Origin of the sequence: Bradyrhizobium sp. Bra78, from assembly GCF_024519855.1 — a bacterium.
GTDB classification, from domain to species: Bacteria; Pseudomonadota; Alphaproteobacteria; order Rhizobiales; family Xanthobacteraceae; genus Bradyrhizobium; species Bradyrhizobium japonicum_G.
Genome location: NZ_JALJRE010000003.1, coordinates 228,741 through 344,083, shown reverse-complemented (window position 1 = coordinate 344,083; position 115,343 = coordinate 228,741). Strand labels below are relative to the sequence as shown.

Genomic DNA, 115,343 nt, shown 5'->3' with positions numbered 1-115,343 from the left:
GCGCCGACGTCTTGATGCAGCTTCTGGTCTGCTACGCCTTCGTGCTCATCTTCGACGATGTGGTGCGGCTGATCTGGGGACCGGAATTCAAGTCGATGGGCATGCCGGCGGCGTTCCAGGTGATGCCGCTGTTCATCGCCGGCGGGGTGGTGCCGCCTTATTACCTGTTGCTGATCGGCGTCGCGCTCGTCGCGGCCATCGTACTCGGCATCGGATTGTCGCGCAGTCGCATCGGCAAGGTGATACGCGCCGCCGCGCACAATCCCGGCATGGTTTCCGCGCTCGGCATCAACACCGGCCTGATCTATGGCGGCGTGTTCGCGCTCGGCGGGATGCTGGCGGGGCTGGCGGGGGCGCTCGCCGCGCCGGTGCGGTCGCTGACCCCTGGCATGGGATTTTCGGTGCTGATCGAATCCTTCATCGTCACCGTGATCGGCGGCATGGGCTCGATCGTGGGCGCGCTGGTCGGCGCGCTGCTGCTCGGCCTGATCCGTTCGTTCGGCTCGCTCGGCTTTCCCCTGTTCACGGAAGGCCTGATGTATCTCTTCATGGTGATCGTGCTGGTCTCCAAGCCCACCGGCCTGTTCGGCAAGGAGGCGGCATGACCGAGCTGGAGGCCGGACGCACGCGGACGCTGGTGCCGGTGCGCGGCGACGCCGGACTTCAGCGGTACCGCGACGTGCTGATCGCGCTGGTCGCCTTCGCCGTGCTGGCGAGCCTGCCACTGTTCACGGGCAGCAAGGCGCTGCTCGATTTAGTCATCCGCTGCTCCGCCTACGGCCTGTTCGCGACCTCGCTCAATCTGCTGGTCGGCTACACCGGCCTGACCTCGTTCGGGCACGGCATGTTCTTCGGGCTCGGCGCCTATAGTTTCGGCCTGATCATGCAGAAGCTCGGCGTGCCTATTCCGGTCGCCTTCGTCGCGACGCTTGCAATCACCGCAGTGGTTGCGGCGATCATCGGTGCGATCTGCGTGCGGCTGAAGGAGATCTATTTCGCCTTCGTCACGCTCGCCTTCCAGATGCTGATCCACTCGACGATCCTGTCGTGGGCCTCCTTTACCGGCGGCGACCAGGGCCTGCGCGGTGGCATCGCGCGGCCGCGGTTCCTCGGCATCGATCTGTCCAACCACGTCCATCTCTACATCGCGAGCTGTGCGCTGCTGATCCTCGGCCTGCTCGCGATGCGCCAGATCGCGCAATCGCCGTTCGGCTACACCTTGCGCATGATCCGCGACAACGCCGCGCGCGCGAGCTTTCTCGGCATCGACGTTTGGCGCGCCAAGCTCACCGTGTTCGTGCTGGCGGCGCTGTTCGCGTCGATGGGTGGCATGGTGATGGCGCTGTTCGTCTCCGGCGCCTATCCGGAGTTCGCCTATTGGACCATCTCGGGCGAGGGCATCTTCATCAACATGCTCGGGGGCGTCTCGACCTTCCTCGGACCGATGGTCGGCACGGTATTGCTGCTGCTGCTCAACGACACAGTCACGCGCTTCACGGAATACCACGGCATCGTGCTCGGCGTGGTCATCCTGTTCTTTGCGCTCGGCTTGCGGAAGGGTCTGCTGGATTTCGTCGCCGAATGGTTTGCGCACCGGCGCGATGCGGGCGAAGGGCGCTAGCCATGCTCGAAATCCGCAACCTCGCAAAATCCTTTGGTGGCGTGAAGGCGACCAACGACGTCACGCTGGACTTCCCCGACGGCTCGCTGACGGCCGTGATCGGCCCGAACGGTGCGGGCAAGAGCACCTTCTTCAACCTGATCACCGGCGCGCTGAAGCCGGATTCCGGCCAGGTGCTGCTCGACGGCGTCGATCTGGCCGGCCGTTCGCCGCCTGAGATCGTGCGCCATGGCATCGGCCGCGCCTTCCAGGTCGCCAGCATCTTCAAATCGCTGACGGTGCAGGAGACCATGCTCGCCGCCGTCAGCGCCGACCAGCGCTCCTCCGCGGTGCTGCACAGGCGCTTTCCGTTGCCCGAGACGCGCGACCGCGCCGAGCACGTGATGGAGCTGCTTGGGCTCGCGGGAAAACGCAATCGCACCGCCGCGACGCTCTCGCATGGCGATCAAAAGCTCCTCGATATCGCGCTGGCACTGGTGCTCGAACCGAAAGTGCTGCTGCTGGACGAGCCGACCGCGGGCATGGGTCCGGAAGAACGCTGGCGCATGATCGACAAGGTGCGCGAGCTCTGGGAGACGCAAAAGATCACCGTCGTCTTCATCGAGCACGACATGGACATCGTGTTCAAGATCGCGCCGAAGATCGTCGTGCTCTGCTACGGCCGCATCCTCGCGATCGGCACGCCCGACGAGATCCGCAACAACAGCGCGGTGATCGAGGCCTATCTCGGCACCGAACATGCGGGAGCTGCCGCATGAGTGCCGTTGTCATCGAAGTCGCCGATCTCGACGTCTATTATGGCACCAGTCAGATCCTGTTCGGCGTCGCTCTCTCCGTGCGGAAGGGCGAAACCATGGCGCTGCTCGGGCGCAACGGCGCCGGCAAATCGACGACGATGAAAGCGATCATGGGCCTGGCGCCGCCGCGGCGGGGCAGGGTCAGCCTGCGCGGTGCGGTGATCTCCGGCCAGAAGCCGCACCACATCGCGCGCGCCGGTCTCGGCTTCGTCCCGGAGGACCGCCAGATCTTCCCGGAGCACACCGTCGAGGACAACCTCGTCATCGGTCGTAAAAAGGGCCCGGAAGGCCAGGACGAATGGCCGATCAAGCGCATCTATGAAGTCTTCCCGCTGCTGGAGCCGCTGCGCCAACGCATCGCCGGACGCCTGTCGGGCGGCGAGCAGCAGATGCTCGCGATCGCGCGCACGCTGATGGGCAATCCGGCGCTGCTGCTGCTCGACGAGCCGAGCGAGGGCCTCGCGCCCATCATCGTGCAGCGGATCGGCGAGCTGCTGCGGCAGCTTCGCCAGCTCGGTTCGACCGTGCTGATCGCCGAGCAGAACATGCATTTCTGCCTGGGGCTTGCGAGCCATGCCACGGTCATCGACAAGGGCCAGATCGTCTATGCCGCCGGTATCGACGAGCTGAAGGCCAATGACGCCATCCGCCGCCGCTACCTGGCACTTTAGCCGGGGGGCTCCCGGTGCCCAAATAGGGTTGAAGAAGAAAACTATTGCCGCAGGACCTTCCTGCGGAAGGAGTTTCCCTTCCCCGGGGTAAAAACGCCAATCGCTTCCATTGCTGTTTTGGGCCGAAACAACGACATTCCTGTCAGAAATTGATGGATCGACTGCCATGGAACGCACTGGATTTGAGCCCTTCGGCGAGCAGCTGGTGTCCGCAACGGACACCCAGCCGCGGTCGCGCGCGTCGAAGCTCCTGCTGCGCGCCGGCACGGGCCTGTTCTGGTCGCTGGTGGCGGGCATCGTGCTCGCGCGTGCAGCCTTCTTCGAGCCCGGTGTCTATGACGGCTTCAGCCGCGTCGCTTCGCTCGCCAAGAGCTTGATCTTCTGATCCCGTTTATTCCGGGCTGGGGACAGAACTTCCCTCGACCCTGATATGTCGAAAACTTATTTCCCAATCGAGCGTCGCTGCGTATAAATCTTTCTCTTCTGGGAGAGATTTGTGTCGCAGAATCAAGCATCCAGCCCGGCCGACGCCAAGCCGGCCACTGCCGTAAGCCGCATTGTCGCGCTGATTCCCGGCATCCTTCTCTGCATTGCCGTAGCCGGCATCTCGGCTCTGCTCGAGCGGGCCGAACTGGGCGTGTTCGAGCATCCCTATGTCGAGGCGCTGGTGATGGCGATTCTGCTCGGCATGGCGCTGCGCAGCTTCTGGAAGCCCGCGCCGCGCTGGCAGGCGGGCATCGCCTTCAGTGCCAAGCAGCTGCTCGAAGTCGCGGTCATGCTGCTCGGGGCCTCCATCAGCTTTGCCGCCATCGCGGCCTCCGGCGTCGCGCTCCTCCTGTCGATCGCGGCCGTCGTGGTGATCGCGCTCTCCCTCTCCTTCGGCATCGGCCGCGTACTCGGCCTGTCGACGCGGCTGTCGATCCTGATCGCCTGCGGCAATTCGATCTGCGGCAATTCCGCGATCGCGGCTGTGGCGCCGATCATCGGCGCCAACAACGACGAGATCGCATCGTCGATCTCCTTCACCGCCATTCTCGGCGTGATGATGGTGCTGGGCCTGCCGCTGCTGATTCCGCTGCTGCATCTCACGGCCACGCAATACGGCATCCTCGCGGGCCTCACCGTCTACGCCGTGCCGCAGGTGCTGGCGGCGACGGTGCCGGCGGGGCTGGTCTCGACGCAGATCGGTACGCTCGTGAAACTGATGCGGGTGCTGATGCTGGGGCCGGTCGTCGTCGGCCTGTCGCTCGCCGCCTCGCGCTGGCAGAGCGGCGCCAAGAAGACCAATGTCGGCTTCTTCCGCCTCGTCCCCTGGTTCATCCTCGGCTTCCTCGCGCTCGCGACGTTGCGCTCGCTGGAGATCGTGCCGGGCACCGTGGTCGGGCCGGTGACGAAGATCACGAGCTTCCTCACGGTGGTGTCGATGGCGGCGCTGGGCTTGGGTGTCGACGTCCGCGTGCTGGCCAATGTCGGGGGCAGGGTGACGGCCGCCGTGACGCTGTCGCTGATGCTGCTGCTCGGCATCAGCATCGCGCTGGTGCATTGGTTCAAGTGAGAATAATCGCGCGGCGATGGCAGTGCACCCGCTCCCCTTGTGGGAGAGAGTGGCTCGCCGCGTAGCGGCGAGACGGGAAGGCAGCGTGCAAGCGTCGAGATGAATCAGATCACATCCGCGAGCGAATGCCCGTGCAGCTCGATGTTGAGCCCCTGCAGGCCCATGTCGCTGATCTCACCGCCCATCGCCTTCAGGCTTTCCTCGCGGATCAGCGACATCAGCCCGCGGCGGAGCGCCAGGAATTCCGAGGACATCATCATCGATTGCTGCCGCGGCCGCTCCAGCGGGATCGGGATTTCCGCCTTGATCGAGCCCGGACGCGCGGTCATGCAGTAGACGCGGTCGGACAGGAAGATCGCCTCGTCGATGTCGTGGGTGACGAACAGCACCGAGATCTTCAGCCGCTGCCACATGTTGGTGAGGATCTGCTGCATGATGACGCGGGTCTGCGCGTCGAGCGCGCCGAAGGGCTCGTCCAGCAGCAGCACTTTCGGCCCCGTCGCGAGCGCGCGGACGATGCCGACGCGCTGCTTCATGCCGCCGGAGAGCTTTTCCGGATAATGCTTCTCGAAGGCCTCGAGACCCGCGAGCCCGAGCAGCGTGCGGGCAGCGCGCTCGCGCTGCGAGCGCGCCATGCCGCGCATCTTCAGGCCGAACTCGACGTTCTCCCGCACGGTCTTCCAGGGAAACAGCGAATATTGCTGGAACACCATGCCGCGCTCGGCGCTGGGGCCGTTCACGCGCTCCCCGTCGACGGTGACCACGCCGGTGGTCGGCTTGAGGAAGCCGGCGACCGCATTGAGCAGCGTCGACTTTCCGCAGCCGGACGGGCCGACGATCGAGACGAACTCGCCGGGCTTCACGTGAATCTGCGTATCGGTGACGGCCTCGACCGGTCCCTCGATGCTCTCGTAGCTGAGCGAGAAGTTTCTGACCTCGATATGACCCTGCGGTGCTTTGGTCGGGATTTCGTTCATTTCAGCCTCCACGGCATCACCAATCGTCCGGCGCCCCGGATCAACATGCTCGATCCGAGGCCGAGCACGCCGATCGCGATCATGCCGAGCGCGATGTCGGCGTACTGGACCAGCGAATAAGCCTCCCACGTGAAATAGCCGATGCCGTACTGCCCCGAGATCATCTCGGCGGCGATCAGCGACACCCAGGCCACGCCCATGCCGACGGTCAGGCCGGTGAAGATGTGCGGGAGCGACGCCGGAAAATACACCTCGCGGAAGATCGAGCGTTCGCGTGCGCCGAGACATTGCGCCGCGCGCACCAGCACCGGGTCGACGAGCGACATGCCGTGCAGCGTGTTGACCAGGATCGGGAAGAACGAGCCGAGGAACGTGATGTAGACGATGCTCTGCTCGTTGGTCGGCCACAGCATGATCGCCATCGGCACCCAGGCGATCGCAGGGATCGGCCGCAGCACCTCCGCGACGGGGAAGATGATCTCATGCGCCAGCTTGAAGCGTCCCATGATCAGGCCGAGCGGCACGCCGACGATCGCCGCGAGGGAGAAGCCGATGAAGATGCGCCGGCAGCTCAGCACGATGTGCATCAGGAATTTGGGATCGTGGATCGCCTTGGTGAAGCTCGCATAGACCGCGAGCGGCGAGGGCACGTTGGTGAAGCGCACGAAGAACACGACGCGGTAGGTCGTGAGCAGGTGCCAGACCAGCAGGAAGGCGGCGAGCGAGACGATGCCGATCGCGATCGCGCGCAGCCCGTCCCGGTTGAGCCGGTACCAGCGCAGCGCGAGCGTGCTGAAGGAGGGCGGTGCCGCGGGTGGAGTGGTGGCGGGCACGGAGGTCGTTTCCGCGATTGCACTTGCCGACATGCTGTCCTCGGTTTGTCTGAGGAGGGCGGGACTGCTCACGTCTTGCCTCCGCCGACCGCCGCCTTCACCGCGTCGTCGAAGCCCAGCACCTTGCCGCTGATCTTGGCGGCGTAGGCTTCGGCGTCCTTCTTGAGCAGGAACGGGGCGACCTCGCCATTTCCGACCGCAAAGAACGCCTGGTTGGCGAACAGCTTGATGCCGCGTGTGCCGTCGAAGACGTAGGCGACATTGATCTTCTTGCCCTTGGCCTTGAAGTCGGCATAGGCGCCGAGCGTGCAGGCGGCCGACGAGAACGGCAGGATTCCGGCGTCGTCGACCCAGACCTCGCCGGCCTTGCGCGGATCGGTGATCGGCTTCTTGCAGAAGGAATCCTCGCCGGAAATCTCATAGTTCTTCGTGCTCGCAAGCTGCGCGTCATAGTCGAGCTTCATCTCGGCAAAGGCCTTGCGGATGTAGCTGTCGTCGACCCATTTTTTCGGATCGAACTCCTTCATGCGGCCGAGGTTTTGCAGCACCTTGACGTCGGCCGTGGCGGCGTCGATCAGCGCCGGCTTGATCGTGGGATCCGTGGTCATGTTGCCGCCGGGACCTAAGAAGATGTAGACGACTTCCTTGTTGATGCCGGTCCATTCCTGGATTTTCTCGGCGGCGAGCTTGGGATCGTCGCGCAGCCACTGATTGGCGGCGATCAGAGCCTTGAAGTAGGCGACGACGACTTCAGGATATTTCTCGGCGAAGTCCGTACGGGCCACGATGCCGTGGAAGGTCGGCAAATTGGTCTCGACACCGTCGAAGATCTTTCGCGCAAAGCCCCGGAACGGCAGCAGCTCGGCGAAGGGGACGAAGTCGGCATGCGCGTCGATCTTCTTCTCCTGGAGGTTGGTCGAGCCGACCTCCGGGCTCTGGCTGACGAGCTGGAAGAAATCCGACCCGTAGCCGCGGTCCTGCATCGCTTTGAGCACCATGCCGTGCGCGGCGGAGCCGAATGGTACGCTGACGAGCTTGCCCTTGAGGTCGGCGAGATCGTAGTAGGGCGAATCCTTGTGAACGACGATGCCGTTGCCGGAGCCGGACAGGCTATAGGCGGCGATGCCGATCAGGCGGCTCTTGCTCTCGGGATTGCTGTCGAAGGTGAAGCCGTTCACGATCAGCGGGTAGTCGCCCATCATGCCGATCTGCAGCTTGTTCGCCATCATCGCGTTGGTGACGGGCGGGCCGGAGGTGAAATTCTGCCATTCGATCTCGAATTTGATGTTGGCGTATTTGCCGTCTTTCGGCAGGTATTTTTCGAGGAGATGCAATTGGCGGATGACGGCGCCGGCCGTGACCGTGTTCGTCGTCGTGTCCTGTATTCCGATGCCGAGCGTGACGGTTTCCGCCGAGGCCGGCGGCGCGAGAAGAAGCGCCAGCGACGTCACCGACATCGCGATCGAGAGCGTGGGAAGATGGCGGACCATTCTCATCCTCATTCGGTTGGATGTGCTGTGGTTGCCATGATTGGGTGAGGGCGAGAGCAGGGCAAATCCGGAATGTCCGCCGCAGTCGATTAGTTGCCGGGAAAAGCTGATTGCATACTCCTTGGGCAGTCCTGCACTATAAAGCCGCTTGCCTGTGCATCGACCCTGATCGCGGCCGCTTTAATCGGCCGCCTGGCCGCGCATCTCCTCGAGCACGTCGGTCCGGCAGACCACGATCTGCGACCGCTTGGTCACGACGATTCCCTTTTCCTGCATGCGCTTCAGGCTGATCGTGACCCATTGCCGGGTCGCGCCGACCATGTGAGCGATGTCGGCATGGGTGAAGGCCGCCGCGATCACCCGGCCGTCGGCGTCCTCGACGCCGTAGAGGTCGACCAGATGCAGCAGCAGATGTGCGAGGCGCTGCGTGATCGAGCGTGTTCCCAGCATCTGGGCCAGCGCCGAATAGCACTTGCCCTTGAAAGTAAGCCCTTCGATCAGGCCGATGGCCAGATTCGGGATATCCACGGCAAGCGCTCGCAGCTCTTTTCCGGGCAGGTGCACGACGCTGCAATTGCTGGATGCAACACCGGACCATTGGTGCACGGTGCCTTCGAATACCTCGGGCCCACCGACGAAATTGCCGACATGCCAGTAGGCCAGCGTGATCTCGCGGCCGAGCGGGGAGGTGTAGAACACCCGGATACGGCCGCTCTCGATCAGCCAGATACCGTCATGCCTGCCGCCTTGGCTGAACAGCGTCTGGCCGCGGTTGAGCACCTTGCGGCGGCCCTGCTTCAGCACCAGCTCCCGCTCGCGCTGAGTGAGCTTGTCCATCAGCGCCGGCGGTCCACCGATCCATTGCTGGTTTTCGGTGAGCAACAGCGAGGAGCTGCCGGCAGGCCGGACCGTTGCGGGAACCGTCCCGCGAACCACATTGGCCGCCTGCAACATCATCTGCCTCCGGAACGTTCAAATCGTTCTAAAGACGAGCAATGTCCGTGCCAATCACTCCACTGTCATCGCCCGCGAAGGCGGACGATCCAGTATTCCAGGGATTGCAATGGGATACGGAGAAGCTGCGGCGTACCGGATTCCCCGCTTGCAGACTATGCTGGAGCTTCGGCGCCCCTGGACTTCAGCCCCGGCGAAGCCTTGGCGTAGCCGGGTCGCAGGGAATGCCTGCGGAGTTGGTGACGTGGTTTGGACCTACCGCCCCGCCAGGCTCAGCAGATATGGCTTGGGATAGATCCCCCGGTCGTGCCCATCCGAAAACGAGATGTTCAGACCGTAACCGAGATCGCCGATCTCGGTGATCGCGATGCCGGGAAACCGATCGGGGAAGCGGCCGTCGAAGCGGGCGCGGGTGCAGTGGGCGCATTTGCAGGAGAGGCGGAGCTGCTCGGCGGGCAGGCTGAGTGCATCGCCCTCGGTTGTGCGGACGAGGAGCGTCGCGAGATCAGCGCTTGCTTCATAGTCGGCCACGGTCGGTGCCACCAAGGTCATGGTCATGACGTATCTCCGACCTCTCTTCTACGTTGTCGCTGGCCGGCGCGAATAGCAACTAATTGCCGGCGCGGAGGCGCGGCGAGGCAGGTCGCCCGACCTTTACTGCTTCCTCTTCGGTCATCGCCCGCGAAATGTGAAACTAATCGACCGGAAATTTCAGTTCCGCATTGCCGGAGTCCCGTCTCTCCGAAACCTTGTGCGCCATCGCGACAAGGAGAGACGACGGATGAGCGCATTTCAGAAGGAAACGGTTTTGTCGGTCAGACATTGGACCGACTCGCTGTTCAGCTTCACCGCGACGCGCGATCCCGGCTTCCGCTTCCAGAACGGGCAGTTCGCCATGATCGGGCTGGAGGTCGAGGGCAAGCCCTTGATGCGGGCCTACAGCATGGCGAGCGCCAATCACGAGGATGCGCTCGAGTTCTTCTCGATCAAGGTCCAGGACGGGCCGCTGACCTCGCGCCTTCAGAAGATCAGGGAAGGCGATATCATCCTGGTCGGCCGCAAGGCCACGGGCACGCTGATCACCGGCAATCTCATTCCCGGCAAGCGTCTCTTGCTGCTCTCGACCGGCACCGGCCTTGCGCCCTTCGCCAGCCTGATCAAGGACCCCGACGTCTACGAGAATTACGAGACCATCGTGCTTGCCCATGGCTGTCGCCAGGTCTCCGAGCTTGCCTATGGCGAGCACCTGGTGGATGGCTTGCGCAATCACGAATTCTTCGGGCCGCTGATCCGTGACAAGCTCGTCTACTATCCCACGGTCACCCGCGAGCCGTTCAGGAACCGCGGCCGCATCACCGACCTGATCGCTTCGAACCAGATGTTCGACGACATCGGGCAATCCGGCCTCGATATCGAGACCGACCGCATCATGCTGTGCGGTAGCCCGGCGATGCTCGAGGAACTCCCCGCGATGTTTTCCGCGCGCGGCTTTGTCGAGGGCAATCACAGCCGGCCCGGCCACTTCGTGATCGAGAAGGCTTTCGTCGAGCGCTGAGGACAAATCGGCCTCCGGCGACAACTAATTGCTATCGCCGGAAAGCCCCCTGAACAAATCTGATGCAAAGGCGCCGGACCTGCCGGCGAACCAGGAGCAAGCGATGGCACTAGATCAGATCGTCGACGGACTTTCGGAGGTTTCCTGCGACGTGCTCGTCATCGGCGGCGGCACGGCCGGCCCGATGGCGGCGCTGAAGGCGAAGCTGAAGAATCCGAAGGCCAACGTCGTCCTGCTCGAAAAGGCCAACGTCAAGCGCTCCGGCGCGATCTCGATGGGCATGGACGGGCTCAACAATGCCGTCATCCCCGGTTACGCGACGCCTGAGCAGTACACCAAGGAAATCACCATCGCCAATGACGGCATCGTCGACCAGAAGGCGGTCTATAAATACGCGCAAAACTGCTACAGCATCATCGAGGAGCTCGACAGTTTCGGCATCCGCTTCCTGAAGAACGAGAACGGCGACTACGCAGTCAAGAAGGTGCACCATATCGGCACCTATGTCTTGCCGATGCCGAACGGCGAGACCGTGAAGAAGGCGCTGTACCGCCAGCTCCGCCGCGCCCGCATCCTGATCTCGAACCGTTACATGGCGACGCGACTTCTGAAATCCGCCGACGGCCGCATTGCCGGCGCGATCAGCGTCAACACCCGCACCGCCGAGATTCTGGTGATCAAGGCCAAGGCCGTGATCCTCTGCATGGGCGCCGCCGGCCGGCTCGGTCTGCCGACCTCGGGCTACATGTTCGGCACCTACGAGAACGCCGCCAATTCCGGCGACGGCTATGCCATGGCCTATCACGCCGGCGCCGCGCTCGCGAACCTCGAATGCTACCAGATCAACCCTCTGATCAAGGATTACAACGGCCCGGCCTGCGCCTATGTCGCCGGCCCGTTCGGTGCCTTCACCGCCAACAACGAGGGATCGCGCTTCATCGAATGCGACTACTGGTCCGGCCAGATGATGCTCGAGTTCTATAACGAGCTCTTGTCCGGCAAGGGTCCGGTGTTCCTCCAGCTCAAGCATCTGCATCCCGACACCATCTCCGAGATTGAATCGACGCTGCACAAGGTGGAGCGGCCGACGCGCGGCCTGTTCCAGCAGGGGCGCGGCGTCGACTACCGCAACGAGTCGATCGAGATGCACATTTCCGAGATCGGCTTCTGCTCCGGCCACAGCGCCTCGGGTGTGTTCGTCGACGACAATGCCCGCACTACCGTGCCGGGCCTCTACGCCGCCGGCGACATGGCGAGCGTGCCGCACAACTACATGCTCGGCGCCTTCACCAACGGCTCGGTCGCGGGCATCGATGCGATGGAGTTTGCCGACAATCACGATTTTGCGGAGTTCGATGCGCAGGATGTGGCGAAGGAACGCGACCGCGTGCTGGCACCGACCAGGCGCGAGGACGGCATTCCGCCGAACCAGGTCGAGTACAAGACAAGGCGCTTGGTCAACGACTATCTCCAACCGCCGAAGGTCACCCGCAAATACGAGCTCGGGATGCGCCGTCTCGCAGAGACGCGCGAGGACATGCAGGAGCACATGATCGCGCGCAACGCACACGAATTGCTCCGCGCGCTCGAAGTGCAGTCGATCATGGACTGCGCCGACATGGCGGTGCATGCCTCGCTGTACCGCGAGGAAAGCCGCTGGGGCCTCTATCACTGGCGCACGGATTTTCCCGAGAAGGACAACGAAAACTGGTTCTGCCACACCCTGCTGAGCAAGCAGAACGGCAAGATGACCAGCGAGAAGCGTGCCGTGGAGCCCTATGTCGTGCCGATCGCCGACGACGAGAAGGACCTCTACGACAAGCAGCGCATCCGCGCCTCGGCCTGACCCACCAGAACATAGCAACAGGAGACATCCAATGCCTCTCGCTTCCTATCAGACATCGGTTCCGGTGGTCGTCGACGACGCCAAATGCATCGCCGACAAGGGCTGCACCGTGTGCGTCGACGTCTGCCCGCTCGACGTCCTCCGTATCAGCGACATGACCGGCAAGGCCTACATGGCCTATGACGAGTGCTGGTACTGCATGCCCTGCGAGGCCGATTGTCCGACTGGCGCCGTCACCGTCAACATTCCCTATCTGTTGAGGTGATCATGTCGAGCCCGTTCGAATCCTACGACGACCTCGAAGACGCCGACGAGCGGCTTCAGGCCGCCGATCCCGCCGAGCGCCGCGTCGCCATCATCGCGCTCGGCCATTCCGGCGATCCGGCTGCGGTCGTCCATCTCGCCAACATGGTCGCCGATCCCGACGCCGGCGTGCGCCAGCAGGTCGCGATGGCGCTCGGCGAGTTCGACGGGCCGGAAGCGGCGAGTGCGCTGGTGAAGCTGCTGGTCGATCCCGAAAGGATCGTGGCATCGGCCGCGGCGGACAGCATGGCCGAGTTCAAGGATCCCGCCTGCGCCGAAGTCATCCTGCCGCTGGTGAAGCACGCCCACGCCTTCGTTCGCATGGGCGCGTTGCGCGCGCTGAAGGAGCTGCGCTGCAAGGACACGCTCAAGCCGGCGCTGGAAGCGCTCCAGGATACGGATGCCGCCGTCCGCGTCCAGGCGATCGGTGTGATCGGCTTCCTCAAGCTGGAAGAATCGATCCCCGCGCTGACCGCGCTGATCAACGATCCCGACGCCCATGTGCGCCGCGCTGCGGTGAGTGCGCTGGCGTTTTCCCAACTGAAGCCGGCGGCGGAGACGATTACCCGCGCGCTGAAGGACACCGACTGGATGGTTCGCGAGATGGCGGCGGAGACGCTCGGTCTCAACGTCAACGGCGCAATTGCCGCCGATCAATTGGTTGCATGCCTTGCCGACGAGTTCTGGCAGGTGCGGCTGAAGGCGATCCGCAGCCTCGGCAGGATGAAGATCGAGCGCGCGGTGCGCTCGATCGGCAATTGCGTCAATCACGACCAGGCCAATTTACGCAAGGAGGCGGCTGCCGCGCTCGGCGAGATCGCCCATCCCGACGGCGAGGCGTTCCTGGCCGTCATCGCCGACGATTCCGATCCCGATGTCCGGAAGAACGCGCGCTGGGCGCTGCAGCAGATCGCGGCCCGAAAGGCGCGGGCAGGGGCATAGAAGCGCGGCGCGCTGGCGCTCTGGACTTCCGGAGCCAGACGTTTATTGGTCTTCGCCAATGGGATCGGCTGCCGTGAACGCGGCCGGTCCGAAAAACAGCGAGGACGCCGGCCATGACGACATTGACGGTTAAAGACCTTCTCCCCGAGGATGGAACGAAGGGGACGCTGGTCGGCCGCGTCTGGCTGCCGCAGGCGAATGGCCCGGCCGTGGTCGCCGTGCGCGGCGATGGCGTGTTCGACGTCACCGCGAAATTCCCCACCGTCAGCGCGCTCTGCGAGGAGGACAATCCGGCCAAGGCGCTTGCTGCGACCAAGGGCGAGCGCATCGGCGAGCTCGACGCCATCGTGGCCAATACGGCACCCGATAGGCGCGACCCGAAAAAGCCGTGGCTGCTTGCGCCCGTCGATCTCCAGACATTGAAGGCGGCCGGCGTCACCTTCGCCATCTCGATGTTGGAGCGCGTGATCGAGGAGCGGGCGAAAGGCAATCCGGCCTCGGCCGAGGCGATCCGGAAAGAAGTGACGCGGCTGATCGGTGACGATCTGTCGAAGCTCAAGCCTGGCTCGGACCAGGCCATGCATCTGAAGCAGGTGCTGATCGATCAGAATGCCTGGAGCCAGTATCTCGAGGTCGGCATCGGTCCGGACGCCGAGGTCTTCACCAAGGCCCCGACACTGTCCTCGGTCGGCACCGGCATGGATGCCGGGCTGCATCCGAAGTCGACCTGGAACAACCCCGAGCCGGAATTGGTCCTGTTCGTGTCGAGCCGCGGCAAGATCGTCGGCGGCGCGCTCGGCAACGACGTGAACCTGCGCGACTTCGAGGGACGCTCTGCGCTCTTGCTGTCGAAGGCCAAGGACAACAACGCCTCGTGCGCGATCGGCCCGTTGCTGCGCCTGTTCGACGACAGCTTTACCCTCGACGACGCGCGCAAGCTCGACATCAGCCTGAACGTGAAGGGCGCGGACGGCTTCGTTCTCGACGGCCATTCCTCGATCAGCATGATCAGCCGCGATCCCACGGACCTCGTCGAGCAGACGATCGGCAAGGTCCATCAATATCCAGATGGTTTCGTGTTGTTCCTCGGTACCATGTTCGCGCCGGTCAAGGATCGCGACGCGCCGGGGCAGGGGTTCACCCACAAGCGCGACGACATCGTCACGATCTCAGCGCCGCAGCTCGGCAAGCTCGTCAACCGCATGCGGACCAGCGACGAGTGCGAGCCCTGGACCTTCGGCATCGGTGCGCTGATGAAGAATTTGGCGCAGCGGAAGCTGATCTAGCTTTTCACCTCTCCCCGCGCTTGTCCGCCGAAGCTTCAGCGAAGGCGGATGCGGGGTGAGGGGGCTTCTTCGCGAGTCGATTTGGTCGACATCCGCAGAGCTCTACGTCCTCATTGCGAGCGCAGCGAGGCAATCCAGGATCGCTCCGCGAAGAGGCTTTGGTTTGCTTCGCTGCGCTCGCGATGATGGGGAAGAGAGGTTGCGGGTCCGTCTTTGACCGTCCTCGCAGAGAGTGCCCTCATCCCAACTACCGCATCATTTTCTTCATCTTTTCGTTGCATTTCTGGAACTAAAACGCTTTGGGTGTGTCGTAGATAGCGCCCATCCGCCCGCCCTGCATTTCCGTTCAATAGTCAGATAATATGACTAGTCGGAACCGATGTTCCGTGAAATAGTGCCTTCACCGTCCGGAAAGGGCGGTCGTCGGGTGTCATGCTACCAATGGGGCGCCCGGGATAACATTTGGGAGACACGCCTGATGATCCTCAAAGCCCTCTTCGCGGCCAGCGCCACGGCCGCCTTGCTCCTCGCGCTGCCGGCCAGCGCCGCCGAACTCACCATCGGCTTTTCGCAGATCGGATCGGAATCCGGCTGGCGCGCAGCCGAGACGTCGGTCTCCAAGCAGGAGGCCGCCAAGCGCAAGGTCAATCTCAAGATCGCCGACGCGCAGCAGAAGCAGGAGAACCAGATCAAGGCGATCCGCTCCTTCATCGCGCAGAACGTCGATGCGATCTTTCTCGCGCCGGTCGTCTCGACCGGCTGGGACTCGGTGCTGAAGGAAGCCAAGGAGGCCAAGATTCCGGTCGTGCTGCTCGACCGCGACATCGATCCCTCCGGCAAGGATCTTTATCTCACCGCCGTGACCTCCGACAGCGTGCACGAAGGCGAGGTCGCCGGGGACTGGCTGGCCAAGACCGTCGGGGCTAAAGCCTGCAACATCGTCGAATTGCAGGGCACGGTCGGCGCCAGCGTCGCCGCAAACCGCAAGAAGGGTTTTGACACCGCCATCGCCAAGCATGCGAACCTGAAAGTGGTGCGCAGCCAGACCGGCGACTTCACCCGCGCCAAGGGCAAGGAAGTGATGGAGAGCTTCATCAAGGCCGAAGGCGGCGGCAAGTCGATCTGCGCGGTCTACGCGCATAACGACGACATGATGGTCGGCGCCATCCAGGCGATGAAGGAAGCCGGCCTCAAGCCCGGCAAGGAAATCCTCACCGTCTCCATCGACGCGGTCCCGGATATCTTCAAGGCGATGGCCGCCGGCGAAGCCAATGCCACGGTCGAGCTGACGCCGAACATGGCGGGTCCGGCACTCGATGCCATCGCGGCCTTCAAGGGCAAGGGCACGGTTCCGCCGAAGTGGATCCAGACCGACTCCAAGCTCTATACTGCCGCCGACGATCCGCAGAAGATCTACGACAGCAAGAAGGGCCTCGGTTACTGAGGCGGGCGCCGCGCCGGACCGTTCCCTGCGGTCCGGCAGCCCCTTCGAAACCGCTGCGCGTACGACTAGGCTGGGTGTTCGCGTCATCCGCGGGCACCGGTGGGAGTGAATTTGCCATGGAGAACAGCCCGGATCCTGCTCCGTCCCTGCTGGAGGTGCGCGGGCTCAGCAAGAGTTTCGGGGCGGTGCGCGCGTTGCAGGAGGTCGACTTCACGCTTCGCGCAGGTCAGATCCATGCGCTGCTCGGCGAGAACGGCGCCGGCAAGTCCACGCTGATCAAGGTCGTCACCGGCGTGTTCCCGCGCGATGCCGGCATCGTCAGGCTCGGTGGCGAAGAGGTCGCGCCGCGTTCGGCCAAGGCTGCGCTTCAGGCGGGCATCGCCACCGTCTACCAGGAGGTCAACCTGCTGCCGAACCTTTCGGTGGCGCAGAACCTGTTCCTCGACCGCCAGCCGATGCGTTTCGGCATCGTGCGTGAAGGCGAGATGCGACGTCGCGCCAAGGCGTTGCTTGCGGATTTCGGTCTCGACATCGACGTATCAGCACCGCTCGGCAGCTATTCCGTCGCCGTACAGCACGTCACCGCGATTGCGCGCGCCGTCGATCTCTCCGCGCGCGTGCTGATCCTGGACGAGCCGACCGCCAGCCTCGACCGTCACGAAGTCGAAATCCTGTTCGGCATCATGCGCCAGCTCGCAAAGCGCGGCATCGGCATCGTCTTCGTCAGCCATTTCCTCGACCAGGTCTACGAGATCTCCGATCGCATCACCGTGTTGCGCAACGGCCGCCTGGTCGGTGAGCGCGAGGCCGCCTCGTTGCCGCGGATCGAGCTGATCCGGATGATGCTCGGCCGCGAGCTTGCCGAAACCACCAGCGCGCGAGCCGCGGCAGGCGAGCAGATGCCGCGCGAAATCTGCGCCAGTTTCGAGAACTACGGCAAGGCCGGTTATATCGCGCCGTTCAATCTCGAGCTGCGCCATGGCGAGGTCGTCGGCCTTGCCGGCCTGCTGGGCTCGGGCCGCACCGAAACCGCACGGCTGGTGTTCGGCGCCGAGCGCGCCGACCGCGGGCAGGCGAGGGTGGAAGGCGCGCCTGTCCGGCTGCAGTCGCCGCGCGACGGCGTGCGCCACGGTTTTGGTTACTGCCCGGAGGAGCGCAAGACCGACGGCATCGTCGCCGAGCTCACCGTGCGCGAGAACATCGTGCTGGCGCTTCAGGCCAAGCGCGGCCTGCATCGGCCGCTGTCGCGCCGCGAGCAGGATGAGATTGCGCGCCGCTACGTCAAAATGCTCGACATCCGCCCCTCGGATCCGGAACGTCCGGTGGGCCTGTTGTCCGGCGGCAATCAGCAAAAGGTGCTGCTGGCGCGTTGGCTCGCGACCTCGCCGCGGCTCCTCGTGCTGGATGAACCCACGCGCGGCATCGACGTCGGCGCGCATGCCGAGATCATCCGCCTGATCCGCGGGCTCTGTGACGACGGTCTGGCGCTGCTCGTGATTTCGTCCGAGCTCGACGAGATCGTGACCTATTCGGACCGCGTCGTGGTGCTGCGCGATCGCGCCCATGTCGAGGAGCTCGCGGGCGAGGCGATCGACGTCGGCAGCATTCTCACAGCCATTGCCGCCGATGGCGCCAGCATCTCGCATGAGAGCCGGGCATGACCGCGCTGTTGCCGCGCCGCGGCCTTGCCCAGATCCTGGCGCTGATCGTCATTCTGGCGGTCGATCGCGTTGTCTCGCCGCAATTCTTCGACCTGCGCCTCCAGGACGGCCGCCTGTTCGGCAGCCTCATCGACGTGCTCAACCGCGGCACGCCGGTGGCGCTGCTCTCGCTCGGCATGGTGCTGGTGATTGCGACGCGCGGCATCGATCTGTCGGTCGGCGCAGTGATGGCGATCTCCGGCGCGATTGCGGCGAGTCTCGCCGACACTCACGGCCTGCCCGTGGTGCTGGCGGCGGCGCTCGGCGCGGGCCTGATCTGCGGATTGTGGAACGGATTTCTCGTCGCGGTGCTCGGCATGCAGCCGATCGTGGCGACGCTGATCCTGATGGTGGCGGGCCGCGGCATCGCCCAGCTCATCACCGAAGGCCGCATCGTGACCTTCTCCTCACCGGATCTGGTCTGGCTCGGCAATGGTGCCGTGCTCGGCCTGCCGGTGCCGATTGCGATTGCCATCGGCATGCTGATCCTCACCGCCGCGGTGGTGCGCGGCTCGGCGCTGGGGCTGCTGATCGAGGCGACCGGCGGCAATGCGCGGGCGAGCGAGCTTGCCGGCGTCGGCACCCGCGCGATGATCTTGGCGGTCTATGTCTGGTGCGGCGTCTGCGCCGCTCTTGCCGGCGTCATCGCGGCCGCCGACATCATGGGTGCGGATGCCAACAATGCCGGCCTCTGGCTCGAGCTCGATGCGATCCTGGCCGTGGTGATCGGCGGCACTTCGCTGTTCGGCGGCCGCTTCAGCCTCATTCTGGCCGTGCTGGGCGCGCTGATCATCCAGACCATGAACACCGGCATTCTGCTGTCAGGCTATCCGCCGGAGTTCAATTTGCTGGTCAAGGCGGTGGTGGTGCTCGCGGTGCTGCTGCTGCAATCGCCGAAATTCTCGGGGATCGCAGCAATGATCGCGCGGCTGCGGGGGACGAAAGCATGAAAGGCCTGCCGCCCGTCCTCATCACGGCCATCGTGCTCGTCGCGGGATTCGCGCTCTGCGCGGTGCAATTCCCCAACATCGCCTCGACGCGCGTGGTCGGCAATCTCCTCACCGACAACGCCTTCCTCGGCATCGTCGCCACCGGCATGACCTTCGTCATCATCTCCGGCGGCATCGATCTGTCGGTCGGCTCGGTGATCGGCTTCACCACGGTATTCGTGGCGCTGGCGATCGAGCGCTGGGGCGTGCCGCCGCTGCTCGCCTTCGTCGCCATTCTCGCGATCTCGGCGGCCTTTGGCGCGGCGATGGGCGCGATCATCCATGTCTTCGATCTGCCGCCTTTCATCGTGACGCTCGCCGGCATGTTCCTGGCCCGTGGTGCAAGCTTCCTGCTCTCGACCGAATCGGTGCCGATCACCGCGCCGGTCTATTCCACCGTGTCGGACTTCGCTTTGCGGATGCCCGGTGGCGGGCGATTGACGGCGATCGCGATCATCATGCTCGTGATCGTCATCGGCGGAGCATTGCTGCTGCAGCTCACCCGGTTCGGCGCCAACGTCTACGCGCTCGGCGGCAACCGGGCCGCGGCGAGCCTGATGGGCGTGGCCGTCGGCAGGATGACGGTGAGGATCTACATGCTGTCGAGCGTGCTCGCGGGCATTGCCGGCATCGTGTTCTCGTTTTACACCAGCGCCGGCTATTCGCTCTCCGCCGTCGGCGTCGAGCTCGACACCATCGCGGCCGTCGTGATCGGCGGCACGCTGCTGACGGGCGGGCAGGGCTCGGTGATCGGCACATTCCTTGGCGTGCTGATCCAGGGGTTGATCCAGACCTACATCAATTTCGACGGCACGCTGTCGAGCTGGTGGACCAAGATCGCGACCGGCGTATTGTTGTTCGCCTTCATCGCCTTGCAACAGGGGCTGGTCGCGCTGGCGCGCCGGCCGGCGGCGAAGAGCGTGGGAGCTGCCTCATGACCTCGCGCATCGTCGTGATCCCGACGCGGCGGGCCCATTCCAACCACGCGGAGGTGGCGCAGTCGATCGGCATCGACATCATCGCCGGCCGCTACGGGGAGGGGACGCGCCTGCCCGGTGACGCCGAGATGATTGCGATGTTCGGCGTCTCGCGGCCGGTGCTGCGGGAGAGCGTGAAGACCCTGGTCGCCAAGGGCCTGCTCACCACCAAGGCGCGGGTCGGCACCGTGGTGCGCGAGCGCACCGCCTGGAACATGTTCGACGCCGACGTGCTGGCCTGGCACCTGGACGCCGGCATCGACAAGCGCTTCCTCAACGACCTCGCCGAGATCCGCCTCGCGGTCGAGCCGCGCGCGGCCGGGCTGGCGGCGGGGCAGCGGTCGGAGGCGGATCTCGCCGAGCTCCGTCGCAGCATGGAACGGATGCGGCTCGAAGCCTCCGACTCCGTCGGCTTCGCCGATGCCGACCTCGCGCTCCACGTCGCCGTGGCGCGCGCGTCCGGAAATCTTTTCATGCGCTCGATCGGGCATGTCATCGAGGCTGCGTTGCGCGCCTCGTTCCTGCTCAGTGCGCCGGTCGAACCCGAGGACCGCGACACCGTGCTGCTCTGGCACCAGAAGATCGTCGATGCCATCGCGGCCGGTGACGCCGCGACTGCATCGGAGGCGATGATCTACGTCATTCACAACGGCATGCGCCGCCATGAGGGTGCGGTGACCGTAGCCGCGCCGGGCGAGTTGCCATCCGCGGAAGCTGGAGAAAAATCGTGACTGAACTTCGCATCGCCATCGTCGGATTCGGCAAGATCGCGCGCGACCAGCATGTCGGCGCGATCGCAGCGGTGCCTGGCGCGACGCTCGCGGCGGTCGCCAGCCGCAACGCATCGCTGCCGGGGCTGCCGCATTTCGCCACCATCGAGGAATTGCTGGAGCAGGGCCCGCCGATCGACGCCGTGTCGCTCTGCACGCCGCCTCAAGTGCGCCGCGCCCAGGCCGCTGCAGCGCTCAAAGCCGGCAAGCACGTCATGCTGGAGAAGCCGCCGGGCATCGGCGTTGCCGAGCTCGATCCGCTGATCGCGATGGCGGGGGAGGCAAAGCGAACGCTGTTTGCGACCTGGCATTCGCGTCATGCGCCGGCAGTCGAGCCGGCGCGCGAGTGGCTCGCGACGCGGCGGATCGCCTCCGTGCATATCAATTGGAAGGAGGACGTCCGCGTCTGGCATCCCGGGCAGGCCTGGATCTGGGAGCCGGGCGGGCTCGGCGTGTTCGATCCCGGCATCAATGCGCTGTCGATCCTGACCAGGATACTGCCGAAGCCGGTGTTCGTCACCGCGGCCGATCTTTCATTCCCCGCCAATTGCCAGGCGCCGATCGCCGCGAGCCTGACGCTGACCGACCTTGGCGGCCTGCCTGTGACCGCCGAGTTCGACTTCCGGCAGACCGGGCCGCAGAGCTGGGATATCCTCGTCGAAACCGACCAGGGCCGGTTGACGCTGTCCGGCGGCGGCCGGCGCATGGCGATTGACGGCAAAACCGTTGCCGAGGCGCCGGATGAGGAATATCGGGAGCTTTACCGGCGCTTCGTCACGCTTGCCGAAACCGGCGCGAGCGACGTCGATCTCGCGCCGCTTCGTCTGGTCGCCGACGCCTTCCTGCTCGGCAGGCGCACTGTCGTCGAACCGTTTGTGGATTGATCATGGCTGGCTCGAAAATAGCAAAAGACGTCTTCGGAACGCTGCCGGACGGCCGCAGCGTGGAGCGCATCGTGCTGCGCGGCGAGGGCGGATTCGAAGCGCGCATCATCACCCACGGCGCGGTGATCCAGGCACTGATCGCGCCGGATGCCAGGGGCGGCCATGACGACGTCGTGCTCGGCCATGACACGTTCGCAGGTTATCTTGCCGAACGGAAGTTCTTCGGTGCCACCGTCGGCCGCTACGCCAACCGCATCGCCAACGGGCAGTTCTCGCTCGACGGCGAAACGGTGCAGCTTCCCGTCAACAACGGTCCGAATGCGCTGCACGGCGGCCTCGACGGCTTCGACCGCAAGCTCTGGGATATTGCGGAGATCGACGACGGCGCCAGGCCTGCAGTCACGCTGACTTACACGAGCCCGCATGCCGAGGAGAACTATCCCGGTCGGCTCGATGTGCGCCTGACCTATCGCGTCACCGGCCCGGCCGAGATATCGCTGACCATGGAGGCGCGGACCGATCGGCCGACCATCGTCAACCTGACCAATCACAGTTTCTTCAATCTGGAAGGCGCAAATTCGGGGACGCCAACTCTCGATCACAAGCTGATGGTCGCTGCCGAGCATTTCCTCGCGATCGATCCCACCGCCATTCCGTTGCCGGAGCCGCCGCGCAGCGTTGCCGGCACGCCGTTCGACTTCCGCGAGCCGCGGCCCGTCGGCCAACGCATCCGCGAGAACGACCAGCAATTGCGCAACGGCAGGGGTTATGACCACACCTACTGCCTCGCAAGCGACGGCAAGCTTGCTCTGGCGGCGCGGCTGGAGGCGCCGCGCTCGGGGCGCGTCATGGAACTGTTCACCGATCAGCCCGGCCTCCAGGTCTATTCCGGCAACTATCTCGACGGCACGATTTCGGGCAAGGGCGGCAAGCTCTATCGCCAGTCGGACGCCATCTGCCTTGAGCCGCATATGTGGCCCAATTCGCCGAACCGGCCGGATTTTCCGAGCCCGCGCCTCGATCCCGGCCAGGTCTACCGCCATCACACGGTCTATCGCTTCGCAGTGAGGTCGCCATGATGGAAGAGGTGCCGACGTCCGTTCTGTCGGACGATCCCTGCCATCTCGGCGAAGGGCCGACCTATGACGTGACCACCGATACGGCCTGGTGGTTCGACATCCGCGAGGGGCGGCTGTTCGAGGCACAACTCGGCCGTGGCGGCATTCGCGTCCACGTGCTCGGCCGGATGGCGAGCGCGCTCGGGCGCATCGACGCCGGCCGCCAGTTGATCGTCGCGGAGGACGGCCTCTATATCCGCACGCTCGCCGACGGCGCGATGACGCTGCTCTGTCCGCTCGAAGCCGACAATCCCGCGACGCGCTCCAACGATGCCCGCGTGCATCAGTCCGGCACGTTCTGGATCGGCACCATGGGCCGCAAGGCGGAAGCAGGGGCAGGCGCGATCTACGCGTTCCACCGCGGCAAGATCTCGCTGCTGTTCCCGCGTATCAGCATTCCCAACTCGATCTGCTTCTCTCCGGACGGCGGCATTGGCTACTTCGCCGACACCGCGCGCGCGGTGCTCTACGCGGTGCCGCTCAATCCCGCGACCGGTCTGCCGCGCGGCGAGCCCGAGGTGTTGCTGCGCCACACCGGCATCGGCGGTCTCGACGGCTCGGTGTGCGACGCCGACGGGCGGATCTGGAATGCGTGCTGGGGCGCTAGCCGGGTCGACGTCTATAGCCCGCAGGGCGAGCGCCTGCGCTCATTGAGCGTGCCGGCAAAGCAGGCGAGCTGCCCGGCCTTCGTCGGCCCCGATCTGTCGCGCCTCCTCGTCACCTCGGCCTGGCAGGACATGGACGCGGCGGCGCGCGCCGCCGATCCGCAGGCCGGCCGCACCTTTCTGCTCGAGGCATCCGCGCGAGGGCGCGCGGAGCCCGACGTCAAGCTTGCATAGGAGGACCGAAGCCGCATACGACCAACGTTCTCGACGAAACGAAGAAACAGTTTGACACCCAAGGGAGTGAAATATGCTGAAACTGAAGACGACATTCCTCGCGCTGGCGCTGGCCGGCGCTGCGACGATGGCCACGGGCGTCGCCGCTTCCGCGCAGGACAAGGCGACGGTCGGCATCGCGATGCCGACCAAATCCTCCGCGCGCTGGATCGACGATGGCAACAACATGGTCAAGGTGCTGAAGGAGCGTGGCTACAACACCGACCTGCAATATGCCGAGGACGACATCCCGAACCAGCTCTCGCAGGTCGAGAACATGGTGACCAAGGGTGCCAAGGCGCTGGTGATCGCCGCGATCGACGGCACCACGCTGTCCGACGTGCTCAAGCAGGCCAAGGCGAAGGGCATCACCGTGATCGCCTATGACCGCTTGATCCGCGGCACGCCGAACGTCGACTATTACGCGACCTTCGACAATTTCCAGGTCGGTGTGCTCCAGGCGCAATCGATCGAGAAGGGGCTCGGCCTCAAGGAAGGCAAGGGCCCGTTCAACATCGAGCTGTTCGGCGGCTCGCCCGACGACAACAACGCGTACTTCTTCTACAACGGCGCGATGAGCGTGCTGAAGCCCTATATCGACAGCGGCAAGCTCGTGGTCGCCTCCGGTCAGATGGGCATGGACAAGGTCGCGACCTTGCGCTGGGACGGCGCCACCGCCCAGGCCCGCATGGACAATCTGCTCAGCGCCTACTACGGCAACAAGAAGGTCAACGCGGTGCTGTCGCCCTATGACGGCCTCTCGATCGGCATCATCTCCTCGCTGAAGGGCGTGGGCTACGGCAGCGCCGACCAGCCGATGCCGATTATCTCGGGCCAGGACGCCGAGGTGCCCTCGATCAAGGCGATGCTGCGCGGCGACCAGTACTCGACCATCTTCAAGGACACCCGCGATCTCGCCAAGGTGACCGCCGACATGGTCGACGCCGCGCTCGCCGGCAAGCAGGTCACGGTCAACGACACCAAGACCTACGAGAACGGCGCCAAGACCGTGCCGTCCTATCTCCTGAAGCCGGTCGTGGTCTACAAGGACAATTGGGAGAAGACTCTGGTCGATAGCGGCTACTACAAGAAGGCGCAGTTCCAGTAAGGGGCCTATTCCCTCTCCCTGCTTGCGGGGAGAGGGTGCGGGTGAGGGCGAACTCTTCGCGGAGACTCTCCCTCACCCGATCGCTTCGCGCATAGCCGAAGCTCTGGCTCGGCGTTTCCAGGAACGGCCGCACAAAGCGGCCTATGCTCTCCCCGCCAGCGGGGCGGGCTGAAGTAACGGATGGGACATGAAACGATGACCGCAATGCTGGAGATGCGCAACGTCAGCAAGAGCTTTGCCGGCGTCCAGGCGCTGCGCGACGTCAATTTCTCGGTCGACGCCGGGCAGATCCATGCCCTCGTCGGCGAGAACGGCGCCGGCAAGTCGACGCTGATGAAGGTGCTCAGCGGCGTCTATCCGCACGGCAGCTACGAGGGCACCATCATCTTCGAGGGTGAGGAGCGGCGTTTTCGTGACATCAACGATTCCGAGGCGCTTGGCATCATCATCATCCATCAGGAGCTGGCGCTGATCCCGCTGATGTCGATCGCGGAAAACATCTTCCTGTCGCATCCGCCGTCAAAGTTAGGCGTGATCGACCGCGACGAGGTGTACCGGCGGACACGGGACCTGCTCGCGCAGGTCGGCCTGAAGGAATCCCCGGATACGCTGATCACCGACCTCGGCGTCGGCAAGCAGCAGCTGGTCGAGATCGCGAAGGCCTTGTCCAAGCGGGTGCGGATGCTGATCCTGGACGAGCCGACCGCCAGCCTCAACGAGGCCGACAGCGCCGCGCTGCTCGAACGCCTCATGGCCTTCCGCGACCAGGGCATCGGCTCAATCCTGATTTCGCACAAGCTCAACGAGGTCGCCAAGGTCGCCGACCACATCACCGTGCTGCGCGACGGCCGCACCGTCGATAGCATCGATTGCCGTGCCGAGCCGATCCAGGAAGACCGCATCATCCGCAGCATGGTCAACCGCGATCTCGCCCATCGCTTCCCCGAGCGCAGCGTGAAGATCGGCGAGCCTGTCCTCACCGTCGAGAACTGGTCGGTCTATCACCCCATTCATCCCGAGCGGCAGGTCATCAAGAACGTCAACTTCGGCGTCAAGCGCGGCGAAGTCGTCGGCATCGCCGGGCTGATGGGCGCCGGCCGCACCGAGTTTGCGATGAGCCTGTTCGGCCGGTCCTGGGGCACCAATATCAGCGGCAGCATCCGGCTCGAAGGCGGTGAGATCGCGCTGCCGAGCGTCGCGGCGGCGATCGACGCCGGCCTTGCCTATGTCACCGAGGACCGCAAGCAGCTCGGCCTGATCCTCGCCGACGACGTCCGCAAGAACATCACGCTCGCAAGCCTCCACCAGGTCGCGCCTAACCGCGTGATCGATGACATCGCCGAGCTGAAGGTCGCCAGCGATTACAAGAGCCGCATGCGCATCCGCTGCTCCGACGTCTACCAGGAGACCGGCCAGCTCTCCGGCGGCAACCAGCAGAAGGTGGTGCTGTCGAAATGGCTGATGACCGATCCCAAGGTCTTGATCCTGGACGAGCCGACCCGGGGCATCGACGTCGGTGCCAAATACGAAATTTACTGTATCATCAACGAGCTCGCGGAGGCCGGCCGCGGCGTCGTGGTGATCTCCTCGGAGATGCCCGAGCTGCTCGGCATCTGCGACCGCATCTGTGTCATGAACGACGGCGCCTTCGTCGGGGAATTCAAGGGCGTAGAGGCGACGCAGGAAAAGATCATGCGTGCCATCATGCGCAACGACAGAAATTATGGGAGCAGCGCCCTGGCGGGCGCCGAGATGGGAGGATCGCAGCCATGACCGACAAGACGGTTTCGCTGCCCGAGGAGCGCCGGCACGGCAGCTTCATCAAGAACAATTTGCGCAATTACGGCATGCTGCTGTCGCTGATCGCGATCATGCTGTTCTTCCAGGTCATGACCGGCGGCACGCTGCTGCAGCCGCTCAACCTGACCAATCTGGTGCTCCAGAACAGCTACATCGTCATCATGGCGCTGGGTATGCTGCTCGTGATCGTCACCGGCCATATCGATCTCTCGGTCGGCTCGGTCGCGGGCTTCGTCGGCGCGGTGGCCGCCGTGCTGATGGTGACATACAAGGTCGACTACACGCTGGCCTTCATCGCCTGCCTGCTGCTGGGGGCGGCGATCGGCGCGGCGCAAGGCTATTGGGTCGCCTATTTCAAGATCCCGTCCTTCATCGTGACGCTGGCCGGCATGCTGGTGTTCAAGGGCCTCGCGCTCGCGGTGTTGCAGGGCCAGTCGCTCGGGCCGTTTCCGGCGACCTTCCAGAAACTGTCCTCCGGCTTCATTCCGGAAGTGCTGCCCGAGGCCGGCACGCTGCATCCGACCTCCATGCTGATCGGTGCCGTGCTCGCGCTCGGCCTCGTCTATGCCAGCGCCAAGGGCCGCTCGCGCGAGCAGTTGCACGGCATCGAGGTCGAGCCTTACGCGTTCTTCCTCGGCAAGAGCATTCTTTTGGCCTGCGCCGTGCTCTATTTCACCTATCTGATCGCCTCGCATCGGGGCCTGCCGAACGTGCTGGTCATCATGACCGCGCTGATCGCACTCTACGGCTTCGTCACCCGCCGCACCGTGATTGGCCGGCAGGTCTACGCGGTTGGCGGCAATGCGAAAGCGGCAAGCCTGTCGGGCATCAAGACCGAGCGGCTGACCTTCCTGACCTTCGTCAACATGGGCGTGCTGGCCGCGCTCGCCGGCCTCGTCTTCGCCGCGCGCCTCAACACCGCGACCCCGAAGGCCGGACTCGGCTTCGAGCTCGACGTCATCGCCGCCTGCTTCATCGGCGGCGCCTCGGCCTATGGCGGAGTGGGGCGTGTCGGCGGCGCCGTGGTCGGTGCCATGATCATGGGCGTGATGAACAACGGCATGTCCATCCTCGGCATCGGCATCGACTATCAGCAGGTCATCAAGGGCCTGGTGCTGCTCGGGGCGGTGTGCATCGACGTGTATAACCAGCGAAGGTGAGGGGACGATAGTGCCTGCGGCGCTGCCGGCGATCTGCCGGCAGGTTGCTCATTGAACCGAAGGTAAAATCGCCGCGCTCGGTTCCAGCCGAACTATTGCTCAGAGATTGGGTATATGATCGAATGGCGGGATGGACCAAATCCGGCCAGAGCCCGACCTCGTCGTCTTCGATTGCGACGGCGTGCTCGTCGACAGCGAGCTGTTGAGCTGCCAGTGCCTGTCCGACGAGCTGTCCGCATTCGGGATATCGCTGACGCTTGCGCAGGCGCTCGAGCTGTTTCTCGGGCGGAGCACGAGCGCGGTCACGCAGCATTATCGCGAGCTCGGCCACGTGCTGCCGGTCGATTTCCCCCTCCGGCTGAAATCGCGCGTGCTGGCCGCCTTCGAGCAGGCGCTCCATCCGGTTCCGGACGTCGAAATCGTCCTGTCCGGCCTGCGCGTGCCCTATTGCGTGGCCTCGTCGAGTGATCTCGACCGCGTCGCGCTGTCGCTGAAGGTGACCGGCCTTGCGCCATCTTTCGGCCAACGGATCTACACGGCGCAAATGGTCAGGCACGGCAAGCCGGCCCCGGACCTGTTTCTCCATGCGGCGGCGAAGATGGATGTGCAACCTGCGCGCACGCTGGTGATCGAGGACAGCGTCAGCGGAGTGCAGGCGGCGAAGGCGGCCGGCATGACCGTCTGGGGATTTGTCGGCGGCAGCCATTATCGCGGACGCGACGGACAGGCTATATTGTCCGGCGCCGGGGCCGATCGGGTCTTCGCGCGCATGAGCGATTTCTGGAAGGACGCCTGACGCCCGCCATGGCCGCCGAGAACGAAAAATCCAGGCTCGACGATGCCGCGCGCGCCGGCTGGCTCTATTTCATTGCCGGCCACACCCAGGACGAGATCGCAAAGATGCTCCAGGTCTCGCGCGCTTCGGCGCAGCGGCTGGTGTCGCTGTGCCTTGCCGAACGTCTGATCACCTTTCGGCTCGAACACCCTATCGCCGCCTGCATGGAATTGGCCGCGCGGCTGAAGGAGCGTTTTGACCTTGCCCATTGCGAGGTGGTGCCGGCCGATCCTGCTGCGCCGCAGGCCACCGCGGGAATTGCCGAACGTTGCGCCAATCTGCTGGACGCGACGCTGCGGTCGGAGACGCCCGTCATCGTCGCACTCGGCACGGGGCGCGCGGTGCGCGCCGCGGTCGAGCGCGTCACGCCGATCGACCGGCCCAATCACCAGATCGTCTCGCTGGTCGGCAATATCTCCGCTGACGGTTCTGCGAGCTTCTACGACACCGTCGGCCGGCTCGCCGACCGCACCGGTGCGCGCCACTATCCGATGCCGCTGCCGTTCCTGATGTCCTCGGAGGACGAGCGCAACAAGATGGTCAGGATCGAGCCGATCGCGAAGGTGAAGGCGGTTGCGGCCAAGGCCGATCTGCGCCTCGTCGGCATCGGGCAAATGGACCAGAAGGCGCAGGTCCATGTCGACGGCTTCGTCACCCGCGACGAATTGTTCGAGATGATGCGCCAGGGGGCCATCGGCGAGATCACCGGCTGGGCCTATGATTCCAAGGGCCGCGTGCTCAAGGGCGGCACCAACAAGCGCCTCACCAGCATTTCGCCGGAAGTGCCGGCGAGGACCACGACGATCGGGGCCGCCGTCGGCGCGGCCAAGGTGCCGGCGATCGCGGCCGCGCTGAATGGACGCCTGATCAACGGCCTGATCACCGACGAGGCGACGGCGAGGGCGATTCTGGAGCGGTAGGGCCGTTCGCCGTAGCCGCATCGGGACTGCGCTCCCTCTCCCGCAAGCGGGAGAGGTGGAGCAAGCCGCGGGCGCTTGCCCGGACAACTGCCACCACACTCGCAGTACGCGACATCCTTCCCGCATCGCAGCACTCAGAAGTTGCCAAAACGCCCGCGCGACTGCTTGACAATCTTCCGTCCGTGAGTTGAACATACGCCCAACGCGTGGGCATATGCTCAAAACGCGAGTTTGAGGGAGGTCACCGTGAAACACGTCCTCGGCGCCGTCGGCGCGTCTTGCCTGTTGCTGGCCGTCCCCGCGATGGCCGAAACCACCCTGACCATCGCCACCGTGAACAACGGCGACATGATCCGCATGCAGGGGCTGACGGCTGAATTCACCAAGAAGAATCCCGATATCACCGTCAAATGGGTGACTCTCGAGGAGAACGTGCTGCGCCAGCGCGTCACCACCGACATTGCCACCAAGGGCGGCCAGTTCGACGTTCTGACCATCGGCACCTATGAGGTGCCGATCTGGGCCAAGAAGGGCTGGCTGGTGCCGCTCGCCAATCTCGGCGCGGATTACGACGTCGCCGACCTGCTGCCGAAGATCAAGGACGCGGTCTCCGTCGACGGCAAGCTCTACGCCGCGCCATTCTACGGCGAGAGCTCGATGGTGATGTATCGCACCGATTTGTTCGAGAAGGCCGGCCTGAAGATGCCGGAAAAGCCGACCTGGGATTTCGTCGTCGACGCGGCCAAGAAGCTCACGGACAAGAGCGCCGGCACCTACGGCATCTGCCTGCGCGGCAAGGCCGGCTGGGGCGAGAACATGGCGTTCCTCTCGGCCATGGCCAATTCCTACGGCGCGCGCTGGTTCGACGAGAAATGGCAGCCGCAGTTCAATACGCCGGAATGGAAGACGACGCTCACGACTTACGTCAATCTCATGAAGGACGCCGGCCCTCCCGGTGCAAGCTCGAACGGCTTCAACGAGAACCTCGCGCTGTTCAACGCCGGCAAATGCGCGATGTGGATCGATGCGACGGTTGCGGCGTCCTTCGTCACCAATCCGAAGGATTCCAAGGTCGCCGACAAGGTCGGCTTTGCGCTGGCGCCCAACACCGGGCTTGGAAAGAACGCCAACTGGCTGTGGGCCTGGAATCTGGCGATTCCCGCTGGCTCCAAGAAGGCGGATGCGGCCGAGAAGTTCATCGCCTGGGCAACGAGCAAGGACTACACCAAGCTCGTGGCCTCGAAGGACGGATGGGCCAACGTGCCGCCGGGCACGCGGACCTCGCTCTACCAGAATCCTGAGTATCTGAAGGTTGCGCCGTTCGCGAAGCTGACGCTGGCCTCGATCGACGCGGCCGACCCCAACAAGCCCACCGTCAAGCCCGTGCCCTATGTGGGCGTGCAGTACGCCGCGATCCCCGAGTTCCAGGGCATCGGCACGCAGGTCGGCCAGCAATTCTCCGCCGCGCTCGCGGGATCGATGACGGTCGATGCCGCGCTCGCCGCCGCGCAATCCGCGACCGAGCGCGAGATGAAGCGGGCCGGTTACATCAAGTGAGCCCGAGCTCTCCCTGAGCTCAAACTTGCGGCCATCCACCGCTATCGATGGATGGCCGCCTTCTTCCCGCAGGCGGAGAAGTTAGGAATGGCAACCCGGCAAACGCAGATTCTTGCGCGCTCGCTCCTGATGCCGGCGGTCGGGCTGCTCTTCATCTGGATGATCGTCCCGCTCGCGCTGACGATCTATTTCTCGACGTTGCACTACAGCCTGCTCGACCCCGGCTCCGAAGAGTTCGTCGGCCTGGAGAATTTCCGTTACTTCCTGACCGATCCCGCCTTCCTCGCCTCGCTCCAGAACACGCTGGTGCTGGTCGGCTCGGTGCTGGCGCTGACGATCCTGCTCGGCATTCCGCTGGCGCTGCTGATGGACCAGCCCGTGATCGGACGCAATTTCGTGCGGCTGATGGTGATCGCGCCGTTCTTCGTGATGCCGACGGTGAGCGCGCTGGTCTGGAAGAACCTGTTGATGCACCCCGTGTCCGGCCTGTTCGCCTGGCTCGCCAAGCTGGTCGGGTTGACGCCGATCGACTGGTTCACCGACGCGCCGCTGCTCGCGGTGATCCTGATCGTGGCCTGGCAATGGCTGCCGTTCGCGACGCTGATCCTGCTGACCGCGCTGCAATCGCTCGACGAGGAACAGAAGGAAGCCGCCGAGATGGACGGCGCCAGTGCGGTGTCGACCTTCATCTACATCACGCTGCCGCATCTGGCGCGTCCCATCACGGTGGTGATCCTGATCGAGACCATCTTCCTGCTGACGGTGTTCGCCGAGATCTTCGTGACGACCGGGGGAGGGCCGGGCCTTCAGACCACCAACATCGCTTTCCTGATCTATTCGCAGGCGCTGATCCAGTTCGACGTCGGCAGCGCGTCCGCGGGCGGCCTCGTCGCGGTGGTGATCGCCAACATCGTCGCCTTCTTCCTCGTCCGCATCGTCGGCCGCAATCTGGAGGCCTGAAGCATGGCGCGAATGGCGACGACGCGGCGGGTGGTGATATCGACGATCGGGGCGTGGTTCTTCGGCTTCCTGATCTTCTTCCCGATCCTCTGGATGGTGCTGACGAGCTTCAAGACCGAGCTCGAGGCCTTCGCCATTCCGCCGTCCTTCCTGTTCTTCCACTGGACCACGGAAAACTACGTCACCGTGCAGGAGCGCAGCGACTATTTTCACCACGCGCTGAACTCGGTCATCATCGCCGGTGGCTCGACGCTGATTGCGCTCCTGATCGCGATCCCGGCGGCCTGGTCGATGGCGTTCTCGCCGACCAAGCGCACCAAGGACATCCTGCTCTGGATGCTCTCGACCAAGATGATGCCGCCGGTCGGCGTGCTGGTGCCGATCTACCTGATCTACAAGAGTTTCGGCCTGCTCGACTCCCGCATCGGCCTCGTCTTCATCCTCTGCCTCGGCAATCTGCCGATCGTGATCTGGATGTTGTTCACCTATTTCAAGGAGATTCCGCGCGACATCCTCGAAGCCGCGCGCATGGACGGCGCCACCATCGGCCGCGAGCTCGTCTACGTGCTGACGCCGATGGCGATCCCGGGCCTCGCCTCGACCATGCTGCTTAATCTGATTCTCGCCTGGAACGAGGCGTTCTGGACGCTCAATCTGTCGACCTCGAATGCCGCGCCGCTCACGACGTTCATCGCCTCCTATTCGAGCCCGGAAGGGCTGTTCTGGGCAAAGCTGTCGGCGGCCTCGACGCTGGCGATTGCGCCCATTCTCGTCCTCGGTTGGTTCAGCCAGAAGCAGCTCGTGCGCGGGCTCACCTTTGGCGCGGTGAAGTAGAAGGGGCTGCGATGGGTCAGATCACACTTCAGGACGTGCAGAAATCCTTCGGCCCCGTGCACATCATCAAGGGCGCCGATCTGGAGATCGCCGACGGCTCCTTCGTGGTGTTCGTGGGCCCCTCGGGCTGCGGCAAGACCACGCTGCTGCGGCTGATCGCCGGGCTCGAGGACGTCTCGGGCGGCAAGATCCTGATCGACGGCAAGAACGTCGTCGACACGCCGCCCGCCAAGCGCGGGCTGTCGATGGTGTTCCAGTCCTACGCGCTCTATCCGCACATGAGCGTGCGCGGCAATATCGGCTTCGGCCTGAAGATGGCGGGGCTTTCCAAGGACGAAACCAACCGCAAGGTCGAGGCGGCCGCTGCGACGCTGAATCTCACGCCCTATCTCGACCGCAAGCCGCGCGAGCTGTCCGGCGGCCAGCGCCAGCGCGTCGCGATCGGCCGGGCCATCGTCCGCGAGCCCAAGGCGTTCCTGTTCGACGAGCCGCTCTCCAACCTCGACGCGGCGCTGCGCGTGCAGATGCGGATCGAGGTGACGCGGCTCCAGAAGCAGCTCGGCACCACCGCGATCTACGTCACCCACGATCAGGTCGAGGCCATGACGATGGCCGACAAGATCGTGGTGCTCAACGGCGGCAAGATCGAGCAATACGGCTCGCCGCTGGAACTCTACGATAAGCCCGCCAATCTCTTCGTCGCCGGCTTCATCGGCTCGCCCAAGATGAACTTCGTCACCGGCGAGCACGCCTTGCAGAAGGGCGCGGCGACGATCGGTGTACGGCCGGAGCATCTCAAGATCGAGCGCGACGGGGCGGGCGGATGGCAGGGCACGATCGCGGTCGCCGAGCATCTCGGCAGCGACACGTTCCTTTATGTCGATGCCGGTCCGTTCGGAATGCTGACGGCGCGCTATATCGGCGAATTGAGCCTGCATGCCGGCGACCGCGTGTCGCTGGTGCCGGACCCCGCGCGCATTCACCGCTTCGATGCGGGCGGAAACGCCATTCGGGGCTGACAAGAAACGGCAAGAGAACGGAAAGACCAAAATGTATCTGGAAAAATTCAGGCTGGACGGCAAGACCGCGTTCATCACCGGCGGCGGGCAGGGCATCGGCCTTGGCTGCGCGGAAGCGCTGGCCGAAGCCGGCGCGAGGGTCGTGATCGGCGACCGCGACAGCAAGGTCGCCGACAGCGCAAAGGTCGAGCTGAAAGCGAAAGGCTACGACATCGAGACGGCGACCATGGACGTGACCGACACCAGGCGCGTCGCCGAAGTTGCCAACGACCTCGTCGCCCGTCACGGCAAGGTCGACATCCTCGTCAACAATGCCGGCATCGCCCGCAGCGAGACGCCGGCGGAGACCGTCACCGACGAGCACTGGCTCAACGTCATCGATGTCAATCTGAACGGCACTTTCTGGTGCTGCCGCGAATTCGGCAAGCATATGCTCAAGGCCAGGAGCGGCGCCATCGTCAATGTCGGCTCGATGTCCGGCTTCATCGTCAACAAGCCGCAGGAGCAGTGCTTCTACAACGCCTCCAAGGCCGCCGTGCACCATCTGACCAAGTCACTTGCGGCCGAATGGGGCGCGCGCGGCATCCGCGTCAACGCGGTGGCGCCGACCTATATCGAGACGCCGCTCAACGCCTTCGTGAAGAGCAACCCGAAAATGTACGACGCCTGGATCGGAGGAACCCCGATGGCGCGATTGGGGCAGGTCGAGGAGATCGCCTCCGTCGTCCTGTTCCTCTCGTCCGAGGCCGCGAGCCTGATGACCGGCAGTATCGTGCTGGTGGATGGCGGCTATACTTGCTGGTAGGCTTGCGTCAAAACTGACGAAGCGACCGGGAGCGACAATGCCGCGAGCGTATATCGGCGTCGACGTGGGGACCACGAGCACGCGGGCTGGGGTGTTTGACGAGGCCGGCACCCTGCTGGCGACTGCGCGGCATCCGATCCGGATCTGGCACGAGGCGGGCGACGTCGTCGAACAATCGTCCCAGGACATCTGGGATGCCTGCACGACCTCGGTGCGCGCCGCGATGGCGGAGGCTGCAATCGCGCCCGACAGCGTCGGCGGCATCGGCTTCGATGCCACCTGTTCTCTCGTGGTGCTTGACCGGCAGGGCGAGCCGCTCACCGTCAGCGCCTCCGGCGAAGCGCAACGCAACGTCATCGTCTGGATGGATCACCGCGCCACGGCCGAGGCCCGGCTGATCAACGAGACCGGGGACCCGGTGCTGCGCTATGTCGGCGGCTCGATTTCACCCGAGATGGAGATGCCGAAACTGCTGTGGCTGAAGCGGCGCATGCGCGCGAGCTTCGACGCGGCCGGCCACTTCTTCGACCTGGCGGATTTCCTGACCTGGCGCGCAACCGGCTCGCTCCAGCGCTCCACCTGCACTGTCACCTGCAAGTGGAACTATCTGGCGCATGACGGCGGCGGTTGGAGCGCGCCGTTCTTCAAGCGCATCGGTCTCGCCGACTTCGTCGCGGAAAATTACGGGCGTATCGGCACCGAGATCGTCGCCCCCGGCACGCGGCTCGGCGCGGGACTCACGCGCGCGGCGGCGGCCGAGCTTGGCCTGTCGCCCGGCACGCCGGTCGGCGCATCGCTGATCGATGCGCATGCCGGCGGTATCGGCGCGATCGGAGGCCGCGACGGATCGGACGGCGCAACGGAGGTCTGCGACCGTCTCGCCTACATCATGGGAACGTCGGCCTGCATCATGGCGACGACCAGGGAGCCGTGTTTCGTGCCCGGCGTGTGGGGTCCTTATTATTCCGGCATGGTGCCGGACTTCTGGCTCAACGAGGGCGGGCAGTCGGCCGCCGGCGCGGCGATCGACCATCTTCTCAAATCGCATCCCGGGCACGTCGAGGCGAGCGCGGCGGCGCGCAGCGAAGGCCTCGACCTCATCGATTTCCTCGAGCGCCGCATCATCGCGCGCGCAGGTGATGCCAGTCGCGCCGCGCTGCTCGCCCGCGACGTCCATGTGCTCCCTGAGTTCATCGGCAATCGGTCGCCTTACGCCGATCCCGACACGCGCGCGGTGGTCGCGGGCCTCGATCTCGACACCGATATCGCCTCGATGGAACGCCTGTTCGTGGCCGGCCTCTGCGGACTTGCCTATGGTCTCGCCGAGGTGATCGAGGCCTTCGCCGCGCACGGCGTCCATTCCAGCATCATGATCATGGGCGGCGGCGCGAGCCGCAGCCCGCTGGTGCGGCAGATCATGGCCGATACGACCGGTCTCACCGTCGCGCTGCCGCAGACGAAAGAGCCGGTGCTGCTGGGCGCCGCGATGCTCGGGGCGGTGGCCGGCGGCGCCTATGCCTCGATCGGCGAGACCATGGCAAAGATGTCGGCGCTGGGCCGGAAAAGCGAGCCGACCGTGCCCGAGATGGCCGTGTTTCACACGCGCAAGCGCGAGGTCTACAAGCTGCTGCGCGAGGTCGATCGCGGCAGCCGCGCCGCGATGCGCGACATCGCGAGAGGTTGAGACGGATGTTGATTTCCTGCGGCGATGCGCTGATCGATTTCGTCCCGACGCGAAATGCCGACGGGCGCGAAGCGGTGATGCCGGCCGTCGGCGGCTCCTGCCTCAACGTCGCGATCGGCATGGCGCGGCTGGGCGCGCCCACCGGTTTCGTCGGCGGCATCTCGACCGACATGTTCGGGCGCATGATCGCCGATCATGCAACCGCGTCGAACGTCGAACTCGCTCTCGCCACCTGCAGCGATCACCAGACCACGCTCGCTTTCGTGCGCATCGTCGCCGGCGAGTCGCATTATGCATTCTACGATGCCGAGACCGCGACGCGGAACTGGACCTATCGGCGCGGGTCGATTCCGTTTGCGAACGTCGAAGCCCTTCATGTCGGCTCGACCACGCTGGTCAATGATCAGGGCGCGGCCGAAACGAAAGCGCTGATCGCGGACGCGCGGACGTCGTCGACCATCTCGTTCGATCCGAATTGCCGCCCCAACCTCGTCAAGGACAAGCCGGCCTATCTCGCGCGCATGGCGGAGTTCGCGAGCACCGCCGATCTCATCAAGATGTCGGACGTCGATTTTTCCTATCTCTTCGGCGACGAGCCGTATCACGAGCGCGCGAGCGCGCTGCTCGGGCAGGGCACGAGCCTCGTCGTGATCACCCGTGGCAGCAACGGTGCGATCGCATGGCACGCGGGGGCAGGGCAGATCGAGGTCGCCGCGCCCAGGATCGATGTCGCCGACACCATCGGCGCCGGCGACAGTTTCCAGGCGGCGCTGCTGTTCGCCCTGCACAAGCAGACACGCCTCGCCCGGCAGCGGTTGAAGGACATCGGCGCGGACGAGCTCCGCCGCGCGCTGTCCTTTGCCGCCAATTGCGCCGGGCTCACCTGCACGCGCCCAGGTGCCGATCCGCCCTGGAGCCATGAGATGGGCTGGAGCTGACGGCGCGCATCACAGCCGCGCCACGACCCTCTCGGCGCATTTGAGGAAGGTGCGGATCAGCGGGCTGTGAGTGTCCCGGCGCCAGCAGACGGCGATGTCGATGGAGTCGGTCGCATCCCGCAGCGCCCGGAACACGATGCCGCGCGGGGCCCCGAGCTGCGCACAGGCGGGCACGATCGCGAGACCTTCACCGGCGAGAACGAGGCTCATCGCCGAGTGCACCGTCTCGACCCGGCTTGCGACCGGCATCACGACCTGGTGCCGCCGCAGCAAGGCCGCGACCGCGGACGAGGCGGGGTCTTGCTCCGGCGGCGGCAGTGCAATCAGGGGGCGGCCCTGCAATTTCGCCATCGGCACTGCGCCGAGGCGCGCGAGCGGTGAGCGGATCGGCATGGCGAGCATGAACGGTTGCGCGCCAATCCGCGCCACCTGGATCTCGGGATGATGGATCGCCGGCATGCACAGCGCGACCGTGACGCTGCGATCGAGCAGCCGTGCCTCGCGCGTCGAGGCGCTGAGCTCGGCGAACTCGAGGTCGACACCGGGAATGGACCGCCGCAGCTCCGGGATCAGGCGCGGCAGCATCGCATTCGCCAGCACGAACATGTATCCGACCGAGATCCGCCCGCGGCGCCCGGCTGCGACCGCGCGGGCGGCTTCGACGCCGTCGGCCGCCAGCGCCAGCGCCTCGCCGGCGCGCACCAGCAGGGCCTGGCCCGCCGCGGTCAGGTCCATGCCGCGCGTGCCGCGGCGGAACAACGGCGCGCCGATTTCGGCCTCCAGCTTGCGGATCTGCACCGACAGCGGAGGCTGCGCCATGCGCAGCCGCTCGGCGGCCTTGCCGACGCTGCGCGCCTCGGCGACGGCGACGAAATAGCGGAGCCGGCGAAGATCCATTGGCATACCGAAAACGTATGGGTTGACCATCAAAATCGTATTGGACGGCGAGTTAACAAAACTGTCATTCTCGCTGTCAATGGTATCGGCCAACGGCGGCCGGCTTCGGAGCGTGATGAGACGATGAACGGCGATCCCTGCCTGCTGTCCGCAACCGAACTGCGCGGCCTCATTGCCGAAAAGCGGATTTCCCCCGTCGAGCTCACCCGTGCCGTGCTTGCCCGCGCCGAGGCGCTGCAGCCCGAATTGAACTGCTTCATCACGCTGTGCGGCGACGAGGCCATGGCGGCCGCGCGCGTGGCGGAGCGCAAGATGATGGCCGGCGAGCCGCTCGGCCTGCTGCACGGCATCCCCGTCACCGTCAAGGATATCGTCAACACCAGGGGCGTGAAGACCACCTTCGGCGCCGTGCCCTGCAAGGATAACGTGCCGGCCGAGGACGCGGTGGCAGTCGCGCGGCTGCGCAGCGAGGGCGCGATCCTGATCGGCAAGACCACGACGCCGGAATTCGGCAGCAAATGCCTGACCGACTCGCCGCTGTTCGGCCGCACCCGCAATGCGTGGAGCGCGGAGCGTTCCTCCGGCGGCTCCAGCGGCGGCGCGGCGGTGGCAGTGGCCAGCGGCATCGCGCCGCTCGCGATCGCGACCGACGGCGGCGGCTCGACGCGAATTCCCGCCGCCTGCAACGGCGTCGTGGGCTTGAAGCAGAGCAATGGCGTGATCGCGCACAGCCAGGCGCTGGATGCGTTCGGCAACCAGACCTATGTCACGCCGATGACGCGCGATGTCGCCGACACCGCGCTGATGATGCAGGCGATGGCCGGGGAGGACGCTTGCGATCCCTGGTCGATCGGCATGCCCGTGCCCGATTTCATCGGCACCGCTATTCCGCGCGGCGATCTGCGCGGGCAGAAAATCCTGTTCTGCCTGTCGCCGCCGGGACGCCCCGTGTCTGCGGACGTCGCCACGGCATTCAAAGAGAGCCTCGATCGGCTCGCGAGCCTTGGCGCCGAGCTCGAGGAATTCTCCGGCGACGGCTTCGACATCGAGCCGATCTGGCGCGCCATCAATCACACGGTCTGGCGGACGCGCTTTGCCAGGCTCGCGGACGAGCACGGGGAGGCGCTGAGCGAGGCCTTCCTCAAACAGCTCGCGCTCGCCACCGACGTCAGCGGCGTCGCCTATCAGGAGGCGATGTTCGCGCGCACCGCGCTGTTCCGCCGGGTGCAATCCCTGCTTGCGCGCGGACACCTTTTGGCGATGCCGACGCTCACCCGCACCGCGCTGCCGATCGAGCAGGACCTGTTCGGCACCATCGAGATCGACGGCAAGCACTTCGACAGTGTCCGGCCGCATTGGTTCCCCTGGACCATGCCGTTCAACATGACCGGACACCCCGCGATCAGTCTGCCCTGCGGCTTCGGCCGCGACGGCCTGCCGATCGCCCTGCAACTGGTCGGGCGTTTCCGCGCCGATGCTGAATTGCTGCGCGTGAGCGCGCTGTTCGAGGCTTCGCAGGACCTTCTGTCACGTTGGCCCGGCTGAGGTGAGGCAGATGCCGCAAAGCACTTGCCTCCGGCGCCCGGACATGTTGATCGTGCCGCGGGTGAGCCCTGAAGCCGAGCGCGCATGAGCGTATTTGTCCTCCGACGTCTGTTGACCTTGCTGGCGACGCTGGTCGGCGCATCCGTGATCATTTTCCTGGTGCTGGATGCGCTTCCCGGCAACGCCGCGCAGATGCTGATGGGCGCCGATGCCTCGGCCGACGCGGTGCGCGCGCTCACCGTCAAGCTCGGGCTCGACCAGCCGCTGGCAGTTCGCTATCTGCAATGGATCAAGGGCCTGCTGGTCGGCGATCTCGGCAACTCCTATGTCTACGGCACGCCGGTCGCCGCCCTGATCGCGGAGCGGCTGGTGCTGACCATTCCGCTCGCGATCATGTCGATGCTGATCACGGTGACGCTGGCGCTCTCGGCCGGCATCTACACCGCCGCCAACCACAACAAGCTCGGCGACGTCGGCGTGATGTCGCTGACGCAGGTGGGGATCGCGCTGCCGAATTTCTGGTTCGCGATCCTGCTGGTGCTCTTGTTCTCGGTGCGGCTGCAATGGCTCTCGGCGGGCGGCTTTGCCGGCTGGGAGGACGGCATCTGGCTCGGGATCAAGTCGCTGCTCCTGCCGGCGGTCTCGCTCGCGGTGGTGCAGGCCGCGATCCTCGCGCGGGTCACGCGCTCGGCGGTGCTGGAGGTGCTGCGCGAGGACTTCGTCCGCACCGCGCGCGCGAAGGGGCTCGGCAAGCGCGAGGTGCTGTGGAGCCATGTGCTGCGCAACGCCATGATTCCCGTGATGACGGTGATGGGGCTGCAATTCGCCAATCTGCTCGCCGGCACCATCGTGATCGAGAACGTGTTCTATCTTCCGGGCCTCGGCCGCCTGATCTTCCAGTCGATCGCCAACCGCGACCTGATCGTGGTGCGCAACTGCGTGATGCTGCTGGCGACCATGGTCGTCATCGTCAATTTTGTGGTCGACGTGCTCTATGCTTTCATCGATCCCCGCATCAAGGTCCACGATCTGTGAGCGCGCCGCTGACCACTCTGGTTGACGCGCCGATCGCAACGCGTCCTTTGCCGGCCCGGACGTTCTGGCGCCGTGCGCTGCGCCACCGCAGCTTCGTGCTCGGCGGCGCGCTGAGTCTCCTGGTGCTCGCCGCGGCGCTGCTGTCGCTGGTGTGGACGCCCTGGTCACCGTACGAGATCGACATCGCCTCGAAACTCCGGCCGCCCTCGGCGGCGCACTGGCTCGGCACCGACGCTTTCGGCCGCGATATCGTCTCGCTGCTGCTCGCCGGCGCCCGTTCCACCATCATGGTCGGCATCATCGCCGTCAGCATCGGTCTCACCTTCGGCGTCTGCCTCGGCCTGGTGGCGTCGGCCAGGCGCGGCTGGACCGAAGAGATCATCATGCGCTTCTCCGATTTCACCTTTGCCTTTCCGGCGGTGCTCTCCGCGATCATGCTCGCCGCGGTCGCAGGACCCGGCATGGTGACGTCGATCGTCGCGATCGGCATCTTCCAGATACCGACGCTGACGCGGCTGACGCGCGGCTCTGCCAACGCGATCTGGGCGCGCGAATTCGTGCTGGCCGCGCGCGCCGCGGGGAAGGGCAAGTTTCGCATCACCATCGAGCATGTGCTGCCCAATATCCTGTCGATCCTGATCGTGCAGGTGACCATCCAGTTCGCGCTGGCAATTCTCGCCGAAGCCGCGTTGTCCTATCTCGGTCTCGGTACGCAGCCGCCGCAGCCGTCCTGGGGGCGGATGCTGAACGATGCGCAGACGCTGCTGTTCCAGTCGCCGATGCTCGCCGTCTATCCGGGCGCGGCGATCGCGGTCGCCGTGCTCGGCCTCAATCTGCTCGGCGACGGACTGCGCGATCTGCTCGATCCACGACTGGCGCGGGAACGATGACGATGGGCGAGCGCTCGACCATGCCGCTGATCGAGGTCGATAACCTCGGTGTGCGCCTCAACACCAGCCGCGGGCCGGCGCAAGCCGTGCGCGGCGTCAGTTTCGCGCTGAAGCGCGGCGAGACGCTCGGGCTCGTCGGCGAATCCGGCTGTGGCAAGTCGGTCACTGCGCTGTCGCTGATGGGACTGCTGCCGGACAGCGCCGTCGTCACTGGCAGCATCAGGCTTGACGGCAGCGAGCTCGCCGGGCTTCCGGATGCGGATTATTGCCGCTTGCGCGGCAACCGCATCAGCATGATCTTCCAGGAGCCGATGACCGCGCTCAATCCGATGCACACGATCGGCCACCAGGTCGCCGAACCGCTGCGGCGTCACAAGAAATACTCGGCGGCCCAGGCGCGCAAGGAGACGATCGCCTTGCTCGACCGCGTCGGGCTGCCCGACCCGGCGAGGCGCGTCGATGCCTATCCGCACCAGTTCTCGGGCGGCCAGCGCCAGCGCGTCACCATCGCGATGGCGCTCGCCTGCGAGCCCGATCTTCTGATCGCGGACGAGCCGACCACCGCGCTCGACGTCACCATCCAGGGCCAGATCCTCGACCTCATCGCCGATCTCGTCGAGGAGCGCGGCATGTCGATGATCCTGATCTCGCACGATCTCGGCGTCATCGCCGAGAACGTGCAGCGCATGATGGTGATGTATGGCGGCGTCGTCGTCGAGAGCGGGCCGACCGATGAGGTGTTCCGGCGGATGGGGCATCCCTACACGCAGGGCCTGTTCCGCGCCCGGCCGAAGCTCGGCGCGCGCAAGGGCACGCGGCTGACGACCATCTCGGGCACGGTGCCGGAACTCGCGGATCTGCCGTCCGGCTGCACCTTCGCCGATCGGTGTCCGCTCGTGATCGAGCCGTGTCGCACCGCGCTGCCGCCGATGGTGGACGTCGGCCCCGGCCACTCCGTGCGCTGCATCCGGACGGACGTCTCCATGGCCGAAAATGTCGGAGCGCTGTCCGCATGAGCACCGCGCCTCTTCTCGACGTGAAGGATCTGGAGCAACGCTACAAGCTGCCGCGCGAGAGCCTGTTCCAGCCGCCCGGACAGGTGCGCGCGCTCAACGGCGTCAGCGTGCGGCTGGCCGCCGGAAAGAGCCTCGGCATCGTCGGCGAGTCCGGCTCGGGCAAGTCCACCTTCGCGCGGGTGGTGATGGCGCTGGAGCGGCCGACATCCGGCCAGGTCGCGCTGCTCGGCCAGGACCTCAACCGCATCTCCGCCGATGAGCTGCGCCGCGCCCGGCGCGATTTCCAGATGGTGTTCCAGGATCCCTACGGCTCGCTCGATCCGCGCCAGACCATCGCCCGCATCGTCGCCGAGCCGCTCACCGTGCTGGACGGCGCCGACCGCACTACGTTCCGGGAACGCGTCGCCGCGGTGCTGCGGCAGGTCGGCTTGCGCGATGCCGACATGGACAAATACCCGCACGAATTCTCCGGCGGCCAGCGCCAGCGCATCGCCATTGCGCGCGCGCTGATCACCCAGCCCAAGCTGATCGTCGCCGACGAGCCGGTCTCCGCGCTCGACGTCTCCGTGCAGGCCCAGGTCCTGAACCTGATGCAGGATCTCCAGGAGCAGTTCGGCCTGAGTTACGTCCTGATCAGCCACGACCTCGCCGTCGTCGACTATCTCTGCGACGAGGTCGCGGTGATGTATCTCGGCCGCATCGTCGAGCAGGGCCGTCCCGAGGACCTGTTCGAGCGCGGCGCCCATCCCTATACGCGGGCGCTGCTCGACGCCGTGCCGCGGGCGCGTCCCGCGGGCGGCCGGCGCCGGCGCGGGGCCCAGGCGATCGCCTCGCAATCGGCGACCGCTGCCGGATGCCCTTACGTCGCGCGCTGCGGGCTCGCCGACCAGCATTGCCGCGAGGTTCTGCCTGAGCTACGCAAGGTCGGGGAAGCCCATCTCGCCGCCTGCCACAAGGCGGAGGCAGTGATGGCGTTGCCGCCAGCGGCCGCGGAGGGTTAGTCTCGGGCGCGGGATTGGCGTAGACTGGGACTAGAGAAGGCAGGGGAGTTACGCATGTTCAGGAAACTATCCATCGTCGCACTCATTGCCGCGTTTGTCGCGGCGCCGCTGCCGGTGCTGGCGCAAAGCAAGAAGGACAGCGTCGTCATGGGCATGACGCTGGAGCCGCCGGGGCTCGATCCCACCAACGCGGCCGCCGCGGCGATCGCCGAAGTCACGCTCTACAACATCTACGAGACCCTGACCAAGATCAACGAGGACGGCTCCACTTCGCCCCTGCTGGCGGAAAGCTGGACCGCTTCGCCTGACCTGAAGACCTACACCTTCAAGCTGCGCAAGGGCGTCAAATTCCACAATGGCGAGCCGTTCGACTCCGCCGCGGTGAAGTTCTCGTTCGAGCGCAATGCGGCGCCGACCAGCACCAACAAGGACAAGAGCCTGTTCCAGAGCTTCGAGTCCGTTGCCGCGCCCGATGCCGATACGGTCGTGATCACCCTGAAGAATTCCGAGCCGAACCTGCCGTTCCTGATGGGACAGGCGAGTGCCTCGATCGTCGAGCCGAAGAGCGCAGCCACCAATATCACGCAGCCGGTCGGAACCGGGCCCTATCAGCTCGGCGCCTGGGCCAAGGGTTCCTCGATCACGCTGACCAAATGGGCGGACTACCGCAACGCATCCGCGATCAAGCTCTCGAAGGTGACGATCCGCTTCATCTCCGATCCGGCCGCCCAGGCTGCGGCGCTGCTGTCGGGAGACGTGGATGCATTTCCGCGCATCGCGACTCGCGTCGTTGCTCAGTTCAAAAGCGACCCGCGCTTCACGGTGCTGATCGGCGGCTCCAAGGCCAAGACCATCGTCGCGATCAATCATCGGAAGAAGCCGCTCGATGACGTCCGCGTTCGCCGCGCCATCCTCGCTGCGATTGACCGCAAGGCATTGATCGACGGCGCGGTCGAGGGGCTCGGCACGCCGATCGGCAGTTTCTACACGCCGGGATCGCTGGGCTATGTCGACACCACCGGCATCAATCCCTACGATCCTGAAAAGGCCAAGAAGCTGCTCACTGAAGCCGGCGTCGCCACGCCGCTCGAATTGTCGCTCAAGCTGCCGCCACCGCCCTATGCGCGGCAGGGCGGCGAGATCGTCGCGGCCCAGCTCGCCAAGGTCGGCATCATCGCCAAGATCGAGAACGTCGAATGGGCGCAGTGGCTGTCGCAGGTGTTCGCCGGCAACGGTCCGCACAATTTCGACCTCACCATCGTCAGCCATGTCGAGCCGTTCGACCTCGTCAAGATCACCGAGCCGGACTATTATCTCGGCTACAACAACGCGGCGTTCAACGCGCTCTACAAGCAGATCGTGTCGACGCCGGACCAAACGGCCCGCGCCAAGCTGCTCGGCGAAGCCCAGCGTATGCTGGCCACCGACGCCGTCTCCGCCTACCTGTTCCAGCCGCAATGGCCCACCGTCATCAACAAGAAGCTGAAGGGCGTCTGGAAGGAAGTCCCGCAGTTCGAGAACGATTTCTCGGCGTGGGCCTGGGAGTAGGGGGCGCGGAAGCACCCTCATCGTTCGAGCGCGCACGGCCCGTTATTGTGCCCTCTCCCCTTGTGGGAGAGGGCAGTTCCGCTCGTCGATGCGGACTCACTTGGGTGAGGGTATGTCTCCGCGTATGACCCTCTCTCTCATTCTTGAGCAGCTTTGTCCGCGGATAGAGACCCCTCATCCGGCGCTTCGCGCCACCTTCTCCCACAAGGGGAGAAGGGAGAGAAGACCGCAAGATTTCGGAATATTAGCAATATACCTCTGTTTTGCCCGACGTGTCAAACAGCAGGAATGCCCGTTGCTGCGCCTCTCCCTTGCGGGAGAGGGCAGCGACGCCGGTAGACATGAACTCACTCGGGTGAGGGGTCTGTCTCCGCCTCGTGGCCTGCCCGCACAAGCCGTTGATCTTGCTATCCCCGGCTACTGTGCATGGGGTTGTTTTCGCAGTTTTTGTCTAGATCTGCTGGTAGATCAGGATCGGCAGCGTCATGATCTGGAATCCGCCGAGCAGGATCGGCGTGACATAGGCGCTGATCGCGAGCGCGAAGACGAGCAGCGAGCCGGCGAGGATGCCGGGCAGACTGAGCGGCAGCGTCACCTCGATGAAGGCGCGCAAGGGGCTGGCGCCGAGATTTTCCGCGGCCTGCTCCAGCCGCTCGTCGATGCGGCCGATCACGCCGGTCAGGGTCAGCACCATGAAGGGGACGTAGATGTGGACGAGCCCGACCACGATGCCGGTCTCGGTGTACATCAGCTTCAGCGGCTGGCTGATCACGCCGAGCGAGATGAGCGTCTGATTGATCACGCCCTTGTCGGGCAGCAGCGTCATCCAGGCGAAGGTGCGCACCACGATGCCGGTCAGCATCGGCGCCAGCACCGCCATCAGCAGCAGCGCGTGCCCGGTGCGGCTCCTGATGCGGGCCATCCAGTGTGCCAGCGGATAGCCGATCAGGAGCGCGACCAGCGTGGTCACGAGCCCGATCCGGATCGTGGTCCAGATCACCTCGAGATAAAACGGAACATCAAACATGCGGGCGTAGTGACGCGTGGTGAAGGCGACCTTCGGCGCCACCACCGGATTGCCGGTGAGCACGCTCATCAGCGCCATCAATCCGATCGGCAGGAAGAAGAACAGCGCAAACAGCAGTGCGCTTGGCAGAACAAAGAGCGCAAGGCCGTTGGGGCACGGGGTGGTGGCGCTGCTCATCGCGTCCCCGTCTGAACGCGTGCCGCGGCCTGGTCGATGGGATCTCCGGTCATCCGCCGCAGCTTTGGATAGGTCGCGGGCACAAGTGCGCGGATGTCCTCGTCGGTGAGGCGGGCGAGCATGGCGCGGCCGTTCGAAGTGGCGAGCGCCGGTCGCGCAAGGAGCGCAGCAGCCGCGAGGTCGAGCTCTTCGGCTTGCCCAATTCCAGGCCCGACGCGGAAACGGGCAAGCGGAAATTTCCGGCAGGGTGGTGCCCAATTGCGCAGATGCGGCGGAAGCTCGCTTGGCCAGGATTTCGAAGCGGCGCACCGCGGATGGCGGTGCGCCGCTTCTGGGGATCAAGCCGCTTCCGCGGCGACGTTGCCGATCCAGTCGCGGGCGAGCGTGACATCGGCCTGCGACAATTGATGGCCTGCCGGCAGGACCTTGTGAGTCACGTCGGCGCCTGCCTGCGACAGCAGCGCCGCGAGGCGTGCCGAGTTGCTCGCCGGGACGATCGGATCGCCTTGTCCGGACAGGAGCAGGACGGGCTTGCCGCCGAGTTCAGCCTTAGGCGAATCCGACAGCGGCACCATCGCGCGGAGCAGGATCGCGCCCGCCAGCACGTTCGGCTCTAGCAGCAACAGCGCGGCCGCGATGTTGGCGCCGTTGGAGAAGCCGACCGCGACGGGCGCGGCGATGCCGTAGCGCTGCCGTGCCTCGCTGACGAAGTCGCCGAGCTCGTGCGCGCGGCGGCGCACGTCTTCCTCGTCGAACACGCCCTCGGCAAGACGGCGGAAGAAGCGCGGCATGCCGTGCTCGAGCACGCGTCCGCGCGGCGAGAGCAGGGCGGAGCCGGGCGAGATCATCTTGCCGAGCCCGAGCAGATCGTTCTCGTCACCGCCGGTGCCGTGCAGCAGCAGCAGCGGTGGGGAGCCCGCGCTGGTCGCGGGCTCGAAGCGATGGACGAATGAGGTGTTGGTCACGACACGCCCTCCTCCAGGTTCGGCAGCACGCCCTCGATCTGCTTGCGTTGCGCTTCGAGGAAGCTCGGCAGCTTCAGGTCACGTCCCAGCGTCGCCACGGGCTCGTCGACGGCGAAGCCGGGGACATCAGTCGCGATCTCGAACAGCACGCCGCCGGGCTCGCGGAAGTAGATCGAGCGGAAGTAGTTGCGGTCCCTCTGCTCGGTCGGGTGCAGGCCGTGATTGCTCACGAGCTTTTGCGCCATCTTGCCCTGTTCGGCATCGTCGGCCGCGCGGAAGGCGATGTGATGCACCGAACCGCCGCCCTGATGCCCGCGCAAGAAGCCCTTGGCCTCGTAGATGTCGACGACGCTGCCCTCGGCATCGCCTGGGGCCTTGAAGCGGATCACGGAACCTTCGCGGCCCGTTTCCTTGAAGCCGAACACGTCGGTGAGGACCGCCGCCGTCTTCGCCGCGCTGTCGAGCAGCAGCGTCACGCCGTGGAAGCCGCGGATCGCATGCTCGGCCGGCACATCGCCATTGCTCCAGCCCGGTTCGTTCTCGGCACCGGGGATGCCGACCAGCGCGAGCGCCATGCCGTCGGGATCGGTGAACGGCAGCACGGACTCGCCAAAGCGCTTCTCGAGCGCCTCATAAGCAATGCCCTTTTCGGTGAAGCGCTGCGTCCAATAGCCGAGCGAGCGCTGCGGCACGCGGAAGGCGGTCTGATGGGTCTCGCCGACGCCGCGGCGCCCGGCCGGCACGCCGGCCCAGGGGAAGAAGGTCAGGATGGTGCCTGGCCGGCCGGTCTCGTCGCCATAATAGAAGTGGTAGGTGCCGGGATCGTCGAAATTGACCGTCTTCTTGACGAAGCGCAGGCCGAGATCCCTGGTGTAGAAGCCAAAATTCCTGATGGGGTCGCCTGCAATCGCGGTGACATGGTGCAGTCCAGACATTGTCGTCCTCCAAAACTCTGGCAGCGTCTTGCTCTGACCGGAAATATCGTTCCGCTTTGGTTTGGAGACAATCCATGCAAATATGACGTCTATGTCTACGATTTGGAAACAATCGCGGAGGCCGGCCCTTGGATAAGGTCGCCAGCCTCCGGGCCTTCGTCAAAGTGGTCGAAAGCGGCAGCTTTGCCGAGGCCGGCCGGCAATTGCGGCTGTCGCGCTCGGCGATCAGCAAATACATCGCCGACCTCGAGGAGAGCCTCGGCGTCCAGCTCCTGAACCGGACCACGCGGCACGCCAGCCCGACGGAGAATGGTCAGCGCTATTTCGAGCGCGCCGTCGTCATCCTCTCGGAGATCGAGGCCGCCGACCAGGCGGTGACGCAGGCCCAGTTGGCGCCGCGCGGCCTGTTGCGCGTCAACGCGCCGATGTCGTTCGGCACCATGCGGCTCGGGCCGGTGCTCGCCGACTTCATGGCGCGTTATCCGGAGCTTCAGCTCCAGATCGTGCTCAGCGACGATCTGCTCGATCCGGTGCAGGACGGCTTTGACGTGACGCTGCGGATCGCGGAATTGGAATCTTCGAGTTTGATCGCGCGAAAAATCATGCCGGTGGCGCGCATGATCTGCGCCTCGCCGGATTATCTGGCGCGCCACGGCACGCCAAGGCATCCGCAGGATCTACGCGAGCACGCCTCGCTGACCTACGGCTTCCTGCTCACCGGCAATCAATGGAAGCTCACCGGCGCCGACGGCGATCACTGGATCCAGCCGGCCTGGTCGCTCTGCGTCAACAACGCCGAGGTGCTGCGCGACGTCGCGATCAAGGGCAGGGGGCTCGCGCTGCTTCCCGAGTTTATCGCCGCGGACGCTTTGCGGAAGGGCGAGCTGCGGACCGTGCTGGACGTCTATTCCGCGCCGCCGCTTGCGCTCTATGCGGTGTATCCGCCGACGCGGCATCTGTCGGTCAAGGTACGGCTGTTCATCGACTTCCTGGTCGAACGTTTTGGCCGGGAGGAGGAGGCAGGCGCGCGTAAAACCGCTGCGGCTAACTGAACGAGCGCTGTTCGGTGCCGTGAAGCAAATCGTTCAACGAATTCATCGAAGCCCGCCGAAGCGCGGCAAGTTCACGCGCGGCACTCTGGCATTCGGGAGGTGACATCAAGGGCGCCGCCAACTCGATGTCGCGGCAACGCTCGAACAGGCGGACGAGGCCGAGCGCGCTCGCCGCGCTGCCAAGCTGGTGCGCCAATCGCGCGAGCTGCTTGTGATCGCCGGACGCGGCGGCCGCAGTGATGTCGGCGATCAGCTTTTCGCCGGTCTGATCCAGCAGATCATGAAGCTTCGCAATCTGTGAGGCGCCGAGCAGCTCTTTCTGGTCGTCGAGAAAATGCTGGTCGATCAACGCGCCGGTCGCAAGCGGAGCGTCGGTCGCGGCATGCTCGGGCTCGTCCTCGATCGCCTCGCGAAGCGCGTTGATCAGGATCGGCTTGCTAACGACCTTGGTGATCCCGGCGCCTGCGAGCCGCTCGCGGGTGCCGCGCGACACATCGGCAGTCACGACGATGATCCGCGGCATCGGCTGCAGCGGGAGGTGCCGAATGCGCGCGGCCGCCTCCACGCCATCCATGTCGGGCATGTGCAGATCCATCAGGATGACGTCGAACGTCTGGTCGCCGGCGAGCGCGACCGCGGCTGCGCCGTTCGTTGCGATCGCGCAACGGTGGCCGAGCCGGTTCAATATGGCTTCGCCGACCTCGCAATTAACAGGGTCGTCATCGACCAGCAGGACGCGGCACTGCCGCGATGGCGGCGAAGGCGCGCCTTGCGCGGTGCCGCTGGCGGCGTGGCCGAGCGGCACTTCAAACGTGAACGCGCTGCCGGCGCCCGGCGTGCTCTCCACCGTCAGCTCGCCGCGCATCAGCCGGGTGAGGCGGCGCGCGATCGCAAGTCCGAGGCCGGTGCCGCCGAACCGCCGCGCAATGCTGTCGTCGGCCTGGACGAAATCCTCGAAAATCCGCTCGTGCATGTCGGGTGCGATGCCGATGCCGGTGTCGCGAACGGTGATGCGCAGCAGGATCTGGTCATCATGCCGCCCGGCGGCCGCGTTCAAGCCTACCCCGCCGCGCGGGGTGAACTTGATCGCATTTCCGATCAGATTGAGCAGGATGCGGTTGAGCCGCACCGGATCGCCGTGCACGGAAGTGTTGACCGTCGTATCGCAGGACAGGTCGAAGGTCAGTCCCTTGCCGAAGGCCTGCGGGCGCATCAGATCGGCGGCCGTCTCGATGAGCTGGTCAAGCCGGAAGTCACGCGTCTCCAGCGCTTCGACGCTGGCTTCCAGCCGTGCGTATTCCAGGATGGCGTCGACCAATGCGATCAGCGTTTCGCCCGATGCGGCCGCAGTCGCGAGGTGACGCCGCTGGGCATCGCCGAGGCCGCCGTCGTCGAGCAATTGCAGCACGCCCATGACGCCGTTCAGCGGCGTACGCAACTCGTGGCTGACGACCGCGAGGAAGCGCGATTTGGTTTCGTTGGCAGCCACCGCCGCGCTGCGCGCGCGCTCGGCGGCGTCGTGCTCGGCAAGAGCCTGGTCGCGGGTCTTCTCCAGCTCGGAGGTGCGCTCGATCACCTTGCGCTCCAGCGTCGCGTAGGATTCGCGCAAATGCGCGGCCATCCGGTTGAACTGGTCGCCGAGCGCTTCCAGCTCGTCGCCGGTCTTGATCGCGAGCCGCAGGCCGAGATCGCCGCTGCCGATCCGCCGCGCGCCCTGCGTCAGGATCTGGATCGGCACGGTCATGCGCCGGCTAAGCCAGAGCGACACCAGCACCGCAATTGCGAGAAGGACGACCAGGAGAAACGTCGAGCGTCCGATCGATGCATAGATCGGCGCGTAGGCTTCGGTGAGCGGCAGCTCGACGAACACCAGCCAGCCCAGCGAGGGGACCGTTGCGTAGGTCGACAGCACGCGCTGGCCCGACAGATCCTCCTTGACCAGGCCGTTCGAGGGCGGCCCCACGCCATCGAGCGCGGCGCGGACGTCGGCATGGCCGGAAAGATCGCTCCTGCGCAGTGCCGGCCATAAATCGGGATGCGCGATCAAGACCCCCATGCGGTCGACCACGTAGGCCTTGCCGGTATTGCCCACCCTGATCCCGGCGACGAGGTCCCAGATGAAGCGCAGATTGACCTCGGCGACGATCACGCTCGGATCGCGGCCGACGCCGCGCGCGGCGATCGTCATGAACGGTTCGGTGTCGCTGAAGAAGTAGACCGGCCCGTAATAGGTGCGGCTCTCGTTGGCGCCGCGGAAGGCCGGGGTGGCAGAGAGGTCAGCTTTGCCGCCGACTCTGTCCGCGACACGGCGCGACACGCGCACCTGCTCGCGGCCCTGCGAGTCGAGCTCCGCAATTTCGGCGATTGCGGGCGAAAGGCGCAGGAGGCGGATGGCGTTCAGACGCTCGTCTTCGTTCGAGGACAGCTCCGGCGGCAGCCGCGAGAGCCATTTGATCTGGTTTTCGATCTGGCCGATGAACTGGCCGATCTGAATGGCCGCGGAAGCGGCCTGCTCGCGCTGGGTCGCCGCGAGAAGTTGCTTCTGCTCGCGGTAGGAGAACCAGACGTCGAATCCGGTGCTGATCGCAAGTGCTGCAAAGGCGAGGGCGACGATCGAGTAGAGATATTTGCGGAACAATCGGCCGGGAGGCGTCGGCAAATGCTCCTGGTCGACCGTCTCGTTCACTCGCGGATCTCGTCGGCGCGCGCGAGCAGCGTGAATGGAATCGTCAAATCCAGAGCGCGGGCGACCGTGCGGTTGATCAGGAGGTCGTATTTCCGCGGCGATTGCACCGGAAGATCACCGGCCTTGGTTCCGCGCAATATCAGGTCGACGTAGTCGGCCGAGCGCACTTCGAGTGTCGGCCCGTAGCTCATCAGCCCGCCCACATCCATGAAATAATGGAACGGATAAATCGTGGGCACGCGATGGCTCGCCGCAGCCGTCACGACGGCCTTCCGGTTGACTACGAGAAAGCTGTCGACCAGCGCAACCATCGCGGCCTTGGGCGGTTCGGAAAAGCGCCCGATGGTTTCGTCGATCTCCGTCGGCGCGTTGACGGGGGCGGGGACCACGGACACTCCGGCCGTCGCGGCCTCCTGCTCGATGGATTCGAGGAAGAAGCGGCCGCCGCGAGGTGTGGTCGCCGGGTTGAACAGGACGCCGACGCGCGCAAGATCCGGCACGGCCTCCCGGATGAGCTGGAGCCATTTGCCGCCCATCTCGGCGGTGCTGTTGGTGAAGCCTGTGACGTTGCCGCCGGGATGCGCGAGGCTCTCGACGAAGCCGTTGCCGACCGGATCGTTGGCGGTCGCGAAGACGATCGGGATGGTCTTGGTGGCCGCCAGGACTGCCGCGGTATCGATCGTCGAGCCGGTCACGATCACGTCCGGCTTGAGCTCCATCAATTCCCGGACCGCGGTCGCGAGCTTGTCCGCTCCGCCGAAAGTCGAGCGGAGCTCGAATCTGAAGTTGACGCCTTCGACCCAGCCTCGCTGCCTCAAGCCGACGATGAGGCCACCCAGGCGGGAGGACGGGCCGTCGATCATGCTTCGTCTGGTCAGTTCGTCGTCGAGCGGCAATGCCGTCAGCGATGCGACCACGCGCATGCGATCTGACGTTGCGCCGAGCGCAATCCAGCCTGCCGCGGTTGTGCCTGCAAGCCGTATGAAGCCGCGGCGATCGAGCGCGAGCGCGGAAGGCCGTTCGGTCATGGAATTCTTTGCACGATGGTCGGTCCCAAGCCGGTTGCTTAACGCGAAAGGGCGGTGTCCACAATTGATGAAAAAATGCGCTTATGAATGTTCGTTCGCAGCATTCGGCAGTCCGATACCGTATTGCTGTCCCGGCCAAGGAGTCGCTGTTTCGAGCTTTGTCTGCTCCGTGCCGATCTGTAACGCATTGTGGCGTTGCAACATTTTCCGCTTGGGTTGCGAGGTCGGTCCGGAGAAGTCGATTTCGTAGCTGCCGATTTTTGAAGCGCTGTTTCAAGTTGTTTCGAAGGTTTTCAATGCGCAAGATCTATCTCGTTCCGGCCCTCGTTGGTCTGCTCACCTCCGTTGCAGCCGGGCCCCTTGCGGCCCAGGGCGCCGTGCCGAAGCAGAAAGCCGCGCCGGCGCCGAAAGCTGCCGCAGCCGGTACTGCACCCACTGCCGCCGGCGCGACGTCGGCAGCCGCCGCCGAGACAGCGGCCGCAGACGACAAGATCAAGGCGATCGACGGTTTCCGTTCCGCCAAGTTCGGCATGAACGAGGCCGACGTGCGCGCGGCGATGTCCAAGGATTTCGGCGCCAAGCCCGACGCGGTCAAGGCACAGGACAATGCCTCGGAATTGACGCACAGCCTGCTTTATTCAGCGCCCGACCTGCTGCCGAACGGTGGCACCGCCGAACTCTCCTACGTGTTCGGCTACAAGTCGAAATCGCTGATCCAGGTCGGCGTCGTCTGGTCGAAGGGCACCGACGCGGCGATGACGCCGGAGAAGCTGTTCTCCAACGCCAACATCCTGCGCGCCCATTTCCTCAGCGAGGGATTCAAGCCCGACTCCATCGCGGTCAACATGCCCGTCAACGGCGGCATCGTGATGTTCCGCGGCAGCGACCCCAGGGACCGCTCGGTGATCCTCCTGCTCCAGGGCACGTTCGAGAACAAGGAGAACAACCAGCGTGTGCTGACGCCGACCAGCCTGCTGCTGTTCTACGTGGCCGACGCCAAGAGCCCCGACATCTTCAAGCTGCCGCCCGGCCAGTTCTGATGCCGGACAGCCGCACGACATTCTCCCACCCGGTTGTGGATCGGCGCCAATGCCGATGACGAGGATCTGAAATGCGCAGGCCATCTGCGAGGCGAGACAATGCCGAGCTGACGCTGCGGGGGCTTGCGCGCTTCCGTTCGATGTCACTGCTCTGCGCGCTGCAGATGGTCTTCCTGCCGGTGTTCAGCGTGCGCCTCCAGGCACAGACGGCGAACGTGATCACACCCGATGGCCGCACCGGGACCAGCCTTCAGACCTCCGGCAGCGTCACCAACGTCACGACCTCGACGGTCTCGGGCAACAACGCCTTCAACTCGTTCTCGCAGTTCAGCGTCGGGCAGGGCAACACCGTCAATCTGCAACTGCCGACCGGGACGCGGAACCTCGTCAACATCGTTCGCGACGCGCCGGTCTACGTCAACGGCACGCTCAATTCGTACATGAATGGTGCGATCGGCGGTAACGTCTATTTCGCCGATCCCAAGGGTTTCGTGGTCGGCCGCAGCGGCACCGTGAACGTCGGCAGCCTCAACGTCTCGACGCCGACGCGGGAGTTCACCGACAGCCTGATCGGTGCGCAGGGGCAGATCAACGGCTCTGCCGTCGGCCATCTGATGGCGGGCTCGTTCCCGGTCTCGCCGGACGGCAACATCCGCATCTACGGCCGGGTCAACGCCATCGACGGCGTGCGCCTGACCGGGCAGAACGTCTTCGTCGGCGGTGCCAGCCAGCGCGACATCGCCAATCTCGATCACGCCGCGAAGTTCGCAGCCTCGGTCAATTCCAAGGGCCTGCGCAGCGCCAGCGCCATCACCGTGAGCAACGGCTCGATCCATATCGGCGCGGTCAACAACGCCAGGATCAACGGGCGCCTGACCGCTCGCAGCAAGACCTCGACGCCGAGCAACATTACGGTGCAGGCCGGCAACAACATCGACCTCGGCAAGAACGCCAGGCTGAGCACGGCGAGCAGGACGGGAGATGCCGGCGGCGTTCTCGTCAAGGCCGTCAACGACGTAACCGTCAGGAGTGGCGCGAAGTTCAATGCCAGCTCGAAGATGGGCAATGCGGGCCTGGTCGAGCTGAGCGGAAACGGCGTCATCGACGTCGGCAGCGGGGTTACCATCAACCTCAGCGCACCGGCCGGCCGGGCTGGCACGCTGCTGATCGACCCGACCGATGTGGTCATCGGTGACGCAAGCCAGGGCGACACCGGCGTGACGCTGTCGAACAGCTCGGTCGCCAACGCCATTGCGGCGCTGAGCGCCGGCGCCACCTATCTGGTCCAGGCCGACAATTCGATCACGATGCTGGCGCATGCGCTGGTCGATGCCCGACGGCTCGATGCCAATGGTCATTCGACAGGCAATGCCAACAACGTCACCATCGACGCGCCGAATATCACCATTTCGAGCGGCGCCAGGATTCTAGCCCAGGTGGTCGATTTCGGTGGCTCCCACTACACCAACGGCAACGTCACGCTGACGGCGACGGCGAGCGACACCAGGCTGTCGGGCCAGGCCACCGCGACCACAGGGATCACGGTCGACGGCCAGATCACCGGCGGCGACATTTCGATCGGCGCGACGTCGATCGCGACGTCCAGCTTCACGAGCTCGGTCCCCGGCCTCTTCACGCTGGTGGGCACCACGCTTGCGGCCTCGCTTCTCGGCATCAACGGCGGCTATGTGGCCGCGAGCGCCACGGCGACGGTCAACATCAACGGCAACGCCAACATCAACGGCGCCGGCAATATCATGATCGCCTCGCATGGCTCGGAGACGGCGCAGGATCCGGCGATCGCGAGCACCTTGCTCGGCGGCTCGCCGATCGGCGCCGCCGCGGTCGTCGGCAAGCTCGACGGTAACGTCACGACCAACGTGGCCTCCGGCGCCACGATCAGCGCGGGCGGCAACCTCGCCATCCACGCCACCAACGACGCCACGCTGAACGTGACTGCGGTCGCGGCGACCTCCAGCGCGCAATTCATCGAGACCGTTGCCTATTCTACCGGCTCGGTCTCGACCACGGCGAACGTCGCGACCGGTGCAAACCTTTCCGTCGGCACCGTGATTGCATCCGGCAATTCGCTGACGCTGCGTGCGATCAACAACAACTCTTTCTCGACCGGTGCCACGTCGGTTGCGCTGAGCACGCCGAATGCGAGCGGCGGGATCGGCGGCGCGCTTGCCATCAGCGACGTCACCACCTCCGCGACCGCGAAGCTCGGCTCGTCGCTTGGCGCCAGCGCCTCCTCCAGGATGAACGGCTCCGTGACGGTCGAGGCGACGTCGAACACCACGAGCAACTCGACCATGGCCTCGACCATCGTCGGTACGCCGGCCCTGATCGGCGCTATCCAGGAGTTCATGGTTTCCTCGCCAACCCTTAGTCCGCTGATCGCCCAGCAGATGGTCCCGCTCTTTCCGGTGAACTTCGATTTGAAGGTTGCCGCCGCGCTGTCGCTGGCCAACAGCACCGAAAACGCGACCGCATCGATCGGGCAAAATCCAAGCGGTGGCACACCCAGCCTCTATATCAACGGCAACGTCGCCGTCGTCAGCACTCTCATCGACCGGGGCGTGCGGAGCAACGCGACGGCTGCTGCGATCACGTCGAACGCATCAACCGGCGAGGGGGTTGCGATCAGCGCCGCGGTCGCCTGGGGCAATTTCAACCACAATTCAAACGCCTATATCGGCGGCGGCACCGTGATCAACGCAGCCAACATCGCGGTCGACGCCAGCACCTGGATGCCGATCACCAATACCTGGCTGAAGTGGGACGGATTGACCGAGGTTCTCAGCCACCTCAACGGCAATCTCGGCGTCGGCGGCAACATCCTGACCAGTTATGCCAACGCCACGGCCGACGCCGGCGATACCGCCGCCGTCGCCGGCTCGGTGAACCATTTCGTCGTGGACAACAACACCACGGCGTGGGTGGCCAGCAGTGCCAGCCTGACCGCGACATGCACGACGGCGGCTTGCGGCAGCAGCTGGTCCGCGACGGTGAACAACGGCGACGTCCACGCCTACGACGCCAGCATCCAGATCGCGGCGACGACGACGACGGCCTCGATCGACGCCGCCGGCAATGTCGGCACGCTCGGCTTCCTGCCCGGCAACACGTCCGGCGGCTCCTCGGTGGGCGGCTCGCTCAATTTCGTCCAGTTCAACACCAGCACGATCGCCGGCGTTTCCGACCAGGCGACGCTGCGGGCGGCGGACGACATCGCCGTCAACGCGATCACCTCGGACCAGTTTGTCGCGGTGGCGCCGTCGTCCGGAAAGGCGGCCGGCGCGCTGGCGCTGAACGGCATCACCTCGCTCGGCTTCCTCAACAACACGACGCACGCCTCGATCTCCAGCCAGGCCAGCGTCTTTTCTCCGACGCTCAACATCCTGGCGCAACAGGACCTGTCGGTCGTGACGATCGCCGGTGCGGTCAATGTTGGCGGCGGCTCGGCGGTTGGATTGTCCGTTGCCTATCTGGGCGCGAATATGGATACGTCCGCCTATATCGGCGACAACCATTCCGACATCCGGCCCGGGCCGTTCAGCACCGACGATCCGTTTGCCGGCAACAGCGGCGGAAGCGGTTCGGTCAACGTCGACAACCTCACGATCAGCGCCACCACCTCAGGCCGGATCACGTCAGCGGCCGTCGCGGCTTCGATTACCGAGCCCTCATTGTCCAGCTTCGCCGACAAGGCGGGCGCCGCCAGCGCCGCCGCGACCGGCGGGCCGGCCGGAATTGCGCTGGCTGCAAACAAGATCAGCTCGAGCTCCGGATCGAGCACGAACGGCTTCACCATGGACCTCGCGGGTAGTTCGTCGGTGAGCGACGTCTCGCTCGGAACCAGTGCTTATATAAGGAATACGTCGGTCAATAAATTCACCACGGCGACCGCGGCGAACACGGGCACGATCGTGCAGGCGCTCAACGACACGATCCTCAGCAACGGCTCCGGCTCCGCCGCGGCCAACATGTCGGGCTCGTCGGCTCAGGGAGCCGCCGTCGGCGCCGCCATTGCGGCTGCGATGTCCAGCAATGCCACGCTCGCCTATATCTACGGCACCACGATGCAGAACCAGACGTCTGTGACGGTGCAGGCGCTCAATGGCGGGTCGGAAACCGTCGTCGCCATCGGGGTTGCGGGCGGGACGTCAGCCAATGCGGCCGCGCTGTCGGGGTCGGTCGGCATCATGACGGACAGCGCCAACGCCTACATCGAGAGCTCGACCATCACGGGCTACGCGACGGGGACCAATCGCGCGATCGAGGTCGACGCCTATCAGACCACGAGCATCGCAATCGGCGGCGGCTCGCTCTATGTGTCCGGCGGTAAGGCCGGTGTCGGCATCGGGCTGACTTACGCGTCGATTGCCGATCCCACGGGCGGCAATGCCACTGACGCGCATATCCGCAGCACGTCGATCTCGAACTATGACAGCCTGCTGGTGCTGGCCGACAGCGCCAGCGTCATTGCCGCCGGTGCGGCCACGGGCGGGGCAGGGGCCAACGGGCTTACCGGTGCGATCGTCGTCGACGAGGTTACGCCCACGACGACGGCCTATATCAACAGCAGCTCGACTGTGAACATCAACGTCGGGCGCGTGACGGTGCTGGCGGACAGCGGCGCTGTGTCGGACCTCGATACCGCGCTCGGAAATCTCGTCAAGAAGTCGAACAATAATCATCTCGCATCGGACACGTGCACGGCCGCCGCCGGCAATGGCACGCAGAACTGCATCGATTTCAGCGCGGCGGCGCTCAACGATGGCATGGGTAACGGTCCGGGCGCCAGCATCATCTCCGTTGCGGGCACCATCCAGGCCGGCAAGAACAATGTCGGCGCCTCGATGGTGTACGATACCATCGCGACGACGCATTCGGCCTATATCGCCAACGTCCGGATGTCGGCCCTCGGCAGGGTCAGTGTGAATGCTGTCGACACCACGAAGATCCAGTCGGTCACAATCGGATTCGGCCTGGCGACCAGCCAGTTTGCCGGCGTCGGCGGCATGACGATCAGCTCGATCGCCAATACCGTTTCGGCGGCTATCGGAAACAGTCAGTCCGACACGACGCAATCGACCGTGACGGCCTCCAACATCTCCGTCAGTGCGAGCGACAATTCCAGCATCACCGGAACGGCCGCTATCGCGGGCGCCTCGACGCAGGGCAGCGCTGCTGGTCTCGCGCTCGTCTACAGCAGCATCGCCAACAATGTCGGCGCCGGAGTCACCGGCTCCAAGCTGACCGCCTCGGGCAATCTCGCCGTCAGCGCGAACTCGAACGCCAGCATCTCGACCGTTGCCGTCGGTATCGCGATGTCCTCGCAGGTCGGCCTGGCCGGTTCGGTCGCCACCAATCTGCTGGGAACCAACGTCACCGCCGGCATCACCGCTGCCGGCACCAACGGTATCAACGGCGCCGATGTGACCGCGAACAACAACGTTGCCGTGATCGCCGGCAACAACGACAAGGCGGCGGTATTTGCCGGCGCCGTGTCGATCAGCAAGGGCGCGGGCGGCGCCGCGGGCTCGCTGGTGACCAGTCAGATTACCGGAACCACCGCGGCCTATATCAGCGGGACGAACACCAAGGTCGATGCGCGCGGAACCAGCGCGACCGATACGCTGTCGGTCAACAACGGCACGCTCGTTCATGCCTTCGATCTCGGCGCCGCACAGACGCCGAGCGACAACACGCCGGACCTCTCCGAGAACCAGGACACGGTGCGCGGCCTTGCCGTCGTCGCGAGCTCGCACCAGGCGGTCGTGACCAACGTGGCGTCGCTCGCCGCAAGCAGCGGCATTGCGATCATGATCAACCCGATCACCAATGTGATGAGCGGAGCGACCCGGGCCTATATCGACAGCGCAGCCATCGACTCCCGCCTGACCTCGTCGACGCTGGCGCCGCAGATCGAGGTCGCCGCCTCGAGCTTCTCCTATTCCGGCGCGTTGGGCGTCGGCATCGTGCCGCCCACCGGTAGCGGCGGCGGCGGCGCCACCATCATCAGCACGACGATGTCACGCGACACGCGCGCCTACATTACCAATTCCACTGTCGGCGGCGTGTCCTCGTCGAGCCCGACGGTCGGCGCCGTCACCGTGAAGGCCAATGCCGAGCAGGACGCGTCCTCGATCGCGATCGGATTCAACACCGGCTCGGTCGGGCTGAACGTCTTCCAGGCAACGACGGAAGCCTATGTCGATGGCGGCGCGCTGACGGCGGCGTCACTCACGGTAAACGCCAACAACAACACCGGCATCTTCTCCGCGAATGGCTCCGGCGCCTATGGCAGCCAGGCCGCGATCGGCGCGGCGTTCCTGGTCCAGGTGTCATCAAACCGGACCGAGGCGTATGTCGGTGACGAGTTCCACTATCAGGGCAACGGCGCCGCGCATACGACCGCGCTCAATCTGAGCGGCGCGCTCGACGTCGAGGCCAACACGAAGAACCGCTTCGAGGCCTATGCGGTCGGCGGCGCGCTCTCGACCGGGACGGCCGCGATCGCCGGTATGGCCAACATCGAGATCGCCAGCAACACCACCATCGCCGGCGTCTACGACACGACCCTGCAATCGGTCACCGGCGGGGCCGCCGGCGCGGTCACCATCAACGCGAACGAGGACGTCGCGATCAAGGAGATCGCCGGCGCGCTCGCGATCGGTGCCAGCGGAGGCGGCGTCGGCGTCGGAGCGGCCGCCAATGTCATCGTGTTCAAGAGCCAGACCACTGCCGAAAGCCGCAACAGCAATCTGAACTCGTCCGGTGCGATCAATGTCGGCGCGCTCAGCACCAAGGAAGTGCTGTCCTACGCGGTCACCGCCGGCATCGGCGGCAGCGTCGGCATCGGTGCGACCGTCGGCGTCATCATCATCGGCACCAACACGGCCGATCCGGATACGCAGGGCGAGCAGACCGGCCAGCTCAACCAGGGCGGCAACGGCACCATCGCGTCAGTAAACGCCGGCACCAATTCCTCGCACGGCAGCAACGCGGTCGCGAGCGGCACAGCTGGCAATCCGAACAATGCCAATGTGACGTCGACCTACGACGTCAGCAGCGTGCTCACGGGCGGCAATGACGGCGTCACCGCGCAGATCGCGGGCGGCAACGTCACGGGTTCTGAGGTCCATGTCGCCGCCACCAGCGCCAATGCGGCCAAGATGTACCTGCTCGGCGCCGGCTTCGCAAAGAACGTCGGCATCGGTGCCGGCATCGGCTACACCAGCGTCGACAGCAGCGTGCTGGCCAATCTGAGCGCGGTCGTGTCCGCGCCCTCCGTCAGCGTCGCGGCGGTCGTCAAGGACGCCAGCACCGGGCCTTATGCCGGCAAGACCATCGACACCGAGGCGATCGCAGGCGGCGCGGCGCTTTACTTCGGCGCGGACGCGGCCGTGGCGGTCGGTAACGTTGCCAACACCGTGACGGCACAGCTCGGCGGCCAGGTCACCGGCACCGGCGGCACCGGCGTCGCCGTCATGGCGCAGGACTCCTCGACCCAGGTCGTCTTCACCGGCGGCGTCACCGGCGGCGCCGTGGCCGTCGGCGCTTCCGTCGCCACCGCGGGACGATCGAGCTCGGTCGCGGCGAAGGTTCTGGACGACACCACCGTCAATGCCTCGACGCTGGCGGTCGGTGCATCCGGCGCCGGCACCATGACCACGACGTCAACCGCACTCGGCGGCGGTATCGTCGCCGGCGTTGGTGCGGACGCAGAGGCGCACGAGAACTCGTCCGTACTGGCCGAGATCGGATCGGGCGCCTCGATCACCACGTCCGCGACCGGCGTCGGCACGCTGGTGACCGCGTCGATCATGCCCAATCTGTCGAGCAGCGCGATCGGCGTCTCGGTCGGCGGCGGCGCGGTCGGCGTGGCCGTCGCCAAGTCTACGGTCGGAGCCACGGTCACGGCCGATGTCGGCGACAATGCCGACTTCTCGGGCGGTGCGCTCGCCGTGACCGCCATGGCGCTGGTTCCGACCAGCGGCACGACGACCTACGCCTGGGCGCTCGCAGGGGGCGGCGGCTCGCTGATCGGCGCGCAGGGCAGTTTGGCCATGGCTTCCGAGAACGCGACGGTCAGCGCGTACGGCGGAACCGGGATTACGCTTCCCAACGGCGATGTGGTCATTGCGGCTGAAAGCGACAGCAGCCAATACGCCCAGGCGACCGGCCTTTCGACCGGGTTCCTGGCACTGGGTGCGACCGTCGCCCAGACGTCGTCGAGCGCGCATACCTACGCCTATCTGGGGGCGCCCGCGGATATGGACGCGACCCATCTCAATCACACCGACTACACCGGCATCCTGCAGATCACGGCCACCGGCAAGGATACCAACGTCTCCAGCGCAACGGTCGGCGCGGGCGGCACTTACGCCGGCGCCGCGGCGGTCGCGACGACGAGTTCGACCGCCGTGACCGATGCGCGGTTCGACGGTGGCGCGACGGATGACACGCTCTATTTCGGCGGTCTCAATATCCAGGCCAAGCACACCACGAATTATGCCGCCAGCGGCGACGCCTATCAGGCGTCCACGGCCGGCGTCTCCGCCGGCAACGCGCAGAACGACGTCGACTCGACCACCACTGCCGAGATCGGAACGCATCTGATCATCAACTCGGCCGGCGGCGACATGGTCGTCATCTCCAACGACATCGTCAACCAGGCCGGCGGCGGCGCGCGGTCGGGCTCCGGCGGCTCGTTCTCGGGCGCTGCCGCGCTCAGCGACTCCCACGTCACCCAGACGGTCACCACCAATATCGGCGCCGGCACGGTCCTGAGCCTGAACGGCGATCCGCGGACCTCGGCGGCGGTGATCAACATCGAGGCCTACAACACGCTGAACACCAACGACACGGCGAGCCTGGCCACGGCCAGCTTCTTCGCCGGTGGCGGCGCCGAATCCAACATGACGGCGAACGCCACGCTTGCGGTCAACATCAATGCCCGCGAGCTGTTCAGCGTCGGCAAGATCTATATCGGCACGGCTGCGAAGATGGCGGCGGCCAACAATGCCAACGCCAGTCTCTACGGCGCGATCGCCGGCGTCGGTGCCAGCACCAACAGCTGGGTCCACGCGGACCAGGCCGTCAATGTCGGCGACCACGCCAAGGTCGAGGCCTGGGGCCAGATCAACATCTATGCCGGCATGTCGGGCGATACCATCACCTTCAGCAGCGTGCAGGCAACCGCGACGACGGTGGTCTACAACAACACCGCCGTTCCGATCTCCGCGCTCTACCGCGGCACGGCCAATGCCGGCGACACCACGAGCCTGACACTCGCCAACACCTCGAGCGTGCTCGGCGTACAGAACATTGCCCTGGGAGCGACCCAGGGTCAGGTCACGGCCTCCGGCAACGGCAGCAACTACAATCCGTATCTGGACATCTTCAGCGCCAAGAACAGCGACAACCACAGCCACACCAGCGGAACCGGCGATGTCGCGCTCAATGGCCTGGTGGTGGCGGGCATCAACAACGATATCACAATCACGATCGACATCGGTGCGAGTGCGCCGACCGCGAGCACGACGAGTGCTTACTCGTCACTGCTGTCCGGCGGTTCGTCGACACCCACCCTCGAATATGTCGCCGACGTCGATCACTTCAACCCGATGATGAGCTGGAACCATCAGGTGGTCCAGTACACCATCGTCGGCGGCTTCAATCCCTACCAGAACGTCGTCAACCAGCTCGTCACGCTGACCGGCCTGACCGAGACGCAAATCCGCTCGCAGCTCGCGGCGGCGACGCCCGCGGCGCCAGCGACGATGTCGCCGTCCGGCACCGATCCGACCGGCGACATCCAGCGCCAGATCAACACATTGATCCAGCAGGCGCCGTATACCTCCGACTCCCCCGGCAACGCCTTCGCATTCGGCGACATGCTGGTATCCGCCGGCAACGTCTCGATCCTGGCGCAGAAGCTGACTGGAAACAGCGGCACGAACCCCGCGGCGCCCGCGGTCATCGCGCGCAGCTCGCCGATGATCAAGATCGAGAACAAGGGCCTCGACTTCATCGACCTGGCCAACCTCACGGTCACCAATGTGACCGGAGGAAACATCACTTATCGCCAGATCGACCATGTCGACCCGGATTCGCACTCCAATGTGACCTTCACCGCCACACCGAGCGCGACGCCGATCATCGACATCTCGGCCACTTACAACCGCCTGGATCCCTTCAGCGGGCTCGGCGTCGACCAGAACGGCAACCAGCTGACCCGCACGCCCGACATCTACTTCGACGGCGCCGTCAATAACGAGAACGGCCTGCTCAAGATCACTAACAATCTCGGCAGCATCGTCGCGTCGCAGTCGCTCAATGCCGCGACCGTCCAGATGGTGGCGCCCAACGGCTCGTTCGTCTTCCTGGGCGGCCTTGGCAGCTTCTACACCTCCAACCACGATGTTCTCTCGCAATGGGCGGGTGTCGAATTCAAGCCGGCTGACGATGACACGCTGACGGCGGTCATGGCGGCGGCGACCTATCTCGGCGCCTATGGCGACTACGCGACCAGCCCGCATATCGGCGCGGGCGGCGGCCACCCATATTCCTACTATTGCTGCGTCGACGGCAATACCGGCGTTCAGCAAACGGCGAGCAGCAGCACGATCTTCACCGCGCGCATGCTGGATCTGTACTACGACGGCCTGTCGCTCTATTCGGCGATCTTCCTGCCGATGGGCCAGGGTGCGCCGGGCAACGGTAATCCCAACGCCGGCAGCGTGCCTAACGCCGCTACGCTCGCGATCATGGAAGGGCCGACGGTTCAGACCATCTCCACCGCGCCGTGGGAGCGGGATACCTATACCGGCCAGGGCGTCTACAGCAACACGACCTACGATTACACCACGACCTCGACAGATTCCCAGGGCAACACCACCACCACCAACCACACGTCCACGTTCTACTCGCCATTCAATTGCGCGGGGTGTTCTGCCTACTTCCAGGTCGTCAATATCCAGCCCGACGTGATCACGCCGAGGACCGCGCAATCGAACTCGTCCTCGAACAATAGCTCGACCGCGACCGCGGGGTACCAAACGCCAGCTAACGCGCCTTTCATCTTCGGCAAGGCGATCATCATCTCGGCTGGCGTCATCAACATCAACGGCACCATCCAGAGCGGCACGAGCAGCGATTACTCGGTCGATATCGGCGGCGCCGCGTTGACCGCTATCAACACCCTCAAGACCAGCAACAATGGCGCGGACTTTGCCCAGGCCCAGGCCAACGCGCGGAACGGCAGCTATTACGACATCACGGCCTCTGCGACGACGGAGGCCGCCAGCGACATCAAGATCGGGGTGAAGTACAACGCTCTCACCGACCAGATCATGGTGAACGGCGTGGTGCAGGGCTCGGGCGGCTACGTCTATTTGAACGGAAAGATCATCTCGACCTCGACCCAGGATGGAGTTTCCCAGGGCACTATCGCGGTCAAAGGCGGCGCCGGCTCGATCACGGTCAACAACTCAACCGGGCTCCAGCTCGTCACCAACACCATCAATACCGGCGTCAGCGCGCCGAGCGTGATCGAGATCGTCGATCAGCTCCAGCAGCAGACGACGTGGTACGTCTACAATCCTTCCGCTGCGGGCAGCCAGCAGGTGTCGACGTATCGGACGAGCGGCGTCAATGCGAGCCAGTACACCGACTCGATGCTGACCGGCCTCAGCGGCACGGCAGGCATCCAGTACGCGCCAAAAGCAAACATGTATTACCAGTGGGTCGATACGGCCACGCTCGATCGTCCGACGGACTCGACGCAGTTCGACTACGGCTGGCATTACACGCCCAATGCGACCACCGGGCAGAACTGGACCCGCACGATCAGCCTGGTTTCGAATGTGATGCAGGCCACGGGCGGCGGCGGCAACACCGGCCAATTGCAAAGCAGCAACTTCCAGGAAGTCGTCACCGCGACCGGCGGCTATCACAGCGGCGGCGGCGGCACCCATCCCGAGAAGTGCTGCGGCGCGGACGGCCAATACAATTGGTACCAGGAGATCTACGATCACCTGACCCTGACGCTGACGAATACGGTCAAGGCGTCGAACCCGATCAACATCTCGTTCAGCGGCGGCGGCAACAGCACGGTTTCGGTCACTTCGAACTCCGGCATCGTCGTCAACGGTCCGATCAACAACCTCTCGGGCACGACGACGGTCAGCGCCACCGGAGCCAATTCGGCCGTCACCTCCGGCGCGGACGCGAACAACCCGATGATATCGGGCAGGAGCGTGATTCTCTCGGCGGATGGCGGTATCGGCACGATCGGCGCGAACGGTGTTCCCGTCCAGGTGCAGGTCTATGGCGGCAGCCTGACGGCTAGTTCGATCGACCACGACATCGCGATCGCGGCCATCGGCTCGCTTTCGATCAACCAGGTGAAAGTGAATTCGGCAGGCAGCGCGCCGCCGCAGGGCAGCGTCTCTATCTCGGCGACCGGCGACATCAACTCGGCGTCCCCCTACAACGGCGCCAACCCCGTCGTGACCGGCAAGAACGTCGAGATCGACTCCACCGCCGGCGCGATCGGCGCGACGAGCAGCGTCGTCAATGGCGCGTCTACCCTGACCAACATCAATCCGCTGGTGATCCAGGCGACGGGCACCGCGCAGGCCGGCGGCAGCGTCGATGGCGGCGTTCTCGACAGCGCCTCGGCCACCGGCACCTACATCGTCCAGTCCAAGGGCGATTTGCGCCTCGGCACGGTCCAGTCGAGCGGCGGCCCGGTGTTCCTGGAGGCGGCCGGCTCCGACGGCAATCAGGCCAACATCCTGAACGGCCGGGCAGCGGTGGGTCTCACCCAGGCGCAGAGCCAGCATCTCCAGGACGTCTGGGCCAGCCTCGACCTGCTCAGCGGCAACGCCGCCACCAACGCCGTCAACAGCTACCAGTCAATGGTGACGTCGGCCTATAACGACTACTTCCAGCTCAAGAACATCGCCTTCGCGAACGGCAGCACCTACAACCCGACCTCGGTGGGCCTGACGGTGCTTCGGGCGCAAGTGGCTGCCAAGCTCGGCATCGATCCGGTCAACGTCTCGACGATGGACATGAAAGTCGAGGCCACCACGCGGTTCCTGAGGGACCAGTTCCTGCTCGGCAAGATCACCACCGACGAGCTCAAGAGCTCGCTGACGGCACTGCTTGGCACCGCCCCCGCAGATCCGCTGGGGGCCGTGTTCGGCAGCTCGCTGTCGTCGGCGTTGTTCACGAAGCTGTTCGACGGCGTCTCCACGGCCAATCAGCGCATGCCGAGCAACACGGCGCTGCAGACAGCGCTGAACTCCTACAATGCGGGCTACGCCTACACGCTCGCATCGACCGAGCGGGTCTACGGCATCATCACCGCCGGCGCGCAGTGGACGCAGAGCCAGCTCGCCTACACTGTGTCCTCGTCGGCCGTCGGCGCCGCACCGCCGCCGATCGACGAGAACGTCGTTGCCAATGTCAGCGCGAACCAGATCATGCTCTACGCGCCGCGCGGCTCGGTCGGCAATTCGGCCGCGCCCCAGACTTTCAACTTCACCAGCGTCGATTCCTCGGCGCTGTCGCCGGAGCAGAGGGGATTGCTCGCGACGGCGGGTCCCGGCCAGCTCACCGTCGGCGCGACCACCGACCCGACGACCCATGTCGTGACCTATACGGTCAGTTTGTCGCAGCAGAACCTCGTCGTTGTCGACAATCCGATCGCGATCTCGGCCAAGGCGCTGACGAATGTGTATCTCGGCAGCAAGAACAGCCTCACGCTCGGCGGCATCACCGCGAACTATGGCCCGATCGCGGCCGCACAGGCCAACGGCATCGAGGTCACCGGCCGCGGCGACGTCAAGCTCGACGCTGTAACCAGCATCAGCGCCGCCGCCGGCGTGACCGGCACTCCGGTGATATCAGGCGATATCGGCAACCTGACCCTGATCGCCGAGCATGGCAATGTCGGCGCCTCAGGGGCAGCCGGAAGCAATCCCGCGACCAACGCGAACGCGATCCAGATCGCCTTCGCCGACCCGGCCAACGACCAGCTCGACCAGGTCTCGTCCGCTCAGGGCATTTATGTGAAGCAGACCACCGGCGATCTCATCCTCGGCAATATCTCCGCCGGCAATGCGATCCAGCTCGCGGCGAGCGGCAGCATCTACGCCGAAGCCGGCTTCACGGACCGTTCGGCGATCCATATCCTGGGCACCGACCTTGATCTGCGCGCCGGCGGCAACATCGGCTTCAATGGCTCCATCTTCCAGCCCTTGCAGGTGAATATCTCGGGCAGCGTAACCGGCTCGGCGTTCGGCGATCTCAGCATCCTGGCGGTCACCGGCGATCTCGTGATCGGCGCGAGCGGCGCCTACGGGACGGTGACGGCCGGCGGCGCACTGACGTTGAACGTGCCGCGCGGTGCGCTCACCATCAATGCCGACATCACCAGCGACGGCCTGATGCAACTGCTCGCCAACCGCGGTTTGACCTTCGCCGCCGGCTCCAGCGCAGCGCCGGTGGTTGCGACCAGCAGCTCCGACGGTATGACGCTGGTCGCCGCGACGCTGTCGATGGGCACCTATTCGGCCATCAACGCGGCCGGCGTGATCTCGGTGACCACCACGGGCGATGCGACGATCGGCCAGCTGAATTCGTCGCTGTCCTATGCGGCGGCTTCGAACGCGCCCTCGATCATCGTCACTGCCGGTGGCGTCGCCTCGCTCGGAGCGATCATCGACAATGGCGACGGCCAGACCAAGTTCGTAGCGTCCGGCGCGGGCGCCGAAGTTTCGTTGAGCGCATCGAACGGCATCGGCAGCGCGACGAGCCGGTACGACTTCAACGCTGCGCGGCTGTCGGCAAGCACGAGCGATGGCGACATCTATCTGAAGGCTCTGACCGACACCGAGGCGAGCCTGCTGTCCGCGATAAAGGGCAGCGTGGACATCGTCGGCACAGGCGAGCTGACGCTCGATCAGGTGCTGGCGGGCACGGCAACCGGGGCGAGCGGCTTCTTCAGCGCCGTTACCAACAACGGCAGCATCGTCATTGGAACCGCCGACACCAGCGGCTCGCAGACGGTCCACGCCAGCCAGAACGTCACGTTCAAGGCGCTGGCGGCCACTGGCAATAGCGGCGACATCGGCAACGTCACCGTCACTGCCGACAACGGCTTCATCCTGGCGCAGACAGTGATGGCGGGCGGCGTGCCGACACTCGGCTCGGTCTCGGCCAACGGCTCGGCGCGGCTGATCGCGGCAGGGACCAACACCGGTCATAACCTCACGGCGTCGACCGGCAACGCGGTGCTGCAGGGCACCGTCGTCAATTGGGACAATCTCAATGTCGGCGGTTCGCTCGGCATGACCGCGACGACAGGTGCGATCACGCTCGGCACCGCCGTCAGCGGCGGCACGCAGACCCTGCACGCCGCGGGCGACATCGTATTCGCCCAGCTCACCACCACAGGCATCCCCGGGGATGCCGGTGATATCGACCTGCGCGCAGATGCCGGTTCGATCCGGGGTGGATCGATCTTCGCCAACGGCGACACGCACTTCGCTTCGGCGGGATCGGTCTCGCTCGACCGGATCAGCGGCTCCACGATCAAGCTGTCCTCGCCGGGTGACCTGACCATCGGCTTCGTCAGCGTGCGGAAAGAGCTCGACCTCGCGGCCGACACGATCAACGTCAGGGGCGAGCAGATCCGCTCGACGCCGCAGATCCCGCTGATCATGAACGTGACGGGCTACAACGGCGGCACCGCGACCTCGGCCAACGTCTCGATCGATCCTGACAGCATCATCATCAACCAGTTCAGGGTGGTGGACGCCAACTTCTGGACCGACGCGCGGGCCGTCGCGATCCTGAGCGGCTATGTGCCTGGTCAGCTCATGCTCACCACGGCGACCCAGCAGGTGTTGCTCAACAACCGTACGCCGGCTCCGTCCAACTGGCCGACGCTCCAGCTCTATCAACCGGGTGGCGTGTTCACGATGAGCCAGGTCGGCAACGCCAATGTCAGCAACGCCTATGTGGTGTTCTACACCGGTGACATCTCGGCGACTGTCACCAACTACGGGCCGACCCACACCTGCTGCAACGACTTCACCGGCGCCAGCATGATCCGCAACATCTCCGTCGACGGCGAGGGCAGCGAGAGCATCGAGACCTGGCTCGCGAAGAAGGACGGGGGCACGTTCTACCTGCTCGGTCTCTCCGGCCAGGCACGGCTCGACGCGCTGCTGACGCCGCGGCCGGTCGAGACCATCGGTTCCGGGCCAGCCGTCAACATCGAGGGATTGAGCGACATGCGCAAGCTGCGCCGCCAGGGGCAGCGCGCGGGGCGCACGGGCTGGAAGGACGCGGCGGTTGAGACGACGAAGCCGGCGGTCGGCCGGCTCGCACAGGCGTGGTAACGGGATTCGGGATGCGGATTTGGGGGGCAGCTTTTGGGGTCGGGCTTGCAGCTTGCTGCATCGCAGCCTCGCGCGCGCAAGTTCCCTCGATCAACCCCGGCGTGATCCAGAACGACATCGACCGGCAGCGCCGCCAGCTCGAGCAGCGGAGCGCGCCGCCCAAGCTCAACGGGCCGGCCGTGATCGGCGGCGAGCGGGAAAAGTCCCAGCTCCTGAGGCCGGGCGGGCCGAAATTCCGCCTGCGCAAGGTCGAGTTCAGCGGGTCCAAGTTCATCACGCCGGCCGAGCTCGATGAGATCGCGAAGAAATATGTCGGCAAGAACGTCGACATCGCCGCGCTGTTGCAGCTCGTCGCCGACATCAACGCCATCTACACCGAGCGCGGCATCGTCACGGGTATCGCGACGCTGCCCGAGCAGGATGCCAAGGGCGGCATCGTCCGCGTCAAGCTGACCGAGGGCCGGCTTCAGAAGACGACCATCGAGGGCAACAAGCAGACCCGCACCGACTACATCCTTCAGCGTGTCAAGGAGCCCGAAGGCGAGGTCCTCGACGTTCCAAAACTCAATCGCGACGTGATCTGGTTCAACCGGACCAACGACGTGCAGATCAAGGCGCTGCTCCAGCCCGGCACGAGCTTCGGCCTGACCGACCTCCAGTTCGCGGTGATCGAGCCGCCGGTCGACACCCTGCAGCTGTTCACCGACAACCAGGGCGTCGAGAACACCGGACGCTGGGAGGGCGGGGCCTTCTACAAGCGCCACGGCCTGTTCGGCGTCGACGACCGCCTGACCTTCTACGGCGTGCGTTCCGACGGCAATCTCAACGGCAACGTCGCCTACAGCGTTCCGGTCAATCCCTGGGGCGGCCGCGTCGGCGTCAGCTACACCGAAGGCAAGATCAAGATCATCCAGGGACCGTTCGTCTCGCTCGACGTCACCGGCCGCTCGAGCCAGGCCGCGGTCAATTTCAGCCAGCCGGTCTGGGTGACGCAGAACTGGCTGGTGCTGCTCAACGCCGCCGAGACCGAAGGCAAGACTGTGAGCCGCTTCGCCACCGTCGCCGTCACCGACGATCACTACGACAAGGCCACGGCAGGCTTCTCGGTGACCAATTCCGGCGACGCCTATTCGATCACGGTCTCTCCGGCCGTGAACTATATCGAATGGCAGGACCATGTGCTCGGCAACAACCGCTCGTTCAACACCTATACCGGCTCGTTGATCGCGACCAGCGCCGCCGGGCCGGCGAATTTCAGCACAAATTTGCTGGCGAGCTGGCAGTACACGCAGGAGAAGCTGCTGCCGGGCGACCAGATATTCTCGATCGGCGGTCCCACCACCGTGCGCGGTTATCCCTCCAACTCGGCGTCCGGCGACAGCGGCTATTACTTCAACGCCGAACTGCAGTACAACTGGTCGCAATGGCTCAGGGGTTTCGGCACCTACGTCTTCACCGACTGGGGCGCGGTGTATTCGACATTCCCGGGGGTCACCGAGCTGAGTTCGGTCGGTGTCGGCTTCTCCTGGACCTACGCGTCGTTCCTGACATTCGAGGCAAATTACGCGACGCCGCTGAAGGTGGCGGTCTCGACCCAGAAGCACTACGAGGCCTATGGCCGCGTGATCTTCCGCCCGCTGTTGATGTTCCAGAAGCCGGAAAATCCGACGCCTGTGGCAGCGGTTGCCGGCAAGAGCAAGTCGTAGAGGCGGATTGCTCTCTCTCGGTCGTCATTGCGAGCGCAGCGAAGCAAACCAGAATCTTTCCGCCAATGAACTCTGGTTGCTTCGCAGCGCTCGCAATTAGCGCCGCACCGTGAATCCCTCTGCTCCCCGCCTATGTTCCCATTTCGCCTGCTCGAGCTCAGGCTGGTCGCATTCTACTTCCGGATAGCCGATGCAGAGATAAGCGATGAATTTCCAGGAGTCCGGCACGTCGAGAATGGTGTGGATGCGATCCGGATTGAGGATCGATACCCAGCCGAGGCCGATGCCGTCGGCGCGCGCGCCGAGCCACATCGCGGTGATCGCGGCGACCACGGAGTATTCCGTCGTCTCCGGCATGGTCGCGCGGCCGAGGCCGTGACCGATGTCGCTGGCCTTGTCGGCGAACACGGCGAGGTGGCCTGGGGCCTGTTCGAGGCCCGACAGTTTCAGCGTGGCATAGCGCGCGGCGCGCTCGCCGGCGTAGGCATTCAATGCATCGGCGTTGCACGCTTTGAAATCGTCGATCACGGCGCGGCGCCGCGCGGCATCCTCGACGATGACAAAGCGCCAGGGCTGGCTGAGGCCGACCGAAGGCGAAAGGCAGGCGGTTTCGATCAGCCGCGCGATGGCGCCGTCCGGCAGCGGGTTCGTTCGAAAGCGGCGCACGTCGCGGCGCCACACGAACAACTCGCGCAAGTGCTGACGGAAGGTGTCGTCAAACTCGACCATGATCAGTCTCCCATCCGGAACGATGCCGCCACCAGCAGGATGAGGATCTCGCCGCTCTGCTCGAACGCGCCGAGGATGTCGCCGGTCTGCCCGCCGATCTGGCGGACGGCGAGCCGCGCCAGGATCAGGCCGGCGAGGGACAGCAGGATCAGGCCGACGAGCGCCTTGCCCGGCCCGAGCGCGAGGGCGAGGGTGAGCGTTCCGACAGCAAAGGCGATGGCGATGCTGCGGCGCGGCGGCTCTCCGGCGCTCGCCGACAGACCGTCGGGGCGCGCCGGCGCGACCAGCGACATGAAGGCCGGTACTCCGGCGCGGGCCGCGGCATGCGCAGCGCAGAGCGCCAGCGTGACCGTCCACTGGTTGGCGATGACGGCGAGCGCGCTCCAGCGCAGGCCGAACGACAGGATTAGCGCGCAGACGCCATAAGTGCCGATCCGGCTGTCGCGCATGATCTCGAGCTTGCGCTCGCGGGTTCGCCCGCCGCCGAGCCCGTCGGCGGTATCAGCAAGACCGTCCTCGTGCAGCGCTCCGGTGATGAGAGCAGTCGCGGCCAGCGCGAGCAGGGCGGCAGGGCCCGGCGTCAATCCCAGCCTGCTCGCGATCGTATAGGCCGCAGCGCCCGCGAGGCCGACCAGCAGTCCGGCGACCGGAACGGCCCAGGTCGCGCGCGCAACGGCGCCGTCACGGGCGGGCTTCGACGATGCCACCGGCAGGATCGTGACGAAGGACACAGCGATCCTGAGATCGGCGACGATGTCTTTCAGAAGTTCGGCGCGCGGCATCATTTCAGTTTCATCGGCAGGCCCGCGACGATGAACTCGACCTCGTCGGCAGCGGCCGCGACGGTCTGGTTCATGATCCCGGCGGCGTCGCGAAAGCTGCGTGCCAGTGCGTTGTCGGGCACGATGCCGAGGCCTACCTCGTTGGTGACGAAGACGACGGGACTTTTGAGGCGGGGCAAGGCGGCGGCGAGTTCGCTCACCTCGCGTTCCCAGGCGCGCTCCGCATGCATCAGGTTGGAGAGCCACAGCGTCAGGCAGTCCACGAGCCTCGCGCCGCCGCCATCGGTTGCGGCCAGCACCTCGACGAGATCGAGCGGCACCTCGCGTTCGATCCAGTCGGTTCCGCGGCGTGCACGGTGCTTGGCGATGCGCGCCTCCATTTCCGCATCGAGCACCTCGGCCGTCGCGACATAGACGGGCTGCCCGGGGAAGGCGCGCGCGCGCGTTTCCGCGCGCTTGCTCTTGCCCGATCGCGCTCCGCCTGTGATCAAGATGACGGCCATGAAGGTCTCCTGCCGGCCAGCACTAATCACCAAACGAGGCCAAAGACAAAGCCGAAATCAGACGGGCAGGGGCTTGCGCTCCGGCCGTGCTTTGCGCAACAGGGGCGGGACAGGAGGCGTGCGTGGGTTTTGCGGGTGCGATGGCGGTAGCGATAGCGGTGGATGCCCTCATGGGCTGGCCGTTATGGCTGTTCGCGCGGATCGGCCACCCCGTGACCTGGCTCGGCCGGCTTATTTCCACGATCGATGACGCATGCAATCGGCCGTCCGATCCGCCGGCGCTCCGTCGCGCCGCGGGTATCGCCGGCGCCCTCGCGGTGATCGCGCTCTCCGTCGCGCTCGGCTGGGCGCTTCAGTCCCTGCTTTCCCTGGGCTGGATCCAGATCGTGCTGGTCGGCGTCCTGGCCTGGCCGCTGGTCGCGCTACGCTCGCTGCATGACCATGTCGCCGCAGTCGCGGCGCCTTTGCAAGCCGGCGACATCGCCGCAGCGCGCGACGCGGTGTCGCGCATCGTCGGTCGCGATCCCGCGGCGCTCGACGAAGCCGGCATCGCGCGCGCGGCGCTCGAGAGCCTCGCCGAGAATGCATCCGACGGCATCGTGGCGCCGGTGTTCTGGGGCGCGCTGTTCGGCTTGCCGGGAATCTTCGGCTACAAGGCGATCAATACGCTGGACTCCATGATCGGCCATCGCAACGAACGGCACGAGGCCTTCGGCTGGGCGGCGGCGCGCATCGACGATGCCGCCAATGTCATTCCGGCGCGCCTGACCGGATTTCTGTTCGTGCTGCTCGCGCCGCGACGCTTTGAGGCGCTGTCATGCATGACGCGGGATGCACGCCGTCATCGCTCGCCGAACGCCGGGTGGCCGGAAGCGGCCATGGCGGGCGCGCTCGGCGTACGGCTCAGCGGTCCGCGCATCTATCATGGCAGCATCACCAACGAGCCCTGGCTCAACGAAGGCGCGCGCGATCCGCTTGGCCCCGATATCGGCGCGGGACTGACGGTCTACCGCCGTGCCATGCTGCTGCTCGCCGGAATCCTTGCGATCCTGGCTTTCGCGTGAAAGAACAAAAGATGCGCGAGCACGGTGGAAATCTCGATCTGGCCCGGCAGCGGTTCGGCGGGCGCGCGGAGGACTGGATCGATCTGTCGACCGGGATAAACCGGCTGCCTTATCCCGTCGGCGAGATCGGCGCGCATTATTGGAATGCATTGCCGTCGCGCGCCGAGATCGAAGCGCTGCACCACGCTGCGCAGCACGCTTACGGCACAAGCGCACCGGTCGTCGCGATGGGCGGCGCACAGGCCGCCATTCAATTGCTGCCGCAACTGGCGCCACCCGGCCGCGCCCGGATCCTCGCGCCGACCTACAACGAATATGCCGGCGTGTTATCGGCCGCGGGCTGGGACGTCCAGGAAGTCGATGAATTCGACGCGATGGCGGGCGCGGATATTGCGATCGTCGTCAATCCGAACAATCCGGACGGCCGGTGCCATTTGCAAAAGGATTTGCTCGCACTGCTGCCGCGCGTCGGCCGTCTCGTGATCGACGAGAGCTTTGTCGATGCCGTTCCGCAACTATCGCTCGCGCCGGAAGCGGCCCAGCCGGGACTGCTGATCTTGCGCTCGTTCGGAAAATTTTATGGCCTCGCCGGTCTGCGACTCGGGTTTGCTATCGGCAATGCGGCCGACATCGGCAGGCTCTCGGCAATGTCGGGGCCATGGCCGGTCTCGGGAGTGGCGATCGCAATCGGCTGCCACGCGTTGGCTGACAATTCGTGGGCGGAGGCCACGTCCGCGCGGCTCGTGCGGGACTGTGTTCGCCTCGACGTGCTGGTGCAAGCCCAGGGCTGGCGGCTCGTCGGCGGAACGCCGCTGTTTCGTCTCTACGAGACGCCCGACGCGCTCGCCGCGCAGGAGGAACTGGCGCGCGGCCAGATCTGGTCGCGTGTGTTCGCAAAGGAGCCGACATGGCTGCGGCTCGGGCTTCCCGGCAGCGAGGCCGAATGGACGCGCCTTGCCGAGGTGCTAGCGCGCTAGCGCGAGCAGGCCTTCGACATCGAGATGGGTTTCGACGTGAGCGGCGAGCGCATCGAGCGCGCTCTCGACCCTGGCATGATAGGGCTCGTCGCCCGTGGGAATGTCGAGCTTTGCCAAAAACGCCTTGCGAAAATCATCCGAGGTGAACAGGCCGTGCAGATAACTCCCTTGCACGCGTCCATCACGCGAGATCGCCCCTTCCGGTTCGCCATTCAATCTTGCGAATGGCTGCGCGCGATCCGGCCCGTCGGTGCGGCCGATGTGGATTTCGTAAGCCTCGATCGGCCGATTGGTCGCCGCATGCACCGCGGAGACGCGCGTCAGCGTCTTCTGCGGGGTCATCTCCGTGGTGACATCCAGAAGTCCGAGCCCCGCCGTGTCGCCGGCTGGGCCCTCGACCCCATCAGGATCCGCAACGCTGCGTCCGAGCATTTGATAGCCGCCGCAGAGGCCGAGGACGTGGCCGCCGCGGCGGTGATGGGCCAGGAGATCGATGTCCCAGCCCTGCGCGCGCAGGAATGCGAGATCGCCGCGGGTGGATTTGGAGCCCGGAATGATGACGAGGCGCACGTCACCGGGGATGGCTTCGCCCGGGCGCACCATCACGAGGTCGACGCCAGGCTCGAGCTTGAGCGGATCGAGATCGTCAAAATTGGCGATCCGTGACAGCGCGAGGCAGGCGATCTTGCACTGGCCCGGCTTTCGCGCATCACTCAGGCCCAGCGCGTCCTCGGCCGGCAGCTCGCCGGCGCGCGTGAACCAGGGCAGCACGCCAAGGCCGCGCCACGCGGTCTTCGCTTCGATCAGTCTGTAGCCGTCGTCGAACAGCGTGGGATCGCCGCGGAACTTGTTGATGACAAAGCCCCGGATCATCGCGGCATCGTCAGGGTCGATCACCGTCTTGATGCCGACGAGCTGGGCGATGACGCCGCCACGATCGATGTCGCCGACCAGCACGACCGGCACGTCGGCCTTGCGCGCAAAGCCCATATTGGCGATGTCGGCCTTGCGCAGGTTGACTTCGGCGGGACTGCCGGCGCCTTCCACCAGCACGAGATCGGCGCGCGCCTTCAACCGCGCGAAACTCTCCAGCACCGCGCCCATCAGTGACGGCTTCATCGCCGCATATTCGCGCGCACGCGCGGTCGCGATGCGTTTTCCCTGCACGATCACCTGCGCGCCGACGTCAGTCTCGGGCTTCAAGAGCACCGGGTTCATGTCGGTGTGCGGCTCGACGCCGGCGGCGAGCGCCTGCAGCGCCTGGGCGCGGCCGATCTCGCCGCCATCGACGGTGACGGCGGCATTGTTCGACATGTTCTGCGGCTTGAACGGCAGCACGCGCAGGCCGCGCCGCGTGAAGGCGCGCGCGAGGCCGGCGACGATGAGCGACTTGCCCACGTCCGAGCCGGCTCCCTGAATCATCAATGCGCGCGCCATCGTGGAAGACTTAGAACTCGACGCCGGCTTGCGCCTTGATGCCGGAGCGGAACGGATGTTTCACCAGCGTCATCTCGGTGACGAGATCGGCGATCTCGATCAGCTCGTCCCTGGCGTTGCGCCCGGTGAGCACGACATGGGTCATCGGCGGCTTCGAAGTCGTCAGGAACTCGACCACCTCGGCGATATCGAGATAATCGTAACGCAACGCGATGTTGATCTCGTCGAGCACGACCATGCGCAGGCTGGAATCGAGGATCAGCTCCTTGGCCTTCTCCCAGCCGGCGCGTGCGGCGGCGACGTCGCGGGCGCGGTCCTGCGTCTCCCAGGTGAAGCCTTCGCCCATGGCGTGGAACTGGCAGAGATCCCCGAAATGGCCGGTGAGCAGACGCCGCTCGCCGGTGTCCCAGGCACCCTTGATGAACTGCACGACTGCGCAGGGGAAGCCATGGGCGACGCAGCGGACGATCATGCCGAAGGCCGAGGAGGATTTGCCCTTGCCGGCGCCGGTGTGGACGATGACGAGGCCCTTCTCGCCGCTCTTGGTCGCCATGATCTTGTCGCGGGCGACCTTCTTCTTCGCCATTTTCGCGGCGTGGCGGGCGTCGGTTTCCTCGGCCGTCTGGGTATCCGGTTCAGGCGTCATCGTACCTGGTCCTTCGGCTTGACAAGAGGCGGCCGGGGGCAAATGGTGGCCCGGCGTTGGTTCCTGTCCTATGACAGGCGAAGAGGGAATGCGATAGGGTCCGAATCGGCAAGATTTGGGTCCAAAATGCAGCCGCCCCCGCGACCGTGACCGGAGAGATGCCCGAAGCCACTGATCCCCTGGGGATCGGGAAGGCGGGGATCGAAGGGGAAACCCTGCTCCGCAAGCCGGGAGACCTGCCAGCGCGGACGATCTTGGACCGGCGGACGGGGTGTTCCGCGACGGGGAAACGGACCTTCGCGAGAACGGTTCGTGGGCCTCTTCGCTTCCCGCTGTTTATTATGGAAGAGGCGATGACCGTCACACTTCACGTCTGCATCACCTGCCGCGCCGGTCAGACGCTTGACGAGGGCGAGACGACGCCCGGCAAGCGCCTGCATGGCGCGATCATCGAGGCCGGCGTGCCCGACGGAGTCAATGTGGTTCCCGTCGAATGCCTGTCGGCATGCAGCCAGGGTTGCTCGGTCGCGCTCAGCGCGCCCGGCCGCTGGTCCTACGTCTATGGCCGTCTCTCGGATGCGAACGCGCAAGACGTCGTCGCGGGGGCTGCAGCTTACGCCGCAGCGTCTGACGGAATCGTACCGTGGCGCAGCCGCCCGGAAATCTTCCGCAAGCAGTCGCTTGCCCGCATTCCCCCCATCGCCGTCGTGCCGGAGGCCGCCGAATGAATTCGCTCGCAAAAGTCCCGGTCACGGTGGTCACGGGCTTCCTCGGTTCCGGCAAGACGACGCTGATCCAGCATCTCCTCGCCAACCCCAACGGCAAGAAGCTTGCCGTGCTCGTCAACGAGTTCGGCAGCGAGGGCGTCGACGGCGAAATCCTGAAATCCTGCGCCGATGCCAATTGCCCGGAAGAGAACATCATCGAGCTCGCCAATGGCTGCATCTGCTGCACCGTCGCCGACGATTTCATTCCGACCATGGAGAAGTTGCTGTCGCGACCCGTCAGACCAGATCACATCCTGATCGAGACCTCGGGCCTGGCGTTGCCAAAGCCGCTGCTCAAGGCATTCGACTGGCCGGAGATCCGCTCGCGCATCACGGTCGATGGCGTGATCGCGCTCGCCGACGCCGAGGCCGTCGCCGCCGGCCGCTTCGCGCCCGACCCGATTGCTGTCGAAGCGCAGCGCGCGGCCGACGAAAATCTCGATCACGAGACGCCGCTGTCGGAAGTGTTCGAGGACCAGATCGCCTGCGCCGATATCGTGCTGCTGACCAAGGCCGATCTTGCCGGCAGCGCGGGCATTGAAGCCGCCAAGGCGGCGATCACAGCCGAGATGCCGCGCCTCGTGCCGATGCTGGCGATCACCGACGGCGCGATCGATGCGCGTGTGATCCTTGGTCTCGGCGCTGCGGCGGAGAATGATCTCGCCGCGCGTCCCTCGCACCACGACGGCGAGGAGGATCACGAGCACGACGATTTTGCCTCGGTCGTGATCGATCTTCCTGAAATCGCCGACATCGACGCACTGGTGGCGTCGGTGCAGCGTCTGGCGAGGGAGCAGAGCGTGCTGCGCGTCAAGGGCTATATCGCAGTGGAAGGCAAGCCGATGCGTCTCTTGCTGCAAGCGGTCGGCGAGCGCGTGCGGCACCAGTTCGACAAGCCCTGGGGTGCGGGTATCAGGCAGTCAAAGCTCGTCGTGATCGGCGAGCACGGCGATATCGACGAGGCCGCGATAAGAGCGGGACTCGGACTTTCAGGACCCGGCATCTGATGCACGTCGTTTTCCGCGAGAGCCGTGGTCTCGAGGAGACCGCGACGCCAAGGGACATCGGCCAGGACCCGGCCGATCTCGTGGTGCTCTCGTATTCGGATTCCGACCTTGCCGCATTCGCGGCGGGCTGGCGCCGCGGCCGCGACAGCCTGCCATCGTTGCGGCTCGTCAATCTTGCGGAACTGCGTCATCCGCTCTCGGTCGACACCTATGTCGAGCGCACGCTGTCACAGGCGCGCGGCATTCTGGTGCGCCTGATCGGCGGTGAGTCCTACTGGCCCTACGGCCTCGCAACCCTTCAGCAACTCGCGCAGGCGCGGGGTATCGTGCTCGCCGTGCTGCCGGCCGACGGTCGCGATGACACGCGGCTGGATGCGTACTCGACCTTGCCGGTCTCGACGCTGCGGCGGCTCAAGGTGCTCTGCGATACCGGCGGTCCCGTCGCGGCCCAGGCTGCGATCGCGCAGCTTGCGCTCGCCTCCGGCCTCTATGCCGGACCGGTCGTCGGCGAGATGATCGTTCCCGAGATGGGCTTTTATGATCCCGCGCGTGGTGTGATTGCCGCACCGTCGGACGGCGAGGGCAGGCCGCGCGCGCTGGTGACCTTCTATCGGTCCTATCTCACCGCCGCGGACACCGGCCCGGTCGATGCCCTGATTGCCGCGCTTCGTGAGAAGGGATTTGACGCATACGGCGCGTTTGTCACCTCGCTGAAGGGGGCAGGTGTCGCGTGCTGGCTGCAGGATTATTTTGCGAAGACTCCTCCCGCAGCGATCATCAATGCGACGGCGTTCTCGGCCATGGGCGACGACGGAACGACGCCGTTCGACGCCGTACCATGTCCGGTGTTCCAGGTCGCGCTCTCCACGGCGCGGCGCGAGGACTGGGCGGCGTCGCTGCGCGGCCTGTCGCCCGGCGACCTTGCGATGCATGTGGTGCTGCCCGAGGTCGACGGCCGCCTGTTCGCGGGCGTGGTGAGTTTCAAGTCGGCCGCAATGCGCGATCCCGATCTGCAATTTTCGCATCTCGCTCACAGGCCCGACGAGGAGCGCGTAGAGGCCGTCGCTGCGCGCGTTGCAGCCTGGCGGCGCCTTGCGGAGACGCCGGCCGCCCAGAAGCGGATGGCGCTCGTGCTCTCGACCTATCCGGGGCGTCCGCACCAGATCGCGCATGCGGTTGGTCTCGATGCGCCGGCTTCGGTCGAGGCTTTGGTATCCGACCTCGCCGATTGCGGCTTCGAAGTTGGACCGGTCCACGCGCTCGGCGAGACGCTGCTGGAGCGGCAACTGGCCTGGAATGTCGCCGATTACAGCGCCGCGCTCTCGCACCTGCCGCAATCGTTGCAGGATGATCTCGCGCGAGCCTGGGGCGCGCCGGAGGCCGATCCGAGCTGTCGCGACGGCGCGTTCCACTTCGCCGCGATCCAGTGCGGCCGCTCGATCATCGCGGTTCAGCCGGAGCGCGGCGATGCGACCACGCGCGATTCCGACTATCACGATCTCGCCCGCACGCCGCGCCATGCCTATGTCGCGTTCTATCTGTGGCTTCGCGCGCAGCGCATTGACGCTGTCGTGCACATGGGCGCGCACGGCACGCTGGAATGGCTGCCCGGAAAATCCGTGGCGCTGTCACAGAGCTGCTGGCCGGAAGCCCTGGTAGGCGATTTGCCAATCATCTATCCCTTCATCGTCAACGACCCCGGCGAGGCCGCGCAGGCGAAGCGGCGCTTGGGTGCCGTCACCATCGGCCATCTGCCGCCGCCGCTGGCAGCATCAGCGGTGCCGGAAGGGCTGCGAAGGCTCGAACACCTTCTCGACGAGTACTCGACGGCCGATGGCCTCGATCCCGCCCGCCGCCAGCGTCTGATCGCCGCGATCTGCGACGAGGCGCGCGTCGCAGGCCTCGAAGACGATCTCGGCCTCGATGCATCGGCAGCACCGGCCGAAGCGATCCCGCGGATCGATCGCCTCGTCTGCGATCTCAAGGAAAGCCAGTTCGGCGACGGCTTGCATGTGTTCGGCCGCGGTGCCTGCGGCGACGCGGAACGGGACGCGCTCCGTGCCGCGCTCGCCGGTAAACGTGTTCTGCCGGGGCCTTCAGGCTCTCCTTACCGCGGGCGCCAGGACGTGCTGCCGACCGGGCGCAACCTCTATGCCGTCGACCCGCGCGCGGTGCCGACGTCGTCGGCGCATGCGCAGGGCATCAAGCTCGCGGAAGAGCTGCTCCGCCGCCATTTACAGGATCATGGCGACTGGCCGAAAGGCCTCGTGGTCGATCTCTGGGGCTCGGCGACGATGCGCACGGCCGGCGAGGAGTTCGCGATGGCGCTGCATCTGGCCGGCCTCGCGCCGCGCTGGGATCACGCCTCCGGTCGCGTCACGGGCTACGACATCATCGCTCCGGCCGAACTCGGCCGTCCCCGCATCGACGTCACGCTGCGCGTCTCGGGCCTGTTTCGCGACGTCTTCGCGAACCTTGCGCAATTGTTCGAAGCCGCTTCCGAGGCGCTCGCGGCGCGCGATGAGGAGGGCGATGAAAATCCATACCGCCATCGTGCATCCCGCGTGTTCGCGCCGCGACCGGGGCAATACGGCGTCGGTCTTTCGGCGATCCCGGATGCCTTCACGGCCGAGACGCGCGACGCGGCCGGCGAAGCCTGGCTGTCGGCGTCCTCCTGGGCGTTCTCTGCTGACGGCGAGATCAAGCCCGATCGTGCGGGCATCGAACAGCGGCTCGCGTCGGCCGATGCCTTTGTCCACGTCCAGGATCTGCCGGAGACCGATCTTCTGCTCGCCGCCGACTATGCCGCGCATGAAGCCGGCGTTGCTGCGGCTTCGGCACATCTCGGTACGACGGGCCCGTCACTCTATCATCTCGATACGACCCGGCCCGAGCAGCCGCATGCGCGCACGCTGACCGAGGAAATCTCCCGCGTGGTCCGCGCGCGCGCTGCCAACCCGGCCTGGATCGCCGGCATGATGCGTCACGGTTTTCGCGGCGCCGCCGAAATCACCGCGACGCTCGAGCACATGGCCGCATTCGCGCACCTGGCCGGCGCCGTGCCGCCGCATCTGTTCGATCTCTATTACGATGCGACGCTTGGCCATGACGACGTCCGCGCGTTCATGGCGCACGAAAATCCGGCGGCGCTCGCTGCGATGGAGACATGCTTCACGCGCCTGCATGAGGCGTCACTCTGGCGAACGCGCCGCAATTCGATCGCGGCGGCGTTGCGGGAGGCGTCATGAGCGCTTCCGTGGTCAAGGGTTGGTGTCCCAGCGCACTGCGCCCGATGCAATCGGGCGACGGCCTCGTGGTCCGCGTGCGGCCGTTCGGTGGGCGGCTCGATGCGGCACAAATTTCCGGACTGGCCCATCTTGCCGAACGCCATGGCAACGGTCTGATCGACGTCACCAGCCGCGCCAATCTCCAGATCAGGGGCGTCAACGACAGCAGCCATCGGCGGCTGCTCGACGGCCTTTCGCAACTGGCTCTGCTCGACCCGGACGCTGACACCGAATCCCGCCGCAATATCCTCGTGACGCCGTTCTGGCGCACCGGCGACGAGACCCAATTGCTCGCCGCCGAGCTCGAAGAGGCGCTCGCGGAGTGCAAGCTCGACCTTCCGACCAAGTTCGGCTTCGCCATCGATGACGGCACCTCGCGCGTGCTTGCGGGCGATTCCGCGGATGTGCGGATCGAGCGTGATCGTTCCGGCGGGCTGCTGGTGCGAGCCGATGGCGACAAGCTCGGCCGCCCGGTCGCGCGCGGCGAGGCCGTGACCACCGCGCTCGCGCTCGCCGAATGGTTCGTGGTCTCGGGCGGCGCCAAAGGCGGACGAGGGCGGATGGCTGCGCATCTTGCCGCCGGGGCAACCTTGCCTGCGGCATTGCGCGGCGAGGCCGAGCCCGCCCCGATCATGGCCGCGGCGCGTCCCGGCCTCTATTCGCAAGGTGCGATGGTCGGCGTCGCCTTTGGACAGATGCCGCATGCGACGCTTAACCGGCTCGCCGATTGCGGACATGCGCTGCGCATGACGCCATGGCGGATGGTTCTGAGCGAAGCCAAGCGCGTGATGCCGAACGCGACCGGCCTGATCACCGAGGCCTACGACCCCGCGCTGCGCGTCATCGCCTGCAGCGGCGCGCCACGCTGTCGTGAGGCGCATGCCGATACGCGCGGCCTTGCCGCGGCCCTGGCCCCGAACATAGGCGCAGCCGCACGCCTTCACGTGTCCGGCTGCGCCAAGGGCTGCGCCCATTCCGGTGCGGCGGCCATCACGCTGGTCGCGACCGGCGCGGGCTTCGACCTCGTGCGCGCCGGGTCGACGCGCGATGAACCGATCCTGCGTGGGCTGAACCGCGACGACATCGTCAGGGATCCCTCCATCCTGATGGGAGGACACTGATGCCGCATCGCTACGAGACAGACGGCGCTGCGATCTATCGGCAATCCTTCGCCACCATCCGGGCTGAAGCGAATCTCGCGCACTTCACGCCGGACGAGGAGCAGGTCGTGGTGCGGATGATCCATGCCGCCGGCATGGTCGGCCTCGAAGCGCATATCCGCTTCACGCCAGGCATGGCCGTCGCTGCCCGCGCGGCCTTGCAGAAGGGCGCACCGATCCTGTGCGACGCGCGCATGGTCTCCGAAGGAATTACGCGCGCGAGATTGCCGGCGGCCAACGCCGTGATCTGCACGCTCGGCGACGAGACCGTTCCCGCGCTGGCGCAATCCATGCGCAACACGCGCTCAGCCGCAGCGCTGGAACTGTGGCGGCCGCATCTGGGTGGCGCGATCGTTGCGATCGGCAACGCGCCGACGGCGCTGTTTCATCTCCTCAACATGCTGGAAAATCGCGACTGCCCGCGGCCGGCGGCGATCATCGGCTGCCCGGTCGGCTTTGTCGGCGCGGCCGAATCCAAGGCTGCGCTGATGACCGATCCGCCGGTGCCGGCGCTGACGGTCGAGGGCCGTCTCGGCGGTTCCGCGATCACGGTCGCCGCCGTGAATGCGCTGGCGAGCCGGAGCGAGTAAGATGGGACGCATCATCTGCTGCGGTCTCGGCCCCGGTGCCCCCGATATGATGAGCGTGCGCGCCGACCGCACGGTGCGCGGTGCGGAGCACGTCGCCTATTTCCGCAAGAAGGGCAGGCCGGGACAGGCGCGGCGCATCGTCGAGGGCATGCTCGGAAGCGGCGTCACCGAATATCCCATGGAGTATCCGGTCACGACCGAGATCGCCTTCGACAGTCCTGAATACGTGCAGCTGCTCGCCGGCTTCTACGACGAATGGGCCGAGCGGCTGGCGCAGCTGGCGCGCGCGGTCGACGTCGTCGTGCTCTGCGAGGGCGATCCCTACTTCTACGGCTCTTTCATGCATCTGCACACGCGCCTGCAGGGCCGCGTCGAGATCGAGGTGATCGCGGGCATTCCCGGCATGGTGGGCTGCTGGAATGGTGTGGGACAGCCGATCGCGCTTGGCGACGACGTGACGACGGTGCTGATGGGCACGCTGGCCGAGGACGAGCTCGAACGGCGTATGCGCGATTCCGACGCAATCGTGATCATGAAGACCGGCCGCAATCTCGCAAAGGTGCGCCGCGCGCTCGCTGCCGCCGGCCGGCTGGACGATGCCTGGCTGGTCGAGCGTGGCACCATGCCCGGCGAGCGCGTGGTGCGACTCGCCGCCATCGATGCCGCCGATTGTCCTTACTTTGCGATCGTGCTGGTGCACGGCAAGGGCCGGCATCCGGACGCCGCCGAATGACGGGCACGCTGACCATCGCGGGCCTCGGGCCGGGCAATGATGCGCTGGTGACGCCCGAGGTTTCCGCCGCGCTGGCGGCCGCGACCGACATTCTGGGCTACGCTCCCTATGTCGCGCGCGTGCCGCCGCGGGCTGGGCTCAACCTGCATCCGTCGGACAATCGCGAAGAGCTGCAGCGTGCCGGCGAAGCCCTGCGGCTGGCTGCCGAAGGCGGTCAGGTCGTCGTCGTGTCTTCCGGCGATCCCGGCGTGTTCGCAATGGCCTCAGCCGTATTCGAGGCGCTCGAACGGGCGCCGCAATGGCAGGAGCTGCCGATCCGCGTGTTGCCCGGCATCACCGCGATGCTGGCGGCGGCTGCGCGCGCCGGCGCGCCGCTCGGCCATGATTTCTGCGCGATCAACCTCTCCGACAATCTCAAGCCCTGGGCGGTGATCGAGAAGCGCTTGCGGCTCGCGGCGGAAGGCGATTTTGCCATTGCGATGTACAATCCGCGTTCGGCAAGCCGGCCGGAGGGATTTGGCCGCGCGCTTGCGGTGCTGAAGGAAGCCGGCTGCGGCGGGCGCCTCGTGATCTTCGCGCGCGCGATCAGCGCGGCTGACGAGACAATCGAGATCGTGACGCTGGACGACGCGACGCCCGAGATGGCCGACATGCGCACGCTGGTGATCGTCGGCAATTCGCAGACACGCCGCGTCGGCCGCTGGGTTTATGCGCCGAGGCAGGCGCGATGACCGAGCCACTGCATGATTTCGGCGACGCTCTCGACCCGCCGGCGCTCGGGCAATTCCGGGCGCGAGATCATGATCACGGGCAGGCTCAGCATGCGGGCCGCATCGATCTTGGCACGCGCGCCGTCGCCGCCGGAATTGCGGGCGACGATCCAGGCGATGCCGCGCGCGGGCAGCATCTCCAGCTCGGTGTCAAGCGTGAACGGCCCACGCGACACGATCACATCGGCCGGGAACGGCAGCGGCGCCTCGGGCGGATCGACGAAGCGCAGCGTGTAGGCGTGCTGCGGCCTGGTCGCGAACGGCGCGATGTGCTGGCGACCGATGGCGAGGAACACGTTTGCGGGCCGCTCGGGCAGTGCGACGACGGCGGCGTTGACGTCCGGCACTTCGATCCAGTTGTCGCCGGACGCTTGGGCCCAAGGCGCACGCTCCAGTGCGATCAGCGGCGTGCCGGTTTCCGCGCACGCTTCAATCGCGTTGCGGCTCATCTCGGCGGCGAAGGGATGCGTCGCGTCGATGACATGCGTGATGGCTTCCGCGCGGATGTAGTCGGTAAGCCCGCGTACGCCACCGAAACCGCCGATGCGGGTCGGCAGCGGCTGGTCGGCGGGCGCGCGGGTGCGACCGCCATAGGAATAGACGGCGTCGATGCGCGCGCGAGCGATTTCAACGGCGAGCAAGCTAGCATCGCTCGTTCCGCCCAGAATGAGGGCGCGTGTCATGGCTGATCCCTGGCTAACCATCATCGGTATCGGTGAAGATGGCCTTGCCGGGCTGTCGGAGGCAAGCCGAAAGGCGCTGCGTGAGGCCGAAACCGTCTTCGGCGGCGAGCGTCACCTCGCGCTTGCGGGTGTGACCGGGCGCGGCCACCTGTGGCCGGTGCCGTTCGATGCGGACGTTGTGCTGACTTGTCGCGGCAGTCGGACGGTAGTGCTCGCGTCCGGCGATCCGTTTTGGCACGGCGCCGGCGCCGGCCTTGCCGAAAAGCTGGATGCAAGCGAGTGGATCGCGCATTCGGCGCCCTCGACGTTTTCACTCGCTGCCGCGCGGCTCGGCTGGCGCCTCGAAGCAATTGCTTGTCTTGGTCTCCACGCCGCGCCGTTCGAGCGTCTCGTACCGCTTCTGGCGCATGATGCGCGCATCATTTGTCTCGTGCGCGACGGCAAGGCGGCCGGCGATCTCGCGAAGTGGCTGAGCGCGCGCGGATGGGGCGCCTCGGCATTCTGGACTCTCGCGGCGCTCGGTGGGCCGCGCGAAAGCATCAGGATGCATCGCACCGACGGTTTTGCTGATGATGTCGCTGGAGACCTGGTCGCGGTCGCCGTCGAGGCAAACGGCGCCCAAGGCATTCCCCGCAGCTCCGGCCTACCAGACGATCTGTTCGTCCATGACGGCCAGATCACCAAGCGGCCGGTGCGCGCGCTTGCGCTCTCGGCGCTGGCGCCGCGTTCCGGAGCGAGGCTGTGGGATATCGGTGCCGGCTCGGGCTCGATCTCGGTCGAGTGGGCGCTGTGCGGCGGGACGGCGACCGCGATCGAGGCGCGCGAGGATCGCGCCGCCAACATCCGGGGCAACGCGGCGCAATTCGGATTGGCGCATCGGATCGATGTCATCGCGGGCGAAGCGCCCGCAGCTCTGGTCGCGCTGGACGCACCTGACGCCGTCTTCATCGGCGGTGGCCTCGATAGCGCGGTGTTCGATGCCATCTGGTCGCGCATCGCACCCGGCACGCGGCTCGTCGCGCATGCCGTGACGCTGGAGACGGAAGCACTGCTCGGCGAACTGCACCAGCGCCACGGCGGCGAGCTGATGCGGGTCGAGATCGCCCGTGCCGGTTCGCTCGGCCGCTACCGGTCCTGGGAGGCGGCGCGGCCGGTCGTGCAGTGGAGTGCGGTCCGATGAAAGTTGCCGGACTCGGGTTCAAGAAGGACGTCACGCTGGCTTCGCTGCGCGAGGCGCTGCTGGCGGCCGGCGGCACTGCAGGCCTCGCGGCGTTAGCGACCGTCAGCGACAAGGCCGACACGGAGGCGCTGAAGCAGCTTGCGCGCGAATGCGGTGTGCCGATCAGGGCCGTTCCGCCCGCCGCGCTTGCAGGCATCCCGACGCCGACCCAGTCAGAGCTCATCAGCGAAAAATTCGGCACAGGATCCGTTGCCGAAGCTGCGGCGCTCGCGGCAGCCGGGTCCGGCGCGCGGCTGATCGCGGCGCGCGTGGTCTCCCAGGATCGCACCGCGACCGCGGCGATCGCGGAAGGAGACGGCCCATGACGGTGCATTTCATCGGTGCCGGGCCGGGCGCTCCAGATCTGCTGACGTTGCGCGGACGCGACCTCATCGCCGCCTGTCCGGTCTGCCTCTATGCGGGCTCGCTGGTGCCCGAGGGCGTCTTGGCGCATTGCCCGCCAGGGGCGCGCATCGTCAACACCGCGCCTTTGTCGCTCGACGAGATCATCGCGGAAATCACGGCCGCGCATGCGGAAGGTAAGGATATCGTGCGCCTGCATTCCGGCGATCTCTCGATCTGGTCGGCGATGGGCGAACAGCTCCGGCGCCTGCGCGCCCTCGGGATTCCATATACGGTGACGCCAGGCGTGCCTTCGTTCTCCGCCGCCGCGGCAGCGCTCGAAGCCGAACTCACGTTGCCCGGGCTTGCCCAATCGGTGGTGCTCACGCGCACGCCGGGCCGCGCCAGCGCGATGCCTGAAGGCGAGAAGCTCGCCGCATTCGCTGCCACCGGCGCGGTGCTTGCCATCCATCTGTCGATCCATCTGCTCGACAAGGTGATCGCAGAGCTGACGCCGCATTACGGCGCCGACTGCCCGGTCGCGATCGTCTGGCGCGCGAGCTGGCCGGACCAGCGCATCGTTCGCGCGACGCTGGCGACGCTCGATGCCGCTGTCGGCGCCGAGATGGAGCGCACCGCGCTGATCCTGGTCGGCAGGACACTGGGCGCGGCGGACTTCGACGAGAGCCGCCTCTATGCCGCCGATTACGATCGCCGCTACCGGCCGGTCGGCGCCGAGCCGCGCTTTCCGGAGGTGTCGTGATGGCAGCAGGCCTCGTCATCTCCGCACCGGCCTCCGGCGTCGGCAAGACCACGCTGACGCTGGCGCTCGCCCGCGCCTGGCGCAATCGCGGATTGAACGTGCAGTGCTTCAAGAGCGGGCCCGACTATATCGATCCTGCTTTCCACGCCGCCGCCACGGGACGCGCCTCCGTCAACGTCGATAGCTGGGCGATGGATCGCGGGGCAATCGCGCATCTCGTCGACCGCGGCGCTGACGCCGACGTCGTGCTGGCCGAGGGCTCGATGGGCCTGTTCGACGGCGTCGCCGCGCGAGGTGTCTCCGGCACCGGCGCCACCGCCGACATTGCGGAGATGCTGGGCTGGCCGGTGGTGCTGGTGATCGATCCTTCCGGCCAGGCGCAGACGGCGGCCGCGATCGCCGCGGGCCTGCGCGACTACCGCCCCGGCGTGCGCCTTGCCGGCGTGGTGCTGAACCGCGTCGCGAGCCCGCGCCACGAAGACCTCGTGCGGCGTGCGCTCAACGATGCCGGCATCGCCGTGTTCGGCGCTCTGCCGCGCCATGCCGAGATCAGTCTGCCGAAACGGCATCTCGGCCTGGTGCAGGCCGAGGAGCAGGCGGAGATCGGCAAGCTGATCGACGAAGCTGCGCGCTTCGTCACCGAGCACGTCGATCTCGATGCGGTGCTTCGATCGGCAGCCAGCTGGTCGCCGCAACCCGCCGCGAACGCCTTCAACGTGACGCCGCCCGGCCAGCGCATCGCGCTTGCCCGCGACCCCGCATTCTCGTTCGTCTATCCGCATATGCTGGAGGCGTGGCGTGCGGCGGGCGCCGAGATATCGACATTCTCGCCGCTTGCCGATGAAGGTCCTGATGCGGGTGCGGATGTGTGCTGGCTGCCCGGCGGGTATCCCGAGCTGCATGCCGGGACGATCGCTGGCAATGCCCGCTTCCGCGACGGATTGCGCGCCTTCGCCGAGACGCGACCGGTGCACGGCGAATGCGGAGGCTATATGGTGCTGGGAGCCGCTCTGACCGACGCCGACGGCATCAGTCATGAGATGACGGGCCTGCTTGGCCTCGAAACGAGCTTTGCCAAACGCCGCATGCATCTCGGTTACCGTCTCGCCGCGCTCGCCGTGCCGATGCCGGGGCACCAGGTCGGCGCACGCCTGCGCGGCCACGAGTTCCACTATTCCACTATCGCGGCGCAGCCCGATACACCTCTGGCGGTCGTGCATGACGCCACCGGCGCGGTCATCGCCGAGACCGGCTCCCGCCGCGGGCATGCCACCGGCACGTTCTTCCATCTGATCGCGGAGGACCGGTGAGCGGCTTTGTCACTTTCATCTCCGCCGGACCCGGCGACCCCGAGCTTCTCACGCTCAAGGGCGCCGCCCGGCTGCGCGAGGCCGACGTCGTGCTTTATGACGACCTCGCATCCGGCGCGATCCTCGATCTGGCCCGGCCCGGCGCCAATCTCGTCGCGGTGGGAAAACGGGCAGGCCGGCCCTCGACCAAGCAGCACCACGTCAACCGCCTGCTGGTCGACTATGCGGCTACGGGGTCGCGCGTGGTGCGGCTGAAGTCGGGCGATGCCGGCATCTTCGGCCGGCTCGAGGAGGAGCTCGACACCTTGCGCGAAGCCGGCATCGGCTACGAGATCATCCCCGGCGTCACCTCGGCCTGTGTGGCCGCGGCCCATGCCGGCATTCCCCTGACCCGGCGCCACACCTCGCGCCGGGTGCAGTTTGTGACCGGCGCCGATGTCACCGGCGAGCTGCCGCAAAACCTGAACTGGGCGGCGCTGGCCGATCCGGAGGCGACGACCGTGGTCTATATGGGCCGCCGCACGTTTCCGGCGCTTGTCGCGAAATTGATCGAGCACGGCCTCTCGCCGACCACCCCGGCGCTGTTCGCCGAATCTCTCGGCCGCCCCGACGAGCGGCTGGTTCGCACCACGATTGCCGAGCTTGCCGAGCAGCTTGGGCGAGGCGGCGCCGCTTCGACGGCGGCCGTGATCCTGTTCGGCGCGCTGGCGGGGGATTATCCGTCATGACGGCGTCGGCCGCCCTTCGCCCCTTGACGCCGGCTCCGCGAAAGGGGCACACAGGAGATGCATGGTGCTCCACGCGGCGCAAAGCGCCGGAGCATAATCGGGAATGGGGGTGGGCGGACCCAGTTGCGGCGCCCAAAACCCCGGCCGCCCCCGCGACTGTAAGCGGTGAGGGGCTCCGAACCGCCACTGAGCCGAAGGGTTCGGGAAGGCCGGAGAACCCCAGTGAACCGCGAGCCAGGAGACCGGCCGTGCACGTTTTGAGGCCAAGGCCGTCGGGTGTGACGGCAGGAAGGATCTGAGAGCCATGCATATCGAACCCGGGATCGTGACGGGCGCCAAGCTCGTGTTGAGTTACGCAACCGGCATCGCCGCAGGCGGCGTTGCCCTGAAGCTCGCGGCCGAGACCGTGCGCGAGCAGGGGATCACGTCGTTGGCGGCGCGGACGCTCGCCACCACCGGCCTGGTCTTCACCTTCTTCGAGATCATGCCGCACTTCCCGGTCGGGGTCTCCGAGGTGCACTTCATCCTCGGCTCGACCTTGTTCCTGCTGTTCGGCGCGGCGCCCGCGGCCTTCGGCCTCGCGATTGGCCTGCTGCTCCAGGGGATGTTCTTCGAGCCGGCCGACCTGCCGCAATACGGCATGAACGTCACCACGCTGCTGGTGCCGCTGTTCGCGATCCAGGCAATCGCCGCGCGGATCATTGCCCGCAACACCGCCTATGTCGATCTCAGGTATCGCCAGGCGCTGGCGCTTTCGACGACCTATCAGGCCGGCGTCATCGCCTGGGTGGCGTTCTGGGCGCTCTACGGCTCCGGTTTTGCCGTGACCAACCTCGTCAACATCGCGACTTTCGCGGCGTCCTATGCGCTGGTCATCGTGATCGAGCCGCTCGCCGATCTCGCCGTGCTGGCGCTGGCGAAGTCGTTGCGCGGCGTCACCGCGCCCGGCCTCGTCACCCCGCGTCTGCACAACGCGGCTTAAGAGACAAGCGAAAGGCGGCCGTCATGGCCGCCTTTCGCGGGCAAGATGCTCACGCTCTCCCTGATAGGCATCGGTTGCGGCGATCCCGAGCAACTCACGCGCGCCGCGATCCGCGCCATCAACGCGGCCGATCTCATCCTGATTCCGCGCAAGGGGACGGCCAAGTCCGATCTCGCCGATCTCAGGCGCACGATCTGCGCGGATGTCCTTACCAACCAAACGACTGATATCGCCGAGTTCGATCTTCCCGTGCGCGATGCGGCCGAAGCGGACTACCGCAAGGGCGTGGACGATTGGCACGATGCCGTGGCCGCAACCTGGTCGCAGACGATCGCAAATCGCCTCGAGGGCGAGGGCAAGGTCGCACTGCTGATCTGGGGCGATCCCTCGCTCTATGATTCCTCGCTACGCATCGCGCGGCGGCTCAATCCATTGCCTGAGATCGAGGTCGTGCCCGGCATCACCTCGATCCAGACGCTGTGCGCGGCGCATGCGCTGCCGCTCAACGACGTCGGTGAGCCGTTCCTTGTCACGACAGGACGCCGTTTGCGCGAAGGCGGCTGGCCGCAAGGCGTCGATACAGTGGTAGTGATGCTTGACGGTGGCACCGCGTTCCAGTCGCTCGATGCTGGCGAGCTTCATATCTACTGGGGCGCCTATCTCGGCATGCCCGACCAGATCATCATGTCCGGCGTTCTGGCAGAGATCGGCCCGCGCATCGTCGCTGCGCGACAGGACGCGCGCGAGCGTCACGGCTGGATCATGGACAGCTACATCCTCAAGCGCAGGCCGTAAGCGAGGCACGATGCTCCCCGAATGGGTCTCCCAGGAATGCCCCGAGATCTCGGCGGTCCACCGCGAGGCGGCGATCGCGCGGCAGGCGCAACTCACGAAACCAACCGGCGCGCTCGGCCGGCTCGAGCAACTCGCGATCGAGCTTGCGGGCCTGCAGGCGACCGAACAGCCGCGCGCGGCGCGGGTGCCGATCATCATCTTCGCCGGCGATCACGGCATCGTCGCGCAGGGCGTGTCGGCCTATCCGCAAGAAGTGACCATCGCGATGATGGCGAATTTTGCGTCCGGCGGCGCCGCGATCTCGGTGCTGGCGCGTGAGCTTGGCTCCAGCCTGGAGGTCGTCGACGTCGGCACGCTGGCGCAGGAGGAGACGGCAGGCATCGTGACCGACAAGCCGCGTCGCGGCACGCGTGATTTCAGCGTCGAGGCCGCGCTCGCAGCTGCAGAGCTGGCATTTGCTTTCGAAGCCGGCCGACGAGCGGTCATGCGCGCGCGGTCCGGGCAGCCCGATCTTCTGATCTTCGGCGAGATGGGCATCGGCAACACCACAACGTCCGCGGCGATTGCAGCCAGCCTGCTCGGCGTGAGCGCCGAGGAGATCGCGGGCAGCGGCACCGGCGTCGATGCGGCCGGCCGGGCGCACAAGGCGCGGGTGATCGACGCTGCGATAGCCCGCCATGGCGTTGCGGGCGCATCGCCCGAAAAGATACTGTGTGCCGTCGGCGGTCTCGAGATCGCAGCGATCGCAGGCGCGATCATCGCGGCCGCGCAAGCGCGCATTCCCGTGCTGATCGACGGTTTCATCGTGTCGGTGGCGGCGCTGGTCGCGGCGCGGCTCAATCCGTCGTGCCAGCCGTTCCAGCTCGCCTCCCACCTCTCGGCGGAGCAGGGGCATCGGCTGGTGCTGCGCGCGCTGAATGTGCAGCCGCTGATCAGCCTCGATCTCAGGCTCGGCGAAGGATCGGGCGCCGCGATCGCGCTGCCGCTGGTGCGGTCGGCCTGCACCCTCCACAACGACATGGCGACGTTTGCGCAGGCCAATGTGCCGGATCGTCCAGCCTGATCCGGCTCAAACCATTCGCTGATTGACGGACACGACGCGCCAGCCGGTTGCGAGCCGGTCGATCCGGGTCAGCGACAGCGGATCGATCACGAAGCGCAGGGCCGCTTGTGGCGCGAGATCCAGCGCGACGCACAGCGCCGCGCGGATCGTGCCGGAATGCACGACAAGCGTCGCGGCCCCGGTTCCGATCCCCGACAGTCCCGTCCGGACACGCGCGACCTGATCCTCGAAGCTTTCGCCGCCGGGCGGCCGTTCGCAAGCCGGATCGCTCCAGAACCGCGCATAGGTCTCGCCGCCGGCCGCTGCGAGATCGTCGTGCCGCCGGCCGGTCCAGTCGCCAAAGTCCTGCTCACCGAATTGGGCCATCTGCACCGGTTCGAGTCCCAGTGCGCGCGCCGTCTCAACCGTGCGGCGCGCCGGGCTGGCATAGCCCGCGCCGTCGCGTGGCAGTCTCTGTCGCAGCGCCTCCAACTGTGCGCGATCGCCAAGATCGGCCGGCGCGTCGGCGGCATGGATCGTCCCGGGAATGCCGTCGACGCGCGCATGCCGTATCAGCCAGAGGAAGGTCTCGCCTTCCATGCTTATCTCCAAGGAAGTTGGTCGCTGTGGCAATAACGCCGCAACTGGCACATTGACTCTGTCTGGATCGTAATCCTAGATGCTCGCGACGGTTTCCCCGAGAGGGGATGAAAAGGGAATGCGGTGCGGGGAATTTGTCCCCAATGCCGTGGCTGCCCCCGCAACTGTAAGCGGCGAATCTTGCGTCACGAGCCACTGGGTATCTCGGTCCCGGGAAGGCGACGGAAGGTAATGACCCGCGAGCCAGGAGACCTGCCGTCAGCCGTGGTCACACGCGAAGATGTCGGTCGGGGAGTACAGACATTCGGCTTCATCGGAAGGCTGACAGGCCCAGGGTGAGACCTCGTTCGCTGTGACGTGCCACTGACGTCACACCGAGGTCCAAAGCCGTGTCTTCCATCCGTATTGTACGACCGCGCCGCTTCCTGCTCGCTTCCGCTGCTCTCACATCGCTCGCAGCCGCCGACCTGCCCGCTGTCGTCGCGCAGCAGGCCCGCGAACCCCTGCCGCCGGTTGAGGTGTCGCCGGCCCAATCCCGCAGGCAGGCGAGGCCAGCCGGTCGCGAGGGGCAAACCGCACGCCGCGCCTCATCGCGCAGGTCCGCTGGCACAGCGGCAGAGCCAAAGCCCACGGTGCCGGGTGCGGCAGCGCCGGAACAAACGCCGACACCGCTCAACAGCAACGCGGTGGCGGAGAGCGCCTCGCGGCTCGGCCTGACCGTGCGGGAGACCCCCGCCACCGTCGAGGTGATCTCAGCCGAGACCATGCGCGATCAGGGCTACCGCACCGTCTCCGACGTGGCGCAAGGCGCCGTCGGAGTCACCGCCGGCGACAATCCGGCCGAACCCTCGGCCTTCTCGATGCGCGGCTTCACCAACAGCCAGATCAACACGCTCTACAACGGCATCAAGATCGGCCCGCAGAACATGACCTCGCGGATCATGGACACCGCCAATCTCGAAGCTGTGGAAATCCTCAAGGGCCCGGCCTCGCTGATCTCGGGCGAGGGCGCCGCTGGCGGCGCGATCAACTTCGTCAACAAGCAGCCGCACACGGGGCCGATCCGCAGCGAAGCCGATTTCTCCTGGGACTCGCTGAACTCGTTCCGCGCCCATTACGGGTCCGGCGGCAGCACCAATGTGCAGGGGCTGGACTATCGCTTCGACATCAGCCGCTCCTCGCTCAACGGCTTTGCCGACGATACCAACACCAGGACCCTCGACGTCTCCGGTCAGCTCAACTACCGCATCTCCGACAGCCTCAAGGTCTGGGGCGCGATCGAGTACCGGGAAGACCGCTCCAAGGCTTATTGGGGCGCGCCATTGGTGCCGGTGGCCTTCAGCGGCTCGCACGCGACGGCAGGCATCGTCTCGGGCACTTATGTCTCGAGCTTCAACCCGTCGAATCTCGGGTCGATCACGATCGACGACCGCACCTTCAACACCAACTACAACGTCCTCGATAATCGCAACGTGGCGCAGGAGGTCTGGCTGCGTGGTGGCTTCGAGTTGAAGCTTGCCCCCGACCTGACGTTGAAGAGCCAGGCCTATGCCTACGGCGCCGAGCGCTCCTGGTTCAACAACGAGGTCGAGGCGTTCAACACCGCGACGAACACGGTTGATCGCAGCCGCTTCTATGTGGCGCACAGCCAGCGTCTGGTCGGCAACATCACCGACCTGACCTGGGATGCGAACATCGCAGGCTTCGACAATCGTCTCGTCACGACGCTGTCGTCGAGCTACCTCGACTTCGTCAGGCCGGGTGCCGCGAATTTTCCCGGCGATTCCGTTGATCTCGTTGATCCGAACCGCGGCTTCTACGGCCTGCTGACGACCAAGCAGCAGACCGCGCGTATCGACAACGAGGCGCTGTCGTTCGAGGACCGGCTGAAGCTCACGCGCAGCTTCGCGCTGGTTGGTGGTCTCCGTGTGGAGCATATCGGGCTCGATCGCAACTCGACCGACGTCAACGGTCTGGAGAACGCGAATTTTCCGTTCTCGAAATCCTGGACGCCGGTCACCGGCCGTATCGGCTACACCTGGGAGGCCGTTCCGGGCCTGACCTTCTTCAGCCAGTACGCCACCGGCGCCGACATCTCCGCCAACAACATCTTCCTGCTTGGGCCCACCCAGCCGCTCGACCTGACGACTGCGCGTACCTATGAGACCGGGGTCAAGCATCTGTTCTGGGACAACCGGGCGGAGTGGTCGTTCTCCGCTTACGACATCCAGCGCAAGAACGTCTACGCGGCCGCCGGCGGCATGGCGCTCAACATCGCCGGGCGGCAGGAGTCGAAGGGCATGGAACTTGCCGCTTCGGTGCGCCCGATCGAGCCGCTGCGGCTCTGGGGTAATATCGCCTATGTCGATGCCCGCTACGCCGACTACAATTTCGTCGGTGGCACGTTCTCCGACAACACGCCGCCGAACGTGCCGCGCATCGTTGCCAATGCCGGCGCATCGTACCGGTTCTTCACGCCTTGGCCGGTGGAGGTCGGCATCACCGGCCGCCACGTCGGCGACCGCTACAATACCGACGCCAACACCGTGACCATGAATGCCTACACCGTCGGCGATGTCTACGCCTTCGTCGATATCCCCAGGACGATCTTCAATGCGGTTGACCAGGCTCGCCTGACTTTCCGGGTGCGCAACTTCACCGACAAGCGCTACGCGATCTGGGGCGACCCGTTTTATCCCGATCAGATCCTGTTGGGTGCGCCGCGCACCTACGAGCTCTCGGCCGCGTTCAAATGGTGAGGCGCTGACCGCATGATGAGCGCGATCGTCCTGCTGCATCGCTGGCTCGGGATCGCGTTCTGTCTCCTGTTCGCGATGTGGTTCGCGAGCGGAATCGTGATGCACTTCGTTCCGTTTCCGTCGCTGGCGGAAACGGAACGCTTTGCCGGACTCGTGCCGCTGGATCGCGCGCAGGTGAGGATCTCGGTCGCCGATGCCGTGACCGCGACCGGAATTGCCGATGCCAGCCGCGTTCGCCTGGTCCAGCGCAGCGACGGGCCGGTCTATATCGTCTCAGGACCATCGCGCACAGGCGCAGTCCACGCCTCCGACGGAGCCGGCTCGTCTGTCGCCTCGTCCGATATTGCGCTGGCCATCGCGCAAGACCACGCCCGCCGGCGCGGGCTCGACGCCGCGCGGGCGATGATCCTCGCCCACGCGGATTATGACCAATGGAGCGTGCCGAACGGCTTTGACCGCCATCGGCCCTTGTTTCGCATTGCCCTGGGCGATGCCGCGGGAACGGAGGTCTATGTCTCGTCGCTGACCGGCGAGATCGTCCTGGATACGACGCGGAAGGAACGAGGCTGGAATCTCGTCGGCAGCGTGCTGCACTGGATCTATCCGACGGCTTTGAGGAGCAACTGGCCGCTGTGGGATCGCGTGGTCTGGAACTTGTCGCTGCTGGCCTTGAGTGCGGCGGTGCTCGGCGCGGTGCTCGGGATCGCGCGGGTGAAATTGCGCAGGTACAAGGTGTCGTCGCCTTATCGTGGCTGGCACGCGCTCCATCATCTCATGGGCCTTGCGGCAATGACGTTCGTCCTGACCTGGATCTTCAGCGGTTGGCTCTCCATGGATCACGGGAGGCTGTTCTCGCGCGGGCAGTTGACCGCAGCCGAAGCCGGCGCGATGAATGCCCGGCCGGACTGGACGGCGGCCTCATCGTTCGGTCAGCAGCCGCTATCGCCGTCGGCCCGCGAAATCGAATGGTTCGTCTTCAACGGCAATGTCTATCGGCGGGATCGGATCGACCTTGATGGTCAGACATTGATCGAGGCGGAAGAGGCGCCCCGCGCGGGGCCTGCGGGATTTCTGGATGTGCACGAGGTCCAGAGGCTGACCGCGCGCCTTGCGGCCGGCTGCGGCGCACCCTCCGTCCTTGCTGATAACGACGACTACCCCGCCCAGTCCATCGTTCCCGGCGCGCCCGTCTACCGCTCCCGCTGCGGTGATCTCTGGTTCGACATCGACGGCGCCGACGGCAGCCTGTTGCAACGGCTGGACGCCTCCCGGCGGGCCTATCGCTGGTTCTACAGCGCGCTGCACACGCTCGATTTCCCTGTCCTCATGACGCATCCGCGTCTGCGCGACGTCCTGATCGTCGGGCTTTGTGCACTCGGCCTGGTGTTCTCCGTCACCGGCATCGTGATCGGCTGGCGGCGTTTGCGGGCGACTTTCGTGACGTGAATTACACCCGCAGCAGCGCCTCGATATGTCGTGCGGCGCACAGCAATGTGCGGTCCTGTCCGCGCCGGGCGATGATCTGGAGGCCGAAAGGAAGTCCGGCCTTATCACGCCCGCAGGGGATCGAGATCGCCGGCAGCCGGGCGTGATTGACGAAGGGCGTGAATACGGCGTGCCCGCGGGGGCTCGCCGGGCGACCGCCGATCATGTCGGGTCCGAGCTGGGTGAACGGCCAGGCGACGCAGGGCACCGTCGGAGCCAGCAGCAGGTCGGTGTCGGTGAAGAAAGTCGCAAAAGCATGGGCGATCGACGTGCTGGCGACCAGCGCCCGGGCGACATCGCTGCCTGACCAGGCGAGACCGCGTTCGACCTGTTTGGCGATATCAGGATCGAAAGCGGCCGGATCCTTGCGAAAGGCATCGCCGTAGAGAGCGGAAAGGCCCGCGTGCTGAAGCGGCATGATTGCGTCTTCCGTCGCATCCGGCGGCCAGACGGGATCGCGTCGTGCGAGAGGTAAACCTGCGGCGGCGAGACGCGCACTCGCGGAGGCGAGGCCATTTGCGACGACATCGTCGACTGCGACGTCGAGCCCGAGACGCGGCGAGAACGCGATGCGCAGGCTGGAGATGTCCCTGGCATCTTGCGCGATGCTCGCCGAGTCCGGATCGCGCGGATCGTCGCCGGCCAAGGTTTCGAACGCCAGGGCGATATCGCCGACATCAATGGCGATCGGCGCAATGACGGACAGGCCGAAGAATGGCTCGGCGAAACCGGGCCCATAGGGGATCGCGCCGAAGGACGGCTTGAAGCCGGCGACGCCGACATGGGCCGGGGGCCTGCGGCTGGAGCCGCCGGCATCGGTGCCGATCGCGAGTGGCACAAGGCCGGCTGCGACGGCTGCGGCGGGTCCGCCCGAAGAGCCGCCCGGCGTCAGCGCGGGATTTTGCGGATGCCGCGTTGGCCCGAACAGCGGCGACGTCGTGACGCCCTTGCTGGCGAACTCGGATGTCGCTCCTATGCCGACAACGACCGCGCCGGCGCGACGCAGCCGCTCGATCGCGATGGCATCGCGTGGCGCGACAAAATCGGCAAACAGACGCGAGCCTTGCGTTACACGCCAGCCGCCGACCCAGATGTTGTCCTTGACGATGACGGGGACACCGGCGAGAGGCATCATCCCGCCGGCGCGCAGGCGATCGTCGACCGCGGCGGCATCGGCGAGTGTGCGGGCGGGATCGGTTGTGACGACCGCGTTCAACGCCTTGCCGGCCTCGATCCGGGCGAGCGCGGCCCTGGCTGTCTCGACGGCGCTCGTCCGCCCGGCCGTAACGTCGGCTGCGATCTCCCGCGCGCTATCTGCCGGCTTTGTCATGGTCCCCCCAGATCAGCGCCAATGTGCCGCACAGCGCAAGACAGGCCAAGGCGACAAAGGCCGCGCCGAGGCTGGCTGCACCATCGAGGATCGATACCAGCGCCGGCGCGGCCAGCAGGCCCAAATAGGAGGCGGTCAGCACCGCGCCCGTGGTCTCGCCGATCCGGTTCTGCGGCGCGAGGCGCGCGATCTCGGCGATGAAGACACCGTTCCACCCCGAGGCCGTCAGGCCGAACAATGCGGCGAACGCAAACTGACCGGGGCGGCCGAGCGATGCGCCGTCGAGGCCAAGCAGCGCGGCGCAGATGGCCATGCCGAGGCCAATGACGATGAGCACCATGCGCGAAGCGTCGAGGCGCATCGCGACATAGCCCCAACCGAGCCGGCCGACCAGGCCGCCGGCCTGCGCGCAGGCAAGCGCCATCCCGGCCTCGATGTGGCTGAGGCCAAGCTCGCGGGTGCCGAGCGTGACGAAGATGGTGTTGAGCGACACCTGCATCGCGCTGAACGGCATCGAGGCCAGCGCCAGCATCGCGATCCGCCGGTCCGCGGTCACCAGCGCCAGCCGGGCGCGCAGATCGAGCTTCGGCGGCGGCGCGATCTTGCCGGCGTAGGCCGGCCGCAGCCATTCGAACAGGGCGATCGCCAGAAGAGCGCAGGCACCGACGGCCGCATAGCACCAGGCGGGGCCAAACGAGATGGCGAGTGCGGGCAGCGCGAGCGAGCCGAAGACCGCGCCAATCTGGTTGCCGGTCTGGCGCACCGAGAACACGAAGGCGCGCCGCTCCGCGGTGACGAGCCGCGCCAGCAACGCCGCGCTCGCGGGCGTCTCGGGCCCCATGGCAAGACCGAGGCAGAGGCCTGCTGCAAGCAGCGCGGCGGTCGATCCGAGCGACGCCAGCGCCATGCTGGCGACGATGGCCACCGCGCACAGGCTCGCGATCCGGAGCGAGCCGAGCCGCGCGATGAAGCCGCCGCCCCAGAACGAGGCGGGGATGCCGACGGCGAACACCGCGCATGAGAACATCGAGAGCTGCCAGACCTCGATATGGGCGCGCGGCGCCACCACGCCCGGCGCAAATAAGGCCAGCGCCACCAGCGCCTGAAGCCAGGTCATTGCTCCGAGCGCCGGCAGCAAAGCGGAAGCTGGCCGAGCGGCCAAGTTTGCGTCTACCATGGCGCTGCGCTCACGGGAGGAACATTGTGGCAGGCGGCATTTCCATTCACGCGGTCGATGTGGCGAGCGGACGTCCCGCGCAGGGGCTGCGCGTCGAGATCTGGCGGATCGATCCGGACTCCTCGCGCGTCGCCGACGGGCGGCTCGGCGCAAATGGTGTACTCGATCATCCCATTGTCCAGGGCGCTGGTGTGACGGCAGGCGAGTACGAGGTCCTGTTTCATCTCGGAGAGTTCTTTGGCGACGGCGACGGTTTTCTCACGGTGACGCCGTTCCGCTTCCGCATCAAGCACGTTGACGGGCATTTTCATCTGCCGCTGAAATTCACGCGCTGGGGCTATTCGCTGTTCCGCGGCGCCTGATCAGTTGGTCAGCCGCCGCGACAGTCCCGTGACGCGCTCCATGACCGCGACCATCGCGACCGTCGCGATGATCAGCACGCTCGAAAGTGCTGCGATGGTGACGTCGAGCTTGCCTTCGAGGTCCTGCCACATCCGGATCGGCAGCATGTCGGTTGCGGCATCGCGCAGGAACAGCGAGACCGGCACGTTGTCGAACGACGACATGAAGGCGATGAAGGCCCCGGCAATGATGCCGGGCCGGATCAGCGGCAGCACGATGCGGCGGAACGTGTAGAGCCGGCTCGCGCCCAGCACCGCCGAGCTTTCGAGCAGGGTCGGTTCGAGCTGGGCCAGCGCCGCAACGGTGTTGCGCACGACATAGGGGACGCAGACCACGGTGTGGCCGATCACCAGCGTCAGCGGCGACACCGGCAGGCCGACCAGCGAGAACAACATCAGCGCGGCGAGACCGAAAGCCAGCGCCGGAAGTACCAGCGGCGACATGAAGAGGGAATCGAGCAGCCGCGCCGACAGCGTCCGCGATCGCGAGATCGCAAGTGCCGCCGCAACGCCGAGCACGACGGACAGGCCCGTTGCCCAAAGCGCGACGATCAGGCTGTTCTTCGCCGCGAAGTGGAGCTGCCAGGCATCCCAGAGCTCGGCGTACCAGCGCAACGAATAACCCGGCGGCGGGAACCGCAGCGAGAAGCCACTGGTGAAGGAGACGATCAGGACCACCAGCGACGGTGCAATGATGATGATCAACGCGATGATCGCGATGACGGTCATGACGAATTCGAAACTGATCGCTTCCAGGGTGCGCTTGCGCCCACTCATCACGCGCCTCCATAGCCGCGCGACATGCGGCCGAGCGTGGTGAAGACGGAGACGACCGCGAGCACGGCGAGCAGGAAGATGATCGAGATCGCAGACGCGAACGGCCAGTTCTGCAGTGTGGACGCCTGCTGATAAAGATACATCGGCATGAACAGCATCTGCCCTCCGCCGATCAGCGACTGGGTGATGAAGGCGGTGATCGCGGCGGCATAGGTCAGCGTGCAGCCGGCGATCACGCCGGGCAGCGACAGCGGCAGCACGACCCTGAAGAAGGTCCGCCAGCTCCCGGCGCCGAGCGAGCAGGAGGCGTCGTCGAGATTGGAGTCGATACGGCCGAGCGCGGTGATCAGGGGCAACGTCATCAGCGGCATCTGCACCTGAGCCAGCGCGATCACCACGCCGAACTGGGTATAGAGCAGTTTCAGCGGCGTATCGGTGATTCCGAGCGATTGCAGCGTCGCATTGATGATGCCCTGGCGCCCCAGGATCACGATCCAGGCGAAGGTGCGCACCACGACGCTGGTCAGGAGCGGCAGCAGCACGATCAGGATGATGATGGTCTGCAGCCGCGGCCCGACCCGCTGGTAGAGCCAGGCGATGGGAAAGCCGAGCACGAGGCAGACGGCCGTCACCTCGGCCCCCAGCAGCAGCGTCGAGCCGAGCACCCCTAAACTGAAGGGATCGGTGAGGAAGTGCAGGTACTGGCCGAACCCCCAATGGAGCGCGGCCGTGTCGTTGTGCAGCGAGAGCCAGAGCAGCTGCAGCAGCGGCGCCACGAAGAAGACCAGGAAGAACAGCGCCAGCGGCGCTGCCAATCCCATCCCGTAGGACGTCACGTCCCGTGATGCCGGTGCTGTGCCCATGGCGCTAGATCTTGATCTCGCGGTTGAAACGCTCGATCCAGGCCGAGCGCTGCTCGTTGATCTTTTTCCAGTCCTGGAACACGAACTTCTGCTTCAGCTCGGCGGTATCCTTGGCCAGCACGCGCGCGATCTCGCCGCCCATCTTGACCTTCGAGTTGGTCGGCACGATCAGATAAGGCGGGTTCATCAGCGTGGTCTGCACCTCCGGCGTCAGCGACGCTTCGATCAGCTTGAACGCGAGTTCGCGGTTGGGCGAGTTCTTGACGATGTGGATCGTGGTCTTGAAGGCGATGGCACCTTCCTTCGGCGCCACGAACTCGACCGGCACGCCGCGCGCTTTCAGGATCTGGATCGCGTTGAAATTGCCGGGCGAGATGTCGATCTGGCCCTGCTGGAACAGGGTCGCGAGCGCGCCGGGATTGGCGGCCACGGCGGCGAGATTGGGCTTCAACTCCTCCAGCGCCTTGAAGCCCGGATCGACATTGGCCTCGGAGCCGCCGCGCATCTTGGCGATCTCGACCAGCCAGCCGGTGCCGAGCGTCGAGTTCAGATTGGTGATGCCGACGCGGCCCTTGAACTCGGATTTCCACAGATCGGCCCAGGAGGTCGGCGGCGTCTTGATCGTTTCGGGATTGTAGGTGAGGCCGACGACCTGGAAGAACGGGGCGGGGCCCATCGGCTCCTGCGCCTCGGCGATCAGGTCCTTGTAATAGGCGCTCTTCTCGACCGGGTACGGCTCGACCAGATCCTGGCCGATCGCGACAAGCGCCGGACCGGGATCGTGCAGCATGACGTCGATCGGCGGATTGGCCTTGGCAGCATTGACCTTCGCGATCTGGTCGACCGACAGCATCGGATCGAGCACGATCGCCGCGTCGGCGCTGGCTTTGCGGAACGCCGGCACCAGCACGGCCTTGTGCGCTTCCTCCCAGCTTCCGGTGAAGGTTGCAAACACCAGTGGGCGGGCCTGGGCGTAGCTCAGCCCGGGAAACGCCTTCATGGCGCCGAGGGTGAGTGCGGTCGTCATCAGGCTTCGGCGGTTCATGATCATGTTCGAACTCCCTTTGGACAAAGACTGGATCTAAAGCGTTGCAGGAAAGGCGTTGGCGAGCGACGGGGCGAGCGGTGCGAGGCGCACCGCGGCGCCGCTCTCCAGCGCGCGCGTCTCGCCGATACGCGCCTGGGAAACTTTGACGCCGGAGCCGTCGGCGGTGGTGACCTCGTGGACGACGGTGGCCCCTAGCGGCAGCGACATGCCGACCACGCCGGCAAAGCCGGTCTCGTCGCCGACGAATTGCAGATGCTCGGGCCGGATACAGACGGTGACGCGGCCGCCTTCGGTCAGGGCGCCGCCCGCTGGCCGCGCGATGATCTCCGCGCCGGCGTCGAGGCGCACCTTTGCAGCGGTTCGGTCTGCCGATACCACAACGCCGGGCATCCGGTTGCTGGCGCCGACAAAGGTGTTCACAAACAGCGTCTGCGGACGATCATAGACGTCCGATGGCGACCCGAACTGCTCGAGCTTGCCATGGCTGAGCACGGCGACGCGGTCGGCCATCGACAACGCCTCTTCCTGGTCGTGCGTCACGATCAACGTCGTGATCCCGGAGACGCGCTGCAACCGCTTGACCTCGATCTGCATGTCGAGCCGCAGGTTCTTGTCGAGCGCAGCAAAGGGCTCGTCGAGCAGCAGGATCGACGGCTTGATCGCGAGCGCGCGGGCGAGTGCGACACGCTGCTGCTGGCCACCGGAAAGCTGCCGCGGCAGCCGCTCCGACATTGTCGGCAATTGCACCAGCTCAAGCAGGCGCTGGGCCTCGCGCTGGCGCGTCGCCTTGTCGACACCGCGGGCGGCGAGGCCGTAGCCGACGTTCTCGCTGATCGAGAGATGTGGAAACAGTGCGTAGTTCTGGAACACGATGCCGACGGCGCGGCGGTTCGGCGGCAGTGCGTCGACGATGTCGTCGCCGATGATGATCCGCCCCTGGCTCTGCGCGATGAAGCCGGCGATGATCCGCAGCAGGGTGGTCTTGCCGCAGCCGGAGGGGCCGAGTAGCGCAATGATCTCGCCGCCCTTGATGTCGAGATTGATGTTCTCGACGGCAAGCGCGCCGCTCGGATAGCGGTGGGTCACCGCGTCGACGACGAGCGAACGGCCGCCTTGCGTTTCAGCCATGGTGTTGCCTCCCGTTCTCCTCGGAGAGAAAGCAAGTCTCGTGCCCTGGTCTGCCGCCAGCCGTGCAACTGAAAACCGATCCTACCGCTCGCATCGTCAGACCCTTCTCACTGGTTGTCGCGATGCTCGAGCCGGGCGGCGAGCACCTCGGCCAGGCCAATGGTCGGTTTGGCAGCAGGCCTTCGGAACGTCCCCGCGGTGGCCTTGCGCAGGCGCAGCGCAACCAGCGCCTCGGCCTGCTTCACTGAGGCCGCCACTTGATCAACCACAGGGACGGGGACCCGGTGGGCGACGCGCTCGGCGAGACCCGAAAGCGGGGCGCCCGCGAAGATCAGAACGTCGGCCTCGTCCTCGACGATCGCACGTTGCGCGAGCTCGACGAGCACATCCTCCTTTTCGGTGCCGACCTCGGAGATCGCTTGGAACGGCGTATCGAGCATGCGGATACCGGCGCAGCGCTCCCACAGCCCGTGGGCGCGGACGCATTCCTCGTACCAGGGCCCAAGGGCCTGTGCGAAAGTGACGATGGCAAAGCGGCGCCCGGCCATGCACGCCGTCAGCATCGCCGCTTCTGCCATGCCGACCACGGGAATGTCGAAGGTCTCGCGTGCGGCGAACAGGCCTGGGTCGCCAAAGGCTGCGATAATCGCAGCGTCGACGTTCCGCTGCTGCTCGGCCAGCATCTCCAGCGCGATCGCGCCGCCGATCTGGGCCTCGGTGCGCGTCGAGATATAGGGCACACCGCGCGTCGCGGTGCAGGGGATCAGCTCGGTGCCGGGGGACGCCGCGCGCTGTCCGACGCCCGTCATCAGCCGGGTGACCTCGGTGCTGGTGTTCGGGTTGAGCAGCAGAAGCTTCATGATTGCGACGCCGTCCGCCTGGGTTGGGATTTGGCGAGGACTTCGAGCAGCGCCGTGCCGGTGCGTGCGACATGAGCGCCGAGCAGGCGGCCGGCCGCCTCGCCGTCGCGCGCCTCGAGCGCGGCAAGAATACCGGCGTGCTCGTCGACGGAATTGCTCCAGCGGCGGTCGGCACCGAGTGCGAGGTAGCGCGCGCGCTCGGCGCGGGAGATCAGCGTCTCATGCGCCTCGCGTAGCGGCGTGTTGCGGGCCATACGGACGATGGTGTTGTGGATCTCGCCATTGATGGCGAAGTAGTCGTCGAGCTTGCCGTTACGGTGATGACCCTCCATCCGGGTCTGAAGCGTGCGCAAGCGGGCAAGATCGCGCTCGGTGGCGCGCTCCGCGGCGAGCTCTGCGGCAAGTCGCTCGATGCCGGCCAGCGCCTCGAACAATTCCGAGATCCCGCCGACCGCGATATCGGCGATGCGCGGGCTGCGGTTGGGACGGAGCTCGATCAATCCTTCGGCGGCGAGCACCTTTATCGCTTCGCGCAAGGGGGTGCGCGACACGCCGAGCGACTTCGACAGCTTGGTCTCCTGGGTCTGCGATCCCGGCGGCAACTCGCCGCGAATGATCATCGTCCGCATCCGCGTGGCGGCACGCTCGTGCAAGCCCATCCGCTTGAGTTTGGGCGACTTTCGTCCCGGGTTTGGTTCGGATTTCTGCTGCACGCCGGACTTCCTGCCTGCGCATGATCCTATCCACTCCCAGCCAAATACGATGCCCAAATTGGCGACGTATGTGGCTCAAAACAAATGCATATCGAACAAATTGTATGCAGCATGCAGATTGCGGCTTGCGTAGCGCGATGCCGGCAAGGATGATCTTTCGAGGGGGCAATCGCGCCCCGCAATGGAGCGTCCGTGATCGATGTCAGTCCTGCGCAAGCGTCTCGGCATGATCACGCCGTCTTCCAATTCGGTGCTGGAGCCGGTCACCAGCGCCATGCTTCACGGCGTCGACGGCGTTACCGCACATTTCTCCCGTTTCCGCGTCACCGAGATCGCGCTCGACGCGGCAGCGCTGAGTCAGTTCGATGCATCGGTGATGCTGCCCGCCGCTGACCTTCTCGCCGATGCCAGGGTCGACGCCATCGCCTGGAACGGTACGTCGGCAAGCTGGCTCGGCATCGGCCGCGACAGGAGCCTTTGCGAGGCGATCACGGCGCGCACCGGCGTGCCGGCGACAACCTCGACGCTCGCCTGCATCGACGCCGCCCGCGCGGTTCGAGCCGAACGCGTCGCGCTCGTCTCGCCCTATACGGATGACGTGCAGCGGCGCATCGCCGACGTCTGGGCACGGGAGGGTATCGCGCCACACGTCGAGCGACACCTCGGCCTGCGCGACAATTTCTCGTTCGGCGAGGTCGCGCCCGCGACGATCGCGGACATGATCCGTGCGGTGGCGGCGGAGGGTGCCGACGCCGTCGTCATCCTCTGCACCAATCTGGACGGCGCAGCGCTTGCGGCCTCGCTCGAGCAGGAGCTGAATATCGTTGTGCTCGACTCCGTTGCAGTCACGCTGTGGCGAAGCCTCGGCCTCGCCGGTGGCGACATCGCGGCCCTTGCGCCGTGGGGACGGATATTCCAGACAATGCCGATCATCAAATGACGGAGACGCACGTGCTTCAAGGTCAAGTGACGCAGCTCGATCTCGCCATTCGCGGCGGCACCATCGTAACGGCCAGCGACGAGTTTCGCGCCGATATCGGCATCCGCGACGGCCAGATCGTTGCCATCGCCGACAGCATCGAGGGCGCGGCGCGCGAGATCGACGCGACGGGCCTGCTGGCGCTGCCGGGCGGGATCGACAGCCACGTCCACATCTCGCAAGCCTCAGGCCCCGACGTGGTGATGGCCGACGATTTTGCCTCGGCGACGCGCGCGGCGGCAGCCGGCGGCAACACAATGGTGCTGCCCTTCGCGCTCCAGGAGAAGGGCACCTCGCTGCGGACCTGCGTCGAGAACTACCGCAAGCTTGCCGAGAGCGAGTGCTATATCGACACCGCGTTCCACCTCATCATCTCCGATCCGACCGCGGTCGTGCTCGGGCAGGAGCTGCCGGCTCTCGTCAAGGACGGCTACACCTCGTTCAAGGTTTTCATGACCTATGACGACCTCGTGCTCAGCGACAAGCAGTTGCTGGAGGTGTTCGACGTCGCGCGCCGCGAGGAGGCGCTGGTCATGGTCCATTGCGAGGGCTATGACGCCATCCGTTTCCTCACCGCCAAGCTCGAACGCGAAGGCCATATCGCGCCCTATTATCACGGCACCTCGCGCCCCCAGGCCGTCGAGCGCGAGGCGACGCATCGGGCCATCAGCCATGCCGAGGTGATCGGCGTCCCCATCATGATCGTGCACGTCTCCGGGCGAGAGGCCATGGAGCAGGTGCGCTGGGCCCAGCAGCGCGGATTGCCGGTCCATGCGGAGACCTGCCCGCAATACATCACGCTCACGGCCGACGACATGAAGGGCCTGAACATGGACATCACGGGCGCGAAGTATGTCTGCTCGCCGCCGCCGCGCGATGCCGAGAGCCAGCAGGCGATCTGGGAAGGCATCACATCAGGCGTTTTCCAGACCTTTTCGTCCGACCATTGCCCGTTCCGCTACGACGATCCCAAGGGCAAGCTGACGCCGAATTCCCGCACCTCGTTTCGCTGGGTGCCGAACGGCATTCCCGGTGTCGAGACGCGGCTGCCGATCCTGTTCTCGGAAGGCGTCTCGAAGGGACGGATCAGCTTGCAGAAATTCGTCGAGCTGACCGCGACCAACCATGCGCGCATCTACGGCCTTTATCCGCGCAAGGGCTCGATCGGCGTCGGCTTCGATGCGGATATCGTGCTGTGGGATCCCAGGCTGACCAGGCCGATCCGGCAGGTCGACCTGCATCACGGCGCGGACTATACGCCCTGGGAAGGGTTTGACGTCACCGGCTGGCCCGTCACCACGATCGCGCGCGGGCGCGTCGTGTACGAGCAGGGCAAGATCGTGGGCGACAAAGGGGCGGGCCGGGTGCTCAGCCGCGGCAAGTCCAGCCTGGTGTGATGCGCCACGAAGGTGCGCGGCCACTGCTCGCGACAATCGCAGCCGGCATTGGCGGCAACGCACCATGCGACCCTCCACGTCGCATCTTATTGTTCGTACAATAAAGAGAGGCTGAGCCGACCGTCGTGCATAGCTCATAGGCATTCGGATGGTCCGCAGCGCCGGTTGATCGCCTGCAAATTAGACAGTCGATCTCGGGCACTCGGATTGCAATGCAGCAGGCTCGCGGGTTTCGTGCAGAAAAACCCGTGGTGCGCTGCACTTTTCTCGCGTGGGACGGTTAGCGTTTGCCTGCTCTTTGCGCGAGCAGCACTGCACCAAAATGGGCAGCGGATGCCGCGGCGCGACGGCGTCGGTCACGCGCTGGAGTGGCGGATTGCGACAACTCCGGCCCTTTCCCGAGCCCGTGGCTCTGTCGCACCCTCGCAGACAGTGGCATGAGAAGGGATGCAAGATGAGCGCTCCCGGTTTGGCATTGGACTCGGCATTGAACTTGGCGACGGACGGGAAGGACCCGGCGTCCGGTTCGGACGTCATCCGTGACTGACCCTTGGACATGAGCACTGACGAAAATCGCTGGGAAGTCGGCACCGATATCGGTGGCACCTTCACCGACATCATCGCGATCCGGCGCGATACCGCTGAGGCGCGGATTGCGAAAGTGCCGTCGCGCCCGCAGGCGCCGGTCCAGGCGATGCTGGAAGCGATCGAAGCGGTGGGGCTGCGCAAGAGCGAGGTCAAGCGCTTCGTCCACGGCACCACGCGCGTGACCAACGCGATCGTCGAGGGCCGGCTGCCGAAGGTGGCGCTGGTCGCGACCGAAGGATTTGCCGACGTGCTGGAGATCGCGCGCTATCGCCGCCGCGATCTCTATCGTCTCGACGTGCCGCCGAAATCGCCGCCGCTGGTGCCGCCTGAACGATGTTTTGGGCTTGTCGAGCGTCTCGATCACGAGGGCGGGGTGCTGAAGGCGCTGGATGAAACGGAAATCCGGCGTCTGGTGGCCTGGCTGAAGCAGACCGGCGTCCAGAGTGTCGCGGTCGCTCTGCTTCACGCCTATGCCAATCCCATCCACGAAAAAATCCTCGGCGAACGCCTCAAGGACGTCGTTGCCCACGTCTCGCTGTCGCACGAGGTCAATCCCGAGGCGCGCGAATACGAGCGCACGTCGGCAACCGTGTTCAATGCGGCTGCGATGCCGATCGCTGTAGAATATCTCAGCGAGCTCGAGCAGCGCCTGCCGATCGGGCTTGGCCTGCAGGTGTTTCATTCGGCCGGCGCCATGATCCCGATCTCCGCCGTGAAGCGGCGGCCGCTGGTGATGGCGATGTCCGGCCCGGCGGCCGGCGTCTCGGCCTCCGTCAGCATCGCGCGCCAGCTCGGCACGTCGCGCATGCTGACTTTCGACATGGGCGGCACGACGACGGACGTGTGCCTGATCGTCGACGGCCAGGCCGAAATGACCGACGGCCGCATGCTCGGCGACAAGCCGTTGCGCCAGCCGATGCTCGCGGTTCATTCCATCGGGGCGGGTGGCGGCTCGATCGTGCGCAATGGTCCGGGTGGCCTGACGGTCGGGCCGGAAAGCGCCGGCTCCGAGCCGGGACCGGCCTGCTACGGCCGCGGCGGCACCGAACCTACGATCACCGACGCCAATGCCGTGCTCGGCTACCTCAATCCCGAGACGAAGCTCGGCGACCGGATCGGGATCGATATCAAGGCTGCTGCTGACGTCATTGATCCCATTGCGCGCGCATTGGGACTGAGCCTGACCGAAACCGCGCTCGGCATCGTCAAGGTCGCGAACGCGACAATGGCCCGCGCGCTCCGCCGCGTCACCGTCGAGCGCGGAATCGACGGGCGCGACTGCATGCTGCTCGCCTTCGGCGGCGGCGGTCCGATGCACGCTGCGGGTCTTGCCGATCTCTACGGGATTGCAGAGGTCGTCGTGCCGAGCGCCTCGAGTGCGTTCTCGGCGCTGGGTTGTCTCACCGCCGACTTCAGCTTCCTCCAGCAGCAGACACTCCGCGCGGCGCTGGACGGCATCGATCTCGCCCGCGCGTCGGAGCGCATCGACACGCTGATCGAAGATGCCTCGGCGCCGCTGATCGCCAATGGCATCGCCAAGGCTGAAATCCAGATCGAGCTGTTGGCCTTGATGCGCTACGCGGCGCAGAATGACGCCATTCCGGTGTCGTTCGCCTTACCGCTGGATGTGGCCAGGCTGAAGAAGGACTTCCTGGCGCGGCATCGCGAGCTCTTCGGCTATGCGACGAGCGAGAGTTGCGTCATCGAATCCGTGCGGGTGCAAGCGCGCCGCCCGTCCACGACCGTGGTGAGCCGGCCGGCGACCGCCGTCAGGGCGGTGTCCAGCGGTCGCCGCGTTTGCTCGTTCGAAGGCTTCCACGACATCGCAACAGCCATCATCGACCGCGCCTCGTTGACCGACATCGTCGGCGGTCCGGCCATCATCGAAGATGCGTGGTCGACGGTGGTGGTGCCGCCGGGTTGGCAGGCGAGGCCGGACGTTTCAGGCAATCTGTTCCTGACGCGGAGGGCGGCATGAAGCTCGATCCTTTCGTCGTCGAGGTCATCCGCCACGGTCTTTCCGCCGCGGCCGAGGAGATGAGCCTGGTGATGACGCGGTCGGCGCGCTCGCCGCTGCTGCGCGAGGCCGGCGACCTGTCGTCGGCGATCACGGACGGCCGCGGCGATCTGGTCGGGCAGGGCCGCGACATCCCGATCCATCTCGGCGCGATGGCCTATACGGTTCCCGAACTGCTGAAAGTGGTGCCGCGCGATAGCCTGAACGACGGTGACGCGCTGATCTACAATGTCGGCGCGCTCGGCGGCAATCATCTCAACGACGTCAAGGTCGTGCGGCCCGTCTTCGTCGACGGCGAGATCGTGGCGTTCGCCGTCAGCCTTGCTCACTGGCCCGATATCGGCGGCACCTGGCCCGGCAGCTATTTCGCAAGGGCCATCGACACCTTCCAGGAAGCGATGCGGATTCCGCCGGTGCTGATCGCAACTTCCGCCGGCGTCAACACACCGATCGTGCAGTTGCTCAAGGCAAACGTCCGCGATCCCGAATCCTGCGAGGGCGACCTTCTCGCCCAGATCGCGGCGACCAAGGCCGGCGAGAAGCGTATCGTCGAGCTTTGCCGCGAGCACGGCAAGGCGGTCTTCATGGCGACGCAGTTGCGCCTGCACGATCTCTCCGAAATCGAGATGCGCGAGGCGTTGCGCGACCTGCCGGACGGTGTTTACGAAGGCGAGGACCATCTCGACGACGGCAGCGAGAACAATGCGCCGGCGCGGATCCACGTGAAAATCACCATCGCGGGTGACGAGGCGACCTTCGACCTCTCCGAAAGCTGCGACCGCGTCTCCAATTTCTGCAATACGACGCCGTTCATGGCGCGCTCGGCGGTGGCCTATGCCGCGCGCATCATGAGCGGGCGCGATATGCACCAGAACGCCGGCGCGCTACGGCCACTGACCATCATCACGCGCCCGGGCTCGATCCTGGAGCCGGGCTGGGCCGCGTCCGTCGCCGCCGGCAACCACGAGACCTCCATGCGCATCGTCGATGCGATCTTTCGCGCCATGCAGCACACCATTCCAGAGCGCCTGTCGGCGGGCGGGGCGACCACGGCGGGCGTGCTGTTCTTCGCCGAACCGCGCCAAAACGGCTCGTGGAAGATGCTCTACGAGGTTCACGGCGGCGGCGAGGGCGCGCGGCACGATCGGGCCGGTATCTCGGCCACCCGGGTGCATCTGTCCAACACCTCGAACACGCCGGTCGAAGTCATCGAGGCGAACTACGCCATCCGCCTCGAGCAGCAGGCCATTCGCCGGCATTCCGGCGGCGCCGGCGCGCATCGCGGTGGCGACGGTGTCGTTCGCACCTATCGTATCCTTGCCCCCTCGATGCATCTGACCACCTGCATCGAGCGCATGGTGATTCCTCCGTTCGGCATGCAGGGCGGCGAACCCGGCAAGGCCTGTCGGATCTCGTTGATCAGGCAGGGCGGAAACGTTCCGATCGACGGCAAGTCGAACCTGGTGTTGCAGCAGGGCGATCTCGTCACGGTCGAGACTTGCGGCGGCGGTGGTTACGGCGCCGTGGCCGCGGAATGAAGGGATTGCGATGAGCAGATTGCTGCGAACCGGGCTGAATGCGGGCGACAGCGCACCCATGGCTGTGATCGGCGGCGAGGGCGTGTACTTTCATCTCGCTGACGGCCGCAAGCTCATTGACGGCAGCAACACCGGCGGCGGCCTCGGCCATCGCCATCCCGCGATGGTGGAGGCGATCCGCCGCGCGGCGGATACGCCGGTCGTCAACGAAGGCTGGACCTGGGTCGGCCGCGAGCAGGCCGCCGACGACCTGATGGCCACTGCCTTCAACGGCGAACAGGATTGGGTCGGCGCGGTGCGCTTCTGCATCAGCGGCAGCGAGGCCAACGACATGGCGCTGTCGCTCTGCCAGGCTCTCACACAGCGCTCGGCGCTGGCGACACGCGAGCGCGCCTATCACGGTATCACCGGCCTGTCTCGCAGCATGACGGTGCAGCCGCAATGGCATGGCGGGCTCGCGGTGCACTCAGGCGGCTCGAAGCTGCCGGCGCCGATGGCGCCCGTGCGGGTTCTCCCGGCGCCGGATGGCGCGATCTATGGTGGGCCGGCCAACAACGCCCCGCCCAGCGAATATCTGGCAGACGCCACGCGCGTGCTCTCGGACACCGCAGCAACGATCATCGACTACACGCAGGGCGGCATCTATTACGATGGCGCCTATCAGGATGAAGTGGCCCGCTGTGCGCGCCAGGCTGGCTCGTACTGGATCGCCGACGAAGTGGTGACCGGCGCCGGCCGTGCCGGCCGCTGGTTCGCGTTCCAGGGAGCCCAAAGCCGTCCCGACATCGTGACACTCGGAAAATCGCTTGGCGGTGGTGCAGCTGCCGTCGCTGCGGTCGTGGTGTCGAAGGCGATCGTCCAGCGGCTCGAGGGCTCCAGCTGGCAGAATTACGGCACACTGCGCGGCCATCCGATCAGCATGGCTGCTGTCAGCGCCTATCTGAAGGTCGTCTCTGACGAAAACATTCTGGAGCACGTGCAGACGCTCGAAAGGCTTTTTACCCGCCGCCTGCTCGCGATCGCGGAAAAGCATCCGAGCGTGCGGCGTGTGGCGGGGCAGGGGCTGCACTGGACGGTGGAACTGCACGGCCCGGATTGGCGCTCCTGGCGTGCCGACACGAGCGAGGTGCCGATCGCCTCGCGCGTCGCGGAGCGCGCCCTGGAGGCCGGCGCGGTGAT

Annotated in this window: 93 protein-coding genes and 3 riboswitches (2 of these 96 cut by a window edge); of the genes, 66 read left to right on the top strand and 27 right to left on the bottom strand. The window is 65.9% G+C overall.

The genetic code is table 11. The features are described 5' to 3' along the window. The 6 genes from OC450_RS08995 to OC450_RS08970 form a co-directional block, all read left to right on the top strand. A protein-coding gene (locus OC450_RS08995; protein WP_211383009.1) for a branched-chain amino acid ABC transporter permease crosses the window boundary here: on the top strand, positions 1-605 show its 3' portion. 298 nt of this gene lie to the left of the window's left edge; the window shows 605 of its 903 coding nt (coding positions 299-903); its start codon lies beyond the left edge, outside the window; it ends in the stop codon at positions 603-605. After that, on the top strand, positions 602-1,621 hold the full coding sequence (locus tag OC450_RS08990; RefSeq protein ID WP_211383010.1) for a branched-chain amino acid ABC transporter permease: 1,020 nt from the start codon (positions 602-604) through the stop codon (positions 1,619-1,621). The genes OC450_RS08995 and OC450_RS08990 overlap by 4 nt, the downstream gene beginning before the upstream one ends. Before the next feature lie 2 nt (positions 1,622-1,623). Continuing rightward, entirely contained in the window at positions 1,624-2,379 is a 756-nt protein-coding gene (locus tag OC450_RS08985; RefSeq protein WP_262047704.1) for an ABC transporter ATP-binding protein, read from the top strand. Continuing rightward, complete coding sequence (locus tag OC450_RS08980) at positions 2,376-3,089, top strand: ABC transporter ATP-binding protein (RefSeq protein WP_211383012.1); 714 nt, start codon at positions 2,376-2,378, stop codon at positions 3,087-3,089. The genes OC450_RS08985 and OC450_RS08980 overlap by 4 nt, the downstream gene beginning before the upstream one ends. Positions 3,090-3,255: 166 nt before the next feature. After that, positions 3,256-3,474, top strand: coding sequence for a hypothetical protein (locus tag OC450_RS08975; RefSeq protein ID WP_211383013.1), 219 nt, complete (start codon positions 3,256-3,258; stop codon positions 3,472-3,474). Positions 3,475-3,585: 111 nt separating this feature from the next. Further along, positions 3,586-4,644, top strand: coding sequence for a YeiH family protein (locus OC450_RS08970; RefSeq protein WP_262047703.1), 1,059 nt, complete (start codon positions 3,586-3,588; stop codon positions 4,642-4,644). Between the two features lie 104 nt (positions 4,645-4,748). On the opposite strand, the gene OC450_RS08965 is transcribed toward OC450_RS08970, so the two are convergent. The 5 genes from OC450_RS08965 to OC450_RS08945 form a co-directional block, all read right to left on the bottom strand. Beyond that, complete coding sequence (locus OC450_RS08965) at positions 4,749-5,621, bottom strand: ABC transporter ATP-binding protein (RefSeq protein WP_211383015.1); 873 nt, start codon at positions 5,619-5,621, stop codon at positions 4,749-4,751. Then, positions 5,618-6,487 (bottom strand): ABC transporter permease, encoded by an 870-nt coding sequence (locus OC450_RS08960; protein WP_262047702.1) that lies wholly within the window; start codon positions 6,485-6,487, stop codon positions 5,618-5,620. Before OC450_RS08960 ends, OC450_RS08965 begins: the two co-directional genes overlap by 4 nt. Before the next feature lie 35 nt (positions 6,488-6,522). Continuing rightward, the gene (locus OC450_RS08955) at positions 6,523-7,944 is read right to left on the bottom strand and encodes an ABC transporter substrate-binding protein (RefSeq protein WP_211383017.1); all 1,422 of its coding nucleotides are present in this window, start codon (positions 7,942-7,944) and stop codon (positions 6,523-6,525) included. Positions 7,945-8,124: 180 nt separating this feature from the next. Beyond that, on the bottom strand, positions 8,125-8,901 hold the full coding sequence (locus OC450_RS08950) for a Crp/Fnr family transcriptional regulator (protein ID WP_211383018.1): 777 nt from the start codon (positions 8,899-8,901) through the stop codon (positions 8,125-8,127). A gap of 252 nt (positions 8,902-9,153) precedes the next feature. Beyond that, on the bottom strand, positions 9,154-9,450 hold the full coding sequence (locus tag OC450_RS08945) for a gamma-butyrobetaine hydroxylase-like domain-containing protein (RefSeq protein ID WP_211383540.1): 297 nt from the start codon (positions 9,448-9,450) through the stop codon (positions 9,154-9,156). A gap of 229 nt (positions 9,451-9,679) precedes the next feature. Here OC450_RS08945 and OC450_RS08940 point away from each other — a divergent pair, with 229 nt between their 5' ends. The 25 genes from OC450_RS08940 to OC450_RS08820 all read left to right on the top strand — a co-directional run bounded on the left by OC450_RS08940 (position 9,680) and on the right by OC450_RS08820 (position 37,210). Next, positions 9,680-10,453, top strand: a complete 774-nt coding sequence (locus OC450_RS08940; protein WP_262047701.1) for a ferredoxin--NADP reductase — start codon at positions 9,680-9,682, stop codon at positions 10,451-10,453. Between the two features lie 103 nt (positions 10,454-10,556). After that, positions 10,557-12,299, top strand: coding sequence for a fumarate reductase/succinate dehydrogenase flavoprotein subunit (locus tag OC450_RS08935; RefSeq protein WP_211383020.1), 1,743 nt, complete (start codon positions 10,557-10,559; stop codon positions 12,297-12,299). Positions 12,300-12,330: 31 nt separating this feature from the next. Continuing rightward, positions 12,331-12,564 carry a ferredoxin family protein gene (locus OC450_RS08930; RefSeq protein WP_008141081.1) on the top strand — a complete coding sequence of 78 codons (234 nt, stop codon included), beginning with the start codon at positions 12,331-12,333 and terminating at the stop codon, positions 12,562-12,564. A gap of 2 nt (positions 12,565-12,566) precedes the next feature. After that, complete coding sequence (locus OC450_RS08925) at positions 12,567-13,544, top strand: HEAT repeat domain-containing protein (protein ID WP_262047700.1); 978 nt, start codon at positions 12,567-12,569, stop codon at positions 13,542-13,544. 113 nt (positions 13,545-13,657) lie between these two features. Next, positions 13,658-14,830, top strand: coding sequence for a fumarylacetoacetate hydrolase family protein (locus OC450_RS08920; protein ID WP_262047699.1), 1,173 nt, complete (start codon positions 13,658-13,660; stop codon positions 14,828-14,830). Positions 14,831-15,308: 478 nt separating this feature from the next. Next, on the top strand, positions 15,309-16,274 hold the full coding sequence (ytfQ, locus tag OC450_RS08915) for a galactofuranose ABC transporter, galactofuranose-binding protein YtfQ (RefSeq protein WP_211383023.1): 966 nt from the start codon (positions 15,309-15,311) through the stop codon (positions 16,272-16,274). Positions 16,275-16,390: 116 nt separating this feature from the next. Further along, positions 16,391-17,935 carry a sugar ABC transporter ATP-binding protein gene (locus OC450_RS08910; protein ID WP_262047698.1) on the top strand — a complete coding sequence of 515 codons (1,545 nt, stop codon included), beginning with the start codon at positions 16,391-16,393 and terminating at the stop codon, positions 17,933-17,935. Continuing rightward, positions 17,932-18,924 (top strand): ABC transporter permease, encoded by a 993-nt coding sequence (locus OC450_RS08905; RefSeq protein WP_211383025.1) that lies wholly within the window; start codon positions 17,932-17,934, stop codon positions 18,922-18,924. The genes OC450_RS08910 and OC450_RS08905 overlap by 4 nt, the downstream gene beginning before the upstream one ends. Beyond that, positions 18,921-19,901, top strand: coding sequence for a galactofuranose ABC transporter, permease protein YjfF (gene yjfF / locus OC450_RS08900; protein WP_262047697.1), 981 nt, complete (start codon positions 18,921-18,923; stop codon positions 19,899-19,901). The genes OC450_RS08905 and yjfF overlap by 4 nt, the downstream gene beginning before the upstream one ends. Beyond that, positions 19,898-20,671: a FadR/GntR family transcriptional regulator gene (locus OC450_RS08895; protein WP_262047696.1), complete on the top strand. Its 774-nt coding sequence runs from the start codon at positions 19,898-19,900 to the stop codon at positions 20,669-20,671. Before yjfF ends, OC450_RS08895 begins: the two co-directional genes overlap by 4 nt. Then, positions 20,668-21,594: a Gfo/Idh/MocA family protein gene (locus OC450_RS08890; RefSeq protein ID WP_262047695.1), complete on the top strand. Its 927-nt coding sequence runs from the start codon at positions 20,668-20,670 to the stop codon at positions 21,592-21,594. The genes OC450_RS08895 and OC450_RS08890 overlap by 4 nt, the downstream gene beginning before the upstream one ends. A 2-nt stretch (positions 21,595-21,596) precedes the next feature. Next, positions 21,597-22,673, top strand: coding sequence for an aldose epimerase family protein (locus tag OC450_RS08885; protein WP_262047694.1), 1,077 nt, complete (start codon positions 21,597-21,599; stop codon positions 22,671-22,673). Next, positions 22,673-23,551 carry an SMP-30/gluconolactonase/LRE family protein gene (locus tag OC450_RS08880; RefSeq protein WP_256806572.1) on the top strand — a complete coding sequence of 293 codons (879 nt, stop codon included), beginning with the start codon at positions 22,673-22,675 and terminating at the stop codon, positions 23,549-23,551. The genes OC450_RS08885 and OC450_RS08880 overlap by 1 nt, the downstream gene beginning before the upstream one ends. A 73-nt stretch (positions 23,552-23,624) precedes the next feature. Continuing rightward, the gene (chvE, locus tag OC450_RS08875) at positions 23,625-24,698 is read left to right on the top strand and encodes a multiple monosaccharide ABC transporter substrate-binding protein (RefSeq protein ID WP_211383030.1); all 1,074 of its coding nucleotides are present in this window, start codon (positions 23,625-23,627) and stop codon (positions 24,696-24,698) included. Between the two features lie 195 nt (positions 24,699-24,893). Then, on the top strand, positions 24,894-26,471 hold the full coding sequence (gene mmsA / locus OC450_RS08870) for a multiple monosaccharide ABC transporter ATP-binding protein (protein WP_211383031.1): 1,578 nt from the start codon (positions 24,894-24,896) through the stop codon (positions 26,469-26,471). Further along, a complete protein-coding gene (gene mmsB / locus OC450_RS08865) occupies positions 26,468-27,658 on the top strand; it encodes a multiple monosaccharide ABC transporter permease (RefSeq protein ID WP_211383032.1) in 1,191 nt (396 codons plus the stop codon). The genes mmsA and mmsB overlap by 4 nt, the downstream gene beginning before the upstream one ends. A 130-nt stretch (positions 27,659-27,788) precedes the next feature. Beyond that, the gene (locus OC450_RS08860; protein WP_211383033.1) at positions 27,789-28,454 is read left to right on the top strand and encodes an HAD family hydrolase; all 666 of its coding nucleotides are present in this window, start codon (positions 27,789-27,791) and stop codon (positions 28,452-28,454) included. Positions 28,455-28,462: 8 nt separating this feature from the next. Further along, positions 28,463-29,413, top strand: a complete 951-nt coding sequence (locus tag OC450_RS08855; protein WP_256806301.1) for a sugar-binding transcriptional regulator — start codon at positions 28,463-28,465, stop codon at positions 29,411-29,413. 246 nt (positions 29,414-29,659) lie between these two features. Further along, positions 29,660-30,970 (top strand): ABC transporter substrate-binding protein, encoded by a 1,311-nt coding sequence (locus OC450_RS08850; protein WP_211383035.1) that lies wholly within the window; start codon positions 29,660-29,662, stop codon positions 30,968-30,970. Between the two features lie 87 nt (positions 30,971-31,057). Further along, positions 31,058-31,930: a carbohydrate ABC transporter permease gene (locus OC450_RS08845; protein WP_211383036.1), complete on the top strand. Its 873-nt coding sequence runs from the start codon at positions 31,058-31,060 to the stop codon at positions 31,928-31,930. A 3-nt stretch (positions 31,931-31,933) separates the two neighbouring features. Then, positions 31,934-32,764, top strand: a complete 831-nt coding sequence (locus tag OC450_RS08840) for a carbohydrate ABC transporter permease (RefSeq protein WP_211383037.1) — start codon at positions 31,934-31,936, stop codon at positions 32,762-32,764. An 11-nt stretch (positions 32,765-32,775) separates the two neighbouring features. Continuing rightward, the gene (locus OC450_RS08835; RefSeq protein WP_256806300.1) at positions 32,776-33,783 is read left to right on the top strand and encodes an ABC transporter ATP-binding protein; all 1,008 of its coding nucleotides are present in this window, start codon (positions 32,776-32,778) and stop codon (positions 33,781-33,783) included. Positions 33,784-33,814: 31 nt separating this feature from the next. Continuing rightward, complete coding sequence (locus tag OC450_RS08830; RefSeq protein WP_262047693.1) at positions 33,815-34,588, top strand: SDR family NAD(P)-dependent oxidoreductase; 774 nt, start codon at positions 33,815-33,817, stop codon at positions 34,586-34,588. A gap of 37 nt (positions 34,589-34,625) precedes the next feature. Then, complete coding sequence (locus OC450_RS08825; protein WP_262047692.1) at positions 34,626-36,272, top strand: FGGY-family carbohydrate kinase; 1,647 nt, start codon at positions 34,626-34,628, stop codon at positions 36,270-36,272. Between the two features lie 5 nt (positions 36,273-36,277). Then, a complete protein-coding gene (locus OC450_RS08820) occupies positions 36,278-37,210 on the top strand; it encodes a carbohydrate kinase family protein (RefSeq protein WP_262047691.1) in 933 nt (310 codons plus the stop codon). A 9-nt stretch (positions 37,211-37,219) separates the two neighbouring features. On the opposite strand, the gene OC450_RS08815 is transcribed toward OC450_RS08820, so the two are convergent. Further along, positions 37,220-38,107: a LysR family transcriptional regulator gene (locus OC450_RS08815; protein WP_262047690.1), complete on the bottom strand. Its 888-nt coding sequence runs from the start codon at positions 38,105-38,107 to the stop codon at positions 37,220-37,222. 123 nt (positions 38,108-38,230) lie between these two features. Between OC450_RS08815 and OC450_RS08810 the strand changes: the two genes are divergently transcribed. The 6 genes from OC450_RS08810 (at position 38,231) to OC450_RS08785 (ending at position 45,142) form a co-directional block, all read left to right on the top strand. Next, positions 38,231-39,652, top strand: coding sequence for an amidase (locus OC450_RS08810; RefSeq protein WP_262047689.1), 1,422 nt, complete (start codon positions 38,231-38,233; stop codon positions 39,650-39,652). Between the two features lie 84 nt (positions 39,653-39,736). Then, positions 39,737-40,687 (top strand): ABC transporter permease, encoded by a 951-nt coding sequence (locus OC450_RS08805; RefSeq protein WP_256806296.1) that lies wholly within the window; start codon positions 39,737-39,739, stop codon positions 40,685-40,687. Continuing rightward, a complete protein-coding gene (locus OC450_RS08800) occupies positions 40,684-41,577 on the top strand; it encodes an ABC transporter permease (protein ID WP_256806295.1) in 894 nt (297 codons plus the stop codon). Before OC450_RS08805 ends, OC450_RS08800 begins: the two co-directional genes overlap by 4 nt. A 2-nt stretch (positions 41,578-41,579) precedes the next feature. After that, positions 41,580-42,593: an ABC transporter ATP-binding protein gene (locus tag OC450_RS08795; RefSeq protein ID WP_256806294.1), complete on the top strand. Its 1,014-nt coding sequence runs from the start codon at positions 41,580-41,582 to the stop codon at positions 42,591-42,593. Beyond that, positions 42,590-43,594: an ABC transporter ATP-binding protein gene (locus OC450_RS08790; protein WP_256806293.1), complete on the top strand. Its 1,005-nt coding sequence runs from the start codon at positions 42,590-42,592 to the stop codon at positions 43,592-43,594. Before OC450_RS08795 ends, OC450_RS08790 begins: the two co-directional genes overlap by 4 nt. A gap of 54 nt (positions 43,595-43,648) precedes the next feature. Beyond that, positions 43,649-45,142: an ABC transporter substrate-binding protein gene (locus OC450_RS08785; protein WP_211383048.1), complete on the top strand. Its 1,494-nt coding sequence runs from the start codon at positions 43,649-43,651 to the stop codon at positions 45,140-45,142. Between the two features lie 451 nt (positions 45,143-45,593). Here OC450_RS08785 and OC450_RS08780 read toward each other — a convergent pair whose 3' ends face one another. The 4 genes from OC450_RS08780 to OC450_RS08765 all read right to left on the bottom strand — a co-directional run bounded on the left by OC450_RS08780 (position 45,594) and on the right by OC450_RS08765 (position 48,246). Continuing rightward, on the bottom strand, positions 45,594-46,346 hold the full coding sequence (locus tag OC450_RS08780) for an ABC transporter permease (RefSeq protein ID WP_249128953.1): 753 nt from the start codon (positions 46,344-46,346) through the stop codon (positions 45,594-45,596). Next, the gene (locus OC450_RS08775) at positions 46,343-46,468 is read right to left on the bottom strand and encodes a hypothetical protein (protein WP_262047688.1); all 126 of its coding nucleotides are present in this window, start codon (positions 46,466-46,468) and stop codon (positions 46,343-46,345) included. The genes OC450_RS08780 and OC450_RS08775 overlap by 4 nt, the downstream gene beginning before the upstream one ends. Positions 46,469-46,684: 216 nt before the next feature. Next, positions 46,685-47,311: an alpha/beta hydrolase gene (locus tag OC450_RS08770; protein ID WP_262047687.1), complete on the bottom strand. Its 627-nt coding sequence runs from the start codon at positions 47,309-47,311 to the stop codon at positions 46,685-46,687. Beyond that, complete coding sequence (locus OC450_RS08765; RefSeq protein ID WP_256806289.1) at positions 47,308-48,246, bottom strand: ring-cleaving dioxygenase; 939 nt, start codon at positions 48,244-48,246, stop codon at positions 47,308-47,310. The genes OC450_RS08770 and OC450_RS08765 overlap by 4 nt, the downstream gene beginning before the upstream one ends. 128 nt (positions 48,247-48,374) lie before the next feature. Between OC450_RS08765 and OC450_RS08760 the strand changes: the two genes are divergently transcribed. Next, positions 48,375-49,298, top strand: coding sequence for a LysR family transcriptional regulator (locus OC450_RS08760; RefSeq protein WP_211383051.1), 924 nt, complete (start codon positions 48,375-48,377; stop codon positions 49,296-49,298). Here OC450_RS08760 and OC450_RS08755 read toward each other — a convergent pair. Both OC450_RS08755 and OC450_RS08750 read right to left on the bottom strand, forming a co-directional pair. After that, positions 49,291-51,984, bottom strand: coding sequence for a hybrid sensor histidine kinase/response regulator (locus OC450_RS08755; RefSeq protein ID WP_211383052.1), 2,694 nt, complete (start codon positions 51,982-51,984; stop codon positions 49,291-49,293). The genes OC450_RS08760 and OC450_RS08755 overlap by 8 nt on opposite strands. After that, on the bottom strand, positions 51,981-53,012 hold the full coding sequence (locus OC450_RS08750) for an ABC transporter substrate-binding protein (RefSeq protein ID WP_211383053.1): 1,032 nt from the start codon (positions 53,010-53,012) through the stop codon (positions 51,981-51,983). Before OC450_RS08750 ends, OC450_RS08755 begins: the two co-directional genes overlap by 4 nt. 296 nt (positions 53,013-53,308) lie before the next feature. Between OC450_RS08750 and OC450_RS08745 the strand changes: the two genes are divergently transcribed. The 3 genes from OC450_RS08745 to OC450_RS08735 all read left to right on the top strand — a co-directional run bounded on the left by OC450_RS08745 (position 53,309) and on the right by OC450_RS08735 (position 72,188). Further along, entirely contained in the window at positions 53,309-54,052 is a 744-nt protein-coding gene (locus tag OC450_RS08745; protein WP_211383054.1) for a hypothetical protein, read from the top strand. A 71-nt stretch (positions 54,053-54,123) separates the two neighbouring features. Further along, complete coding sequence (locus OC450_RS08740; RefSeq protein ID WP_262047686.1) at positions 54,124-70,482, top strand: leukotoxin LktA family filamentous adhesin; 16,359 nt, start codon at positions 54,124-54,126, stop codon at positions 70,480-70,482. A gap of 11 nt (positions 70,483-70,493) precedes the next feature. Continuing rightward, entirely contained in the window at positions 70,494-72,188 is a 1,695-nt protein-coding gene (locus OC450_RS08735) for a ShlB/FhaC/HecB family hemolysin secretion/activation protein (protein ID WP_262047685.1), read from the top strand. 96 nt (positions 72,189-72,284) lie between these two features. Here OC450_RS08735 and bluB read toward each other — a convergent pair whose 3' ends face one another. From bluB to cobU, 3 genes are read right to left on the bottom strand one after another with little or no spacing between them, the layout of a single operon-like run. Then, entirely contained in the window at positions 72,285-72,917 is a 633-nt protein-coding gene (gene bluB / locus OC450_RS08730) for a 5,6-dimethylbenzimidazole synthase (protein ID WP_211383057.1), read from the bottom strand. 2 nt (positions 72,918-72,919) lie between these two features. Further along, complete coding sequence (cobS, locus tag OC450_RS08725) at positions 72,920-73,702, bottom strand: adenosylcobinamide-GDP ribazoletransferase (protein WP_262047684.1); 783 nt, start codon at positions 73,700-73,702, stop codon at positions 72,920-72,922. Then, positions 73,699-74,202, bottom strand: a complete 504-nt coding sequence (gene cobU / locus OC450_RS08720) for a bifunctional adenosylcobinamide kinase/adenosylcobinamide-phosphate guanylyltransferase (RefSeq protein WP_211383059.1) — start codon at positions 74,200-74,202, stop codon at positions 73,699-73,701. Before cobU ends, cobS begins: the two co-directional genes overlap by 4 nt. A gap of 140 nt (positions 74,203-74,342) precedes the next feature. Here cobU and cbiB point away from each other — a divergent pair, with 140 nt between their 5' ends. Both cbiB and cobD read left to right on the top strand, forming a co-directional pair. Then, positions 74,343-75,266: an adenosylcobinamide-phosphate synthase CbiB gene (gene cbiB, locus OC450_RS08715; protein WP_211383542.1), complete on the top strand. Its 924-nt coding sequence runs from the start codon at positions 74,343-74,345 to the stop codon at positions 75,264-75,266. Positions 75,267-75,277: 11 nt separating this feature from the next. Then, the gene (gene cobD, locus OC450_RS08710) at positions 75,278-76,243 is read left to right on the top strand and encodes a threonine-phosphate decarboxylase CobD (RefSeq protein WP_262047683.1); all 966 of its coding nucleotides are present in this window, start codon (positions 75,278-75,280) and stop codon (positions 76,241-76,243) included. On the opposite strand, the gene OC450_RS08705 is transcribed toward cobD, so the two are convergent. Further along, complete coding sequence (locus OC450_RS08705; RefSeq protein ID WP_262047682.1) at positions 76,232-77,680, bottom strand: cobyric acid synthase; 1,449 nt, start codon at positions 77,678-77,680, stop codon at positions 76,232-76,234. The genes cobD and OC450_RS08705 overlap by 12 nt on opposite strands. A gap of 10 nt (positions 77,681-77,690) precedes the next feature. Continuing rightward, positions 77,691-78,326: a cob(I)yrinic acid a,c-diamide adenosyltransferase gene (cobO, locus tag OC450_RS08700; protein WP_262047681.1), complete on the bottom strand. Its 636-nt coding sequence runs from the start codon at positions 78,324-78,326 to the stop codon at positions 77,691-77,693. Between the two features lie 40 nt (positions 78,327-78,366). Continuing rightward, positions 78,367-78,585, top strand: a riboswitch (cobalamin riboswitch). A gap of 94 nt (positions 78,586-78,679) precedes the next feature. On the opposite strand from cobO, the gene OC450_RS08695 reads away from it, so the two are divergent. From OC450_RS08695 to cobJ, 7 genes are read left to right on the top strand one after another with little or no spacing between them, the layout of a single operon-like run. After that, positions 78,680-79,054 (top strand): DUF1636 family protein, encoded by a 375-nt coding sequence (locus OC450_RS08695; RefSeq protein WP_211383063.1) that lies wholly within the window; start codon positions 78,680-78,682, stop codon positions 79,052-79,054. Further along, complete coding sequence (cobW, locus tag OC450_RS08690) at positions 79,051-80,100, top strand: cobalamin biosynthesis protein CobW (RefSeq protein ID WP_262047680.1); 1,050 nt, start codon at positions 79,051-79,053, stop codon at positions 80,098-80,100. Before OC450_RS08695 ends, cobW begins: the two co-directional genes overlap by 4 nt. After that, a complete protein-coding gene (gene cobN / locus OC450_RS08685; protein WP_262047679.1) occupies positions 80,100-83,348 on the top strand; it encodes a cobaltochelatase subunit CobN in 3,249 nt (1,082 codons plus the stop codon). The genes cobW and cobN overlap by 1 nt, the downstream gene beginning before the upstream one ends. Next, the gene (cobG, locus tag OC450_RS08680) at positions 83,345-84,508 is read left to right on the top strand and encodes a precorrin-3B synthase (protein ID WP_262047678.1); all 1,164 of its coding nucleotides are present in this window, start codon (positions 83,345-83,347) and stop codon (positions 84,506-84,508) included. Before cobN ends, cobG begins: the two co-directional genes overlap by 4 nt. Beyond that, positions 84,508-85,137 carry a precorrin-8X methylmutase gene (locus tag OC450_RS08675; RefSeq protein ID WP_211383067.1) on the top strand — a complete coding sequence of 210 codons (630 nt, stop codon included), beginning with the start codon at positions 84,508-84,510 and terminating at the stop codon, positions 85,135-85,137. The genes cobG and OC450_RS08675 overlap by 1 nt, the downstream gene beginning before the upstream one ends. A gap of 1 nt (position 85,138) precedes the next feature. Beyond that, positions 85,139-85,870: a precorrin-2 C(20)-methyltransferase gene (locus OC450_RS08670; RefSeq protein WP_211383068.1), complete on the top strand. Its 732-nt coding sequence runs from the start codon at positions 85,139-85,141 to the stop codon at positions 85,868-85,870. Next, positions 85,867-86,601, top strand: coding sequence for a precorrin-3B C(17)-methyltransferase (gene cobJ / locus OC450_RS08665; protein WP_211383069.1), 735 nt, complete (start codon positions 85,867-85,869; stop codon positions 86,599-86,601). Before OC450_RS08670 ends, cobJ begins: the two co-directional genes overlap by 4 nt. On the opposite strand, the gene OC450_RS08660 is transcribed toward cobJ, so the two are convergent. Further along, a complete protein-coding gene (locus OC450_RS08660) occupies positions 86,577-87,323 on the bottom strand; it encodes a cobalt-precorrin-6A reductase (RefSeq protein ID WP_262047677.1) in 747 nt (248 codons plus the stop codon). The genes cobJ and OC450_RS08660 overlap by 25 nt on opposite strands. On the opposite strand from OC450_RS08660, the gene cbiT reads away from it, so the two are divergent. The 8 genes from cbiT to cobT all read left to right on the top strand — a co-directional run bounded on the left by cbiT (position 87,322) and on the right by cobT (position 94,525). After that, a complete protein-coding gene (cbiT, locus tag OC450_RS08655; protein ID WP_262047676.1) occupies positions 87,322-88,503 on the top strand; it encodes a precorrin-6Y C5,15-methyltransferase (decarboxylating) subunit CbiT in 1,182 nt (393 codons plus the stop codon). The two genes, OC450_RS08660 and cbiT, sit on opposite strands and share 2 nt — an antisense overlap. After that, positions 88,500-88,868 (top strand): cobalamin biosynthesis protein, encoded by a 369-nt coding sequence (locus OC450_RS08650; protein WP_211383072.1) that lies wholly within the window; start codon positions 88,500-88,502, stop codon positions 88,866-88,868. The genes cbiT and OC450_RS08650 overlap by 4 nt, the downstream gene beginning before the upstream one ends. Continuing rightward, positions 88,865-89,647 (top strand): precorrin-4 C(11)-methyltransferase, encoded by a 783-nt coding sequence (gene cobM, locus OC450_RS08645; protein WP_211383073.1) that lies wholly within the window; start codon positions 88,865-88,867, stop codon positions 89,645-89,647. Before OC450_RS08650 ends, cobM begins: the two co-directional genes overlap by 4 nt. Continuing rightward, entirely contained in the window at positions 89,647-90,957 is a 1,311-nt protein-coding gene (locus tag OC450_RS08640) for a cobyrinate a,c-diamide synthase (protein ID WP_211383074.1), read from the top strand. The genes cobM and OC450_RS08640 overlap by 1 nt, the downstream gene beginning before the upstream one ends. Continuing rightward, on the top strand, positions 90,954-91,685 hold the full coding sequence (gene cobA / locus OC450_RS08635; RefSeq protein ID WP_211383075.1) for a uroporphyrinogen-III C-methyltransferase: 732 nt from the start codon (positions 90,954-90,956) through the stop codon (positions 91,683-91,685). Before OC450_RS08640 ends, cobA begins: the two co-directional genes overlap by 4 nt. Before the next feature lie 45 nt (positions 91,686-91,730). Then, positions 91,731-91,951: riboswitch (cobalamin riboswitch) on the top strand. A gap of 38 nt (positions 91,952-91,989) precedes the next feature. Then, positions 91,990-92,667, top strand: a complete 678-nt coding sequence (locus OC450_RS08630; protein ID WP_262047675.1) for an energy-coupling factor ABC transporter permease — start codon at positions 91,990-91,992, stop codon at positions 92,665-92,667. A gap of 45 nt (positions 92,668-92,712) precedes the next feature. Beyond that, entirely contained in the window at positions 92,713-93,462 is a 750-nt protein-coding gene (gene cobF, locus OC450_RS08625; RefSeq protein WP_211383077.1) for a precorrin-6A synthase (deacetylating), read from the top strand. A 10-nt stretch (positions 93,463-93,472) separates the two neighbouring features. Continuing rightward, positions 93,473-94,525 carry a nicotinate-nucleotide--dimethylbenzimidazole phosphoribosyltransferase gene (gene cobT / locus OC450_RS08620; RefSeq protein ID WP_211383078.1) on the top strand — a complete coding sequence of 351 codons (1,053 nt, stop codon included), beginning with the start codon at positions 93,473-93,475 and terminating at the stop codon, positions 94,523-94,525. A 6-nt stretch (positions 94,526-94,531) separates the two neighbouring features. On the opposite strand, the gene OC450_RS08615 is transcribed toward cobT, so the two are convergent. Next, positions 94,532-95,104 (bottom strand): histidine phosphatase family protein, encoded by a 573-nt coding sequence (locus OC450_RS08615; RefSeq protein ID WP_211383079.1) that lies wholly within the window; start codon positions 95,102-95,104, stop codon positions 94,532-94,534. Positions 95,105-95,176: 72 nt separating this feature from the next. Continuing rightward, positions 95,177-95,379, top strand: a riboswitch (cobalamin riboswitch). 114 nt (positions 95,380-95,493) lie between these two features. On the opposite strand from OC450_RS08615, the gene OC450_RS08610 reads away from it, so the two are divergent. Both OC450_RS08610 and OC450_RS08605 read left to right on the top strand, forming a co-directional pair. Then, positions 95,494-97,863 carry a TonB-dependent receptor gene (locus OC450_RS08610; protein ID WP_262047674.1) on the top strand — a complete coding sequence of 790 codons (2,370 nt, stop codon included), beginning with the start codon at positions 95,494-95,496 and terminating at the stop codon, positions 97,861-97,863. A 12-nt stretch (positions 97,864-97,875) separates the two neighbouring features. Further along, the gene (locus OC450_RS08605) at positions 97,876-99,309 is read left to right on the top strand and encodes a PepSY domain-containing protein (RefSeq protein WP_262047673.1); all 1,434 of its coding nucleotides are present in this window, start codon (positions 97,876-97,878) and stop codon (positions 99,307-99,309) included. Position 99,310: 1 nt separating this feature from the next. Here OC450_RS08605 and OC450_RS08600 read toward each other — a convergent pair whose 3' ends face one another. Both OC450_RS08600 and OC450_RS08595 read right to left on the bottom strand, forming a co-directional pair. Further along, positions 99,311-100,678 (bottom strand): amidase, encoded by a 1,368-nt coding sequence (locus OC450_RS08600; RefSeq protein WP_262047672.1) that lies wholly within the window; start codon positions 100,676-100,678, stop codon positions 99,311-99,313. Continuing rightward, complete coding sequence (locus tag OC450_RS08595; protein WP_262047671.1) at positions 100,659-101,855, bottom strand: MFS transporter; 1,197 nt, start codon at positions 101,853-101,855, stop codon at positions 100,659-100,661. Before OC450_RS08595 ends, OC450_RS08600 begins: the two co-directional genes overlap by 20 nt. A gap of 26 nt (positions 101,856-101,881) precedes the next feature. Between OC450_RS08595 and OC450_RS08590 the strand changes: the two genes are divergently transcribed. Further along, positions 101,882-102,217 carry a hydroxyisourate hydrolase gene (locus tag OC450_RS08590; protein WP_262047670.1) on the top strand — a complete coding sequence of 112 codons (336 nt, stop codon included), beginning with the start codon at positions 101,882-101,884 and terminating at the stop codon, positions 102,215-102,217. Here OC450_RS08590 and OC450_RS08585 read toward each other — a convergent pair whose 3' ends face one another. From OC450_RS08585 to OC450_RS08560, 6 genes are all read right to left on the bottom strand, one after another. After that, positions 102,218-103,033 carry an ABC transporter permease gene (locus tag OC450_RS08585; protein ID WP_256806272.1) on the bottom strand — a complete coding sequence of 272 codons (816 nt, stop codon included), beginning with the start codon at positions 103,031-103,033 and terminating at the stop codon, positions 102,218-102,220. Beyond that, complete coding sequence (locus OC450_RS08580; RefSeq protein WP_262047669.1) at positions 103,033-103,896, bottom strand: ABC transporter permease; 864 nt, start codon at positions 103,894-103,896, stop codon at positions 103,033-103,035. The genes OC450_RS08585 and OC450_RS08580 overlap by 1 nt, the downstream gene beginning before the upstream one ends. Before the next feature lie 4 nt (positions 103,897-103,900). Beyond that, a complete protein-coding gene (locus OC450_RS08575) occupies positions 103,901-104,947 on the bottom strand; it encodes an ABC transporter substrate-binding protein (protein WP_262047668.1) in 1,047 nt (348 codons plus the stop codon). 30 nt (positions 104,948-104,977) lie between these two features. After that, a complete protein-coding gene (locus OC450_RS08570; protein WP_211383088.1) occupies positions 104,978-106,072 on the bottom strand; it encodes an ABC transporter ATP-binding protein in 1,095 nt (364 codons plus the stop codon). Positions 106,073-106,179: 107 nt separating this feature from the next. Next, positions 106,180-106,932, bottom strand: a complete 753-nt coding sequence (locus tag OC450_RS08565) for an aspartate/glutamate racemase family protein (RefSeq protein WP_211383089.1) — start codon at positions 106,930-106,932, stop codon at positions 106,180-106,182. Further along, positions 106,929-107,645, bottom strand: coding sequence for a GntR family transcriptional regulator (locus OC450_RS08560; RefSeq protein ID WP_211383090.1), 717 nt, complete (start codon positions 107,643-107,645; stop codon positions 106,929-106,931). The genes OC450_RS08565 and OC450_RS08560 overlap by 4 nt, the downstream gene beginning before the upstream one ends. Before the next feature lie 199 nt (positions 107,646-107,844). Between OC450_RS08560 and OC450_RS08555 the strand changes: the two genes are divergently transcribed. The 5 genes from OC450_RS08555 to OC450_RS08535 all read left to right on the top strand — a co-directional run. Continuing rightward, positions 107,845-108,585, top strand: coding sequence for an aspartate/glutamate racemase family protein (locus tag OC450_RS08555; RefSeq protein WP_211383091.1), 741 nt, complete (start codon positions 107,845-107,847; stop codon positions 108,583-108,585). Positions 108,586-108,611: 26 nt separating this feature from the next. After that, complete coding sequence (gene hydA / locus OC450_RS08550; protein WP_262047826.1) at positions 108,612-110,021, top strand: dihydropyrimidinase; 1,410 nt, start codon at positions 108,612-108,614, stop codon at positions 110,019-110,021. A gap of 556 nt (positions 110,022-110,577) precedes the next feature. Beyond that, a complete protein-coding gene (locus tag OC450_RS08545; protein ID WP_262047667.1) occupies positions 110,578-112,587 on the top strand; it encodes a hydantoinase/oxoprolinase family protein in 2,010 nt (669 codons plus the stop codon). Then, the gene (locus tag OC450_RS08540; protein WP_262047666.1) at positions 112,584-114,164 is read left to right on the top strand and encodes a hydantoinase B/oxoprolinase family protein; all 1,581 of its coding nucleotides are present in this window, start codon (positions 112,584-112,586) and stop codon (positions 114,162-114,164) included. The genes OC450_RS08545 and OC450_RS08540 overlap by 4 nt, the downstream gene beginning before the upstream one ends. A gap of 10 nt (positions 114,165-114,174) precedes the next feature. After that, positions 114,175-115,343, top strand: the 5' portion of a protein-coding gene (locus OC450_RS08535; RefSeq protein ID WP_211383094.1) for an aminotransferase class III-fold pyridoxal phosphate-dependent enzyme. Its footprint extends 127 nt past the window's final position; 1,169 of the gene's 1,296 nt are visible here — the first part of the coding sequence; the start codon lies at positions 114,175-114,177; the stop codon falls past the right edge of the window.

Excerpts from the sequence above, each read along its gene's own strand:
- OC450_RS08670 (WP_211383068.1), top strand. The coding sequence starts at position 85,139 with ATGGGACGCATCATCTGCTGCGGTCTCGGCCCCGGTGCCCCCGATATG.
- OC450_RS08605 (WP_262047673.1), top strand. The coding sequence starts at position 97,876 with ATGATGAGCGCGATCGTCCTGCTGCATCGCTGGCTCGGGATCGCGTTC.
- OC450_RS08740 (WP_262047686.1), top strand. The coding sequence starts at position 54,124 with ATGCGCAGGCCATCTGCGAGGCGAGACAATGCCGAGCTGACGCTGCGG.
- cobF (WP_211383077.1), top strand. The coding sequence starts at position 92,713 with ATGCTCACGCTCTCCCTGATAGGCATCGGTTGCGGCGATCCCGAGCAA.
- OC450_RS08575 (WP_262047668.1), bottom strand. The coding sequence starts at position 104,947 with ATGATCATGAACCGCCGAAGCCTGATGACGACCGCACTCACCCTCGGC.
- OC450_RS08765 (WP_256806289.1), bottom strand. The coding sequence starts at position 48,246 with ATGTCTGGACTGCACCATGTCACCGCGATTGCAGGCGACCCCATCAGG.
- OC450_RS08965 (WP_211383015.1), bottom strand. The coding sequence starts at position 5,621 with ATGAACGAAATCCCGACCAAAGCACCGCAGGGTCATATCGAGGTCAGA.
- OC450_RS08735 (WP_262047685.1), top strand. The coding sequence starts at position 70,494 with ATGCGGATTTGGGGGGCAGCTTTTGGGGTCGGGCTTGCAGCTTGCTGC.
- OC450_RS08830 (WP_262047693.1), top strand. The coding sequence starts at position 33,815 with ATGTATCTGGAAAAATTCAGGCTGGACGGCAAGACCGCGTTCATCACC.
- OC450_RS08905 (WP_211383025.1), top strand. The coding sequence starts at position 17,932 with ATGACCGCGCTGTTGCCGCGCCGCGGCCTTGCCCAGATCCTGGCGCTG.
- OC450_RS08815 (WP_262047690.1), bottom strand. The coding sequence starts at position 38,107 with ATGGATCTTCGCCGGCTCCGCTATTTCGTCGCCGTCGCCGAGGCGCGC.
- OC450_RS08805 (WP_256806296.1), top strand. The coding sequence starts at position 39,737 with ATGAGCGTATTTGTCCTCCGACGTCTGTTGACCTTGCTGGCGACGCTG.
- OC450_RS08845 (WP_211383036.1), top strand. The coding sequence starts at position 31,058 with ATGGCAACCCGGCAAACGCAGATTCTTGCGCGCTCGCTCCTGATGCCG.
- OC450_RS08570 (WP_211383088.1), bottom strand. The coding sequence starts at position 106,072 with ATGGCTGAAACGCAAGGCGGCCGTTCGCTCGTCGTCGACGCGGTGACC.
- yjfF (WP_262047697.1), top strand. The coding sequence starts at position 18,921 with ATGAAAGGCCTGCCGCCCGTCCTCATCACGGCCATCGTGCTCGTCGCG.
- mmsB (WP_211383032.1), top strand. The coding sequence starts at position 26,468 with ATGACCGACAAGACGGTTTCGCTGCCCGAGGAGCGCCGGCACGGCAGC.
- OC450_RS08555 (WP_211383091.1), top strand. The coding sequence starts at position 107,845 with ATGTCAGTCCTGCGCAAGCGTCTCGGCATGATCACGCCGTCTTCCAAT.
- OC450_RS08820 (WP_262047691.1), top strand. The coding sequence starts at position 36,278 with ATGTTGATTTCCTGCGGCGATGCGCTGATCGATTTCGTCCCGACGCGA.
- chvE (WP_211383030.1), top strand. The coding sequence starts at position 23,625 with ATGCTGAAACTGAAGACGACATTCCTCGCGCTGGCGCTGGCCGGCGCT.
- OC450_RS08985 (WP_262047704.1), top strand. The coding sequence starts at position 1,624 with ATGCTCGAAATCCGCAACCTCGCAAAATCCTTTGGTGGCGTGAAGGCG.
- cbiT (WP_262047676.1), top strand. The coding sequence starts at position 87,322 with ATGGCTGATCCCTGGCTAACCATCATCGGTATCGGTGAAGATGGCCTT.
- mmsA (WP_211383031.1), top strand. The coding sequence starts at position 24,894 with ATGACCGCAATGCTGGAGATGCGCAACGTCAGCAAGAGCTTTGCCGGC.
- OC450_RS08545 (WP_262047667.1), top strand. The coding sequence starts at position 110,578 with ATGAGCACTGACGAAAATCGCTGGGAAGTCGGCACCGATATCGGTGGC.
- OC450_RS08920 (WP_262047699.1), top strand. The coding sequence starts at position 13,658 with ATGACGACATTGACGGTTAAAGACCTTCTCCCCGAGGATGGAACGAAG.
- OC450_RS08930 (WP_008141081.1), top strand. The coding sequence starts at position 12,331 with ATGCCTCTCGCTTCCTATCAGACATCGGTTCCGGTGGTCGTCGACGAC.
- OC450_RS08675 (WP_211383067.1), top strand. The coding sequence starts at position 84,508 with ATGCCGCATCGCTACGAGACAGACGGCGCTGCGATCTATCGGCAATCC.
- OC450_RS08775 (WP_262047688.1), bottom strand. The coding sequence starts at position 46,468 with ATGCTCGCCCGCCTCACCGACGAGGACATCCGCGCACTTGTGCCCGCG.
- OC450_RS08885 (WP_262047694.1), top strand. The coding sequence starts at position 21,597 with ATGGCTGGCTCGAAAATAGCAAAAGACGTCTTCGGAACGCTGCCGGAC.
- OC450_RS08935 (WP_211383020.1), top strand. The coding sequence starts at position 10,557 with ATGGCACTAGATCAGATCGTCGACGGACTTTCGGAGGTTTCCTGCGAC.
- cobT (WP_211383078.1), top strand. The coding sequence starts at position 93,473 with ATGCTCCCCGAATGGGTCTCCCAGGAATGCCCCGAGATCTCGGCGGTC.
- OC450_RS08780 (WP_249128953.1), bottom strand. The coding sequence starts at position 46,346 with ATGAGCAGCGCCACCACCCCGTGCCCCAACGGCCTTGCGCTCTTTGTT.
- cobG (WP_262047678.1), top strand. The coding sequence starts at position 83,345 with ATGAGCGCTTCCGTGGTCAAGGGTTGGTGTCCCAGCGCACTGCGCCCG.
- OC450_RS08925 (WP_262047700.1), top strand. The coding sequence starts at position 12,567 with ATGTCGAGCCCGTTCGAATCCTACGACGACCTCGAAGACGCCGACGAG.
- cobJ (WP_211383069.1), top strand. The coding sequence starts at position 85,867 with ATGACGGGCACGCTGACCATCGCGGGCCTCGGGCCGGGCAATGATGCG.
- OC450_RS08540 (WP_262047666.1), top strand. The coding sequence starts at position 112,584 with ATGAAGCTCGATCCTTTCGTCGTCGAGGTCATCCGCCACGGTCTTTCC.
- cobW (WP_262047680.1), top strand. The coding sequence starts at position 79,051 with ATGAATTCGCTCGCAAAAGTCCCGGTCACGGTGGTCACGGGCTTCCTC.
- OC450_RS08910 (WP_262047698.1), top strand. The coding sequence starts at position 16,391 with ATGGAGAACAGCCCGGATCCTGCTCCGTCCCTGCTGGAGGTGCGCGGG.
- cobM (WP_211383073.1), top strand. The coding sequence starts at position 88,865 with ATGACGGTGCATTTCATCGGTGCCGGGCCGGGCGCTCCAGATCTGCTG.
- OC450_RS08705 (WP_262047682.1), bottom strand. The coding sequence starts at position 77,680 with ATGGCGCGCGCATTGATGATTCAGGGAGCCGGCTCGGACGTGGGCAAG.
- cobU (WP_211383059.1), bottom strand. The coding sequence starts at position 74,202 with ATGGCCGTCATCTTGATCACAGGCGGAGCGCGATCGGGCAAGAGCAAG.
- OC450_RS08580 (WP_262047669.1), bottom strand. The coding sequence starts at position 103,896 with ATGGGCACAGCACCGGCATCACGGGACGTGACGTCCTACGGGATGGGA.
- OC450_RS08975 (WP_211383013.1), top strand. The coding sequence starts at position 3,256 with ATGGAACGCACTGGATTTGAGCCCTTCGGCGAGCAGCTGGTGTCCGCA.
- OC450_RS08630 (WP_262047675.1), top strand. The coding sequence starts at position 91,990 with ATGCATATCGAACCCGGGATCGTGACGGGCGCCAAGCTCGTGTTGAGT.
- OC450_RS08855 (WP_256806301.1), top strand. The coding sequence starts at position 28,463 with ATGGCCGCCGAGAACGAAAAATCCAGGCTCGACGATGCCGCGCGCGCC.
- OC450_RS08660 (WP_262047677.1), bottom strand. The coding sequence starts at position 87,323 with ATGACACGCGCCCTCATTCTGGGCGGAACGAGCGATGCTAGCTTGCTC.
- OC450_RS08860 (WP_211383033.1), top strand. The coding sequence starts at position 27,789 with ATGGACCAAATCCGGCCAGAGCCCGACCTCGTCGTCTTCGATTGCGAC.
- bluB (WP_211383057.1), bottom strand. The coding sequence starts at position 72,917 with ATGGTCGAGTTTGACGACACCTTCCGTCAGCACTTGCGCGAGTTGTTC.
- OC450_RS08695 (WP_211383063.1), top strand. The coding sequence starts at position 78,680 with ATGACCGTCACACTTCACGTCTGCATCACCTGCCGCGCCGGTCAGACG.
- OC450_RS08960 (WP_262047702.1), bottom strand. The coding sequence starts at position 6,487 with ATGTCGGCAAGTGCAATCGCGGAAACGACCTCCGTGCCCGCCACCACT.
- OC450_RS08895 (WP_262047696.1), top strand. The coding sequence starts at position 19,898 with ATGACCTCGCGCATCGTCGTGATCCCGACGCGGCGGGCCCATTCCAAC.
- OC450_RS08940 (WP_262047701.1), top strand. The coding sequence starts at position 9,680 with ATGAGCGCATTTCAGAAGGAAACGGTTTTGTCGGTCAGACATTGGACC.
- OC450_RS08825 (WP_262047692.1), top strand. The coding sequence starts at position 34,626 with ATGCCGCGAGCGTATATCGGCGTCGACGTGGGGACCACGAGCACGCGG.
- OC450_RS08990 (WP_211383010.1), top strand. The coding sequence starts at position 602 with ATGACCGAGCTGGAGGCCGGACGCACGCGGACGCTGGTGCCGGTGCGC.
- OC450_RS08750 (WP_211383053.1), bottom strand. The coding sequence starts at position 53,012 with ATGACCGAACGGCCTTCCGCGCTCGCGCTCGATCGCCGCGGCTTCATA.
- cobO (WP_262047681.1), bottom strand. The coding sequence starts at position 78,326 with ATGACGCCTGAACCGGATACCCAGACGGCCGAGGAAACCGACGCCCGC.
- cbiB (WP_211383542.1), top strand. The coding sequence starts at position 74,343 with ATGGCGGTAGCGATAGCGGTGGATGCCCTCATGGGCTGGCCGTTATGG.
- OC450_RS08650 (WP_211383072.1), top strand. The coding sequence starts at position 88,500 with ATGAAAGTTGCCGGACTCGGGTTCAAGAAGGACGTCACGCTGGCTTCG.
- OC450_RS08745 (WP_211383054.1), top strand. The coding sequence starts at position 53,309 with ATGCGCAAGATCTATCTCGTTCCGGCCCTCGTTGGTCTGCTCACCTCC.
- OC450_RS08785 (WP_211383048.1), top strand. The coding sequence starts at position 43,649 with ATGTTCAGGAAACTATCCATCGTCGCACTCATTGCCGCGTTTGTCGCG.
- ytfQ (WP_211383023.1), top strand. The coding sequence starts at position 15,309 with ATGATCCTCAAAGCCCTCTTCGCGGCCAGCGCCACGGCCGCCTTGCTC.
- OC450_RS08880 (WP_256806572.1), top strand. The coding sequence starts at position 22,673 with ATGGAAGAGGTGCCGACGTCCGTTCTGTCGGACGATCCCTGCCATCTC.
- OC450_RS08950 (WP_211383018.1), bottom strand. The coding sequence starts at position 8,901 with ATGATGTTGCAGGCGGCCAATGTGGTTCGCGGGACGGTTCCCGCAACG.
- OC450_RS08595 (WP_262047671.1), bottom strand. The coding sequence starts at position 101,855 with ATGGTAGACGCAAACTTGGCCGCTCGGCCAGCTTCCGCTTTGCTGCCG.
- OC450_RS08810 (WP_262047689.1), top strand. The coding sequence starts at position 38,231 with ATGAACGGCGATCCCTGCCTGCTGTCCGCAACCGAACTGCGCGGCCTC.
- OC450_RS08955 (WP_211383017.1), bottom strand. The coding sequence starts at position 7,944 with ATGGTCCGCCATCTTCCCACGCTCTCGATCGCGATGTCGGTGACGTCG.
- OC450_RS08945 (WP_211383540.1), bottom strand. The coding sequence starts at position 9,450 with ATGACCTTGGTGGCACCGACCGTGGCCGACTATGAAGCAAGCGCTGAT.
- OC450_RS08980 (WP_211383012.1), top strand. The coding sequence starts at position 2,376 with ATGAGTGCCGTTGTCATCGAAGTCGCCGATCTCGACGTCTATTATGGC.
- OC450_RS08790 (WP_256806293.1), top strand. The coding sequence starts at position 42,590 with ATGAGCACCGCGCCTCTTCTCGACGTGAAGGATCTGGAGCAACGCTAC.
- OC450_RS08615 (WP_211383079.1), bottom strand. The coding sequence starts at position 95,104 with ATGGAAGGCGAGACCTTCCTCTGGCTGATACGGCATGCGCGCGTCGAC.
- OC450_RS08565 (WP_211383089.1), bottom strand. The coding sequence starts at position 106,932 with ATGAAGCTTCTGCTGCTCAACCCGAACACCAGCACCGAGGTCACCCGG.
- cobD (WP_262047683.1), top strand. The coding sequence starts at position 75,278 with ATGCGCGAGCACGGTGGAAATCTCGATCTGGCCCGGCAGCGGTTCGGC.
- cobS (WP_262047684.1), bottom strand. The coding sequence starts at position 73,702 with ATGATGCCGCGCGCCGAACTTCTGAAAGACATCGTCGCCGATCTCAGG.
- OC450_RS08640 (WP_211383074.1), top strand. The coding sequence starts at position 89,647 with ATGGCAGCAGGCCTCGTCATCTCCGCACCGGCCTCCGGCGTCGGCAAG.
- OC450_RS08840 (WP_211383037.1), top strand. The coding sequence starts at position 31,934 with ATGGCGCGAATGGCGACGACGCGGCGGGTGGTGATATCGACGATCGGG.
- OC450_RS08835 (WP_256806300.1), top strand. The coding sequence starts at position 32,776 with ATGGGTCAGATCACACTTCAGGACGTGCAGAAATCCTTCGGCCCCGTG.
- OC450_RS08585 (WP_256806272.1), bottom strand. The coding sequence starts at position 103,033 with ATGAGTGGGCGCAAGCGCACCCTGGAAGCGATCAGTTTCGAATTCGTC.
- cobN (WP_262047679.1), top strand. The coding sequence starts at position 80,100 with ATGCACGTCGTTTTCCGCGAGAGCCGTGGTCTCGAGGAGACCGCGACG.
- OC450_RS08600 (WP_262047672.1), bottom strand. The coding sequence starts at position 100,678 with ATGACAAAGCCGGCAGATAGCGCGCGGGAGATCGCAGCCGACGTTACG.
- OC450_RS08795 (WP_256806294.1), top strand. The coding sequence starts at position 41,580 with ATGGGCGAGCGCTCGACCATGCCGCTGATCGAGGTCGATAACCTCGGT.